Source organism: Citrobacter sp. RHBSTW-00570, from assembly GCF_013739755.1.
Taxonomy (GTDB): Bacteria; Pseudomonadota; Gammaproteobacteria; order Enterobacterales; family Enterobacteriaceae; genus Citrobacter; species Citrobacter braakii.
Window position 1 is genome coordinate 4,950,001 of sequence record NZ_CP056399.1, and the last position, 115,343, is coordinate 5,065,343.

The 115,343-nt window shown below is 52.8% G+C and carries 97 protein-coding genes, 9 tRNA genes, 6 rRNA genes and 1 pseudogene (2 of these 113 only partly in view); 26 read left to right on the forward strand and 87 right to left on the reverse strand.

The features are described from left to right. Both yihI and HV237_RS23470 read right to left on the reverse strand, forming a co-directional pair. Positions 1–190: the 5' end (the start) of a Der GTPase-activating protein YihI gene (yihI, locus tag HV237_RS23465; RefSeq protein ID WP_019077947.1), read on the reverse strand. The gene continues 320 nt to the left of window position 1, outside the view; only the first 190 of its 510 coding nucleotides appear in the window; it begins with the start codon at positions 188–190; the stop codon falls past the left edge of the window. Positions 191–295: 105 nt separating this feature from the next. After that, a pseudogene (locus tag HV237_RS23470) lies at positions 296–544 on the reverse strand (hypothetical protein). 209 nt (positions 545–753) lie between these two features. Between HV237_RS23470 and yihA the strand changes: the two are divergent. After that, positions 754–1,386, forward strand: a complete 633-nt coding sequence (yihA, locus tag HV237_RS23475) for a ribosome biogenesis GTP-binding protein YihA/YsxC (protein WP_005121851.1) — start codon at positions 754–756, stop codon at positions 1,384–1,386. Between the two features lie 333 nt (positions 1,387–1,719). Here yihA and polA read toward each other — a convergent pair whose 3' ends face one another. Both polA and HV237_RS26265 read right to left on the reverse strand, forming a co-directional pair. Then, complete coding sequence (gene polA / locus HV237_RS23480; protein WP_047357795.1) at positions 1,720–4,506, reverse strand: DNA polymerase I; 2,787 nt, start codon at positions 4,504–4,506, stop codon at positions 1,720–1,722. A 215-nt stretch (positions 4,507–4,721) separates the two neighbouring features. Next, entirely contained in the window at positions 4,722–5,057 is a 336-nt protein-coding gene (locus HV237_RS26265; protein ID WP_240489674.1) for a hypothetical protein, read from the reverse strand. On the opposite strand from HV237_RS26265, the gene HV237_RS23485 reads away from it, so the two are divergent. Next, the gene (locus HV237_RS23485; RefSeq protein WP_227021787.1) at positions 4,951–5,811 is read left to right on the forward strand and encodes an acyltransferase; all 861 of its coding nucleotides are present in this window, start codon (positions 4,951–4,953) and stop codon (positions 5,809–5,811) included. The two genes, HV237_RS26265 and HV237_RS23485, sit on opposite strands and share 107 nt — an antisense overlap. A gap of 13 nt (positions 5,812–5,824) precedes the next feature. Here the strand turns inward: HV237_RS23485 and dsbA are convergent, their stop codons facing one another. The 3 genes from dsbA to HV237_RS23500 form a co-directional block, all read right to left on the reverse strand. Then, complete coding sequence (dsbA, locus tag HV237_RS23490) at positions 5,825–6,448, reverse strand: thiol:disulfide interchange protein DsbA (RefSeq protein WP_016155156.1); 624 nt, start codon at positions 6,446–6,448, stop codon at positions 5,825–5,827. 16 nt (positions 6,449–6,464) lie between these two features. Continuing rightward, a complete protein-coding gene (locus tag HV237_RS23495; RefSeq protein ID WP_047357797.1) occupies positions 6,465–7,451 on the reverse strand; it encodes a serine/threonine protein kinase in 987 nt (328 codons plus the stop codon). Between the two features lie 76 nt (positions 7,452–7,527). Further along, positions 7,528–7,797 (reverse strand): YihD family protein, encoded by a 270-nt coding sequence (locus HV237_RS23500; protein WP_003028616.1) that lies wholly within the window; start codon positions 7,795–7,797, stop codon positions 7,528–7,530. Positions 7,798–7,866: 69 nt separating this feature from the next. Between HV237_RS23500 and mobA the strand changes: the two genes are divergently transcribed. Both mobA and mobB read left to right on the forward strand, forming a co-directional pair. Then, a complete protein-coding gene (mobA, locus tag HV237_RS23505) occupies positions 7,867–8,451 on the forward strand; it encodes a molybdenum cofactor guanylyltransferase MobA (RefSeq protein ID WP_047357798.1) in 585 nt (194 codons plus the stop codon). Then, entirely contained in the window at positions 8,433–8,951 is a 519-nt protein-coding gene (gene mobB, locus HV237_RS23510) for a molybdopterin-guanine dinucleotide biosynthesis protein MobB (protein ID WP_135107949.1), read from the forward strand. The genes mobA and mobB overlap by 19 nt, the downstream gene beginning before the upstream one ends. Before the next feature lie 120 nt (positions 8,952–9,071). On the opposite strand, the gene rrf (HV237_RS23515) is transcribed toward mobB, so the two are convergent. The 9 genes from rrf (HV237_RS23515) to pepQ all read right to left on the reverse strand — a co-directional run bounded on the left by rrf (HV237_RS23515) (position 9,072) and on the right by pepQ (position 18,641). Then, a 5S ribosomal RNA gene (gene rrf / locus HV237_RS23515) occupies positions 9,072–9,187 on the reverse strand. A gap of 98 nt (positions 9,188–9,285) precedes the next feature. Beyond that, positions 9,286–12,192: ribosomal RNA gene (locus HV237_RS23520) — 23S ribosomal RNA — on the reverse strand. A 208-nt stretch (positions 12,193–12,400) separates the two neighbouring features. After that, positions 12,401–12,476: transfer RNA gene (locus HV237_RS23525), tRNA-Ala, on the reverse strand. A gap of 108 nt (positions 12,477–12,584) precedes the next feature. Beyond that, positions 12,585–12,661: transfer RNA gene (locus HV237_RS23530), tRNA-Ile, on the reverse strand. A gap of 71 nt (positions 12,662–12,732) precedes the next feature. Next, positions 12,733–14,274: ribosomal RNA gene (locus HV237_RS23535) — 16S ribosomal RNA — on the reverse strand. The 16S, 23S and 5S rRNA genes sit together here with 2 tRNA genes alongside, the layout of an rRNA operon. A gap of 374 nt (positions 14,275–14,648) precedes the next feature. Beyond that, positions 14,649–15,194, reverse strand: coding sequence for a menaquinone-dependent protoporphyrinogen IX dehydrogenase (gene hemG / locus HV237_RS23540; protein WP_016155152.1), 546 nt, complete (start codon positions 15,192–15,194; stop codon positions 14,649–14,651). Positions 15,195–15,205: 11 nt separating this feature from the next. After that, a complete protein-coding gene (gene trkH / locus HV237_RS23545) occupies positions 15,206–16,657 on the reverse strand; it encodes a Trk system potassium transporter TrkH (protein ID WP_003017848.1) in 1,452 nt (483 codons plus the stop codon). A 38-nt stretch (positions 16,658–16,695) separates the two neighbouring features. Continuing rightward, complete coding sequence (locus HV237_RS23550) at positions 16,696–17,310, reverse strand: IMPACT family protein (protein WP_047358737.1); 615 nt, start codon at positions 17,308–17,310, stop codon at positions 16,696–16,698. Then, positions 17,310–18,641, reverse strand: a complete 1,332-nt coding sequence (gene pepQ / locus HV237_RS23555) for a Xaa-Pro dipeptidase (RefSeq protein WP_016155150.1) — start codon at positions 18,639–18,641, stop codon at positions 17,310–17,312. The genes HV237_RS23550 and pepQ overlap by 1 nt, the downstream gene beginning before the upstream one ends. Positions 18,642–18,830: 189 nt before the next feature. On the opposite strand from pepQ, the gene fadB reads away from it, so the two are divergent. Beyond that, entirely contained in the window at positions 18,831–21,020 is a 2,190-nt protein-coding gene (gene fadB / locus HV237_RS23560; protein WP_046274896.1) for a fatty acid oxidation complex subunit alpha FadB, read from the forward strand. 9 nt (positions 21,021–21,029) lie between these two features. Beyond that, positions 21,030–22,193 carry an acetyl-CoA C-acyltransferase FadA gene (gene fadA, locus HV237_RS23565; protein ID WP_016155148.1) on the forward strand — a complete coding sequence of 388 codons (1,164 nt, stop codon included), beginning with the start codon at positions 21,030–21,032 and terminating at the stop codon, positions 22,191–22,193. A 153-nt stretch (positions 22,194–22,346) separates the two neighbouring features. On the opposite strand, the gene HV237_RS23570 is transcribed toward fadA, so the two are convergent. The 4 genes from HV237_RS23570 to ubiD all read right to left on the reverse strand — a co-directional run bounded on the left by HV237_RS23570 (position 22,347) and on the right by ubiD (position 26,718). Beyond that, on the reverse strand, positions 22,347–23,327 hold the full coding sequence (locus HV237_RS23570; protein WP_047358738.1) for a LacI family DNA-binding transcriptional regulator: 981 nt from the start codon (positions 23,325–23,327) through the stop codon (positions 22,347–22,349). A gap of 7 nt (positions 23,328–23,334) precedes the next feature. Then, a complete protein-coding gene (locus tag HV237_RS23575; protein WP_047358739.1) occupies positions 23,335–24,249 on the reverse strand; it encodes an ROK family protein in 915 nt (304 codons plus the stop codon). Between the two features lie 233 nt (positions 24,250–24,482). After that, the gene (gene fre, locus HV237_RS23580; RefSeq protein ID WP_003828903.1) at positions 24,483–25,184 is read right to left on the reverse strand and encodes an NAD(P)H-flavin reductase; all 702 of its coding nucleotides are present in this window, start codon (positions 25,182–25,184) and stop codon (positions 24,483–24,485) included. A gap of 40 nt (positions 25,185–25,224) precedes the next feature. After that, positions 25,225–26,718 carry a 4-hydroxy-3-polyprenylbenzoate decarboxylase gene (gene ubiD / locus HV237_RS23585; RefSeq protein ID WP_016155145.1) on the reverse strand — a complete coding sequence of 498 codons (1,494 nt, stop codon included), beginning with the start codon at positions 26,716–26,718 and terminating at the stop codon, positions 25,225–25,227. Between the two features lie 204 nt (positions 26,719–26,922). Between ubiD and rfaH the strand changes: the two genes are divergently transcribed. After that, positions 26,923–27,411, forward strand: a complete 489-nt coding sequence (gene rfaH / locus HV237_RS23590; RefSeq protein ID WP_047358740.1) for a transcription/translation regulatory transformer protein RfaH — start codon at positions 26,923–26,925, stop codon at positions 27,409–27,411. Between the two features lie 5 nt (positions 27,412–27,416). On the opposite strand, the gene tatD is transcribed toward rfaH, so the two are convergent. The 9 genes from tatD to udp all read right to left on the reverse strand — a co-directional run bounded on the left by tatD (position 27,417) and on the right by udp (position 35,357). Further along, positions 27,417–28,199, reverse strand: coding sequence for a 3'-5' ssDNA/RNA exonuclease TatD (gene tatD, locus HV237_RS23595; RefSeq protein WP_047358741.1), 783 nt, complete (start codon positions 28,197–28,199; stop codon positions 27,417–27,419). Positions 28,200–28,240: 41 nt separating this feature from the next. Continuing rightward, complete coding sequence (gene tatC, locus HV237_RS23600; RefSeq protein WP_016155142.1) at positions 28,241–29,032, reverse strand: Sec-independent protein translocase subunit TatC; 792 nt, start codon at positions 29,030–29,032, stop codon at positions 28,241–28,243. Between the two features lie 2 nt (positions 29,033–29,034). Further along, a complete protein-coding gene (gene tatB / locus HV237_RS23605) occupies positions 29,035–29,583 on the reverse strand; it encodes a Sec-independent protein translocase protein TatB (RefSeq protein WP_047358742.1) in 549 nt (182 codons plus the stop codon). Positions 29,584–29,586: 3 nt separating this feature from the next. Then, entirely contained in the window at positions 29,587–29,841 is a 255-nt protein-coding gene (gene tatA, locus HV237_RS23610) for a Sec-independent protein translocase subunit TatA (protein WP_003017888.1), read from the reverse strand. 77 nt (positions 29,842–29,918) lie between these two features. Beyond that, a complete protein-coding gene (gene ubiB / locus HV237_RS23615; RefSeq protein WP_016155140.1) occupies positions 29,919–31,559 on the reverse strand; it encodes a ubiquinone biosynthesis regulatory protein kinase UbiB in 1,641 nt (546 codons plus the stop codon). Next, on the reverse strand, positions 31,556–32,161 hold the full coding sequence (gene ubiJ, locus HV237_RS23620; RefSeq protein WP_016155139.1) for a ubiquinone biosynthesis protein UbiJ: 606 nt from the start codon (positions 32,159–32,161) through the stop codon (positions 31,556–31,558). The genes ubiB and ubiJ overlap by 4 nt, the downstream gene beginning before the upstream one ends. 13 nt (positions 32,162–32,174) lie before the next feature. Then, the gene (gene ubiE / locus HV237_RS23625) at positions 32,175–32,930 is read right to left on the reverse strand and encodes a bifunctional demethylmenaquinone methyltransferase/2-methoxy-6-polyprenyl-1,4-benzoquinol methylase UbiE (RefSeq protein ID WP_003017897.1); all 756 of its coding nucleotides are present in this window, start codon (positions 32,928–32,930) and stop codon (positions 32,175–32,177) included. A 94-nt stretch (positions 32,931–33,024) separates the two neighbouring features. Further along, positions 33,025–34,455, reverse strand: a complete 1,431-nt coding sequence (gene rmuC / locus HV237_RS23630) for a DNA recombination protein RmuC (RefSeq protein WP_019078423.1) — start codon at positions 34,453–34,455, stop codon at positions 33,025–33,027. Positions 34,456–34,595: 140 nt separating this feature from the next. Next, on the reverse strand, positions 34,596–35,357 hold the full coding sequence (udp, locus tag HV237_RS23635) for a uridine phosphorylase (protein ID WP_006686084.1): 762 nt from the start codon (positions 35,355–35,357) through the stop codon (positions 34,596–34,598). Between the two features lie 265 nt (positions 35,358–35,622). On the opposite strand from udp, the gene HV237_RS23640 reads away from it, so the two are divergent. Continuing rightward, complete coding sequence (locus tag HV237_RS23640; RefSeq protein ID WP_016155137.1) at positions 35,623–36,429, forward strand: dienelactone hydrolase family protein; 807 nt, start codon at positions 35,623–35,625, stop codon at positions 36,427–36,429. Positions 36,430–36,531: 102 nt separating this feature from the next. On the opposite strand, the gene metE is transcribed toward HV237_RS23640, so the two are convergent. Then, the gene (metE, locus tag HV237_RS23645) at positions 36,532–38,793 is read right to left on the reverse strand and encodes a 5-methyltetrahydropteroyltriglutamate--homocysteine S-methyltransferase (RefSeq protein ID WP_047358743.1); all 2,262 of its coding nucleotides are present in this window, start codon (positions 38,791–38,793) and stop codon (positions 36,532–36,534) included. 234 nt (positions 38,794–39,027) lie between these two features. Here metE and metR point away from each other — a divergent pair, with 234 nt between their 5' ends. Next, on the forward strand, positions 39,028–40,014 hold the full coding sequence (metR, locus tag HV237_RS23650) for an HTH-type transcriptional regulator MetR (RefSeq protein WP_072058788.1): 987 nt from the start codon (positions 39,028–39,030) through the stop codon (positions 40,012–40,014). Here metR and HV237_RS23655 read toward each other — a convergent pair. The 3 genes from HV237_RS23655 to pldB all read right to left on the reverse strand — a co-directional run bounded on the left by HV237_RS23655 (position 39,902) and on the right by pldB (position 42,714). After that, complete coding sequence (locus HV237_RS23655; protein ID WP_047358745.1) at positions 39,902–40,801, reverse strand: carboxylate/amino acid/amine transporter; 900 nt, start codon at positions 40,799–40,801, stop codon at positions 39,902–39,904. The two genes, metR and HV237_RS23655, sit on opposite strands and share 113 nt — an antisense overlap. A gap of 80 nt (positions 40,802–40,881) precedes the next feature. Continuing rightward, a complete protein-coding gene (yigL, locus tag HV237_RS23660; protein WP_008787091.1) occupies positions 40,882–41,682 on the reverse strand; it encodes a sugar/pyridoxal phosphate phosphatase YigL in 801 nt (266 codons plus the stop codon). 15 nt (positions 41,683–41,697) lie between these two features. Beyond that, positions 41,698–42,714 carry a lysophospholipase L2 gene (gene pldB / locus HV237_RS23665; protein ID WP_003017911.1) on the reverse strand — a complete coding sequence of 339 codons (1,017 nt, stop codon included), beginning with the start codon at positions 42,712–42,714 and terminating at the stop codon, positions 41,698–41,700. 110 nt (positions 42,715–42,824) lie between these two features. Between pldB and rhtB the strand changes: the two genes are divergently transcribed. Then, the gene (gene rhtB, locus HV237_RS23670) at positions 42,825–43,445 is read left to right on the forward strand and encodes a homoserine/homoserine lactone efflux protein (protein WP_003828938.1); all 621 of its coding nucleotides are present in this window, start codon (positions 42,825–42,827) and stop codon (positions 43,443–43,445) included. A gap of 43 nt (positions 43,446–43,488) precedes the next feature. Here rhtB and rhtC read toward each other — a convergent pair whose 3' ends face one another. The 3 genes from rhtC to pldA all read right to left on the reverse strand — a co-directional run bounded on the left by rhtC (position 43,489) and on the right by pldA (position 46,961). Further along, entirely contained in the window at positions 43,489–44,109 is a 621-nt protein-coding gene (rhtC, locus tag HV237_RS23675) for a threonine export protein RhtC (RefSeq protein WP_016155134.1), read from the reverse strand. A gap of 64 nt (positions 44,110–44,173) precedes the next feature. After that, a complete protein-coding gene (gene recQ, locus HV237_RS23680) occupies positions 44,174–46,003 on the reverse strand; it encodes an ATP-dependent DNA helicase RecQ (protein ID WP_019078429.1) in 1,830 nt (609 codons plus the stop codon). A gap of 88 nt (positions 46,004–46,091) precedes the next feature. Further along, positions 46,092–46,961: a phospholipase A gene (gene pldA / locus HV237_RS23685; protein WP_016157849.1), complete on the reverse strand. Its 870-nt coding sequence runs from the start codon at positions 46,959–46,961 to the stop codon at positions 46,092–46,094. A gap of 165 nt (positions 46,962–47,126) precedes the next feature. On the opposite strand from pldA, the gene yigI reads away from it, so the two are divergent. Together yigI and rarD are read left to right on the forward strand one after the other, a co-directional pair. Further along, positions 47,127–47,594, forward strand: coding sequence for an acyl-CoA thioesterase YigI (gene yigI, locus HV237_RS23690; RefSeq protein ID WP_003017917.1), 468 nt, complete (start codon positions 47,127–47,129; stop codon positions 47,592–47,594). 51 nt (positions 47,595–47,645) lie between these two features. After that, positions 47,646–48,539, forward strand: a complete 894-nt coding sequence (gene rarD / locus HV237_RS23695) for an EamA family transporter RarD (RefSeq protein WP_016155131.1) — start codon at positions 47,646–47,648, stop codon at positions 48,537–48,539. 41 nt (positions 48,540–48,580) lie between these two features. On the opposite strand, the gene corA is transcribed toward rarD, so the two are convergent. The 8 genes from corA to HV237_RS23730 form a co-directional block, all read right to left on the reverse strand. Beyond that, entirely contained in the window at positions 48,581–49,531 is a 951-nt protein-coding gene (corA, locus tag HV237_RS23700) for a magnesium/cobalt transporter CorA (RefSeq protein ID WP_003017920.1), read from the reverse strand. Positions 49,532–49,685: 154 nt separating this feature from the next. After that, entirely contained in the window at positions 49,686–49,742 is a 57-nt protein-coding gene (gene ysgD, locus HV237_RS26080) for a YsgD/CorL family protein (RefSeq protein ID WP_212723238.1), read from the reverse strand. A 265-nt stretch (positions 49,743–50,007) separates the two neighbouring features. After that, complete coding sequence (gene uvrD / locus HV237_RS23705; RefSeq protein ID WP_016155130.1) at positions 50,008–52,170, reverse strand: DNA helicase II; 2,163 nt, start codon at positions 52,168–52,170, stop codon at positions 50,008–50,010. Between the two features lie 88 nt (positions 52,171–52,258). Then, entirely contained in the window at positions 52,259–52,975 is a 717-nt protein-coding gene (gene yigB, locus HV237_RS23710; RefSeq protein WP_016155129.1) for a 5-amino-6-(5-phospho-D-ribitylamino)uracil phosphatase YigB, read from the reverse strand. Then, entirely contained in the window at positions 52,975–53,877 is a 903-nt protein-coding gene (gene xerC / locus HV237_RS23715) for a tyrosine recombinase XerC (RefSeq protein WP_046274891.1), read from the reverse strand. The genes yigB and xerC overlap by 1 nt, the downstream gene beginning before the upstream one ends. Then, positions 53,874–54,581: a DUF484 domain-containing protein gene (locus HV237_RS23720; protein ID WP_047358746.1), complete on the reverse strand. Its 708-nt coding sequence runs from the start codon at positions 54,579–54,581 to the stop codon at positions 53,874–53,876. Before HV237_RS23720 ends, xerC begins: the two co-directional genes overlap by 4 nt. Next, positions 54,578–55,402: a diaminopimelate epimerase gene (gene dapF / locus HV237_RS23725; protein WP_016155126.1), complete on the reverse strand. Its 825-nt coding sequence runs from the start codon at positions 55,400–55,402 to the stop codon at positions 54,578–54,580. The genes HV237_RS23720 and dapF overlap by 4 nt, the downstream gene beginning before the upstream one ends. A 48-nt stretch (positions 55,403–55,450) precedes the next feature. Then, complete coding sequence (locus HV237_RS23730) at positions 55,451–55,654, reverse strand: lipoprotein (RefSeq protein WP_003017937.1); 204 nt, start codon at positions 55,652–55,654, stop codon at positions 55,451–55,453. 138 nt (positions 55,655–55,792) lie between these two features. On the opposite strand from HV237_RS23730, the gene cyaY reads away from it, so the two are divergent. Continuing rightward, a complete protein-coding gene (gene cyaY, locus HV237_RS23735) occupies positions 55,793–56,113 on the forward strand; it encodes an iron donor protein CyaY (RefSeq protein ID WP_003828967.1) in 321 nt (106 codons plus the stop codon). Positions 56,114–56,153: 40 nt separating this feature from the next. Here the strand turns inward: cyaY and cyaA are convergent, their stop codons facing one another. Next, entirely contained in the window at positions 56,154–58,700 is a 2,547-nt protein-coding gene (gene cyaA / locus HV237_RS23740; RefSeq protein WP_019078435.1) for a class I adenylate cyclase, read from the reverse strand. A 395-nt stretch (positions 58,701–59,095) separates the two neighbouring features. Here cyaA and hemC point away from each other — a divergent pair, with 395 nt between their 5' ends. Genes hemC through hemY form a run of 4 tightly spaced genes read left to right on the forward strand, consistent with a single transcriptional unit; the run spans position 59,096 to position 63,173 of the window. Beyond that, on the forward strand, positions 59,096–60,037 hold the full coding sequence (gene hemC, locus HV237_RS23745) for a hydroxymethylbilane synthase (RefSeq protein WP_046274890.1): 942 nt from the start codon (positions 59,096–59,098) through the stop codon (positions 60,035–60,037). Beyond that, complete coding sequence (gene hemD, locus HV237_RS23750; RefSeq protein WP_046274889.1) at positions 60,034–60,774, forward strand: uroporphyrinogen-III synthase; 741 nt, start codon at positions 60,034–60,036, stop codon at positions 60,772–60,774. Before hemC ends, hemD begins: the two co-directional genes overlap by 4 nt. A gap of 21 nt (positions 60,775–60,795) precedes the next feature. Next, positions 60,796–61,971 (forward strand): uroporphyrinogen-III C-methyltransferase, encoded by a 1,176-nt coding sequence (hemX, locus tag HV237_RS23755; RefSeq protein ID WP_047358747.1) that lies wholly within the window; start codon positions 60,796–60,798, stop codon positions 61,969–61,971. A gap of 2 nt (positions 61,972–61,973) precedes the next feature. Continuing rightward, entirely contained in the window at positions 61,974–63,173 is a 1,200-nt protein-coding gene (hemY, locus tag HV237_RS23760) for a protoheme IX biogenesis protein HemY (protein WP_047358748.1), read from the forward strand. A 459-nt stretch (positions 63,174–63,632) separates the two neighbouring features. On the opposite strand, the gene HV237_RS23765 is transcribed toward hemY, so the two are convergent. The 20 genes from HV237_RS23765 to trxA form a co-directional block, all read right to left on the reverse strand. Beyond that, positions 63,633–63,709 (reverse strand) — tRNA-Pro (locus HV237_RS23765). Positions 63,710–63,750: 41 nt separating this feature from the next. Next, positions 63,751–63,836: transfer RNA gene (locus HV237_RS23770), tRNA-Leu, on the reverse strand. Positions 63,837–63,856: 20 nt separating this feature from the next. Next, a tRNA-His gene (locus HV237_RS23775) sits at positions 63,857–63,932 on the reverse strand. A gap of 56 nt (positions 63,933–63,988) precedes the next feature. Beyond that, positions 63,989–64,065 (reverse strand) — tRNA-Arg (locus HV237_RS23780). A 102-nt stretch (positions 64,066–64,167) separates the two neighbouring features. After that, positions 64,168–65,553 (reverse strand): amino acid permease, encoded by a 1,386-nt coding sequence (locus HV237_RS23785; protein WP_047358749.1) that lies wholly within the window; start codon positions 65,551–65,553, stop codon positions 64,168–64,170. 278 nt (positions 65,554–65,831) lie between these two features. Then, positions 65,832–66,572 carry a lipopolysaccharide N-acetylmannosaminouronosyltransferase gene (gene wecG / locus HV237_RS23790; protein ID WP_047358750.1) on the reverse strand — a complete coding sequence of 247 codons (741 nt, stop codon included), beginning with the start codon at positions 66,570–66,572 and terminating at the stop codon, positions 65,832–65,834. Beyond that, positions 66,572–67,927, reverse strand: coding sequence for an ECA oligosaccharide polymerase (gene wzyE / locus HV237_RS23795; protein WP_047358751.1), 1,356 nt, complete (start codon positions 67,925–67,927; stop codon positions 66,572–66,574). Before wzyE ends, wecG begins: the two co-directional genes overlap by 1 nt. Then, complete coding sequence (locus tag HV237_RS23800) at positions 67,924–69,003, reverse strand: TDP-N-acetylfucosamine:lipid II N-acetylfucosaminyltransferase (RefSeq protein ID WP_047358752.1); 1,080 nt, start codon at positions 69,001–69,003, stop codon at positions 67,924–67,926. Before HV237_RS23800 ends, wzyE begins: the two co-directional genes overlap by 4 nt. Further along, the gene (wzxE, locus tag HV237_RS23805) at positions 69,000–70,250 is read right to left on the reverse strand and encodes a lipid III flippase WzxE (RefSeq protein ID WP_047358753.1); all 1,251 of its coding nucleotides are present in this window, start codon (positions 70,248–70,250) and stop codon (positions 69,000–69,002) included. The genes HV237_RS23800 and wzxE overlap by 4 nt, the downstream gene beginning before the upstream one ends. 1 nt (position 70,251) lies before the next feature. Next, complete coding sequence (rffA, locus tag HV237_RS23810) at positions 70,252–71,382, reverse strand: dTDP-4-amino-4,6-dideoxygalactose transaminase (RefSeq protein WP_046274884.1); 1,131 nt, start codon at positions 71,380–71,382, stop codon at positions 70,252–70,254. A 4-nt stretch (positions 71,383–71,386) separates the two neighbouring features. Next, a complete protein-coding gene (gene rffC, locus HV237_RS23815; RefSeq protein WP_047358754.1) occupies positions 71,387–72,064 on the reverse strand; it encodes a dTDP-4-amino-4,6-dideoxy-D-galactose acyltransferase in 678 nt (225 codons plus the stop codon). After that, the gene (gene rfbA, locus HV237_RS23820) at positions 72,042–72,923 is read right to left on the reverse strand and encodes a glucose-1-phosphate thymidylyltransferase RfbA (protein WP_016155112.1); all 882 of its coding nucleotides are present in this window, start codon (positions 72,921–72,923) and stop codon (positions 72,042–72,044) included. The genes rffC and rfbA overlap by 23 nt, the downstream gene beginning before the upstream one ends. Before the next feature lie 28 nt (positions 72,924–72,951). Further along, a complete protein-coding gene (rffG, locus tag HV237_RS23825; RefSeq protein ID WP_047358755.1) occupies positions 72,952–74,019 on the reverse strand; it encodes a dTDP-glucose 4,6-dehydratase in 1,068 nt (355 codons plus the stop codon). Beyond that, the gene (wecC, locus tag HV237_RS23830; RefSeq protein WP_047358756.1) at positions 74,019–75,281 is read right to left on the reverse strand and encodes a UDP-N-acetyl-D-mannosamine dehydrogenase; all 1,263 of its coding nucleotides are present in this window, start codon (positions 75,279–75,281) and stop codon (positions 74,019–74,021) included. Before wecC ends, rffG begins: the two co-directional genes overlap by 1 nt. Continuing rightward, positions 75,278–76,408, reverse strand: a complete 1,131-nt coding sequence (wecB, locus tag HV237_RS23835) for a UDP-N-acetylglucosamine 2-epimerase (non-hydrolyzing) (protein WP_047358757.1) — start codon at positions 76,406–76,408, stop codon at positions 75,278–75,280. Before wecB ends, wecC begins: the two co-directional genes overlap by 4 nt. 55 nt (positions 76,409–76,463) lie before the next feature. Further along, positions 76,464–77,510, reverse strand: coding sequence for an ECA polysaccharide chain length modulation protein (gene wzzE / locus HV237_RS23840; protein WP_047358758.1), 1,047 nt, complete (start codon positions 77,508–77,510; stop codon positions 76,464–76,466). A 12-nt stretch (positions 77,511–77,522) separates the two neighbouring features. Next, complete coding sequence (gene wecA / locus HV237_RS23845) at positions 77,523–78,626, reverse strand: UDP-N-acetylglucosamine--undecaprenyl-phosphate N-acetylglucosaminephosphotransferase (RefSeq protein WP_046274878.1); 1,104 nt, start codon at positions 78,624–78,626, stop codon at positions 77,523–77,525. Between the two features lie 249 nt (positions 78,627–78,875). Beyond that, entirely contained in the window at positions 78,876–80,135 is a 1,260-nt protein-coding gene (gene rho, locus HV237_RS23850; RefSeq protein ID WP_002437993.1) for a transcription termination factor Rho, read from the reverse strand. 87 nt (positions 80,136–80,222) lie between these two features. Then, positions 80,223–80,342: a rho operon leader peptide gene (locus tag HV237_RS23855; RefSeq protein WP_181541855.1), complete on the reverse strand. Its 120-nt coding sequence runs from the start codon at positions 80,340–80,342 to the stop codon at positions 80,223–80,225. Positions 80,343–80,472: 130 nt separating this feature from the next. Continuing rightward, positions 80,473–80,802, reverse strand: coding sequence for a thioredoxin TrxA (trxA, locus tag HV237_RS23860; protein WP_001280776.1), 330 nt, complete (start codon positions 80,800–80,802; stop codon positions 80,473–80,475). A gap of 143 nt (positions 80,803–80,945) precedes the next feature. Between trxA and rhlB the strand changes: the two genes are divergently transcribed. Continuing rightward, on the forward strand, positions 80,946–82,214 hold the full coding sequence (gene rhlB / locus HV237_RS23865; RefSeq protein WP_047358759.1) for an ATP-dependent RNA helicase RhlB: 1,269 nt from the start codon (positions 80,946–80,948) through the stop codon (positions 82,212–82,214). A gap of 8 nt (positions 82,215–82,222) precedes the next feature. Beyond that, positions 82,223–83,707, forward strand: a complete 1,485-nt coding sequence (gene gppA / locus HV237_RS23870; protein WP_047358760.1) for a guanosine-5'-triphosphate,3'-diphosphate diphosphatase — start codon at positions 82,223–82,225, stop codon at positions 83,705–83,707. Positions 83,708–83,754: 47 nt separating this feature from the next. Here gppA and rep read toward each other — a convergent pair whose 3' ends face one another. Beyond that, entirely contained in the window at positions 83,755–85,776 is a 2,022-nt protein-coding gene (gene rep / locus HV237_RS23875; protein WP_047358761.1) for a DNA helicase Rep, read from the reverse strand. Positions 85,777–85,921: 145 nt separating this feature from the next. Here rep and ppiC point away from each other — a divergent pair, with 145 nt between their 5' ends. Continuing rightward, entirely contained in the window at positions 85,922–86,203 is a 282-nt protein-coding gene (ppiC, locus tag HV237_RS23880; RefSeq protein ID WP_016155104.1) for a peptidylprolyl isomerase PpiC, read from the forward strand. 54 nt (positions 86,204–86,257) lie between these two features. On the opposite strand, the gene ilvC is transcribed toward ppiC, so the two are convergent. Next, positions 86,258–87,733, reverse strand: coding sequence for a ketol-acid reductoisomerase (ilvC, locus tag HV237_RS23885; RefSeq protein WP_047358762.1), 1,476 nt, complete (start codon positions 87,731–87,733; stop codon positions 86,258–86,260). A gap of 152 nt (positions 87,734–87,885) precedes the next feature. Here ilvC and ilvY point away from each other — a divergent pair, with 152 nt between their 5' ends. Continuing rightward, on the forward strand, positions 87,886–88,788 hold the full coding sequence (gene ilvY, locus HV237_RS23890) for an HTH-type transcriptional activator IlvY (protein WP_016155102.1): 903 nt from the start codon (positions 87,886–87,888) through the stop codon (positions 88,786–88,788). Between the two features lie 175 nt (positions 88,789–88,963). Beyond that, positions 88,964–90,157 carry an enoyl-ACP reductase FabV gene (fabV, locus tag HV237_RS23895; RefSeq protein ID WP_047358763.1) on the forward strand — a complete coding sequence of 398 codons (1,194 nt, stop codon included), beginning with the start codon at positions 88,964–88,966 and terminating at the stop codon, positions 90,155–90,157. Between the two features lie 63 nt (positions 90,158–90,220). Here the strand turns inward: fabV and ilvA are convergent, their stop codons facing one another. From ilvA to ilvL, 6 genes are all read right to left on the reverse strand, one after another. Beyond that, positions 90,221–91,765, reverse strand: a complete 1,545-nt coding sequence (gene ilvA, locus HV237_RS23900) for a threonine ammonia-lyase, biosynthetic (protein WP_016157833.1) — start codon at positions 91,763–91,765, stop codon at positions 90,221–90,223. Between the two features lie 5 nt (positions 91,766–91,770). After that, positions 91,771–93,621, reverse strand: coding sequence for a dihydroxy-acid dehydratase (ilvD, locus tag HV237_RS23905; RefSeq protein ID WP_016157832.1), 1,851 nt, complete (start codon positions 93,619–93,621; stop codon positions 91,771–91,773). A 157-nt stretch (positions 93,622–93,778) separates the two neighbouring features. Then, positions 93,779–94,708: a branched-chain amino acid transaminase gene (locus HV237_RS23910; protein WP_003829030.1), complete on the reverse strand. Its 930-nt coding sequence runs from the start codon at positions 94,706–94,708 to the stop codon at positions 93,779–93,781. 17 nt (positions 94,709–94,725) lie between these two features. Continuing rightward, complete coding sequence (gene ilvM, locus HV237_RS23915) at positions 94,726–94,989, reverse strand: acetolactate synthase 2 small subunit (protein WP_003018017.1); 264 nt, start codon at positions 94,987–94,989, stop codon at positions 94,726–94,728. Continuing rightward, entirely contained in the window at positions 94,986–96,632 is a 1,647-nt protein-coding gene (gene ilvG, locus HV237_RS23920) for an acetolactate synthase 2 catalytic subunit (protein ID WP_047358764.1), read from the reverse strand. Before ilvG ends, ilvM begins: the two co-directional genes overlap by 4 nt. A 139-nt stretch (positions 96,633–96,771) precedes the next feature. Further along, positions 96,772–96,870: an ilv operon leader peptide gene (gene ilvL / locus HV237_RS23925; RefSeq protein ID WP_001311244.1), complete on the reverse strand. Its 99-nt coding sequence runs from the start codon at positions 96,868–96,870 to the stop codon at positions 96,772–96,774. Positions 96,871–97,223: 353 nt separating this feature from the next. Here ilvL and HV237_RS23930 point away from each other — a divergent pair, with 353 nt between their 5' ends. Beyond that, positions 97,224–98,744 carry a YifB family Mg chelatase-like AAA ATPase gene (locus HV237_RS23930; RefSeq protein WP_047358765.1) on the forward strand — a complete coding sequence of 507 codons (1,521 nt, stop codon included), beginning with the start codon at positions 97,224–97,226 and terminating at the stop codon, positions 98,742–98,744. Between the two features lie 24 nt (positions 98,745–98,768). Here HV237_RS23930 and maoP read toward each other — a convergent pair whose 3' ends face one another. After that, the gene (gene maoP / locus HV237_RS23935; RefSeq protein ID WP_003018025.1) at positions 98,769–99,107 is read right to left on the reverse strand and encodes a macrodomain Ori organization protein MaoP; all 339 of its coding nucleotides are present in this window, start codon (positions 99,105–99,107) and stop codon (positions 98,769–98,771) included. A 106-nt stretch (positions 99,108–99,213) separates the two neighbouring features. Here maoP and hdfR point away from each other — a divergent pair, with 106 nt between their 5' ends. Further along, entirely contained in the window at positions 99,214–100,059 is an 846-nt protein-coding gene (gene hdfR / locus HV237_RS23940) for an HTH-type transcriptional regulator HdfR (protein WP_087121878.1), read from the forward strand. A gap of 100 nt (positions 100,060–100,159) precedes the next feature. Here hdfR and HV237_RS23945 read toward each other — a convergent pair. The 6 genes from HV237_RS23945 to HV237_RS23970 form a co-directional block, all read right to left on the reverse strand. Further along, a tRNA-Trp gene (locus HV237_RS23945) sits at positions 100,160–100,235 on the reverse strand. A 52-nt stretch (positions 100,236–100,287) separates the two neighbouring features. Next, positions 100,288–100,364, reverse strand: a tRNA-Asp gene (locus tag HV237_RS23950). Positions 100,365–100,419: 55 nt separating this feature from the next. Then, positions 100,420–100,535, reverse strand: a 5S ribosomal RNA gene (rrf, locus tag HV237_RS23955). A 98-nt stretch (positions 100,536–100,633) separates the two neighbouring features. Continuing rightward, a 23S ribosomal RNA gene (locus tag HV237_RS23960) occupies positions 100,634–103,540 on the reverse strand. Positions 103,541–103,760: 220 nt separating this feature from the next. Beyond that, positions 103,761–103,836: transfer RNA gene (locus HV237_RS23965), tRNA-Glu, on the reverse strand. An 85-nt stretch (positions 103,837–103,921) separates the two neighbouring features. Beyond that, positions 103,922–105,463, reverse strand: a 16S ribosomal RNA gene (locus HV237_RS23970). A gap of 454 nt (positions 105,464–105,917) precedes the next feature. Between HV237_RS23970 and HV237_RS23975 the strand changes: the two genes are divergently transcribed. Further along, positions 105,918–106,622, forward strand: a complete 705-nt coding sequence (locus HV237_RS23975; RefSeq protein WP_016157828.1) for a FadR/GntR family transcriptional regulator — start codon at positions 105,918–105,920, stop codon at positions 106,620–106,622. Position 106,623: 1 nt separating this feature from the next. Beyond that, positions 106,624–108,051, forward strand: a complete 1,428-nt coding sequence (gene mdtD, locus HV237_RS23980; protein ID WP_047358449.1) for a multidrug transporter subunit MdtD — start codon at positions 106,624–106,626, stop codon at positions 108,049–108,051. On the opposite strand, the gene rbsR is transcribed toward mdtD, so the two are convergent. From rbsR to kup, 7 genes are all read right to left on the reverse strand, one after another. Then, positions 108,017–109,009 (reverse strand): ribose operon transcriptional repressor RbsR, encoded by a 993-nt coding sequence (rbsR, locus tag HV237_RS23985; RefSeq protein ID WP_016155093.1) that lies wholly within the window; start codon positions 109,007–109,009, stop codon positions 108,017–108,019. The genes mdtD and rbsR overlap by 35 nt on opposite strands. 3 nt (positions 109,010–109,012) lie before the next feature. Then, the gene (gene rbsK, locus HV237_RS23990) at positions 109,013–109,942 is read right to left on the reverse strand and encodes a ribokinase (protein WP_016157826.1); all 930 of its coding nucleotides are present in this window, start codon (positions 109,940–109,942) and stop codon (positions 109,013–109,015) included. Positions 109,943–110,083: 141 nt separating this feature from the next. Further along, complete coding sequence (gene rbsB / locus HV237_RS23995; RefSeq protein ID WP_003023760.1) at positions 110,084–110,974, reverse strand: ribose ABC transporter substrate-binding protein RbsB; 891 nt, start codon at positions 110,972–110,974, stop codon at positions 110,084–110,086. A 24-nt stretch (positions 110,975–110,998) separates the two neighbouring features. Then, entirely contained in the window at positions 110,999–111,964 is a 966-nt protein-coding gene (gene rbsC, locus HV237_RS24000; protein WP_003023762.1) for a ribose ABC transporter permease, read from the reverse strand. A gap of 5 nt (positions 111,965–111,969) precedes the next feature. Further along, positions 111,970–113,475: a ribose ABC transporter ATP-binding protein RbsA gene (rbsA, locus tag HV237_RS24005; protein WP_003023764.1), complete on the reverse strand. Its 1,506-nt coding sequence runs from the start codon at positions 113,473–113,475 to the stop codon at positions 111,970–111,972. 7 nt (positions 113,476–113,482) lie between these two features. Continuing rightward, entirely contained in the window at positions 113,483–113,902 is a 420-nt protein-coding gene (gene rbsD / locus HV237_RS24010; RefSeq protein WP_016155090.1) for a D-ribose pyranase, read from the reverse strand. A 192-nt stretch (positions 113,903–114,094) separates the two neighbouring features. Then, positions 114,095–115,343, reverse strand: the 3' portion of a protein-coding gene (gene kup / locus HV237_RS24015) for a low affinity potassium transporter Kup (RefSeq protein WP_003023768.1). Its footprint extends 620 nt past the window's final position; the window shows 1,249 of its 1,869 coding nt (coding positions 621–1,869); the start codon falls outside the window, past its right edge — the gene reads right to left on this strand; its stop codon occupies positions 114,095–114,097.

A 115,343-nucleotide genomic window follows, 5' to 3' on the forward strand; every position in this document is an offset into this window, starting at 1 on the left:
GAGGATCTTTTTGCTTATTTTGGTTTCCGCCACCAGATGCGCCTTCGCTACCGGACGCACGGCTACCCGCCGCATGACCACGGTGTTTTTTCTGGCGCTTACGGTCGCGAGCTTCCTGATTAATTTCTTCGCGTGTTTTACGACGCGCTTTTGCAGGACCTTTACCGCGTGGTGTAGAAGTTGGTTTCATCATGATTCGTCTTTGGCTGTTTTATTCAGTATATAATTGCGCCGGAATCTAGCAGAAATAAAGAAAAAAGGCGACAGAGTAATCTGTCGCCTTTTTTCCTGACTCTCAACCCTTACGGGCTCTACAATCCTTGTTGGCTATCAACACACCCTGTTTTTCCCTTAGCCTGAAACATTCCGTGTTGTTTCCATTTCCTTTTACTAACGTCTCCAGACGTTTGTCTCCCTGACAATCCTGTGTCTTCGCCTCCTGGCGCTCCTGACCCTCATCCTGAGTCGACTATCCTGTCAGCTTCCTCGCTATGGGCGCTACTTTACCGCTTTGGTTTAAACGTACAAGTAACCTGGGTAACAATTTCGGACTTTAAGAATAGTGCCTTATCTTAACTATATGATTTATTTTAGTTACGTCATTTTTTACTCTGTCATCTCGTATAGAAACTATCGGCAATGTCTCACAAAGTGCGAGGTTTTTACTTACATAGCCTACGCGTCGAAAAACCAGCCTTTTGCTGGGGTTCAGGTATAATCGCTGCAAAGCCCTGATTGATGGAGAGGACTGCTTTGACTAACTTGAATTATCAACAGACGCACTTTGTGATGAGTGCGCCTGATATTCGCCACTTACCTTCCGATACCGGTATCGAAGTGGCTTTTGCTGGCCGTTCCAACGCAGGCAAATCCAGTGCGCTAAATACCCTGACGAATCAAAAGAGTCTGGCGCGTACATCTAAAACGCCGGGTCGTACTCAGCTCATCAACTTGTTTGAAGTCGTTGACGGCAAACGCCTGGTCGATTTGCCAGGATACGGTTATGCCGAAGTTCCGGAAGAGATGAAGCGCAAATGGCAGCGCGCGCTGGCTGAATATCTGGAAAAACGTCAGAGCCTGCAAGGTCTGGTGGTATTGATGGATATTCGTCACCCGCTAAAAGACCTCGACCAGCAGATGATCCTGTGGGCGGTTGAGAGCAACGTTCAGGTTCTGGTACTGCTGACTAAAGCAGACAAGCTGGCCAGCGGTGCGCGCAAAGCCCAGTTGAATATGGTACGTGAAGCCGTACTGGCATTTAACGGTGATGTACAGGTAGAAGCATTTTCATCACTGAAAAAACTGGGCGTGGACAAACTTCGGCAGAAGCTGGATAGCTGGTTTAGTGAACTGGCGCCGATTGAAGAGATGCAGGACGGGGAGTAACCCACCGATATGCCGGATAGCGCCGCTGCGCGTCTTATCCGGCCTACAGCCTGTACGAAACTTTTCTTTCGCACAATAAAAAACGCCCCAGTCATTACTGACTGGGGCGGCTAAAATATTCAGCCAAATCCGATTACGTGAAGTAAAAGGTCTGAAAGATAGAACATCTTACCTCTGTACCCTACGTGAATAACTTTACTCTTTTTTGAGCAGCTCAGAAAGCACTTTTTGTAATTTTTTTTCATTCCTTACATAGGGAATTCTAATGGACATCACAAAAAGTTCTATCTTATGTTGCTTAGTTACGAAAAAGGGGCGTTATTCAGTAAACCCTTAGTGCGCCTGATCCCAGTTTTCACCACTACCGACTTCCACCAGCAACGGCACATCAATCTGGGTCTCGTTTTCCATCAGTTGATGGATCTTTTTAGAGACGCTTTCGAGGTCATCTTTATGCACTTCAAACACCAGTTCATCGTGTACCTGCATGATCATGCGCACACGTGGTTGCTCGGTTTGCAGCCATCCGTCCACCGCAATCATGGCTCGTTTGATAATGTCTGCGGCAGTACCCTGCATCGGGGCGTTAATTGCCGCGCGCTCTGCACCAGCGCGACGAGCGCCATTACTGGATTTAATATCCGGTAAATAGAGACGACGCCCTTCCAGCGTTTCGACATAACCTTGCTCTTTTGCCTGTGCACGGGTGCGTTCCATATATTCCAGCACGCCAGGGTAGCGTTCGAAGTAGAGGTCCATGTACTTCTGTGCTTCTTTACGCGGAATATTCAACTGGCGCGCCAAACCAAAGGCACTCATCCCGTAGATCAGACCGAAGTTGATAGCTTTCGCGCTGCGGCGTTGTTCACCAGTCACGGAATCCAGCGGTAAGCCAAAGACTTCCGCCGCCGTTGCGCGGTGAATATCTTTCCCTTCGGCAAATGCGGTAAGCAGACCTTTATCACGCGAGAGATGCGCCATGATACGCAGCTCAATCTGTGAGTAGTCTGCAGAGACAATCACGTAGTCTTCTGGCGCAATAAACGCCTGACGAATACGACGACCTTCGTCATTACGTACCGGGATGTTCTGCAGGTTTGGATCCGTGGATGATAAGCGCCCAGTAGCGGTCACCGCCTGGTGATAGGAGGTGTGCACGCGCCCGGTTTTCTTGTTAATCATCAACGGAAGCTTATCCGTATAGGTCGACTTCAGTTTTGCTAAGCCGCGATATTCCAGGATCACTTTCGGCAATGGGTAATCGAGCGCGAGCTCTTCCAGTACCTCTTCCGACGTTGATGGCGCACCGCCAGGGGTTTTCTTCAGCGGCTTAATACCCTGCTTTTCAAACAGGATAGTTTGCAGTTGCTTGGTGGAAGAGAGGTTAAACGCTTCTCCGGCGATCTCGTGCGCTTTTTGCTCCAGCTCGTTCAAACGCAGCGTCAGCTCTTCTGAATGTTTGTGCAGAACAGCCGGATCGATTTTCACACCGTTGCGTTCAACGCGAGACAAAACAGGAACCAGCGGCATATCGATATTTTCAAAGACGTTCAGCGGTCCTTTATGCTGCTGCAATTCTGGCCACATTTTGAGATGGAGCTGTAGCGTAACGTCGGCGTCTTCTGCAGCGTAACGTCCGGCTTCTTCCAGCGCTATCTGGTTAAAAGTCAGCTGGTTTTTGCCCTTTCCGGCGATCTCTTCAAAGGTGATGGTTTTATGTTTCAGCCAGCGGTCCGAGAGGCTGTCCATATCGTGTCGGCCAGCGACACTGTTAAGAATGTAGGATTCGAGCATGGTGTCAAAGGTGATGCCACGCAGTTCGATGCCATAGTTCGCCAGGATACCGCGATCATACTTCAGGTTTTGCCCGACTTTATGCGCGTTCTCATCTTCCAGCAGCGGCTTCAGCAATGCCAGCGCGCGGTCGCGAGCGATCTGATCGGGGGCGTCCAGGTAATCGTGAGCAACAGGAACATATGCAGCCACACCCGGTTCAATGGCAAAAGACAGGCCAACAAGATTCGCGGAGATGTTGTCCAGGCTGTCAGTTTCAGTATCGAAGGCAAAGACAGGCGCTTTTTTCAGCTTCGCAATCCACTCTTCCAGCGTCGCTTCATCCAGAATTGTCACATAGTTATCATACGAGAGAACCGTGGCCGGCCCCTCAGGCGTTTCATCGACGGCGATAGTTTCCTGTGGTTTTGCCGCCGGCTTCGTTCCTTTCGCCTGTAGCCATTTACCCGCTTCAACGTCAGTAACCCAACGCTTGAATTCGTACTGTTTAAACAGGCCAAGTAGTTCATCCGCTGCCGGCTGACGTACTTCCAACTGCTCGCAGGTCAACTCCAGTTCAACATCCGTTTTGATGGTAGCCAATTGATAAGAGAGGTACGCTACCTCTTTATTCTGCTCAAGCTTGCCCGCCATAGTTTTCGCACCACGGAAAGTCAGCCCCGCAATTTTGTCTGATTCAGCATAGAGGGTATCCAGCCCACCCAGCCCCTGCAGCAGAGCCTGCGCGGTTTTTTCACCTACGCCAGGAACGCCTGGAATGTTATCTGAGGAATCCCCCATCAGCGCCAGGAAATCGATGATCAGTTCTGGTGGAACACCATATTTATTCACCACTTCATCCGGGCCGAGGATCGTATTGGTCATGGTGTTGATCAGGGTGATATTCGGCGTCACCAACTGAGCCATATCTTTATCACCGGTACTAATCAGCACCGGACGCCCCGCCTTCTCTGCTTCCCGCGCCAGCGTACCAATGACATCGTCTGCTTCCACGCCCGAAACGGCCAGCAGTGGCAATCCCATCGCTTTTACCATCGCATGCAGAGGCTCAATCTGCGCACGCAGATCGTCCGGCATGGGTGGGCGGTGTGACTTGTAGTGTTCGAATAACTCATCACGGAAGGTTTTACCCTTAGCGTCGAATACCACCGCAGCATGGGTCGGCTGATATTGCAGAATCAAACTACGCAGCATGTTGAGGACACCATACATCGCGCCAGTAGGTTCTCCTGCACTGTTAGTCAGCGGCGGGAACGCATGGTATGCGCGATACAGGTAAGAGGAGCCATCTACAAGGATAAGTGGGTTTTCTGGGATCTGAACCATAATGTCCGTGCCTGTTTATCAGATTATGGGTAAAGGATGCCACAGACAGGATGAAAACATGAGTTTTTCGCCGCATTTGTCGAAAAACTTTTGTAGATCTTCTGCTTTGATCGCAAAGAAGACTGTGGATAACTTTGTGAATAAATAATTTTCAGCTCTTTAAATATAGCAATAAAATTAACACATCATTTATTTTATACATATATTTCATAAGCTTAAATAAATGCGTAGTATTTTATTCCATTTATACAGCTTATATCCTGATGTGGATAGATATTCCCTTTTTTTCTATTCAGGGAAGATCCATCATTTGGTTCGTTTTCTGATAAAATCAGCCCCTTGCGCCTCTTTAGCGCACTATCTATGGCTAACCTTTTGAATAATTTAATTATGACGAGAATACTCGCTGCGATAACGCTGTTGCTGAGTATCGTATTGACCATATTGGTCACGATTTTTTGTTCTGTGCCGATCATCCTTGCCGGGGTTGTAAAACTCCTTTTGCCCGTTCCCGTTGTCTGGCGCAAGGTTTCTGTCTTCTGTAATTTCATGATGTACTGCTGGTGTGAAGGTCTGGCGCTACTGCTACACCTCAATCCGCGACTGAAGTGGGATGTCGAGGGGCTGGAAGGTCTTAGCAAGAAAAACTGGTATCTGCTCATTTGTAACCATTACAGCTGGGCTGACATCGTTGTGCTTTGCGTTCTGTTCCGTAAGCACATCCCCATGAATAAATATTTCCTCAAGCAACAACTGGCCTGGGTGCCCTTTATTGGCCTGGCCTGCTGGGCGCTGGATATGCCGTTTATGAAACGCTATTCGCGTGGCTACCTGCTCCGTCATCCAGAACGGCGCGGTAAAGATGTCGAAACAACGCGTCGTTCCTGCGAGAAGTTTCGCGTACACCCGACAACTATTGTGAATTTTGTCGAAGGTTCACGCTTTACCAAAGAGAAACGTGAGCAAACCCGCTCTCCTTATCAAAACTTGCTCCCTCCAAAGGCGGCCGGTATTGCGATGGCATTGAACGTACTGGGGTCACAGTTCGATAAAATGTTGAACGTCACGTTGTGCTATCCGGAAAATAGCAGCCGACCGTTCTACGATATGCTGAGCGGTAAGCTAACGCGTATTGTCGTGCGGGTAAATCTGGAGCCAATTCATGAAGGGTTGCACGGTGATTACGTGAACGATAAGGGATTCAAGCGTCGGTTTCAGCTATGGCTTAATACGCTGTGGAGTGAGAAAGACGCGCAGCTCGACGCGATTAAAGCTTCAAATGAAAAAGCCGGTCAGCACAAGTGACCGGCTTTTGCTTTTACTTCTGACCAACCAGATACTTCACGGTATCCGCATACTGTTGTACAAAGATATCCATGCTGCTGGTATCCATGCCCTGCGGATTTACCTGATATTTGCCATTCACGAACATTGCCGGAACGCCCTGCAGCTGTAAATCAGCCGCCGCTTTTTCCTGCTGCGCCACGAGTGATTTCACCACGAAGCTGTTCCATGCCGCATCATAGTCTTCACCTTTAATACCCGCGTCGACAAACACTTTACGGATATCAGCTACAGACTGAACGGTCTGGGTTTTCTGAACCCCTTCAAACAACGGAACGGTTACTTGATCTTCAACGCCCAGCGCCATAGCAACGGCCCAAGCTTGCGTCAGATCTTTGCCCAACGGCCCCAGAAACTCGACGTGGTACTTAGTCATCTTGGTGCCTTCCGGCAGTTTTTTTTTCACGTTATCAGATACGTGAAGAACTTCTTCAAACTGATAGCAGTGCGGGCAGTAGAAGGAGAAGAACTCCAACACTTGCGGTTCACCCGCAACAGGCTTTTCCAGAGTGATGTATTGTTTGCCATCCTGGAACTGCGCTGCAGATGCGCTAAAAGCTAAAACCATACCAGCCAGCGCCAGCCATAATTTTTTCATGTTCAAATTTCTCCGATTAATACATTGGCGTTAATTGTAAGGGGGGCTCTTGCAGAATTTTTGCCTGCTCAATAAAGGTCGCGGTCTGACGATGCCAGTAATCTTCCCCGGTTAACCACGGGAAGTTTTTTGGAAACGCAGGGTCAGCCCAACGTCGAATTAGCCAGGCAAGATAATAAACTAAACGCATAGCGCGTAAAGGTTCTATCAGTCCGATTTCAGAGGTGTCGAACTCACTAAACTCTTCATAAGCCTCGATAATGGTTTCAAGCTGCATGCGTTGCTCAGCTTTATCGCCATTGAGGAGCATCCATAAATCCTGAACAGCCGGGCCATTGCGGGCATCATCTAAATCGACAAACATCGGACCATCGCGCCACATAATATTACCGGCATGACAATCACCGTGCAGACGTAACGTGGTAAAACGTGCATGCCAGCGTTCGGTAACGACCGCGATAAGCGCATCCGTTGCCTTCAGGAAAGCCGCTTTTTGCCCTGATGGGATCAACTGTGCGTGTTCAAAAAGCTTACGCGGCTCAGTCAGGTATTCTTCAAGGCCAATCGTCGGGCGAAAGGCAAAAGTACGCTTGCATCCGGTCTGATGCATACGCCCCAGATAGCGCCCCACCGCCTCCATCTGATCGATATTGTCGGCCTCAAACTGCCGCCCGCCGACGCTGGGGAAGATCGCATAATGGAAACCCTGATGGCTTAACAGCGTTTGGCCGCTTAGTACCAGCGGTGCAGCTACCGGGACTTCATCGCTTACCAGTTCCAGAGCAAACTGGTGCTCTTCCTGGATCTGCTCGACAGACCAACGTTCAGGGCGATAAAACTTAACGACAAAGCGTCGACGGTCTTCGTCCTGGAATTGATAGACACGGTTTTCATAGCTGTTAAGCGGGGTAAGCCCGGAGTCCACCCGGATCCCCTGCTCAAACAGTGCATCCATGATGGTATCCGGGTGTAGCGTCTGGAAATTAAAAGCGTTGTCGTTCATCCCATCATCCGGAAAATACTACGAATGATTCAGGATATCATTTCGCAGCGCTTTCGGTGGTGGCGATTACAAGCTTTTACTCTTTAATGACGCCACGTGCGCGGAGTAGTGCGGTTTTAAAATCTTCTTCATAATCTTTCTGAATACCTGGGATGACGGCGTCTTTCGCCGAGTCACGCATTTTCAGGTGATAGATCAGAATGTCATCAGTTAAATCTGCCAGTTCGCCGTCAAAACCTGACTCCTGCGCCAGTTTCTGTAAAAATTGCATCAGGTTAAGATCGGGTTCCTTCTGCCAGGCCGGCTGGAGGAGTTCAATAACTTCATTCAGACGTTTACATTTCATGGTTGTGCTCCTTAGGCTCAATACAGATACGTTAGCAGGGTCAATCCCACATTAAAAGAGGCGATATCAGTGATTCTGGATAGTGCAATAACAGGGGTTGTGCTGGCAGGCGGTAAGGCCAGACGGATGGGCGGAACCGATAAAGGTCTGCTTGAGCTGGATGGTAAACCTCTTTGGCGGCATGTGGCTGATACCCTCGCTTTACAGGTCGAAACCGTGGTGGTTAATGCCAATCGCCACCGGGATATTTACCAACAAAGCGGCCTGAAAGTTATCCCTGATTCATTGGCCGATTTCCCTGGCCCACTGGCCGGGATGCTATCGGTATTCCTGCAGCAAGCGGGGGAGTGGTTTCTGTTCTGCCCATGCGATATGCCCTATATCCCTCGCGATCTGGTCAAACGTTTGAAGGAACAGCGCAAAGCTGCACCGGTTGTCTGGGTGCATGATGGGGAAAGAGATCATCCGACCATTGCGCTAATGCACCGCACCATGCAACCCTTGCTACAGGATTATCTTCAGTCCGGTGAAAGACGCGTCATGGTCTTTATGCGCCAGGCTGGCGGTCATGCTGTCGATTTCAGCGATCATAAAGATGCGTTCGTGAACGTGAACACCCCTGAAGAACTTGCAAAATGGCAGGACAAACCATGATCCCATTACTCGCTATAGCAGCATGGAGCGGAACGGGAAAAACTACGCTGCTTAAAAAATTGATCCCGGAGCTACGTGCCAGAGGCATTCGTCCCGGATTGATTAAGCATACTCATCACAATATGGATGTTGATAAGCCCGGCAAAGATAGCTATGAGCTACGCAAAGCCGGTGCAGCACAAACCCTGGTCGCCAGCCAGCAGCGCTGGGCATTAATGGTAGAGACCCCTGAAGAGCCCGAACTGGATTTAGCGTACCTGGTAAGCAGGATGGATGCTTCTACACTGGATATGGTGTTGGTTGAGGGCTTTAAGCATGAACCTGTTGCTAAGATCGTTCTTTTTCGCGACGGTTGCGGGCACAGTCCAGAGGACCTGGCGATAGACAACTATGTTATCGCGGTTGCCAGTGATATTCCGCTTGCGGTGGATGTTCCATTGTTAGATATCAACGATATACAGCAAGTTGCCGATTTTGTTACGCAATGGATAAGTAGATAGCTGCTGTGTCGTGATACACCTTTGTAGGCCAGATAAGGCGGGAGGTCACATCCGGCAGTTCTCATTCCCTGCAGACGCAAAAAAGCCCATCCGGCAGGATGGGCTTTTCACTTGTTTGATGCCTGGCAGTTCCCTACTCTCGCATGGGGAGACCCCACACTACCATCGGCGCTACGGCGTTTCACTTCTGAGTTCGGCATGGGGTCAGGTGGGACCACCGCGCTACAGCCGCCAGGCAAATTCTGTTTATCAACACACCTCTCAGGTCTGTCGATGTAATCTGTAATCAAGCTGAATTTCGATGTCTCATCCGCCAAAACATCTTCGGCGTTGTAAGGTTAAGCCTCACGGTTCATTAGTATCGGTTAGCTCAACGTATCGCTACGCTTACACACCCGACCTATCAACGTCGTCGTCTTCAACGTTCCTTCAGGACCCTTAAAGGGTCAGGGAGAACTCATCTCGGGGCAAGTTTCGTGCTTAGATGCTTTCAGCACTTATCTCTTCCGCATTTAGCTACCGGGCAATGCCATTGGCATGACAACCCGAACACCAGTGATGCGTCCACTCCGGTCCTCTCGTACTAGGAGCAGCCCCCCTCAATTCTCCAGCGCCCACGGCAGATAGGGACCGAACTGTCTCACGACGTTCTAAACCCAGCTCGCGTACCACTTTAAATGGCGAACAGCCATACCCTTGGGACCTACTTCAGCCCCAGGATGTGATGAGCCGACATCGAGGTGCCAAACACCGCCGTCGATATGAACTCTTGGGCGGTATCAGCCTGTTATCCCCGGAGTACCTTTTATCCGTTGAGCGATGGCCCTTCCATTCAGAACCACCGGATCACTAAGACCTGCTTTCGCACCTGCTCGAGCCGTCACTCTCGCAGTCAAGCTAGCTTATGCCTTTGCACTAACCTCCTGATGTCCGACCAGGATTAGCTAACCTTCGTGCTCCTCCGTTACTCTTTAGGAGGAGACCGCCCCAGTCAAACTACCCACCAGACACTGTCCGCAACCCGGATTACGGGTCTACGTTAGAACACCAGCCATTAAAGGGTGGTATTTCAAGGTTGGCTCCATGCAGACTGGCGTCCACACTTCAAAGCCTCCCACCTATCCTACACATCAAGGACCAGTGTTCAGTGTCAAGCTATAGTAAAGGTTCACGGGGTCTTTCCGTCTTGCCGCGGGTACACTGCATCTTCACAGCGAGTTCAATTTCACTGAGTCTCGGGTGGAGACAGCCTGGCCATCATTACGCCATTCGTGCAGGTCGGAACTTACCCGACAAGGAATTTCGCTACCTTAGGACCGTTATAGTTACGGCCGCCGTTTACCGGGGCTTCGATCAAGAGCTTCTCCTTACGGATAACCCCATCAATTAACCTTCCGGCACCGGGCAGGCGTCACACCGTATACGTCCACTTTCGTGTTTGCACAGTGCTGTGTTTTTAATAAACAGTTGCAGCCAGCTGGTATCTTCGACTGATTTCAGCTCCATGAGTAAATCACTTCACCTACATATCAGCGTGCCTTCTCCCGAAGTTACGGCACCATTTTGCCTAGTTCCTTCACCCGAGTTCTCTCAAGCGCCTTGGTATTCTCTACCTGACCACCTGTGTCGGTTTGGGGTACGATTTTGTGTTACCTGATGCTTAGAGGCTTTTCCTGGAAGCAGGGCATTTGTTACTTCAGCACCGTAGTGCCTCGTCATCACACCTCAGCGTTAACAAGACTCCGGATTTACCTGGAATCTCCGCCTACATGCTTAAACCGGGACAACCGTCGCCCGGCTAACATAGCCTTCTCCGTCCCCCCTTCGCAGTAACACCAAGTACAGGAATATTAACCTGTTTCCCATCGACTACGCCTTTCGGCCTCGCCTTAGGGGTCGACTCACCCTGCCCCGATTAACGTTGGACAGGAACCCTTGGTCTTCCGGCGTGCGGGTTTTTCACCCGCATTATCGTTACTTATGTCAGCATTCGCACTTCTGATACCTCCAGCAACCCTCACAGGCCACCTTCAACGGCTTACAGAACGCTCCCCTACCCAACAACACATAGTGTCGCTGCCGCAGCTTCGGTGCATGGTTTAGCCCCGTTACATCTTCCGCGCAGGCCGACTCGACCAGTGAGCTATTACGCTTTCTTTAAATGATGGCTGCTTCTAAGCCAACATCCTGGCTGTCTGTGCCTTCCCACATCGTTTCCCACTTAACCATGACTTTGGGACCTTAGCTGGCGGTCTGGGTTGTTTCCCTCTTCACGACGGACGTTAGCACCCGCCGTGTGTCTCCCGTGATAACATTCTTCGGTATTCGCAGTTTGCATCGGGTTGGTAAGTCGGGATGACCCCCTAGCCGAAACAGTGCTCTACCCCCGAAGATGAATTCACGAGGCGCTACCTAAATAGCTTTCGGGGAGAACCAGCTATCTCCCGGTTTGATTGGCCTTTCACCCCCAGCCACAAGTCATCCGCTAATTTTTCAACATTAGTCGGTTCGGTCCTCCAGTTAGTGTTACCCAACCTTCAACCTGCCCATGGCTAGATCACCGGGTTTCGGGTCTATACCCTGCAACTTAACGCCCAGTTAAGACTCGGTTTCCCTTCGGCTCCCCTATTCGGTTAACCTTGCTACAGAATATAAGTCGCTGACCCATTATACAAAAGGTACGCAGTCACCCCATAAAGAGGCTCCCACTGCTTGTACGTACACGGTTTCAGGTTCTTTTTCACTCCCCTCGCCGGGGTTCTTTTCGCCTTTCCCTCACGGTACTGGTTCACTATCGGTCAGTCAGGAGTATTTAGCCTTGGAGGATGGTCCCCCCATATTCAGACAGGATACCACGTGTCCCGCCCTACTCTTCGAGTTCACAACACATGCACTTTTGTGTACGGGACTATCACCCTGTACCGTCGGACTTTCCAGACCGTTCCACTACCACACATGCTGATTCAGACTCTGGGCTGCTCCCCGTTCGCTCGCCGCTACTGGGGGAATCTCGGTTGATTTCTTTTCCTCGGGGTACTTAGATGTTTCAGTTCCCCCGGTTCGCTTCATTACGCTATGTATTCACGTAATGATAGTGTGACGAATCACACTGGGTTTCCCCATTCGGAAATCGCCGGTTATAACGGTTCATATCACCTTACCGACGCTTATCGCAGATTAGCACGTCCTTCATCGCCTCTGACTGCCAGGGCATCCACCGTGTACGCTTAGTCGCTTAACCTCACAACCCGAAGATGTTTCGTAAAACACTTCAGTGTTGCGAAAATTTGAGAGACTCGGACACACCGCTTTTCATTTCTTGTTTACGGAGAAATGAAACAGTGTGTCGTTTCAATTTTCAGCTTGATCCAGATTTTTAAAGAGCAAAACTTCGCAGTGAACCTTTTCAGGTACACTCTGAAGTTTTCTTGTGTTTTTGCAGTAAGGGATGGTGGAGCTATGCGGGATCGAACCGCAGACCTCCTGCGTGCAAGGCAGGCGCTCTCCCAGCTGAGCTATAACCCCATCGTAAATGCTAATCTCTGTACCCTAATTCGTTTCCGGGCAAGGCGCGGTGGTGCGAAGCATACTGAAGTATGCGAGCATCGCCGTAACACAGCACGGAGGCGAATTTGGTAGGCCTGAGTGGACTTGAACCACCGACCTCACCCTTATCAGGGGTGCGCTCTAACCACCTGAGCTACAAGCCTGCAGAGATTTTCTTACTGCTAATTTTCATCAGACAATCTGTGTGAGCACTACAAAGAACGTTTCTTTAAGGTAAGGAGGTGATCCAACCGCAGGTTCCCCTACGGTTACCTTGTTACGACTTCACCCCAGTCATGAATCACAAAGTGGTAAGCGCCCTCCCGAAGGTTAAGCTACCTACTTCTTTTGCAACCCACTCCCATGGTGTGACGGGCGGTGTGTACAAGGCCCGGGAACGTATTCACCGTGGCATTCTGATCCACGATTACTAGCGATTCCGACTTCATGGAGTCGAGTTGCAGACTCCAATCCGGACTACGACATACTTTATGAGGTCCGCTTGCTCTCGCGAGGTCGCTTCTCTTTGTATATGCCATTGTAGCACGTGTGTAGCCCTACTCGTAAGGGCCATGATGACTTGACGTCATCCCCACCTTCCTCCAGTTTATCACTGGCAGTCTCCTTTGAGTTCCCGACCGAATCGCTGGCAACAAAGGATAAGGGTTGCGCTCGTTGCGGGACTTAACCCAACATTTCACAACACGAGCTGACGACAGCCATGCAGCACCTGTCTCACGGTTCCCGAAGGCACCAAGGCATCTCTGCCAAGTTCCGTGGATGTCAAGAGTAGGTAAGGTTCTTCGCGTTGCATCGAATTAAACCACATGCTCCACCGCTTGTGCGGGCCCCCGTCAATTCATTTGAGTTTTAACCTTGCGGCCGTACTCCCCAGGCGGTCGACTTAACGCGTTAGCTCCGGAAGCCACGCCTCAAGGGCACAACCTCCAAGTCGACATCGTTTACGGCGTGGACTACCAGGGTATCTAATCCTGTTTGCTCCCCACGCTTTCGCACCTGAGCGTCAGTCTTTGTCCAGGGGGCCGCCTTCGCCACCGGTATTCCTCCAGATCTCTACGCATTTCACCGCTACACCTGGAATTCTACCCCCCTCTACAAGACTCTAGCCTGCCAGTTTCGGATGCAGTTCCCAGGTTGAGCCCGGGGATTTCACATCCGACTTGACAGACCGCCTGCGTGCGCTTTACGCCCAGTAATTCCGATTAACGCTTGCACCCTCCGTATTACCGCGGCTGCTGGCACGGAGTTAGCCGGTGCTTCTTCTGCGAGTAACGTCAATTGCTGCGGTTATTAACCACAACACCTTCCTCCTCGCTGAAAGTACTTTACAACCCGAAGGCCTTCTTCATACACGCGGCATGGCTGCATCAGGCTTGCGCCCATTGTGCAATATTCCCCACTGCTGCCTCCCGTAGGAGTCTGGACCGTGTCTCAGTTCCAGTGTGGCTGGTCATCCTCTCAGACCAGCTAGGGATCGTCGCCTAGGTGAGCCGTTACCCCACCTACTAGCTAATCCCATCTGGGCACATCCGATGGCAAGAGGCCCGAAGGTCCCCCTCTTTGGTCTTGCGACATTATGCGGTATTAGCTACCGTTTCCAGTAGTTATCCCCCTCCATCGGGCAGTTTCCCAGACATTACTCACCCGTCCGCCACTCGTCACCCAAGGAGCAAGCTCCTCTGTGCTACCGTTCGACTTGCATGTGTTAGGCCTGCCGCCAGCGTTCAATCTGAGCCATGATCAAACTCTTCAATTTAAGTTTGATGCTCGTGAATTAAACTTCGTAATGAATTACGTGTTCACTCAGAGACTTGGTATTCATTTTTCGTCTTGCGACGTTAAGAATCCGTATCTTCGAGTGCCCACACAGATTGTCTGATAAATTGTTAAAGAGCAGTTGCGACGCGCTTTAGCGCTCTGTCGCGAGGTCCCGTATATTACGTTTTCCTCATGCAGAGTCAAGCATTTATTTTTGCTTTTCTCTGCGAGATTCTCAGTGGAACCCCGCTGACCCGGCGGTTTGTAATCCGTTGTTCCGTGTCAGTGGAGGCGCATTATAGGGAGTTATTTCAGGCTGACAAGGGGAAATTTAAAATAATCTTCCGAGTGCGTATTTTTTATTCTTTGCGCTTATTTTGACAACGTTTTGTGGGTTAATTGGGCGATTTCCCGCGCGAAATCCGCGACCTGTTCCCAATCGGTATACACCACTTCTTTATTGGTATCTGTTTCACCGCCTGACATCTTCATTATCAGTTGGATCATAACGCGGTCATACCAGCGATAGCGTGGATACAGCAAAGCGCCAGCAATAACCGCACTGCGATCAGGCCGCCACGGCGAACTCATCAGGAACTTACGCGCATAGCTGTTAGTTTGCGGCGTGCGTTTCTCCGGTTTACGGGCAACCAGGTTTACGGAGTAGAAGGCACTCGGCATCGCGTTCAGCCGCGTGGCATGCTTTTTCACAAACTCCTGAAAAGCTGCATGGTAATGACCATAGCGAATCGAGGCGCCAATCACCACGCTGTCATAATTTTGCCAGTCAGGCTCCGCGGTACGATGCAAATTAACGACATCCGCCCAAACGCCCAGCTCTTTGAGTTCAGAAGCCAGATACTCGGCGATTTCACGCGTTTGTCCGTCCCGGGAAGAAAAAAGAATCAGTGTTTTCACGTGTTACTCCATTATTCACGCCAGAAGGTAGGGGTAAAGAGTACCAGCAGGGTAAAGACCTCCAGACGACCAAACAGCATATTGGCAATCAGGATCCACTTCGCCACGGGGTTCATACTGGCAAAGTTGTCGGCAACAACCCCCAGCCCTGGCCCCAGGTTATTCAGCGTCGCCACAACAGAGGCAAACGCGGAGAAGTCATCAACACCGGTCGCAATAATCGCCAGCATACTGATAATAAAGACCAGTGCATAGGCAGAGAAGAACCCCCACACAGCTTCAAGGATTCGCTCCGGCAAAGCACGGTTACCCAGCTTGATACTGTAAACCGCATTCGGGTGGACCAGTCGTTTCAATTCGCGGTTACCCTGCTTAAACAGCAGCAGGATTCGAATCACCTTCAAGCCACCGCCCGTCGACCCGGCACAGCCGCCAATAAAAGCAGAACATAGCAACAGCACCGGCAGGAACAGCGGCCAGCGGGCAATACTGTCCGTAGTAAATCCGGCGGTCGTCGCCATCGATACCACCTGAAAAAAAGCCTGGTTGATGGTCGTGAGTGCCGAACCGTAGGTATTGTGTATCCACAGCACCAGCGTACAGACAGCCACCAGCGTCAGCTGCACCCCAATGAACATGCGGAATTCTGGATCGCGCCAGTAGACCTTCAGGCTGCGACCGCTGAGTAAAGAGAAGTGCAGACCATAGTTACAACCGGAGATCAGCAAGAAGATAGCAATAATGGTGTTAATCGTGGGACTGTCGAAATACCCCACGCTGGCATCGTGTGTGGAAAAGCCGCCGATGGCTATCGTAGCAAAGCTGTGCCCAATAGCGTCAAACGCGGGCATCCCGGCAAACCATAGCGCCAGCGCACACGCCACCGTCAGTAATACATAGATAAGCCACAGCGTTTTCGCCGTTTCGGCAATACGCGGACGCATTTTGTTATCTTTCAGCGGGCCCGGCATTTCTGCCCGGTAGAGCTGCATCCCACCGACGCCAAGAATAGGCAGAATAGCCACCGCCAGCACGATGATCCCCATCCCGCCGAACCATTGCAGCATCTGTCGATAAAAGAGGATAGCGTGTGGCAATGAATCCAGCCCCACCAGCGTTGTCGCCCCCGTGGTGGTTAATCCGGAGAAGGATTCAAAAAAAGCGTCGGTTATCGTGAGGTTAGGGCTTTCCGCAAAGATGAACGGTAGCGCACCCACGCTACCCAGCACGGTCCAGAACAAAACGACAATCAGAAACCCTTCGCGCGATTTCAGCTCGCCCTTCTCTTTACGGTTTGGCCACCACAGCATGGAGCCGATCGCCAGAGCAACGAAGAAAGTTTGGGTAAACGCACGCCCTGCCCCATCGCGGTAGATGAGCGCTACCAGTCCGGGGATAATCATTGTCCCCGAGAATAAGATGACCAGTAGTCCAACGATTCGGGTGATGGCGCGAAAATGCATCTCTGCCGCTTCCTTAGTTCTTTAAAATGAGGTGGGGATTATTCTTCAATCGCTAACAATTGCAATGAACCACGACTAAAATCCGCCAGCTTTGCCGAAAATTCATCCACTTTGGCATAAGGAAGCGCCACCCTGAGCCGAACAAAAGCCTGGTAATCACTGGCAACAACTTTACCGTCAAACTGCCCCAGCAAAGCTTCAATGCCTGCCAGCTGACCGTACTCACACTGCAAAGTATATTCGGTTAATGGCGTCTTGCGCTGCGTCGTTAACTGGCGCAACGCCTGATTCACGCCGCCACCGTAGGCTTTCACTAGCCCACCCGTACCCAGAAGGATACCGCCGTAGTAGCGCACCACCACCGCGGTAATCTCACCGATGCCACTCCCCATCAGCTGCGCGAGCATCGGTTTGCCTGCCGTACCTGCCGGTTCGCCATCGTCTGAAAATCCCAGCTGCTGCGAGTCATTGGGCGCGCCCGCCACCCACGCCACACAGTGGTGGCGGGCGTCCGGGTGTTCCATTTTGACTGACTCAACAAACGCTTTCGCCGCGTCTACGCCGTCCGTATGGGCGAGCAGCGTAATGAAGCGGCTTTTTTTGATCTCTTCAACGACGCTTACCGGCGCCGCAGGGATTAACCAACTGTCCATTACGCCAGTTTTAAATCCCGTGTCATGTTTTCGATATTGTTCTCGTGGACCACCACGTTATCTTCAATTCGAATACCGCCGAACGGTTTCAGGGCTTCAATTTTCTGCCAGTTGAAGTGTTTGCTGAACTGCCCTTCACGCCACGGCGCCAGCAGCGATTCAATGAAGTAGATGCCCGGTTCGATGGTCAGGACCATGCCCGGTTGCAGAACGCGGGTGCAACGCAGGTAAGGATACTTCGACGGCGCGGCCAGATGCGTACCGCTGTCATCTTGCATAAAGCCAGCGACATCGTGTACCTGCAGGCCCAGCGGGTGACCAATGCCATGCGGCATAAACGGCCCGGTAAGATCGTTTTCCACCATCGCCTCTTCACTCATATCGGTGATGATTTGATGCTTACGCAGCAGCTTCGCGATGCGCTGATGGAACTGAATGTGATAATCCACGTAGCTGGTGCCCGCTTTCATAGTGGCAATCAGCGCCAGTTGCTCGTCATTCACATCCTTCACCAGATGCGCATAGTCGTTGTCGCTTTTCGCCGACCACGTACGCGTCAGGTCTGCTGCGTAGCCGTTGTACTCCGCACCGGCGTCCAGCAGGAAACTGCGGATTTCAGACGGAGCCTGATGATCCAGCCTGGTGTAATGAAGAACCGAAGCATGCTCGTTAAGCGCAACAATGTTGCTGTACGGCACGTCGGTGTCGCGATGACCGGTAGCAGTCAGGTAAGCGAGGTTGATGTCAAACTCGCTCATCCCGGAACGGAACGCTTCTTCCGCGGCACGGTGTCCATTCACCGCCATTTTCTGTGCTTCGCGCATACAGGCCAGTTCGTAATCTGTTTTGTAAGCACGATAATAATGCAGGTAGTCGATAACCCCTTTCGGGTTGATATTACTGGCCGCGATGTCCAGCTGCAGCGCGCGTTCCGGAACCGGACCGATGTAACCGATATTGCCGCGAGCAGCAGGCAGTTGGCTACCGATACCATCAGCTTTTGGCAGCGCGATGATCTCAATTTCTTCCGTCCAGAAAGAGGTCGGCAGCGGCTCAACGTTGTGCCAGTAATCGACCGGCAGGTAGAACCACAATTTCGGCTTATTCACGCCATCCACCAGCAACCAGCAGTTAGGAACCTGCGTTACAGGCACCCAGGCTTTGAATTGCGGATTGACCTTAAACGGGTAGGGATGATCGTCGAGAAAGACGTTAACAAGCTCTCCTGAGTGAATAAGTAACGCATCCAGCTTGAAGCGCTCCAGCGCGTCGCGCGTCCGTTCTTGTAGGGTAACGATATGATTTTTATAGAGTGCGGCCAGCGATTCCATTTTCTATCCTTCTGTTTTTTTGACCTCAAGTGTCCGCATCTTAGCACATCGTTTTGTGAGTGCGTGATTTCTGCCGAGCGTGATCAAATCGTCATTTCTTTAATCATTCATTTGCATTTTATTAACATAAAACACACACTTCGATTCATCTGGTATGACCAGATCACCTTGCGGATTCAGGAGACTGACATGCTTTACAAAGGCGACACCCTGTACCTCGACTGGCTGGAAGATGGCATCGCCGAACTGGTGTTCGATGCCCCAGGCTCAGTCAATAAACTCGACACGGCCACCGTTGCCAGCCTGGGCCATGCGCTTGACGTGCTGGAAAAACAACCGAATTTAAAGGGGCTGCTGCTGCGTTCTAACAAAGCAGCCTTTATTGTTGGTGCCGACATCACCGAATTCCTTTCACTGTTCCTCGTGCCTGAAGAGCAACTGAGCCAGTGGCTGCATTTTGCCAACAGCGTCTTTAATCGCCTGGAAGATCTGCCTGTTCCGACTCTCTCAGCAGTTAACGGCTATGCGCTGGGCGGCGGCTGTGAGTGTGTCCTGGCGACCGATTATCGTCTGGCTACGCCGGACCTGCGCATCGGCCTGCCGGAAACCAAGCTGGGCATTATGCCAGGCTTTGGCGGCTCCGTGCGTATGCCACGTATGCTGGGTGCGGACAGCGCGCTGGAAATTATTGCTGCGGGTAAAGATGTGGGTGCTGAGCAGGCGCTAAAAATCGGTCTGGTCGATGGCGTAGTGAAGCAAGACAAACTGCTTGATGGCGCGATCGCGGTATTACGTCAGGCGATTAACGGCGACCTCGACTGGAAAGCCAAACGTCAGCCGAAGCTGGAGCCGTTGAAACTCAGCAAAATTGAAGCAGCAATGAGCTTTACCATCGCCAAAGGTATGGTGGCGCAGACGGCAGGTAAGCATTACCCCGCACCGATTACCGCGGTAAAAACCATTGAAGCAGCGGCCCGTTTTGGTCGTGAAGAAGCGCTGAATCTGGAAAATAAAAGCTTTGTTCCACTGGCGCACACCAATGAAGCCCGCGCACTGGTTGGAATTTTCCTTAACGATCAGTTCGTGAAAGCCAAAGCCAAAAAGCTCACCAAAAATGTTGAAGCGCCAAAGCAAGCGGCAGTGCTGGGCGCAGGCATTATGGGCGGCGGCATCGCTTACCAGTCGGCCTGGAAAGGCGTGCCGGTTGTCATGAAAGATATCAACGACAAATCATTAACGCTGGGTATGACCGAAGCGGCCAAGCTACTGAACAAACAGCTTGAGCGCGGCAAAATTGACGGTCTGAAAATGGCGGGCGTTATTTCCACCATTCATCCCACCCTCGACTATAGCGGTTTCGAACGCGTGGACGTGGTAGTTGAAGCGGTCGTAGAAAACCCAAAAGTGAAAAAAGCGGTACTGGCGGAAACCGAAGATCAGGTTCGCCCGGACACCGTACTGGCTTCGAATACTTCCACCATCCCAATCAACGAACTGGCCAGCGCGCTTAAGCGTCCGGAAAACTTCTGTGGGATGCACTTCTTTAACCCGGTGCACCGTATGCCGCTGGTTGAGATCATTCGCGGCGAGAAAAGCTCGGATGAAACCATCGCTAAGGTTGTCGCCTGGGCAAGCCAGATGGGCAAAACGCCGATTGTGGTTAATGACTGCCCTGGTTTCTTCGTTAACCGCGTGCTGTTCCCCTATTTTGCCGGTTTCAGTCAGCTGCTGCGCGACGGGGCGGATTTCCGCAAAGTCGACAAAGTGATGGAAAAACAGTTTGGTTGGCCGATGGGCCCGGCTTATCTGCTGGACGTGGTAGGTATTGATACCGCGCACCACGCGCAGGCGGTGATGTCCGCAGGCTTCCCTCAGCGTATGCAGAAAGATTATCGCGATGCGATAGACGCCCTGTTTGATGCTAACCGTTTCGGGCAGAAAAACGGTCTCGGATTCTGGCGTTATAAAGAAGACAACAAGGGCAAGCCGAAGAAAGAAGAAGATGCCACCGTTGACGATCTGCTGGCAGAGGTCAGCCAGCCGAAACGCGACTTCAGCGATGAAGAGATTATCGCCCGCATGATGATCCCTATGGTCAACGAAGTAGTGCGTTGCCTGGAAGAAGGCATTATCGCCAGCCCGGCAGAAGCCGATATGGCGCTGGTATACGGTCTGGGCTTCCCTCCGTTCCATGGCGGTGCGTTCCGCTGGCTGGATACGCTCGGCAGCGCGAAGTATCTCGATATGGCTCAGCAGTATCAGCACCTTGGTCCGCTGTATGAAGTTCCGGCCGGTCTGCGTGATAAAGCGCGCCATAACGAACCGTATTATCCCCAGGTTGAGCCAGCCCGCCCGGTTGGCAGCCTGAAAACGGCTTAAGGAGTCACAATGGAACAGGTTGTAATTGTTGATGCGATCCGTACCCCGATGGGCCGTTCGAAAGGGGGCGCGTTTCGGAACGTGCGGGCAGAAGATCTCTCTGCACATTTAATGCGTAGCCTGCTGGCGCGTAATCCGGCGCTGGAGCCAACCGCGCTTGATGACATTTACTGGGGCTGTGTGCAACAAACGCTGGAGCAGGGTTTCAATATCGCCCGTAATGCCGCGCTGCTAGCGGAAGTTCCGCACTCCGTTCCGGCCGTCACGGTCAATCGCCTGTGCGGTTCGTCCATGCAGGCGCTGCACGATGCGGCACGCATGATCATGACTGGTGATGCTCAGGCGTGCCTGATTGGCGGCGTTGAGCATATGGGCCATGTGCCAATGAGCCACGGCGTTGATTTCCACCCGGGTATGAGCCGCAACGTGGCGAAAGCCGCCGGGATGATGGGCCTGACCGCGGAAATGCTCTCCCGCATGCACGGCATCAGCCGTGAAATGCAGGACGCTTTCGCCGCACGTTCACACGCTCGCGCCTGGGCTGCAACACAGTCTGGCGCTTTTAAAAACGAAATCATCCCGACCGGCGGTCATGATGCCGACGGCGTGCTGAAGCAGTTTAACTACGATGAGGTTATCCGTCCGGAAACGACCGTTGAAGCGCTCTCCACCCTGCGCCCGGCGTTCGATCCGGTGAACGGAACGGTGACTGCCGGTACCTCTTCTGCGCTCTCCGACGGCGCAGCGGCGATGCTGGTAATGAGCGAAAGCCGCGCCCGTCAACTGGGTCTGACGCCGCGTGCCCGTATTCGTTCGATGGCTGTTGTCGGTTGCGATCCGTCAATCATGGGTTACGGCCCGGTTCCGGCCTCAAAGCTGGCGCTGAAAAAAGCGGGGCTCTCCACCAGCGACATCGGCTTGTTTGAGATGAACGAAGCCTTTGCCGCTCAGATCCTGCCGTGTATTAAAGATCTGGGGCTGATGGAGCAGATCGATGAGAAGATCAACCTCAACGGCGGGGCGATCGCCTTGGGTCACCCGCTGGGCTGTTCTGGGGCGCGTATCAGCACCACCCTACTCAACCTGATGGAACGCAAAGACGTGCAGTTTGGTCTGGCGACGATGTGTATCGGGTTAGGTCAGGGTATCGCAACGGTATTTGAGCGAGTTTAATCAAAGATAAATTCCCAAATAATTCGCGCTAATCCCCGGGAACATAGATAACTATGTGACCGGGTGAGCGCAGGCAGCCCACAAAGAGGCAGTGTGAATTATGACGGGGAAAGGTTTAGTTGCCGTTCTTCCCGCCTGTCAGGGGCGGGTTTTTTATTTCCCTGAACTACCACGCACCACTAACTGCACCGGCAGCAGCAGATTCTCTTTCTGATTTTCTTCCAGCAGTAAACGCAGCGCTTCACGCCCCAGCTGTTTTTTATCAACCGCAATGGTAGTCAGCGGCGGATGTGACCAGGCCGCAGCATCGATATCATCAAACCCCACCAGCGCAAGATCTTCCGGGATACGTATACCCTGCTGCGCACACACCTGCTGAACAACCATCGCTGCCGCGTCGTTATAGGCAAAAATGGCATCGGGCGGCTCTGGCAGTCTGAGTAGCTCATTAACCGCATCCACCAGAGATTGCTCGGTATCCAGCAGCGGCGGCGCAACGACATCGTACTCTGGCGGCATTAGCAAACGGGCTTCATACAATGCCTGACGGTAGCCCTTTTCACGCTGACGGATGCTGTAGTGTGCGAGCGTACTGGCAAGAAAAGCAATGCGGCTGCGGCCTTGCGCAATCAGATGTTGCGTGGCCAGATAGCCGCCCAGGGTATTGTCAGGATTCACGCAAGGCAGTCCAGGCGCCCAGAGATCCACCAGCACCAGCGGCAATTTCATCTGTTGTAGCAGCCCAAGCAACTCAGGTTCAAAAAATCCCGCGCAGATTAGCGCATCAGGCTGGTGCAGCATTACCTGCTCACTCACTGCATCGCCTGGACCTATAGAGAGAAAGCTCAGCGCAACCCCCTTTTCGCGACACAGATCTTCTATCCCCAGCAGCAGTTGAGAGTAAAACGGTAAAGCTCGGCTGATATTGTGCTGGCGATGCAGTAAAAACAGGACACGTTTGATTTTGTCTGCGCGCAGGCGTGAAAAATCATAACCCTGCTGCTGCGCCACTGAAATAATGCGCTGTCGGGTCTCTTCACGCAGCCCCGGTTGCCCTTTTAGCGCGCGGGAAACAGCGCCAACCGAGACGCCACAAGCGTCGGCAATGTCTCTGATACGTACAGGTTTCGTCATTTCACTCTCATGGATTTACTATGGCTTGTTGTGCCCCCAGCCAGGCTGCGCCGCGTACGCCGCTGCTGTCGCCGTGGCGGGCCTGAACGATCGGTGTGCGGCACTGTTTACCAAACACGTACTGCGCCACTCGCGCCTGTAAGCCTGAGTACAGTAAATCGATATTGGATACCCCGCCCCCCAGCACGATAACATCGGGATCGAGCATATTCACCACACTCGCCAACGCGCGAGCCAGTTGATCGCAATAGCGTTCCCACAACAAACAGGCGTCTGCATCACCCGATGCTACCCGTTGCATAATTTGTGGCACACCCATATGTTGCGCGGTGTGATTCATATACTGGCGCTCCAGGCCACTACCCGAAATAAAGCTCTCAATACAGTTCAACTGTCCGCAATAGCATGTCACTTCAGCCCCGTCCCGAGATCCGTGGTAGCGCGGCAAGGCATTATGCCCCCACTCTCCAGCACAGGCGTTAGGGCCGGAGATCAACCGGTTCTCGATGCATAGACCACCGCCGCATCCGGTACCGAGGATCACGCCAAATACCACGCTATGCCCACGCCCACTACCGTCCATCGCTTCTGACAGGGTAAAGCAGTTGGCATCATTGGTAACGGGCACTGGCATTCCTAATGCACGCTCGAGATCTTGCGCAAAGGCCTGCTGATTCAGCACCAGAATGTTGGAATTCTTAATCAAACCTTCGCTATCCACCGCACCTGGCACCCCGACGCCAACCGATAAAGGCTGATTAATGGCCTGCATAGCCCTGGCTATCATCTCCGTCACGGCCTGGAAAAAATCACCGTAACGCTGCTTTGGTGTCGCACATCGTTCGCGGTAAACAATTTCACCCGCGTTATCAATCACCACCGCTTCGATTTTAGTCCCGCCGATATCCAGTCCGAGCCTCATGGTTTTTCCTCATTTGCATCTCACAATGTGATGCGGTTTAGCTTGCCTATTTTGTTTACTAAACACATGGAGAGCTGTCACAAAAACTCAATTTATGTTTGAGTGACGGACATATTATGTTTACTAAAAAATAATTATGATGAGAAAGAGAGGCAATGACGCCGGGCCTGCGCCCTGCTAGTTGGAAGACAGATGATTGATGGATGCGCCGGAAGGGCTCCGGCGCACAGCGCTTAAATGAACGCGAAAGCGTCGCCAAACAGGCGATCTTCACGCGCACTGCGTTCATTACAGAACAGATCGCGCGCGATTTTGGCCATTTCAAAACGACCGGCAATGTAGATATCGTGCTCAGCCAGGGTACCGTAATCCTGCAATACCGCCGTTAACACGGTTCCCGTACGACCACGCCAGCCGTCTTCTGGCTGTTCCACCACTGGCTCAACGCGCAGATTCGGGTGATTAACAGACAACGCTTCCAGTTCGGAGAGATCGTAGAGATGCTTCTCTTCGCGCCCACCCCAGTAAATGGTGATATCGCGGTTTGGATTACGTGCCAGCGCAGTAAGCAGAATGGAACGCACGTAAGAGAACCCTGTACCACCGGCAATCAGGATCAGCGGGCGCTCGTCTTCATCACGCAGCCAGGCTTCGCCATGCGGAATGTCGACCTTGATTTCCCGGTCTTTCAGAATGCGGTCCATCACAGCCATGGCATAAAGATTTAGCTCAGAGGCGCCAACGTGCAGCTCAATGAATCCTTGCTCGTCCGGCGTGGATGCCATGGAGAACGGACGCTTATCCCTTTCGTCCATCACGACCATTAAATACTGGCCAGCACGAAAGGAAAACGCCGCGTCTGGCACTAAACGAACGCGATATACGGTATCAGTGATAGCTTCTACCGAGGTCACTTTACAGCTTAAGGTTGTCATGCGCTCTCTCTGTCGGATCAATAGGCAAAACGATCGCGCCTCAGGCGCTTTTGCCGTCATTAAAGATGGCCAGTTCATCCCAAATTGCGTCAATACGCGCAGTTACTTCAGGATCTTTTTTAATCGGGCGTCCCCATTCGCGTTGGGTTTCGCCCGGCCATTTATTTGTGGCATCCAGCCCCATTTTTGAACCCAGGCCGGAAACCGGCGAGGCAAAGTCCAGGTAATCAATTGGCGTATTCTCTACCAGTACCGTATCCCGAGCCGGGTCCATACGGGTAGTAATTGCCCAAATCACATCATTCCAGTCGCGTGCATTGACATCATCATCGCAGACAATAACAAATTTGGTGTACATAAACTGGCGCAAAAACGACCAAACACCCATCATGACGCGTTTGGCATGACCAGCGTACTGTTTTTTCATCGTCACCACGGCCAGACGATATGAACAGCCTTCCGGAGGCAGGTAAAAATCGACGATTTCCGGGAACTGCTTTTGCAGAATAGGAACGAAAACTTCGTTCAGCGCCACACCAAGCACCGCGGGCTCATCAGGCGGACGTCCGGTATAAGTAGAGTGATAAATCGCCTCTTCACGCTGGGTAATGTGCGTGACGGTAAAGACCGGAAAGCTATCTACTTCGTTGTAGTAGCCGGTATGATCGCCATACGGTCCTTCCGGGGCCAGCTCACCCGGTTCGATATACCCTTCCAGCACGATTTCAGCACTGGCGGGCACTTCCAGATCGTTGGAAATACATTTGACCACTTCGGTTTTGGTGCCACGTAACAGCCCGGCAAATGCGTACTCGGATAATGTATCAGGGACGGGCGTCACGGCCCCCAGAATGGTCGCAGGATCTGCCCCCAACGCCACCGAAACCGGGAAGCGTTCTCCAGGATGCGCCGCACACCACTCCTGGTAATCGAGCGCGCCGCCGCGGTGGGACAGCCAGCGCATAATGAGCTTGTTTTTGCCAATCAGCTGCTGGCGATAAATGCCCAGATTCTGCCGCTCTTTATGCGGACCACGCGTTACGGTTAGCCCCCAGGTAATCAGCGGTGCGGCATCTTCCGGCCAACAGGTCATAATCGGAATACGGTTTAAATCGACGTCATCACCGGAGTAGATTTTTTGCTGACAAGGCGCACCGCGCAACCGCTTAGTCGGCATGTTCAGCACCTGCTTAAACTGCGGCAGCTTATCAAACAGATCGCGGAATCCTTTCGGTGGCTCCGGCTCTTTCAAAAACGCCAACAGTTTACCGACTTCCCGTAGTGCCGAGACATCTTCCTGCCCCATCCCCATCGCAACACGCTTCGGTGTGCCAAACAGGTTACACAGCACCGGCATTGAATAGCCTTTAGGATTCTCAAACAGTAACGCAGGCCCGCCAGCACGCAGAGTGCGATCGGCAATTTCAGTAATTTCCAGGTGGGGATCCACCTCAAGCGAAATGCGTTTGAGCTCGCCCTGCTGTTCAAGCAGCGTCAGGAAGTCGCGTAAATCGTGATATTTCATGGCGTCCATTGTGGCCTCTTCGTAAGCGCTTCATTATACGGCGTTCATCATTGTGATGCTGTATTTTTGTTAAATTAGCGTGAACTCTGGCGATACATATAAGCCCTGGGAGTATATACCCGTTGGGTTTCAGCCTGCTTTGAGGTGGGTATAATTAACTTAACTCATGGCTTTTGCTATGCTAGCGCTCAGAACAAGCGGATAAGAGTTATTATGCAATCCTGGTATTTACTGTACTGCAAACGTGGGCAACTTCAGCGAGCCCAGGAACACCTGGAAAGACAGGCGGTGAACTGCCTGACGCCTATGATCACCCTGGAAAAAATGGTGCGTGGTAAACGTACCACAGTCAGTGAACCACTATTCCCTAATTACATGTTTGTCGAGTTCGACCCGGAAGTGATCCACACCACCACGATCAACGCCACACGTGGTGTCAGCCATTTCGTTCGTTTTGGAGCGACGCCTGCGACCGTCCCATCCCCCGTAATTCACCAGCTTTCTATCTACAAGCCTGAAGGTATTGTTGACCCGCAAACCCCTCAGCCAGGGGACAGCGTGATTATTACTGAAGGGGCGTTTGAGGGACTGAAAGCGATCTTCACCGAACCGGATGGCGAAGCGCGTTCCATGCTGCTGCTTAACCTCTTGAATAAAGAGATTAAGCAGAGCGTTAAAAATACCGGTTTTCGAAAAATATAAGTCGTTTAGAAGGTCACTTCGAACAGCGTTCTGACGTTGGCATCAATGGTTGCTGACAGCCATTGAGGGTCTTCCCCACGCCAGTGAGCAATTCGCTCAAGAATATGCGGCAGGTGCGCCGGTTCATTGCGACGTGACGTCGGTTTAGGCGTTAAGTCGCGAGGGAGCAGGTAAGGTGCATCGGTTTCTATCAGCAGTCTTTCCACCGGAATAAACGGCAGCAGTTCCCGCAGTTCCATCCCCCGGCGTTCATCACAGACCCACCCGGTGATACCGATATAAAGCCCTCGGTCCACGCAGTCCTGCATCTCCTGGCGCGAACCGGTGAAACAGTGCAGCACCGCGCCTGGGAGGCTGTCCAGCCACGGCTCCAGCAACGTCAGAAAACGCTCATGCGCATCCCGACAATGCATGAAAATCGGCATCTGCAGTTCAGCAGCAATGCGCAGTTGCGCTTCAAAAGCACGTTCCTGTTCCTGCGGCGTGGAGAAATTGCGATTGAAATCCAGGCCGCACTCACCAATAGCGACTACCTTCGACTGGTTTGCCAGCGTGATAATCTCGTCTTCCGTTGAGGATTGCCATTGGCTGCTGTCATGCGGGTGCACGCCAGCCGTGGACCAGCAATGCGGATAATGCTGCGCCAGCTTTAACGCCTGCTGGCTTTCGTGAAGGCTTGTTCCGGTCAGAAGCATACCGTTTACGCCCGCAGCAAAGGCGCGCGCCACGACCTCATCCCGGTCTTTCGCAAATTGTGAACTGGTTAAATTAACGCCAATATCAAACATGCTTCCTCCCATATGACAACCGCCCTGACGGGCGGTTGAATTTATTCTTCAGTTTTCTCGGTGGCTTCGGCTTCTTTTGCTTCTTCAGCCTCGTTGTCCTCATCTCTCGTACGTCGCTTACCGACATAGAAACGAGAGAAGAAAACACCCACCTCGAACAGGCAGTACATCGGTATCGCCAACAACGTTTGCGAGAAGACATCTGGCGGAGTCAGTAGCATCCCGACGACAAAGGCACCCACCACAACATAAGGACGCTTTTTGCGTAAATCATCTGGCGTCGTAATGCCCATCCAGCATAGCAGCACGATGGCGACAGGCACCTCAAAAGAGACACCGAAAGCCATAAATAGCGCCATTACAAAGCTGAGATAGCTCGCGATGTCCGTTGATACCTGCACGCCTTGCGGAGCCGTGTTGGCCAGAAAACCAAACGCTAACGGGAAGACAACAAAATAGGCGAATGCCATGCCGATGTAGAACAACAACGAACTGGAGACCAGCAGCGGAACAACCAGACGGCGTTCATGTTTATACAACGCTGGCGCAATAAATGCCCACACCTGGTAGAGGATCACTGGCGCTGACAGGATCAGCGATACCATGAAGGTCAACTTGATTGGGGTAAAGAACGGCGAAGCCACATCGGTGGCGATCATCGTTGCACCCTGCGGCATCTGTTTAATCAACGGCGCCGCGACCATATGGTAAATGTCGTTGGCAAAGTAAACCAACGCCAGAAAGATCACGATTACCGCAATGATGCAGTTCAGGAGTCGCTTACGCAGCTCAATAAGATGCGTGATGAGCGGTTGGGTATCTTCTACAGCCATGTTTACGGTTTATCACTCGACGAGGGGGAGGATTCGACAACAGGTGCGACAGCTTTCTTTTCTGCATCCATTAACGTAGCGGAAGTGTTTTCCGTTGGCTCTGGCGTTTTAGCACCCGTGGATTCCGGTTTTTGCTCCGGCGAACTGGCCTGGTTTTCAGCGGCAGCAGGGGTGACCCCTTCTCGCTGCGCTTCAGCTTCTTTCACCACCGGATTATGGATAGTGTGCGCTTCATCGCTCTCTTTCTCAGGATCGTGCACACTGTAAGAACGCTTCATCGACTCTGCCGCTTCACGCAGCTCATCCATTGAGGCTTTCAACTCCGGGGTCAGATTTGTCAGGCTCGCTTTCTCTACTTTCTTCAGGCTGTCCTGAAACTCCTGAAGCTTAAGCTCCTGGGTCAGTTCATTCTGAACAGTAGTTGCCAGGGAACGCAAAGCACGAACCCAGCCAGCAACCGTTTTTACCGCTACAGGTAAACGTTGCGGCCCCAGGACGATGAGGCCGATCACGAACACCAATAACAGTTCGCTAAAACCGATATCAAACACGGATTATACCTGCTCTTTATCTTGGCTTTTGGCGTCTTCTTTTTTCACTTCGCCCTGCTTATCGGTAATGGATTTAGCAGTAAAATCAGCGTCCTGGCTGGTTTTATCTTGCTTTGGCTCATCATCACCCATTGCTTTTTTGAAGCCTTTAATCGACGCACCAAGATCGGAACCGATGGAGCCGAGTTTCTTGGTGCCAAATAGCAGTACAACGATGACGGCAATGATCAACAACTGCCAAATACTGATACCACCCATACATGTTCCTCTGTCATAGATGATGAATAATAAGGCCGTAGTATACGTTACACGACCTGCCTAGGGCGATGAAAAATTCAGCGCATTTTGCGCCAGCCGATCAACCAGGCTAAGACGCCGCCGGCCATTAACCAGCCCGGCATAAGCCCCCACTCAGGACGGCTTACCAGCAGGAATGTTCCACTGAGCAACAATGTTGCACCAATGCCCAATAAATAACGGGATTGTCCCTGACGTACATGATTCGCGTGAAGCTCGCGGGCAATCTTATCAACACTGTGCTGTAAATATTTGCCCTGGCGCAAACTGTCATACACCAGTTCAGGTATTTCTGGCATTTTTTCGACCCAGAACGGTGCTTTTTCTTTAAATGCTCTAACAAGCGCCGGAATACCGACCTGATCTTTGATCCAGGATTCGAGGAAAGGCTTGGCCGTTTTCCACAAATCTAACTGCGGGTAGAGCTGACGTCCGACACCTTCAACGTACAGCAGCGTCTTCTGTAGCAATACCAGTTGAGGCTGAACTTCCATATTGAATCGGCGCGCTGTGTTGAACAGATTTAACAGCACATGACCAAAGGAAATCTCTGCCAGCGGTTTTTCGAAAATCGGCTCGCACACGGTACGAATGGCGAATTCAAACTCTTCTACGTTGGTATCCGGCGGAACCCAGCCAGAATCCACATGCAGTTCAGCAACTTTGCGGTAGTCGCGGTTAAAGAACGCGATGAAGTTTTCAGCCAGATAACGCTTATCTTCTTTGTTTAAAGAACCCACAATCCCACAATCAATACCAATGTATTTCGGGTTTTCGGGATGCTCATAACTCACGAAAATGTTCCCAGGGTGCATATCCGCATGGAAAAAGCTGTCGCGGAATACCTGAGTAAAGAAGACCTGAACACCGCGTTCAGCCAGCAGCTTCATATTGGTGCCGTTCTTCTCAAGCGAGGTGACATCTGAAACGGGAATACCGTAAATGCGCTCCATCACCATCATGTTCTGACTGCAATAGTCAGAGTACACTTCCGGGATGTACAGCATTGGGCTGTCTTCAAAATTACGTCGCAGCTGAATCGCGTTCGCCGACTCGCGCAGCAGATTCAGCTCATCAATCAACGTTTTTTCATATTCACGGACCACTTCTGTTGGTCGCAGGCGGCGGCCGTCTGGCATCAGGCGAGGTACCCAACGAGCAAGGCGGTAGATCAGTTTTAAATCCGCTTTAATTACCGGCAGTATGTCCGGGCGGATAACTTTGATCACCACCTCTTTCCCATTCGATTTCAGTCGCGCGGTGTGAACCTGAGCAATAGACGCGGATGCCAGCGGTGTGATCTCAAAATCATCAAACCATTCCTCAACGGGCAGCCCACCCATCGCCTCTTCGATTTGTTCTTTCGCTCTTTGCCCATCGAATGGGGCTACCCGATCCTGCAATAGCGCTAGCTGATCGGCGATGTGCGGAGGGAAAAGATCACGACGGGTAGAGAGCATTTGCCCGAACTTAATCCACACCGGGCCGAGCTCCTGTAAAGCCAGTCTCAGCCGTTCTCCCAGTGGTTTGTCTTTATGTCGGTTGGGCATCCAGAACAGCGTGTAACGCCACAGCCGGAGCGGCAGCGTGATACGCATTTTGGGGATGAGTTCATCAAGACCGTAGCTTAAAAAAGTGCGAATGATGAAATAAAGGCGCCGTACTTCACCTGGCGTCATTTGGCCTCCAGTTTTTCCAGCCGTTTGGCCAGAGATTCGACCGCACGCTCAACGGCTGCCGTTTCTTCTGCAAACCATGCAACCTCAAGCGGACCTGGAGCCATACGCCACTCTTCGGTGATCGCTTCGGCAACATAGCGCTGCTGGCGTTGAATGTTGTGGCACAGGAACTTCGCTCCACCACGCAAAACTTTGCTGACCCCTTCCGCGACGATATCGCCGGTATAGGGTGCTAACAGTTCTGCGGGATCAAACTCCGCCAGATCGGCCAACGCGACAAAATTCTGTACCACCTGGATATCGCCCTGAACCTCCAGCTCACCACTGCGGATAAGCGTGGTGAGTTGCTGTCGGTCGCGTAATTTCGGTAACACGCTGGCATGTGTGATTACGGTGCAATCGGCTTCGCCTTCCCATGCCCCCAGCACATCGACCTGGCGCTCACTAAACACCAGCACTAACGGTGTTGAAAATCCTTTGAGCTCAACACGCAGCACTTTGCCCTGTAAACGCGTTCTGGCTGACTTGAGCGCAGGAGAACGATACAGAAAGGTGTTAAGCAAATTTTCAACGCCGGCGGTCACTAAGGGTTTTAAAGGCATCCCCAATCTCCTGTCAGAACTTGTAACCACGATGCAGCGCAACGACACCTGCCGTCAGGTTGTAGTAATCAACGCTTTCGAACCCGGCATCTTGCATCATTGCTTTTAAGGTGTCCTGATCGGGATGCATGCGGATGGACTCCGCCAAATAGCGATAACTGTCTGCATCGCTTGCCACCATAGAACCAATGCGCGGCAAAACGTGGAAAGAGTATGCGTCGTAGGCTTTGCTCAGCGGTTCGATAATCGGCTTGGAGAACTCCAGCACCAGTAGACGTCCGCCCGGCTTCAACACGCGATACATAGATCGTAATGCTTTGTCTTTATCCGTTACGTTGCGCAGACCGAAAGAGATGGTGATGCAGTCAAACGTGTTGTCTGGGAAAGGTAATGCTTCCGCATTCGCCTGAACGTACTCAACGTTACCCACGACGCCGATATTACGCAGCTTTTCACGACCCATTTTGAGCATTGAGTCGTTGATATCCGCCAGCACAACTTTGCCAGTTTCGCCTACCATGCGAGAGAATTTCGCCGTCAGATCGCCCGTACCGCCCGCCAAATCGAGAACGGTTTGCCCGCGACGCACGCCACTGCAGTCAATGGTGAAGCGCTTCCACAAACGATGAATGCCAAATGACATTAAGTCATTCATAACGTCATATTTAGACGCCACAGAATGAAAAACGTGGGCCACCATGTCAGCTTTCTGCTCTTTAGCGACGGTCTGAAAGCCAAAGTGCGTCGTTTCTTGTGAATTATCCACCATCTCAGTGCCTGCTCATCCAAAAAATGTTCAAGAAGTGTAACAGATTGGGCCAATTTGCCCTACCCTTCTGCCCGGTTCAACTACCCCAAACGGACTAGTTTGATTGCTGGTTTACCGCTTCATCATCAGGGTAAGGTTCATCCTGCTGCGTTTCAGGAACCGAACGCAAGCGGTACTCTTCATCCTGCGTAGTGGCTTGTTCAGCCAGTTCAGGATTAATCTCGCGCTTAATTTCCACGCCTAAACTGCGAAACGCTTCTGCCTGTGACAGGACGTTTCCACGGCCTGAAGAGAGTTTTTTCATCGCCTGTCGGTAGTTATCCTGAGCTTTATCCAGGCTTTGGCCAATTGCCGACATATCATCCACAAACAAACGCATCTTGTCATAAAGTTTGCTGGCCCGATCGGCAATCTGTTGCGCATTACGACTCTGATGCTCGTAGCGCCACAAGTTGGCAATCGTGCGCAATGCCACCAACAACGTGGTAGGGCTAACCAGCATAATGTTATTTTTAAGGGCTTCGGTAATCAGTTCAGGCTGTCTATCGAGCGCCAGTAAAAAAGCAGGCTCAACGGGGATAAACATCAGCACATAGTCAAGTGTGCGCAGCCCAGGAAGCTGCTGATAGTCTTTGCGCCCCAGCAGACGGATATGGTTTCGTACCGAGGCGATGTGCTCCTGCAACGCGCTCTCGCGGGTGTATTCATCTTCAGCATTAAAATAGCGTTCATAGGCGACCAGCGTCATTTTCGCGTCGATCACCACATCTTTGCCCTGCGGTAACCGGACGATGACATCTGGCTGCATCCGCGAACGGGCATCGTTCTCAATGCTGACCTGGGTTTCGTATTCATAGCCTTCGCGCAGACCGGAAGCCTCAAGCACCCGCGTGAGTACGACCTCGCCCCAGTTGCCCTGCGTTTTGTTATCGCCTTTTAATGCCCGCGTCAGGTTTACCGCTTCCTGCGCCATCTGCGCGTTCAGTTGCTGCAGATTACGAATTTCGTGCGCCAGAGTATGGCGTTCTTGCGCCTCTTTACCAAAGCTATCCTGAACCTGGCGTCGAAAACCGTCCAGTTGTTCGCGAAGCGGTGTAAGCAGACTGTTCAGGCTTTGGCGATTTTGCTCATCTACACGACGGTTGCTGTGCTCGAAAATACGGTTCGCCAGATTTTCAAACTGTTCGCTCAGACGCTGTTCGCTGTTGATCATCTGGCGGATTTTATCTTCCGCATGCTGCTGCGTCGCTTCCAGCCGGGTAGTGACTTCACGAAGATCGGCTTCCAGAGAGGTGTTGATGCTGTGCAGACTGCGCAATTCGTTATTGAGTAGTTCGCACTCATCGCGCCAGTGGGCTTCTTGTGAGAGCTGCTGGCGGGCGGCGCTTAGCGCAATATCCAGTTCGCGTCGTTCTTCGATGAGGTCAGCACGGATCCGATCGGCGTGCGCTTTTGTTGCCAGCCACCCCACCAGCAGCCCTGCGGCTAACGCCAGCACGGCACTCATCATAATTGAAATATCCACAACGCCCCCTTACAGCAACGACTTACCCGCACAAAATAGAATTGTGCTGTATAAACGTCCAGTTTAAAAGGAATTTCCTGCGAGGCACTACGCAAAATAAAAAGGCCGAACGCGTCGGCCTTTTTGAATAGACGGGAGAATTACAGTAAACGACGCGCAGCTTCCACCACGATTTTCACCGCGTGGCTTTCTGTTTGTTTCATCGTTTCCGCATTAGGGATCTCTTGCTGAGTACGGTTCACGATAACACCCGCGACCATACCGGCACGCAGACCCTGGCTTGCGCACATGGTGAGCAGCGTAGCAGATTCCATTTCGTAGTTCATGACGCCCATAGACTGCCACTCTTCCATTGAGCCTTTGAAACGGCTCACTACGCGACCAGAGAAGGTGTCATAACGCTCCTGGCCCGGATAGAAGGTATCAGAAGACGCGGTAACGCCTACGTGGGTGGTGGCGCCGATAGATTTCGCCGCTTCCACCAGCGCGGTGGTGCACTCGAAGTCCGCGACGGCCGGGAATTCCATTGGCGCGAAGTGCAGGCTTGCACCGTCCAGACGGACAGACGCCGTGGTGACCAGTACATCTCCTACGTTGATATGTGGCTGGATGGCGCCAGTCGTACCGATACGCAGGAAGGTACGAATGCCCAGCTGTGCCAGTTCTTCTACGGCAATAGAGGTTGACGGACCGCCGATACCGGTAGAGCAAACGATCACGGCTTTACCATCCAGCTCAGCACGCCAGGTAGTGAACTCGCGATGAGATGCCAGCTTAACCGGCTTATCCATCAGCGCGGCGATCTTTTCCACACGCTCCGGGTCGCCAGGGACGATAGCGAGCTGAGCCCCTTGTAAATCGTTCTTAGTGAGGCCGAGATGAAAAACATCAGACTTAGACATAAAAACTCCTCTGTGAATCGGTTTTGTCAGAAGAAGCAAAAACACACTTTACCGAAGGCATGAACATATTTTCGTGACAGTCATCACTATGATGTAAATCAATTGCATTCCATTACCATAAAATAGTGACTTGAATCACATAAATGATGCAATGTAAGGAAGCCCTGCACAAAAGATAGACCGTTTAAGGCAATGTGGTTCGTTGCATGTGTCTATAGTTAACAATGCGCTTTTTGGCTGAATATTTAAGGGTACGGAGAATACCATGACAACACGACAATCTGGCTTTGCACCTGCTGTATCTCCACCGACGTCTACCACGGTTCACACTCCGGATAACGCCATTATCGCCGGTGTAACGTCCATACCTTCACAAGGCGATGATATGCCAGCGTATCACGCACGACCAAAACAGTCCGATGGCCCGCTGCCTGTGGTCATTGTCGTGCAGGAGATTTTTGGCATTCATGAACACATTCGTGACGTTTGCCGCCGTCTGGCTCTGGAAGGGTATCTGGCTATCGCACCAGAGCTCTATTTTCGTGAAGGCGATCCCAATGACTTTGCCGATATCCCTACGTTGCTCAGCAGCCTTGTCGCCAAAGTGCCTGACTCTCAGGTATTGGCCGATCTGGATCATGTCGCCAGTTGGGCTTCTCGTAACGGAGGAGATGCCCACCAGTTGATGATCACCGGATTTTGCTGGGGTGGACGCATCACCTGGCTGTATGCAGCTCATAATCCGCAGTTAAAAGCGGCGGTAGCGTGGTATGGCAAACTGGTGGGCGATAAAACCCTCAACTCGCCGAAACATCCTGTTGATATCGCGACCGATCTTAACGCCCCCGTTCTGGGACTTTATGGCGGCCAGGACACCAGTATTCCGCAAGATACCGTTGAAACAATGCGTCAGGCGCTGCGTGCCGCCAATGCAAAAGCGGAAATCGTGGTCTATCCCGATGCCGGACATGCGTTTAACGCCGATTATCGTCCGAGCTATCACGAAGAGTCCGCAAAAGATGGCTGGCTGAGAATGCTGGAGTGGTTCACACAATACGGCGGGAAGAAATAAACGGTAATTGCCCGGCGGCGACTACACCTTACCGGGCCTACAACTCTTGCTATTTCCTGTAAGCCGGGTAAGCGCTTGCGCTTCCCGGCCACCGGCACTGAATTACGCCTGACGCAGGTTCTGCGCGGCTTTGACCATGTTCGCCAGCGCGGCGCGGGTTTCCGGCCAGCCGCGCGTTTTCAGGCCGCAGTCCGGGTTCACCCACAGACGCTCGGCCGGAATACGCTGCTCGGCTTTCTTCAGCAGGGCTTCAATCCACTCCACGCTCGGGACGTTCGGCGAGTGAATATCGTATACGCCCGGCCCGATTTCGTTCGGATAGTCGAACTCTTCAAACGATTCCAGCAGCTCCATATCAGAGCGTGAAGTCTCAATGGTGATCACGTCCGCGTCCAGCGCCGCAATGGAGTCCATGATGTCGTTGAACTCGCAGTAACACATGTGGGTGTGGATCTGGGTTTCATCCTTCGCCACCGCCGCGTTAATGCGGAAGGCTTCCACGCCCCACTCCAGATACGCCGCCCAGTCGCTGCGGCGCAGTGGCAGACCTTCGCGCAGTGCCGGTTCGTCAATCTGGATGATGCCAATACCCGCCGCTTCCAGATCCGCTACCTCATCACGCAGCGCCAGCGCAATCTGCTTAGCGATGGTTTCACGCGTCACGTCTTCACGCGGGAATGACCAGCAGAGAATGGTCACCGGACCGGTCAACATGCCTTTTACCGGTTTGTCGGTCAGCGACTGGGCATACTTCGCCCACTCCACGGTGATCGCTTCCGGGCGGCTGACATCGCCAATAACCACCGGCGGCTTCACGCAGCGAGAGCCGTAGCTCTGCACCCAACCATTCTGGGTAAAGACGAATCCGTCCAGGTGCTCGCCAAAATATTCCACCATGTCGTTACGTTCGGCTTCACCGTGCACCAGCACGTCGAGCCCCAGACGTTCCTGTTCAACAATCGCCTGTTTGATATGTTCCGCGATACCGGTGCGGTAGTTACTTGCATCCAGGTTGCCCTTTTTGAAGTCCAGACGCAGGCCGCGAATTTCCGTGGTTTGCGGGAATGAACCGATAGTGGTAGTCGGCCATGCCGGCAGATTAAAGCGGGCACGCTGCGCTTCGGCGCGAACCGGGTAAGCGTTGGCACGTTGGCTGTCCTGGGCGGTGATCGCCGCCAGACGTTTTTCCACTGCGGCGTTGTGTACGCGGGTAGAGTGACGACGAGCCTGGATCGGTGCGCTCCACGCCACAATTGCCGCCGTATCACCGCTGTTCAACGCATCACGCAGCAGCGCCAGCTCGCCGCATTTTTGTAGGGCGAAGGCAAACCAGCTCTTCACTTCTGCATCAAGGCGGGTTTCCACGCTGAGATCGATTGGGCTGTGCAGCAAGGAGCAGGAAGAAGCTACCCACAGGTCACGTTTACCGACGATATCTTTAATTTGCGCGTATTTTTCGCTGAGATCGGCACGCCAGACGTTGCGACCGTTCACCAGCCCCGCTGACAGCAACCAGTCGGCAGGCAGACGCTTGTGCAGCTCGGCCACATCATCTTTACCGTGCACGAAGTCAACGTGCAGCCCCTGCACCGGCAGCGCGGTAATGGTCTCCAGGTTTGGCGTTACGCCTTCGAAGTAGGTGGTCAGCAGCAGCTTCACCTGACCAGTCAGCGCGTCATAAGCCGGTTTGAAGGCGTTCAGCCAAACCTGAGGCAGCTCCAGCACCAGAGCCGGTTCATCAATCTGCACCCACTCAATACCGCGTTTCGCCAGCTCAGCCAGCACCTGCTGGTAAACCGGCAGAATATCGTTCAACAGGCTCAGGCGGTCAAACTGTTCGCCCTTCACTTTCCCCAGCCACAGGTAAGTTACCGGTCCCAGCAGCACAGGTTTCACCTTGTGACCGAGCGCCAACGCTTCATCCACTTCATCCAACAGTTGGGTCCAGGTCAGTTTGAACTGCTGACCTTTGGTGAACTCTGGCACCATGTAGTGATAGTTGGTGTTAAACCATTTGGTCATTTCTGCCGCCGCCGCGGGCTCCCCGGTTGGTGCGCGGCCACGGCCAATGCGGAATAAGGTATCGATATCGACCGAGCCGTCTTTATTTTGATGACGAGCCGGAACGTTGCCGAGCAGCAGGCTGGTGGTCAGCACGTGATCGTACCAGGCAAAATCGCCCACTGGCAGCAGGTCAACGCCCGCCTGCTTCTGCTGATCCCAGTGACGGGCACGCAGCTCGCGGCCAACGGTTAGCAAATCTTCACGGGAAGAATTTCCCGCCCAGTAGCTTTCTTGCGCTTTTTTCAGCTCGCGACGCAGGCCAACGCGAGGGAAACCGAGGGTGTGATTAAGTATTGTCATTTTTCTTCCTCTAATTATATGTAAATCCTATTTATTTTTAATTTAGGGAAGGTGGCAAGTTTATTCATCCCAGGAGCTTACTGAAGTAAGTGACCAGGGTGGAAAAACACAGCCAACGCACCATAAATTTAAAAGACGGAGGATTTTAGCCATCCAGATGTTTACACATCCATAATTGACAGTTACTGTATATTCCTCAAGCGCAATTTGTTCATGCCGAAGTGAAGGACTTTCATGATCGAGATTAAACACCTGAAAACGCTCCAGGCGTTGCGGAATAGTGGTTCGCTGGCGGCCGCAGCGGCGACGTTGCATCAGACCCAATCCGCCCTCTCTCACCAGTTCAGCGATCTGGAACAGCGCCTTGGCTTTCGACTTTTTATCCGTAAAAGCCAGCCTCTGCGCTTTACGCCGCAAGGCGAAATTTTGCTGCAGTTAGCAAATCAGGTGTTGCCGCAAATTGGTCGTGCGCTGCAGGCCTGCAACGAACCGCAGCAAACCCGGCTGCGGATCGCTATTGAATGCCATAGCTGTATTCAATGGCTGACGCCCGCGCTGGAGAATTTTCGTGCCAACTGGCCGCAGGTGGAGATGGACTTTAAATCCGGCGTGACGTTCGATCCGCAACCAGCGCTACAACAGGATGAGCTGGATCTGGTGCTGACATCCGACATTCTGCCGCGTAGCGGACTGCACTACTCGCCGATGTTCGATTTTGAAGTCCGCCTGGTACTGGCGCCGGACCATCCGCTGGCCAGCAAGACGCAGATCACGCCGGAGGATTTAGCCAGTGAGACGCAGATCACGCCGGAGGATTTAGCCAGTGAGACGCTGCTTATTTACCCGGTGCAACGGAGTCGACTGGATGTCTGGCGGCATTTCTTGCAGCCTGCGGGCGTTAGTCCGTCGCTGAAGAGCGTGGATAACACCCTGCTGCTGATTCAGATGGTTGCAGCCAGAATGGGTATTGCAGCTTTACCGCACTGGGTGGTGGAGAGTTTTGAACGCCAGGGCCTGGTGGTGACCAAAACCCTGGGCGATGGATTGTGGAGTCGGCTGTACGCCGCCGTGCGCGATGGCGAGCAGCGACAGCCAGTCACGGAAGCGTTTATTCGCTCAGCGCGGAATCACGCCTGCGATCACCTGCCGTTTGTACGGAGTGCGGAACGACCCACTTTCGATGTACCCACAGTGAAGCCACTATCACAGCCGCACCAATGATGAAGCTTGGCCAGTGAGGCTGTTGATGCCAGATAGCCAGGTTAACCAGCAGCCCGGCCGGCACATGCATATTGTTCATGATGCCCAGCGTCCCCGCATCCACCTGGGTCGCGCCGTAGTTCCACATAAAGTAACCAATGCCGGACGCTGCCACGCCAAGAAAGACCAGAATTCCCCACTGTAGCGTGGTTGCAGGCATTTTCTGCGCATTCCCCAGCATGAACCAGGCCACGACCGCCACCATAAAGGCCCCCATGTAAAACCAGGCAAAGGCGTTGTGCTGCGGCATTGGCCGCGTTTCCATCAGACGCTTGTAGCCCACCATGCCAATGGCAAAGCTGATATTGGACAACTGCACCAGCAGCAGGCCGGTCCAGAAGTGGCTGGTCACCTGATCGTAACGAATGATCCCCGCACCAACCACCGCCAGCAACGCACTGAAGGCGTAGCTCCAGCGCAGACGACGTCCGCTCATCAGGTCATAAATCAGCGTAATGTAGAGCGGCGTCAGCACGGTAAAGAGCAGCAGTTCTGAAACCGTCAGGTACAGATAGGCGTGAAAACTCAGCATATACATAATGCCAAGCTGCATGGCGCCCACCAGCATATACAGCGCGATGGTTTTTACGCTATGTCCACGGGTACGTAAAAACGGCAGGAACACCAGCGCCGCCAGCCCAACGCGCACCAGCACCGCAAAATAGCTATCGACATGACCGGCAAGGTACTCGCCAAACAGGCTAAAGGAAAAGGCCCACAGAATTGTGGTAATGATGAGTAACGCCACAATGGATGTCTCTTAACAAAAGGTACGCCCATTGTAGCGAAGTTTTAAGTTGACATCTGGTCAACTAACGAACAAAAACATTACTGCAAAAACAGCTCACGCAGATAATGCGGCACGGCATCGTCGGCATTAAGACCAATGACTTCCAGTTCCGGATGCAGATCCTTCAGGCGCTGGTGAGCGTTGCCCATAATGCAGCCTTTGCCCGCCATGGAGAGCATTTCCGCATCGTTCATTCCGTCGCCAAAAGCGATGCAATCTTTCAGGCTGTAGCCCATCGCTTTCGCTACCGCTTCAAGCGCATGACCTTTCGATACGCCGCCAGCCATGACTTCCAGGCAGGTAAGCGTAGAGAAACTGACGTTGACGCGGTCGCCCCAGCGGGCGTTAATCGCCTGCTCCAGCGGCAGCAGCCTTTCGTGAGAATCGGTGGTGAAAAACACCTTACTCACGCCTTCCGGCTCCAGTAGCGCAGGTTCAAACAGTGAATAGTTAAACACTGCTTCTTTGAAGAAGCGCATTTCGTCCGGGCGATGGCGGTTCATAAACCACTCATCATCACGATAAACGTTGGTAACGATGTCCGGGTTTGCATTCACTACGCCAAACAGGTCGCTGGCAATGTCGCGATCCAGGTTATGCGAAAACACCAGATTCCCGTCAGAATCATGCACACGCGCGCCGTTGGACGTGATCATGTAGGTTTTAATGCCGAGGTTATCGCGAATTTGCCCCACATCAACATGATGACGGCCAGTCGCAAACACGAAGTTAACGCCACGAGCGGTCAATAACTTCAGCGTCTCTTTGGCATAAGGGGACAGGGTATGGTCGGGAGAAAGCAGCGTACCGTCTAAATCAGACGCAACAACCTGATACATAAGAAAATTCAACCTCTAGGCAAAGCGGGTTCCGCTGGATGAGTTATGCTTGTCGAAAAATTCGACAATAGCGTTAAGCGCGACTGAGCGCATTGCGTCCTTTTCAAAAAGGATCTCATGGTACGCGCCTTTGATGACCAGCGGCTGCCCCCCTTCTACGGGATGACCCGCTGCGGCGCGGAGTTCACAAAAACGATCGTGCATGCGGTTATCTACCACACGCTCTTCTTCGGCCTGAATCAGCAGCGTCGGCGTCGCGTCGTCTCCTGCTCCAGCCAGAACCTGTTCGCCTGCCAGAATACCTTCACGTACCCAGTGGTAGGTGGGGCCGCCAACGCGCAGCCGTGGCTCATCCGCATAGAAGCGTAGATTGCGCCGATAGCGCTGTCGACTATGGGTTAACGCATTCATACCGAATGGCAGCGCCCGCCAGCGCCCGGTCCCCATCGCATAACCTTCGCGGATCCGCGGATGCCCTTCAGCCCAGTCCAGAATGTGGCGTACCATCCAGTCGGGAAAGCGCATCACAATACCAAACATCGGCGCGCAAAGCGCGATGGCATCACACTGATTCGGGTGGCGCTGCAAGAATAACGTGGCTATCGCTCCGCCCATTGAATGCGCCAGTATATAGCGCTTTCTCCACGGACCGGGTAGCACTTCCTGCTGCCAGAAGGCGGTTAAATCGTCGACATAGTCATTAAAGTTATCGACATGACCGCGATGCGGGTCCGAAAGCATACGCCCGGAACGCCCCTGGCCACGGTGATCGATAATGAGGACGTCAAAACCAGAATGAAACAGGTCATACGCCAGTTCAGCGTATTTCACGTAGCTTTCAATGCGTCCAGGACAGACGACGATGACGCGATCGTTTTTTTCTGCGTGAAAACGCACAAAATGGACGGGGATATCATCCACGCCCGTAAATTCCGCTTCTTCCCGCTGACGCCAGAAATCTGTCAGTGGCCCCATGGAAAAAGCAGCAAACGCGTTTTCTCTTGTTTCCCAGTCTTTTTGCTGCTGAAACATCGGGTATCCAGCCTCGCTGACCAAGTAAAATCGTTTTTTTCGCCGTCGCTGACACAACCTAACGGCAGTAGCGTATTGTGGCATAAAAATAGACAATCCGGGAGTTTCTCATGACCTTTGAATGGTGGTTCGCCTACCTGTTGACCTCTATTATTTTGAGCTTGTCTCCAGGCTCTGGCGCAATCAACACCATGACCACCGCCATCAGTCACGGTTATCGCGGCGCCAGCGCGTCGATCGCTGGTTTACAGACCGGGCTTGGCATTCATATCGTTCTGGTTGGTGTAGGACTGGGAACGCTATTTTCACGTTCGGTTATCGCATTTGAGGTGCTGAAGTGGGCGGGGGCGGCCTATCTGATTTGGCTGGGTATTCAGCAATGGCGGGCAGCGGGCGCTATCGATCTGAACACCATGGCGAATACGCAATCGCGCAGCCGCCTGTTTAAACGCGCAGTCTTTGTTAATCTGACCAACCCCAAGAGCATTGTTTTCCTTGCCGCCCTGTTCCCGCAGTTTATCCTGCCGCAGGAACCGCAGTTAATGCAGTATGTGGTGCTTGGCGTCACGACCATCGTGGTCGATATCATTGTGATGATCGGTTACGCGACGCTGGCCACGCGCATTGCTGGCTGGATTAAAGGGCCAAAGCAAATGAAAGCGTTAAACAAAGTGTTTGGCTCGCTGTTTATGCTGATAGGCGCCTTGTTAGCCTCGGCACGGCATGCCTGATGAAGGTGCCGGAGGCGCTGCGCTTATCCGGCCCGGAAGAAACTTAACGCGAAATAATCAGGTGGATACCGAAGCCCGCAAACAGCGCACCGGCAAAACCATCAATCCACTTCGCCAGACGCTGATAGCCACGACGCATTTTCGGCAGTGCAAACAGGCTGGCGACTACGGTAAACCACGCCAACGTTTCCACGATGATCAGGGCAAAGATCCCCCAGCGTGCGCCCGTTCCCACGTTATCGCCAACGAACAATGAGAACACGGAGCCAAAATAGATAATGGCTTTAGGGTTCGCCAGGTTGGTCAGCAGCCCCTTCAAAAAGCTGCGTCCGCTCTGTGCCAGCTCAACTTGCGGAGTGGGAGTCGCAACATCCTGTTTTTTAAATGCACCACGTAGCATCTGATAACCCATCCAGCACAGATACAGCCCCCCGCCCACCATAATAATGGTGTGCAGCCAGGCCATTTTTTCGATAATCAGATGTAGGCCGAGCAGCGCTACGCCAGCCCAGACCATGACGCCACAGGTAATACCCAGCACGCCCATCATGGCTTCTTTGCGCGAACGGCTAACCGCTGTTTGAGAAACAAAGAAAAAGTCGGGACCAGGGCTCATCAGCGCAACGATATGCACCAACGCAACGGTGAAAAATAGCGTTAACATAAAAATGACTCGCGGGGGAAATAGTTCAGTGAGTCACCATCCTGGCACTTTTTTGCCTGGCTGACTACTCTTCGTCGTCACCATCAACGTGCGCGCGAATAAGCGCCATAAACTCTTTGCCAAAACGCTCAAGTTTACGCATACCCACGCCATTAACGCTCAGCATTTCGCTCGGTGAAACCGGCATCTGCTCAGCCATTTCAATCAGCGTGGCGTCGTTGAACACCACATACGGCGGGATATTCTCTTCATCAGCAATGGCTTTACGCAGCTTCCGCAATTTGGCGAACAGTTTGCGATCGTAATTGCCACCGAAGGATTTCTGCATCGCTCGCGGTTTCAGCGCCACAATTCGCGGTACCGCAAGCTGTAGCGCAACATCACCACGCAGTACCGGACGCGCGGCTTCGGTTAGCTGTAACGCGGAGTGATGAGCAATATTCTGCGTCACCAGCCCAAGATGAATAAGCTGGCGGATAACGCTTACCCAATGTTCGTGGCTTTGCTCACGACCAATGCCATAGACAGGCAGCTTGTCATGGGCCAGCTCGCGAATTCGCTGGTTATTCGCTCCGCGCAGAACCTCCACGACATAACCCATACCAAAGCGTTGATTAACACGGTAGATAGTCGACAGCGCTTTGCGCGCATCCATGAGTCCGTCGTACTGTTTTGGCGGGTCGAGACAGATGTCGCAGTTACCACACGGCTCCTGACGCCCCTCGCCAAAATAGTTCAACAGTACCAGACGACGACAGGTTTGCGCCTCGGCAAACGCCCCCATCGCATTGAGCTTATGCCGTTCGATATCCAGCAGTTGCCCGGCGGGTTTCTCTTCGAGGCAACGGCGCAGCCATGCCATATCAGCCGGATCGTAAAACAGCATTGCTTCCGCAGGCAGGCCGTCACGCCCGGCGCGGCCGGTTTCCTGGTAATAGGACTCGATGTTGCGCGGAATATCGAAATGCACCACGAAGCGTACGTTGGGTTTGTTGATTCCCATGCCAAACGCCACGGTCGCTACGACGATTTGCAGGTCATCACGCTGGAATTTCTCCTGCACTTCTGCACGTACAGCGTTTTCCAGACCGGCATGATAAGCCCCGGCGCTAATGCCTCGGCTTTGCAGACGCGCGGCGGTGTCTTCTACTTTAGCGCGACTGTTACAGTAGATAATACCGGACTTACCGCGCTGCTCTTGCACGTAGCGCATCAGTTGATCGAGCGGCTTAAACTTCTCCATCAACATGTAGCGAATATTCGGGCGATCAAAGCTGCTGATCTGAATTAACGGGTCGTTGAGCCCCAGCAGACGCACAATATCCAGCCGGGTTGTCTCGTCCGCGGTCGCGGTCAGCGCGACAAACGGCAGAGTTGGGAAACGCTGACGCAACTGCCCCAGCGCGGCGTATTCCGGGCGGAAATCATGCCCCCACTGCGAAATACAGTGCGCTTCATCAACCGCCAGCAGCACCGGGTTCCAGTGCGCCAGATTTTCAAGGAAGTTATCCAGCATCAGGCGTTCGGGCGCAATGTACAGTAAGCGAATCTGCCCGCTACGACAGCCTGCCATCACCTCAAGCTGCTGCTCACGACTTTGGGTGGAGTTCAGACACGCGGCCGCCACGCCGTTGGCAAGCAGTTGATCGACCTGATCTTTCATCAGAGAAATCAGCGGAGAAACAACAACGGTGAGCCCGTTAAGCAATAATGCGGGAATTTGATAGCACAGGGATTTTCCGCCACCGGTCGGCATAACGACCAGGCAGTCGCGACCAGCGATCACGGTATCAATGATTTCTTCCTGACCAGGGCGAAACTGTTGGTAGCCAAAGGTTTCCTGCAAAACCTGTTTAGCGCCCATTTCCAGATTCAACACTTCCGCCTGCGCCACATTAACCCCATTAGCCTGAAATAAAAACAGGCGCTATTTTCAGCGCCTGAGAGAGAAACTGCAATGATTAAAATACTCTCAATACCTGTCAGAAGATATCGTTAAGCATTACACCCACGCCAACACGGGTCTGATTGAAGTTGTAGTCAATCAGTGATTCGCCGTAGCCGCTGTAGACCTGGGTATAAAGACGCACATGCTTGGTAATGGGATAACTGGCCCCCAGCTCTGCGCCGCCGTAGCCGGTATTCCAGTTGTACTGACCTTTCACACTGATCACCGCGTCACCCAGGTGATAACCCATTTTCAACTGATAGTAGCCCATATATTTGGTGATATCAGGGTTATCGTCAGTGCTGCCGATAACGTACCACGGCTTAACTTCCACCAGCCAGTTACCGTTTTCAGCCATCAGCCGGGTGTAAAGGCGGTTCCAGCTACGTGAGGTGGGGTCGGATCGACCATTGGAGTCATGGTTATAGCCCATTTCGACATCGCGGAGCGTCCAACCGGCAAAGCGATAGTCGGTGGCGAAACCGAGGAACAATTGCGGTTCATAGTTGGTTTCGCGAAACGGTGCAGACTCTTCACTGTTCGAAAGCTGCCACCAGGACTTCTGGGTATAGGAACCGCCGAGTACCGAGTTCGGGCCTAATATTCCGCGCCAGAGCGGAAACGCCAGGCTTAGCTGAAACTTAACCTCATCTTTGCGCGCATTTTCGGACCAGCTATAGCTGCTGATCGCCTCTTTGTTCATGTCGCTGGTATTGGTGTAGATGAGATAGTTGGTCTCATAAGGATAAAGCGTGAAAGGGTTGTCATGCTCCTGCAGCATGTTGGCGATGATACTGCCGCGAACCGCCGGTGCATCATGAATCTCTTTCACTGTCGCTTCCTGCGCATACGCGGTCAACGGCAGCATGACTGCTGGTAGTAACCATCCCAGAATCGCCCGCATCGGTAATGTTCTCCTGAACCAAAATATTGATGAATTGTATAATTATCTGGCAAGTATTCTACATACTTAGCGAGTTCCTCGTTAGTTATCCCGTCCTAAAGTAGAAAACAACAAATAATAAGCATAATATCAACATTTCATTAACCGTTGAGATGTAGGGATCGTATGTCTGCCGTACTTACTGCTGAGGAAGCGCTGAAGTTAGTGGGTGAAATGTTTGTCTATCATATGCCGTTTAACCGGGCGCTGGGTCTGGAGCTTGAACGCTATGAGAAAGAATTTGCTCAATTAGCCTTTAATAATCAACCGATGATGGTCGGCAACTGGGCGCAAAGCATTCTGCATGGCGGCGTGATCGCGTCGGCGCTGGACGTTGCCGCCGGGCTGGTGTGCGTTGGCAGTACGCTGACCCGCCATGAGACGATCAGCGAGGACGAACTGCGTCAGCGAATGTCACGTATGGGGACAATCGATTTGCGCGTTGATTACCTGCGCCCGGGGAGAGGAAATCGCTTTACCGCCACCAGTAGCCTGCTGCGGGCAGGGAATAAAGTCGCCGTTGCGCGCGTGGAACTGCATAACGAAGAACAGCTTTATATTGCCAGCGCAACCGCCACTTATATGGTAGGGTAAGTGCCCAAAAAAAGGTAAACTGCTGTTACATTTCTGAAATGAGTTTTCCCGATGGATGCTAAACAAACGCGGCAGGGCGTGTTACTCGCTCTTGCTGCTTATTTTATTTGGGGTATCGCTCCTGCCTACTTCAAGCTGATTTACTATGTCCCGGCGGATGAGATCCTGACGCATCGCGTCATCTGGTCATTTTTCTTTATGGTGGTACTGATGAGCATCAGCCGCCAGTGGTCGGGCATCAAAACGCTGCTACAAACGCCAAAGAAGATCTTCCTGCTGGCGCTCTCTGCAGTGCTCATCGGTGGAAACTGGCTGCTGTTCATTTGGGCGGTCAATAATCATCATATGCTGGAAGCCAGCCTGGGCTATTTTATTAACCCGCTGGTGAATATTGTGCTGGGAATGCTTTTCCTCGGCGAGCGCTTTCGTCGCATGCAGTGGCTGGCGGTACTGTTAGCCGCCTGCGGCGTACTGGTACAGCTGTGGACCTTCGGATCGCTGCCAATCATCGCGTTGGGCCTGGCGTTCAGCTTTGCTTTCTATGGTCTGGTACGCAAGAAGATTGCCGTCGAAGCACAAACCGGCATGCTGATCGAAACCCTGTGGCTTTTACCTGTTGCGGCTATCTATCTGTTTGGCATCGCGGACAGCCCAACCAGCCATATGGGTCAAAACCCCATGTCGCTCAATCTGCTGCTGATTGCTGCAGGTGTCGTGACCACCATTCCGCTGCTGTGCTTTACCGGCGCGGCGACCCGCCTGCGTCTGTCCACGCTGGGTTTCTTCCAGTATATCGGACCCACGCTAATGTTCCTGCTGGCCGTCACTTTCTACGGTGAAGTTCCGGGAGCGGATAAAATGGTCACGTTTGCGTTTATCTGGGTGGCGCTGGCAGTTTTCGTGATGGATGCGATTTATACGCAACGACGGGTACGTCGGAGCTGAAGAAGTGCCGGATAAGGCGTAACCGCCATCCGGCACAGCCATTACAGCCAGTTCTTGCGCTTAAAGTACAGATACGGTGCCAGACCCGCGAGCATCATAAAGACAATCGCCCCTGGGTAACCGAAGCTCCAGTGCAGTTCCGGCATGAACTCAAAGTTCATCCCGTAGCTGGAAGCCACCAGCGTCGGCGGCAGGAACACCACAGAGACCACCGAGAAGATCTTGATGATGCGGTTCTGCTCGATATTGATAAAGCCCATCGCCGCCTGCATCAGGAAGTTAACTTTCTGGAACAGTGATTCGTTGTGCGGCAGCAGGGATTCGATATCGCGCAGAATCTCGCGCGCCTGTTCCAGCTGACTCCCCGGCAAACGCGCTTTACGCACCAGGAAGTTCAGTGCGCGCTGGGTATCCATCAGACACAGGCGGACCTTCCAGCCAATATCTTCCAGTTCCGCCAGCGTCGAAAGCGCTTCGTCATATTCATCACCCTGACGCCCTTCCATGATCACACGGCTGAGTTTTTCCAGGTCGCTGTAGATATTTTCGATCTCATCCGCCAACTGTTCAATTTTAGTTTCGAACAGGTCGAGCAGCAGCTCGTAAGCGTTGCCATCCACCATCGCCTGATTACGCGCACGCATGCGGTACAGGCGAAATGCCGGCAGCTCGCGCTCGCGCAGAGTAAACAGGCGACCTTCGCGAATGGTAAATGCGACGGTTGAGTTACCCGCGTGATCGTCGGCATCTTCATAGAAGAAGAAGGAGTGAATGTGCAGACCGTCTTCGTCTTCAAAAAAACGCGCAGATGCTTCGATGTCTTCCAGTTCAGGGCGCGTAGCCAGATTCTGGCCCAAGTCCTTTTGCACACGGTTTCGTTCTTCGTCATCCGGCTCGACTAAATCGACCCAAACCGAACTGGCCAGGTGCTCGATCTCGTCTGCCTCAAGGCGAGTTAAACGATTGTTTTCCAGTTGAAATGCGCTCAGCATGACCGGGACTCCCAATGCAAAAAATTATCGGACAGTTCGGAGGGCACACAGAAACAAATTGGGTTTCAGACCATTAAACAGCCTGACTCAGCGCGACGGGAAAAAACAGAAGGTCGCTGACAACCGCGAAGGCTATCAGCAAAAAGGGATAGCCTTAGGAGTTGATCCTGGATGACAGGATAATGAGCCAGTATCTACTGGGTGTGTCCAAGGCGAATGTCCTCTTAGCGTAATCGTGCGCGCATGTTACGCCAGCAAAATTTTGACGTCAACACGCAACAGATGGCGAAAAAGTAATAATTTCCCCTTATACAAAAAGGTTAGCAGAGGGGAATTATTTATCTATGATTTCAGAATATTAACCGACAGATAGCGTGATGGCGGCTTCGCCTTGTCCGGCCTGGAAATCAAAATGTTACCCGGTCTGTAGGCCGGATAAGACGCGCCAGCGTCGCCATCCGGCAAAGCCAGACCGATCAAACCGTTTCCAGTCTGGCGTAGGCCGCCACCAGCCATTTGATCCCTTGCCCCTGGAACGCGACCTGCAAACGACTGTGCTCACCGCTTCCTTCCAGATTAACGATGGTGCCCTCACCAAACTTAGCGTGGCGCACGCGCTGGCCGAGCTTGTAGCCGGTATCATTTTCCGCCATTGGCGTGCCCATTCGCTGATGGCTCACCGGGCGGCTAACCGTGGCGCGCAGGCGAACCTCTTCAACGCACGCTTCCGGCAGTTCGCCGATAAAACGCGACGGACGGTGGTAAACCTCTTTGCCGTACAGACGACGCGTTTCGGCGTAGGTCAGCGTCAGCTTTTGCATCGCGCGAGTCACGCCTACGTAAGCCAGGCGGCGCTCTTCTTCGAGGCGCCCACCTTCGTCCAGCGACATCTGGCTGGGGAACATGCCTTCTTCCATACCCACGATAAATACCTGGGGGAACTCCAGACCCTTCGCCGAGTGCAGCGTCATCAGTTGTACCGCATCCTGCCAGGTATCCGCCTGCCCTTCGCCTGCTTCCAGCGCGGCGTGAGACAGGAACGCCTGTAGCGGCATTAAGTCTTCGTCTTCTTCGTTGTAGCTGAACTGGCGCGTTGCCGTCACCAGTTCGTCTAAGTTTTCGATACGCGTCTGACCCTTCTCGCCTTTTTCCTGCTCGTACATCATGCGCAGGCCGGAGTCTTTAATCACCCGGTCAGTCTGCACGTGCAGCGGCATATCGGCGGTCTCCTGCGCCAGCGCATCGATCAGCTCCATAAAACGCTGTAAGGCGCTGGCGGCGCGACCCGCGAGGGCTTTTTCCTGCAACAGCTCACGACAGGCCTGCCACAACGTAAGCTGGCGGTCACGGGAGGTCTGACGCACGACATCTAATGTACGATCGCCAATCCCGCGGGTTGGCGTATTCACCACGCGTTCGAATGCAGCGTCGTCATTACGGTTAGCGATAAGGCGCAGGTAGGAGAGCGCATCTTTGATTTCCTGGCGTTCGAAGAAGCGCATCCCACCATAGATACGGTATGGCATGCTGGCTTGTAACAACGCCTCTTCCAGCACGCGCGACTGGGCGTTGCTGCGATACAGAATGGCGCACTGTTCCAGCGCACCGCCGTTGTCCTGCCAGGTTTTGATACGATTGACCACAAAACGCGCTTCATCGAGTTCGTTGAACGCGCAGTACAGTGAGATTGGTTCGCCGTCGATGCCATCGGTCCACAGCTTTTTACCCAAACGCCCGTTGTTGTTTTCAATCAGGGCGTTGGCCGCACTGAGGATGTTGTTGGTCGAGCGGTAGTTCTGCTCCAGGCGAATGGTTTCTGCGCCCGGGAAATCCGTGAGGAAGCGCTGGATGTTTTCCACCTGCGCCCCGCGCCAGCCGTAGATCGACTGGTCATCATCGCCAACGATCATCACTTTGCCGGTATCGCCCGCCAGCAGGCGGATCCAGGCGTACTGAATGTTGTTGGTATCCTGGAATTCGTCCACCAGGATATTGGTAAAGCGTTCGCGGTAGTGCTGCAGGATATGCGGCTTGTTGAGCCACAGTTCATGGGCGCGCAGCAACAGCTCGGCAAAATCCACCAGCCCCGCGCGGTCACACGCTTCCTGATAGGCCTGATACACTTTCTGCCAGGTTTGCTCAACTGGGTTGCCATAGCTCTGCAGATGGTGCGGGCGCAGCCCTTCGTCTTTCTGGCTATTGATAAACCACATCGCCTGACGCGGCGGCCACTGCTTCTCATCAAGATTCATCGCCTTGATCAAACGCTTGAGCAAACGCAATTGGTCTTCGCTGTCGAGGATCTGGAAATCCTGCGGCAGGTTCGCATCCATATGGTGCGCGCGCAGCAGGCGGTGCGCCAGACCGTGGAATGTACCCACCCACATACCGCCCTGGCTGGTTCCCATGATCTGGCCAATACGGTGGCGCATTTCCGCCGCTGCTTTGTTGGTAAAGGTCACCGCCATAATGGAGTATGGCGAGTTGTTCTCTACCGTCAGTAACCAGGCGATACGGTGCACCAGCACGCGAGTTTTACCACTCCCCGCGCCGGCCAAAACCAGCATGTTGCTGCGTGGCGCGGCCACCGCTTCACGCTGTTTATCATTAAGGCTGTCGAGCAGGTAAGAAACGTCCATTGGCACCGCCGCGTAAAAGTAGGTAAGGCGGATAAGCGTAGCGCCATCCGCCAAAAAGCTGGGTATATATACAGAGTTCTGCTGGTGATTATATCAGCGAGGTCAGAGATGCCAACTGTGAAATTTCGATATGCGGCAGCAAACGGCTGTCTGCGGTTTGCATCAGGTCGGCATTTTCCGGTTTGATCCAGCAGGCCTGCATACCGCAACGGATGGCCCCCGCCACGTCTGTCGTCAGGTCATCGCCCACATGCAGAATCTCAGCCACGGGCATTTTCAGTTTATCCGCCGCCAGCGCATACATGTCGCTGAACGGTTTTGATCGCCCGTCGGGACCAGCGCGCAGCACAAACTCAAAGTAATCGCCCAGGCCGAACAGTTCTGGCTGTGCGTTACCGTTGGTGATCGCCACCAGCGGCCATTTGCGGGCCAGCGCCTTCAGCGTGTCATGCGTCGCCTGCGGGACGTCAATGCGGCTACGCCATTTGGCGAAATTCATCATCGCCGCATTCGCCCCCATTCTGGCTTCTGCTTCTGACAATCCCGCCTCCAGCATAGCGCGCTCTACGGCGCGGTGACGCCATTGGGTAACGTCGTGGTAGATTTCCGGCTCAGCGTCGCGAACGGCCTGACGTAAGCGCTGTAGGTCGCTATTTTGCAGCGAATTCAACGCCGGATGGTAATTCTGTACAAACGCGAGCGCTTCCTGCTCGGTGCGTGTGATAACGGGACGGTTATCGTAAAGGGTGTCATCAAGGTCAAAGGTGAGCGCAGAAATACGCCCCAGAGGCCGGTAAAAACGCATTATTTCCCCCGTTTGGCGCGTGGATGCGCCGCATCGTACACTGAAGCCAGGTGTTGAAAATCAAGATGGGTATAGATTTGGGTAGTGGAGAGATTAGCATGCCCCAATAACTCCTGTACCCCGCGCAGATCGCCGCTCGACTCCAGCATATGCGTCGCAAAAGAGTGGCGCAATTTGTGGGGATGTACGTGGCTGTTCAGCCCCTGTTTGATCCCCCATTCCGCAAAGCGTTTTTGCACATTACGCGCAGAAATGCGTTTGCCCAGTTTTGACAGGAATAACGCATCGTCATCGCTGCCAAATAGCCCCCGCAGGTCCAGCCAGTGCTCAATCCACGCCACTGCATTGCGGCCAATTGGCAGGCGACGTTCTTTACTGCCCTTCCCCATCACCCATACTTCGCCGGTGTCGAGATCGAGATGTTTAATATCCAGCCCAACCAGTTCAGACAAACGCAGCCCTGCGCCGTACATCACTTCTAACATTGCCCGGTCGCGCACGGCGAGGGGATCGTTGAGGTCGATATCCAGCAGACGGTTAACATCGTCGACATCGATATTTTTAGGTAGATGACGCGGTGCTTTCGGTGCGGAAACACTTTTTGCGGGATTGGCTTTCAGCTCGCCCTGATTAACCAGCCAGTCAAAGAAACTGCGCAATGCGGAGAGACGCAGCGCCAGGCTCGCCGGCCCTAGCCCTTTACGACGGCTGCGCACGGCAAAACTGCGTACCATCGAAGCGTCACATTGTTGCCAGCTTTGCAGACCGGTCTCTCCGGCTAACGCAATGATGGCATCAAGCTGACGCTGATAATTCAGCAATGTGATCGGGCTAAGCTGCCGCTCAACGCCCAGATAGCGTAAAAAGCGTGCCACATCCTGAGAAAGGGGTGAGTCGGTCATACGCGTTCAATCCAGCGCTCCAGCAGCTCCGGCAACATCAGCGAGATTTCCTGCAGTAATTGCGTACCTTGCCCCTGCTGGTAATGATTAACGTCGCGACTGCTGAACAGCATCACGCCCAGGGATCCATCTTGCCCCAACATCGACATCGCCACCGAGCCTATCGCTTTCGCTTCGGGCATCATGACCAGAAGTTCCGGGCCATTGAGCGGTCCAAGATAGTGCAGTGACTGGCCCAGACGCTGAATACGCAGCGGTTCAAAAGCCTGACGGCTTAATGCCAGATGAGTGAATTTTGATGGCGCACCAAGTCGCCAGCGATCCGGGAACAGACGAACCGTCGCCCCAGCCAGCCCTAACTCACGCGCCCAGCGATGAAATCGCATCAGCATGTCGTCAAGACTGCTGGCCGATACCAGCCGTGCTTGCAGATTTAACAGTCGATAGAACAGGCTTTCATTGGCGTTGGCTTGTTCCATCAACAACGCCATATTCTCTTCCAGCACGTTAATATGATTACGTGCCCGCGCCATATGCCATTCCACTAAAGAGACCGTGCCCCGCACCGGGTGTGGAACACGCATCGCTTCAACTGCCTGGGCATTACGGATAAAAAACTCAGGATTACGTTGCAGGTAATCGACGACCGCCCGGTCGTCCAGCTCCATGAGCGTTTCCTGTAGTTCTTCCCCTGGTTGCTTCATAAGTGAATAAATCCGTCGTAGACATGTGCCGCCGGGCCAGTCATATACAGCGGATGACCCGGACCTTTCCAGGCGATATCAAGTCGACCGCCCGGTAATTCCACCCTCACTTCTTCTGCCAGCAGGCCCTGCTGGATACCAACCGCAACAGCGGCGCACGCACCGCTGCCGCAGGCCTGCGTTTCACCCGCGCCGCGCTCATAGACGCGCAGCCGGATATGCTCGCGCTTTACCACCTGCATAAATCCGATATTGGCGCGTTCAGGAAAGCGTTCGTGACTTTCCAGAACCGGCCCCAACGTTTCTACCGTGGCCGTATCAACATCATCAACCTGAATTACGCAGTGCGGGTTCCCCATTGAAACCACGCCGCACAATACTGTCTGTTCAGCCACGCGCATAATATAGGTCTTCTCTGCTTTGTTGGCGCGAAACGGAACCTGCGCGGGTTCAAAATTGGGTTCCCCCATATTCACCCGTACCAGCTCGTCGTCGGTTACGGTTAATACCATACGACCATTAGCGGTACTGACGCGAATATCACGCTTATTGGTCAGCCCTTTCAGGCGAACAAAGCGGGCAAAACAGCGGGCGCCATTGCCACACTGTGACACTTCACTACCGTCGGCATTAAAAATACGGTAGTGGAAATCCAGCTCCGGATCATACGGAGGTTCAACCACCAGCAGTTGATCAAATCCAACGCCGAGATGCCTGTCGGACAAGCGGCGGATCAGCTCTGGTGAGAAAAAGACATTCTGCGTTACCGCGTCGACGACCATAAAATCGTTGCCAAGGCCATGCATTTTAGAGAATTGCATCATTCACTCCGTTCACGCGGGTACAGAAATATACATCTATTCCTGACGTCAGTAATTCACCTGAGAAGGCCCGTCACTAATCCCACGATCGTTTTTCTCTGGCGTGGTGGATTGCGATTGCGGCTGAACGCTCTTGGTCGGAGGCGGCGCGGTTTTATCTGCTGGCGGGAAATAGAGCGGGCCTTTTAGCCCACAGCCCGTCAGGCTGAACAGAGTAAAAATGACAGCGAGTGGCTTTAACACGTTTTTCATTATCGATTGCCTGTAAAGTTCATGCTTTCTGTTTTCTATCATCGCAGGAGAAGGCGTAAAAGCAAGAGTTAGCCTGTAATCTGCAACGCGTTTTGTTTCAGGTTATACTGCCGCCATCACGAAAAACAGGATAAGAAAATGAACGACAGTGAATTTCATCGCCTTGCTGACACCCTGTGGATGACCATTGAAGAGCGTCTGGACGACTGGGACGGCGACAGCGATATCGATTGTGAGATCAACGGCGGCGTGCTGACCATCAGCTTCGAAAACGGCAGCAAAATTATTATTAACCGTCAGGAGCCGCTGCATCAGGTGTGGCTGGCGACCAAACAGGGCGGCTACCACTTTGACCTGAAAGGCGACGAGTGGATCTGCGATCGTAGCGGCGAAACGTTCTGGGATCTGCTAGAACAGGCGGCGACACAGCAGGCGGGTGAAGAGGTGAGCTTCCGTTAAGTTTTATTGCCGGATACGCTTCGCTTATCCGGCATCATGCTCACGAGAAATACTGCTGCAACAGCGGAGTGTCGTTTTCCTGACTGACGGGCGGCACGGCGCTAATCGGCTGGGTACGGAACGGGATCACCTGCGCGCGCCCGTCGGTTTTCACAATCTGATAGAACTGCGGCAGGTTAAAGTTGATGAAGCTGGAGCCGTAGGTAAAGCGATCGTGCGACGACGAGTAGAAACGGCTGACATCGCGTACCAACTCCTCTTTGCTGCCTTCGCAGTGATGATACACCTCAGCCCGATTACTCTCATCCAGAATGTAGATATTAAAGCCCTGCTCATCACCCGTTTCTTCGAAAAAGAACTGAATGATCCCTTCGCTGGCAAAACCGTCAACCACTGACGGGAGTTTCACATGATTGGTCTCAACCTGAACGGAAAGCCCGTGCAGTTTGTTATGTGAAATCGCGCCATAAAATTCAATCGCGTTTTCCAGCTTCTGTACCGAGACGTTCAGGCGCTCGAAGAACAGACCCCACGTCTGACCAGAAACGCGCAGCGCTTTGAAGCGTCCGGTTTCCTGACGGGTGCTGGAGAGGCGCAACTCGATGCACTCAGACACCAGTTGCTGCACGCGGGTGCGAATTAAACCGCGCAGATGCTGGCTATAGCAGAAAACCTCGACGCTATCCGGCGGCGCGGCATCCTGGTGCATTTTGCCCAGAATCGTTTTTAACGCTTCAATCATCGCCTGCTCACCGTTGAAGTGCAGCGTACGCACTTCATTCCACGAGTTGCGGTACAGCAGGTCGACGCTACCCACCAGGCAATTTTGTTCTTCGCCAAAGCTGAAGACGTCCAGCTTACGGAAATCAAAATGTACCACCTGATTGCGAAATGCTGCCGTCGGGTCATATTCAAGGTTAACGATAATCGCCAGGTGGCGAATCTCGCACGGGCTATAGAGCGCCTTCGGCGTTGGCGCTGGCAATCGCAGCGGGAAGTGGTGCGACACGTCGGCGACCATTTCTTGCAGCTTCGGCAAATCAACAATGCCGTTGCCCTTAATAAATAAATGCGTACGCGAGGTCAGCAGGCCGTTGAACCAGGCCCACGCCACCAGTTTATTGAGGTAGCGGTTATATTCCAGCGGCTGATGGCTGATGATCGAGTCCATGTTAGGCGCGCGGTTATAGAGATACCAACCCGAACGGTTGGCACGGCCCGGCGGCACATGGATAAAGGTCAGATTCGGTTCCGAGAGATCCGGAGATATCTGCGGGTTCACCAGCGTTACTTTACCTGGTAATGCTTCAAACGCGGCATACAGCTTACGGGTCAGCACGCCGATATCCTGCGGGCTGGCGCTCACGCTGAGGTTATTTCGGCGGGCAAAACGGATCAGGTTACGATAGCTCTGCATCATCGCATCGAGCAGTTCGTTATGCGCTTCGCGTACCTGGTCAATCTTCCAGTTAGCGCGGTTATCCAGCATGGTCAGACGGGCGTCATCCCAGCCCCACTCTTTCACTAACTGACTTAATACTTCACGACGCCAGCCCACGCAGGCGCGCTCGCGGCTCAGTTTCTCACACACTTTTAAGTAGAAACATCGACGCACTAAATCCAGACGAGTCGGGTCTTCGATCGCCGTGAGGTACTCGGTAACGCGCTCCAGCATCATGCAGTAAGGGTCGAGACCAAAAGAGACGATCTCACCATCGTGCAGGCGCTGTTTGATATCTTTCGCCAACAGGCGTGGATTGGGGTATTCCCAGGAATAAGCTTCCAGCAGCAGCGTTTTCAATACCGCTTTGTACGGGGAGTCGATACTCTTGTACAGCTGCCAGAGGCTGGCGCCAAAGTACTCTTCGGCGGAAAGCGAACTGAGTCCGCCGAGATCCAGCCATTCGTTTGGCGTTAACACCCCCTGTGCGTAAAGCGTCATGACGTAATCGTCGTAATGCTCTTCTTCGTCGCCCGGCACCATATTCCACAGAATACGTTTACCCGCGAGACGCACAGCGGTGCGATAGAATTCATCAAGCAACAGGATATGCTGCGTCGAGCCACAGTCTTCACCACCCAAACTGCCGCTTTCATTGTGGCGGAAACGGTTTTCATCAATCAGGAAGAAGCTGACTTCCACGCCCAGCGAGGCGGCCCAGCTTTCCAGCAGGCTACATTTACGCTGCAGCAGTTGGCGCTCTTCGCTATCCAGCCAGGATTGATGGCAGACCCAAATATCAAGGTCAGAGGAACAGCTTTGCCCTACCGAAGAGGTGCTGCCCATTGAGTAAACGCCGGTGATAGGCAGTTCGCCCTTGGGAGGATCCTGCGGTGACATACCGCGGTACAGTTCCAGTTCGTTCAGGTAGTGGCGTTGGGTTTCATCAGGCGTGTAAAGGCATATGCCTTTGGGAACGTTACCATCAAGGTAACCCGGCATCAGCGGATGGTGGTAGTGCAATAATGTCGGCAGCAGACTGTATACCTGCTGGAAGGCTGGTCCCATGGCAGCAAGCGCGCGATCCACACGCAGTTGATTTATGGCATCCAGTCTCTGTTTCAGAGTCTCAATATAGAGGTACAAGACGTATCGCCTGATGTTGCTATCCGTCATGTTGTCGATTGCTGCGGCACAAGCGCTCACAATAATCGTCATCAATTCGGATAAACCGTATGTCAAAAATAACCGTTACCTGTTTTTTCGCCCATATTTTTTTATGCTGTACAGCCGAAAAAATGGTCTAAAACGTGATCAATTTAACACCTTGCTCATTGACCGTAAAGAAAGATGCGCTACATACAAGTGTAGCACCGTTCGTTACGTGTAAATTCCTTCATACGGTCGGGAGGTTTCTCGTCATTATTCACTGCCAGTGATGATGCAGCGCCTTTTCCTCTCACTCACGTTTGAGCGTAACGCTGACATCCCTTTGATAAGGATGTTAGGATGGTCAATGATTGATAATGACGGTAACAAGCATGTTAGACAATGTTTTGAGAATTGCCACACGCCAAAGCCCCCTTGCGCTCTGGCAGGCACATTATGTCAAAGACGCCTTAATGGCAAACCACCCCGGTCTGATCGTGGAACTGGTTCCGATGGTAACCCGTGGCGATGTGATCCTTGATACCCCGCTGGCGAAAGTCGGGGGGAAAGGGTTGTTTGTTAAAGAGCTGGAAGTCGCGCTGCTGGAAAAACGCGCCGATATCGCCGTGCATTCCATGAAGGATGTGCCGGTTGAATTCCCTGACGGTCTTGGACTGGTCACCATTTGCGAGCGAGAGGATCCGCGTGATGCTTTCGTCTCAAATAAGTACAACACGCTGGATGAACTCCCGGCAGGCAGCATCGTCGGGACATCCAGTTTGCGTCGCCAGTGCCAGTTGGCAAAGCGTCGCCCGGATCTCGTCATCCGTTCGCTGCGCGGTAACGTAGGTACGCGTCTGAGCAAACTGGATAACGGCGATTATGACGCCATTATTCTGGCGGTCGCCGGATTAAAACGTTTAGGTCTTGAGTCGCGAGTCCGCACCGCTCTGCCGCCGGAAGTCTCCCTACCCGCTGTCGGGCAAGGCGCAGTTGGCATAGAATGTCGACTGGATGATATGCGCACTCAGGCGCTGTTAGCGCCGCTCAACCATGAAGAGACTGCGCTGCGCGTCAAAGCCGAACGCGCCATGAATACCCGCCTGGAAGGGGGATGTCAGGTCCCTATCGGCAGTTATGCAGAACTCCTTAACGGTGAGATTTGGCTGCGGGCGCTGGTCGGCGCGCCTGACGGTTCGCAGATGGTATGCGGAGAACGTCGCGGCGCCGCGCAGGAAGCTGAACAGATGGGCATCTCTCTGGCTGAAGAGCTGCTGGAGAACGGTGCGCGCACCATTCTGGCTGAAGTTTACAACGGAGAAGCCCCCGCATGAGTATTCTGGTCACCCGCCCGTCTCCCGCAGGGGAAGAGTTAGTGAGCCGTCTGCGCACACTGGGGCGGGTGGCCTGGAGCTTTCCGCTCATCGAGTTTTCGCCCGGTCGGGAGCTGGCAACGCTGGCTTCCCGGCTGTCGGCGCTAACGGAAAACGATCTGGTCTTCGCCCTCTCGCAGCACGCCGTCACCTTTGCAGATGCCGAGCTTCAGCAACAGGGGAAAAGCTGGCCCTCCCTTCCGCGTTATTTTGCCATTGGTCGCACAACGGCGCTGGCGCTGCATACCGTTAGCGGTTTCAATATTCACTACCCTCTGGATCGGGAAATTAGCGAAGTCTTGCTACAATTACCTGAATTACAAAATATTGCGGGAAAACGCGCGCTTATATTACGCGGTAATGGTGGCCGTGAGCTGATAGGTGAAACCCTGACAGCACGCGGAGCTGATGTCGATTTTTGTGAATGTTATCAACGCAGTGCAAAATATTACGATGGTGCAGAAGAAGCGATGCGCTGGCAATCTCGTGGTGTGACCACGGTGGTTGTCACCAGCGGAGAGATGCTACAACAGCTCTGGTCGCTCATTCCGCAGTGGTATCGTGAGCACTGGTTACTACGCTGTCGGCTGCTGGTCGTCAGTGAGCGTCTGGCGCACCTCGCCCGGGAACTGGGCTGGCAAGATATTAAGGTCGCTGATAACGCCGACAACGATGCGCTACTACGCGCATTACAATAACTCTCATAATGGGATGCCATAATGACGGAACAAGAAAAATCCTCCGCCGTGGTTGAAGAGACCAGGGAGGCCGTGGAAACCACGTCACAGCCAGTCAATACTGAAAAAAAGAGTAAGAACAGCACGGCGCTGATTCTGAGCGCTGTGGCGATTGCTATTGCGCTGGCTGCAGGCGTTGGGCTGTACGGTTGGGGGAAACAGCAGGCAACAACGCAGACAGCAACCAGCGATGCGCTGGCGAACCAGCTTACGGCGTTGCAAAAAGCGCAAGAAAGCCAAAAAGCTGAGCTGGAAGGCATTATTAAGCAGCAGGCAACGCAGTTGGATGAAGCCGCTCGCCAGCAGGCCGCGCTGGTCAAACAGCTTGACGAAGTCCAGCAAAAAGTCGCCACTATCTCCGGCAGCGATGCCGGGACATGGCTGCTGGCGCAGGCTGATTTTCTGGTGAAACTGGCCGGTCGCAAATTATGGAGCGATCAGGACGTTACTACCGCCGCGGCGCTGCTGAAAAGCGCTGACGCCAGCCTGGCGGATATGAATGACCCAAGCCTGATTACCGCCCGTCGCGCGATTACCGACGATATCGCGAGCCTCTCTGCGGTGACTCAGGTCGACTATGACGGCATTATCCTGAAAGTGAATCAGCTCTCTAACCAGATTGATAACCTGCGTCTGGCCGACAACGATACCGACGATTCGCCGATGGATTCCGACAGCAGCGAGCTTTCCAGCTCGATCAGCGAATGGCGCATCAATCTGCAAAAAAGCTGGCAGAACTTTATGGACAGCTTTATCACCGTTCGCCGTCGTGATGAAACCGCCGTCCCGCTGCTGGCACCGAACCAGGACGTTTACTTACGTGAAAATATCCGTTCTCGCCTGTTAGTGGCCGCACAGGCCGTGCCGCGTCATCAGGAGGAAACATATCGCCAGGCGCTGGAAAACGTCTCCACCTGGGTGCGCGCCTACTACGACACCGACGATGCAGCCACCAAAGCTTTCCTTGAAGAGGTAGACCAACTGAGCCAACAAAGCATCAGCATGGACGTACCGGAAACGCTGCAGAGCCAGGCGCTTCTCGACAAGCTCATGCAGACCCGCGTACGTAATTTACTGGCACAGCCTGCCACAGCGCCGGTTGCAGCAACTCCTGCGCCTTCAGCTGAAACTCCGGCAACTGCGCCGCAAGGAGAATAATGATGCTAAAAGTATTATTGCTCTTTGTGCTGTTGATCGCCGGGATCGTTGTCGGTCCAATGATTGCCGGTCATCAGGGCTACGTACTGATCCAGACGGATAATTACAATATCGAAACCAGCGTGACGGGTCTGGTGATCATTCTGATCGTCGCAATGGTCGTCCTGTTTGCGATTGAATGGCTGCTGCGCCGAATTTTCCGCACTGGCGCGCATACCCGCGGATGGTTTGTCGGTCGGAAGCGTCGTCGCGCCCGTAAGCAGACCGAGCAGGCGCTGCTCAAGCTGGCAGAAGGCGATTATCAGCAGGTTGAAAAGCTGATGTCGAAAAACGCCGATCATGCAGAACAGCCGGTAGTGAATTACCTGCTGGCGGCAGAAGCTGCTCAACAGCGCGGTGACGAAGCTCGTGCCAACCAACACCTTGAGCGTGCTGCCGAACTGGCCGGAAATGATACGATCCCGGTAGAAATCACTCGCGTTCGCCTGCAGCTGGCACGTAATGAAAATCACGCCGCACGCCACAGCGTAGATAAACTGCTGGAAGTGACGCCACGTCATCCGGAAGTGCTGCGTCTGGCTGAACAGGCCTACATTCGTACCGGTGCATGGAGTTCGTTACTGGATATCATTCCATCCATGGCAAAAGCGCACGTGGGTGATGACGAGCACCGCGCGATGCTGGAACAGCAGGCATGGGTTGGTCTGATGGATCAGGTTCGCGCCGATCAGGGCAGCGAGGGTCTACGTGCATGGTGGAAAAACCAGAACCGTAAAACCCGTCACCAGGTTGCCCTGCAGGTGGCAATGGCTGAACATCTGATTGAGTGTGACGATCACGATACGGCACAGCAGGTCATCATTGATGGTCTTAAACGCCAGTATGACGACCGCCTGGTGCTGCCGATCCCGCGTCTGAAAACCAACAACCCGGAACAGATAGAAAAAGTGTTGCGCCAGCAGATTAAAGCCGTCGGCGATCGCCCATTACTGTGGAGCACGCTGGGCCAGTCGCTAATGAAGCACGGCGAATGGCAGGAAGCCACGTTCGCCTTCCGTGCCGCTCTCAAACAGCATCCAGATGCCTATGACTACGCCTGGCTTGCTGACGCGCTGGACAGACTGCATCAGCCAGAAGAAGCCGCCACCATGCGTCGTGATGGCCTGATGTTGACGCTGCAGAACAACAATCCCCCGCAGTAATTCCCTCTTGCCCGGTGACGCTTCGCTTACCGGGCCTACCGTTATTTCATATACACCAAATCATTCGAGATGCTTCGAGGCGACTTGAAGGATGAGGTGTATATGCATAAAAAAACGCCCGCTCTTTTGGAGCAGGCGCTAAACAGGTCTGTATGACAACATAAATGGGTGCTTCACTCAACGTTATGTCCATGGTGTTTGATGAGGCCAGAGCGACATCTGTCTGTGGACGATAAGCACCGTAAACGGCTCTGCATCATTCCTGAGTTTATGAGGCCAGATGGCGAACATAAGAGATGGAATGAGCATCTACCCGTATATTATTGCACAAGGCATGCCACGATTGCACTGCAAAAACAATGGAACCGGACTTTTTAAGACATCAGGAAATTCGGGGAAATAAAGGCTGAGAAGGGAAAATCAGAAAACAAAAAACCCCGCCGAAGCGGGGTTCAAAATTGGTCGGCGAGAGAGGATTCGAACCTCCGACCCACTGGTCCCAAACCAGTTGCGCTACCAAGCTGCGCTACTCGCCGTTTTACTGCTTTTTGAATTTTTAGTTCAATTCTTTAAGTCGTGGTGCGAGGGGGGGGACTCGAACCCCCACATCCTAAGGACACTAACACCTGAAGCTAGCGCGTCTACCAATTCCGCCACCTTCGCATTTCACAACTTTAAATTAATGGGGTGGCTAATGGGATTCGAACCCACGACAACTGGAATCACAATCCAGGGCTCTACCAACTGAGCTATAGCCACCACTGCAAATCTTTTACGCGGTATTAAAACCACCGCAGCTCCGGCACCTTACTAAATGGTGCGCCCGACAGGATTCGAACCTGAGACCTCTGCCTCCGGAGGGCAGCGCTCTATCCAGCTGAGCTACGGGCGCTTAGCGCCGTTGCGGGGCTGGATATTACGGAGGTCTCGGTCTGCTGTCTAGTGCTTTTTTAAAATAAATTATCGTTTGGTCATGGTTTGTGCGTTTTGTCGCTTATTCCTGCAATTTTTGGGCTGTGCCATGACGATTCAGGCCAAAAACCTTATAAATGAGCGTCACGGCCAGTAAGAAGATAATGCCAACAAACAGCGACATTCGGGTATCTTCATTAAAGTACATGCCGATTAATACGCAAATCAGGAACGCCATCGTCAAATAGTTCGCCCACGGGAAAAGAATCGAGCGGAAAGGATGACTGGCGATCGCCGCTTTATGCGCCTGACGGAAACGTATCTGGCTTATCAGGATCACAAACCACGGTACCATCCCCGGCAGCACGCTGGCGCTATAGACATAAACGAACACACGCTGCGGGTTGGGAATGATGTAGTTCAGGCACGAACCAACCAGCAGGATCGCGATAGAAATAGCCACGCCGGCAACCGGCACGCCCTGGCGCGAAACTTTTCCAACGGCGGCAGGTAACTGGCGATTCTTTGCCAGCGTGTAAAGCATACGCCCACAGCTGTACATCCCACTGTTACAGCCCGACAGCGCCGCCGTCAGGACCACAAAGTTAATAATCCCTGCCGCGGCGGTAATACCAATCTTGGCAAAGGTCAAAACAAACGGGCTACCGTTACTGCCAATCTCATTCCACGGGAAAATAGTGACGATAACAAAAATCGCACCGACGTAGAAAATCAGAATACGCCACAGCACTTTCCCTACTGCACTACGCAGCGTGACCTGCGGATTCTTCGCTTCACCCGCAGTAATGCCGATCAGCTCCACACCCTGGTAAGAAGCCACGACAATACACAATGCCGTCAGGAAGCCCTTCCAACCACCAGCAAAGAAGCCGCCATGCTCAGTCAGGTTGCCAAAGCCGATCGCCTGACCGCCATTGCCAAAACCGAAGAAAATCACCCCTAATCCAATGACGATCATCACAATGATGGTGGTCACTTTAATCATGGCAAACCAGAACTCAATTTCACCATACAGGCGAACCGCGGCGAGATTTGCCAACGCAACCAGTCCGACAGCTATCAGTGCGGGTATCCATTGTGCCATTTCCGGGAACCAGAACTGGACGTACACCCCGATGGCGGTAATCTCTGATATCCCCACCGCCATCCACATAAACCAGTATGACCAGGCGGTGAGATAACCAAAGAAGGGGCTCATATAACGATGGGCGTAAACAGCAAATGAACCGGCAACCGGCTCGAGGAATAACATCTCCCCCATAGAACGCATAATGAAAAAGACGAACAGCCCGGCGACAATGTATGCCAGCAGAACCGAAGGTCCCGCCCATTTCAGGGTACTGGCGGCCCCCATAAATAGCCCGACGCCAATTGTCCCCCCAAGGGCAATTAATTCGATGTGACGAGCCTCCAGCCCACGCTGTAGCTCAGGTTTGTTCTCGGCCATAAATCCTCTTGTTGTGTTTGCATACTGTCCGGTATTACCGGTTCTCGTTATGGGTACATCTTGTTATGCCATAACAGGCCATACGGCACCGACCGCTTAACGGTTGGCGTCAAAAACACCACGGCACTGCAATGATTGTTGCGAATGGTTTCCTAAAATCGCTTAAATGGCAATTAAAGCATTCAAAAAATAAATAGATTGTGCGAGAAAGCAGCGATTATGTTGTGAATAAGTAGCGTAATTAGCAGATCACGCTACTTATCAAAGGAGGGAGGGCGTCAGAGGTTGCCGGTATAGTGCCAGCGGAGATAGCGTAATAAGCGAAGTTGACGAGTGATACGGCTTGGCTGCGACAATAAGCGATACAGCCACTCCAGCCCCAGAGTCTGCCAGATTCGCGGCGCACGCTTAACGTGACCGGTAAAGACGTCGTAGGTACCACCGACGCCCATATACAGCGCTTCAGGGTGAATCTTCCGGCAGTCACGCATAAAGATCTCTTGTTTCGGCGAGCCCATCGCCACCGTCACAATCTGCGCACCGCTGGCGTGGATACGTTCAAACAACGCCTGCCGCTGGTCCGGGGTAAAATAACCGTCCTGACTGCCTACAATGTTCACGCGCCACTGGGCACGCAGTTTGGCTTCCGTTTGCGCCAGAACTTCAGGCTTGCCACCAATCAGGAAGACAGGCGTTCCTTCCTGCCCGGCTCGCGCCATAAGCGCTTCCCAAAGATCAGCCCCTGCCACGCGTGAAACCTGCGCCTGCGGAAATTTTTTGCGCACTGAGCGCACCACGCTAATCCCATCCGCATATTTGAACTCAGCGGCGTTGATCAGATCCCGCACTTCAGGGTTATCTTCTGCCGTCAGCATCTTCTCAGCGTTGATTGCCACCAGCGTTCCTGACCTGAGATGTCCCTCGGCAAACAGGTAATTTAGCGCATGCTGCATATCGCGCCAGCCAATCAATTGTAGCCCGCGCAGCGAGTAGAGTGGCGCAGTTGTGTTATCTGTCATTACGATCCTTCAATCTGTGTCCGGGGCAGCGATTTGATTCGTTTATGGATGAGTCCCGCACTATCGAATAGCCAAAACAGCAGTTTTGCCACCAGCAGACACACGCCGAAAATCACGAGGAAAAAGACCACTCGCGAGACAAACGAATCCAGCCCTTCACGTGCCAACACGATCATATTGAAAATAGCGCCAAAACAGAAACTGTGCAGAATCGCCGCCTTGTAGCGATTGGTTTCGCAGTTGCCTAACTCATACAGCCAGTCAAACCACTTGATGATGAGTCCAACGACAATCGCGCCTAACGGGATAAACAGCGCCCCGCCCATCACCACCAGTGAACCAATTAACGTCGGCGAAATCGCCAGACCTGAGTGGTTGTTCAACACTTCCCAGGTAAAGTAGTTCGCTGAGTTGAGGACAATACTCGGCCGCCCAGGCCACAGCCAGGAGGGGATAAAGACGTAGAAGTCACGGACAATCGGCGCCAGCCCCTGAAACTCAATATTGTGGTAATTTTGCAGCAACAGCGCCAGATTCTCCCACGGCGAGAAGGTGTCGCGCGTGAGGTACAGGAAGGTATAGAACGCCTCGTCGCCGCTAACGTTCATCCCATAGCGCTTCAGCGCCAGCCAGAACATCCCGACGATACCCAACACGCCCGCGGCGGCCAGCATCCACAGCGAAATCCAGCCGCGAATGATGCCGATAAACAAGAAGATGGCAAACGCAATGATGATATTGGCGCGCGTCCCGCCAACAATCATATAGGTCAGCAAACCAAACGCGACGGTACTCACCAGGAAGAATAACCACGCTTTGCTGTCCTGACGCAGGAAATAGACCACCAGCATTGCCGGAATGAAGAAGTAGAAGAAACGCTTCAGAGCGACGCCAGAGACTTCGCTGGAAAAAATTTGGCTGTAGGATTGCAGTCTGAACAGCAGGAATCCGTTGTGCATAAAGAAGACGCCCACGCTCACCAATGCAATCGCCATCAGGATAACCCAGGTCAAATGCGCTTCAACGCGATTGATGGTAAATAGCGGCCTGCGTGGCTTATCCTCGACTCGCTTGCGAAGGCGGGTTTTATACGTCACGTAGTAGACGGCATAGAAACAGGCGGCTGACAGCAAGGCCTGCAGTAGGATCTCCGGCGGAGCCACTGCCACATCAAAACGGAACACCAGTATGCTGGTCAACGGGAACCCGAAGAAGAACGTCAGCAAAAACAGCAGTGAGAAGAAAACATTGAAGTTAAAACGCACGCGGCGGAATTCAAACCAGGTCAGCGTGGCGATAAACAAGGTGGAGAGCAGCCATACCACCAGCAGACCGCTAAATTGCATCAGGCTCATACGGTTTCTCCTGAAGCAATACGCAACGCGTTGTGCCACGGCTGCAGATAATTCGGGCTAAAGAAGGTGATTGAATTTTTATCTACCGATGCCAACTGGCGCTGCGCTTCGCGTACGACGCCTTCATTGAGCTCATCAGTGGTAAATAACACCGGGAGATTCTGTTCCACCATATCCTGCCAGAAGGGATTTTCACGGTTGAGCACGCACGGGATACCGGCCTGAATCAGTAAACACAGGGTACCGATCCCCTGCTGACGGGCAAAAATAAAGTAACCCAAATCACACTGACGTAATAATGTCAGATAGGCATCAAATTCCAGCTTTTCACTTAAAATTTGCAGATTCTCAGCGCTAAACAATGCCAGGCCGGCCTGACGAACCTCGTCGATATAAGCCGCATTATCGGCGGGGTACCCCATCGGTACAATCACATTCACCGTGTCGCCGAACTGCTGATGGACGGCGCGTAGCGCGGCAATATGCTCATTGCTGCGATCGCCAGAGTTGCCAACCAGCACCGTCATCTTGCCGCTGCGCTGACACGCGTTGCTCATATTATTGAGCGAGGGATCCATCCGCGTTGGGAAATAGAGCAACTCGCCACGCACGCGCGGATGCTGTTCGGCGAAATAGCTCAAATCACCCCGCGTGGCAAATACGCAGCCCACACGGTTCTGCGCCATACGGCGAATGGGGTAAAACAGGCGAAATTTCAGTCCACTGGAGACTTCATATAAATCCGCGCCCCAGATATGCCAGTAAAACTGCTCCGGTTTAATTCCCCCGCTCAGCAGCGCTAACCACAGGCTGGTGTTGAACTGACCGTGGAAGAAAAAACGCTGTTGGCGATCCGCTTTTGCTTTCGCGATAACCGCTTCAGCCAGCGCCTTTTTCCCACCATAGAAGCTTAGCGATAACGCCGGGCAGTTCTCTCTGAATCCGGCATCCTGACCTGCAACCATAAACGTGCGCGCGTGCTCGCTCATCGCGGCCAGCGAGTCGTTGAAAAACCGCAGCACGGTTTGGTTATGGTGAGGGATATCCGATCCCAGAACGTGAATCAGTACAGTCATACCCGCCTACGCCAGAGTAAAAACACGCCACAACAAAGAGAGAAATAGACAATGTACGTTGCCATGTAAGCCTGTGCCGCGCCCAGCGCACCATGTGCAGGGATCAGCCAATGTGCAAACGCCGTCAATAACATGAACTGGCTAATTTCTGCCAAGATATAAAACCGCAGCGACGCTTTCGCGATCACCAGATAACCGAAAACATAGGCGCCGACTTTCAGCACATCACCGACCAGTTGCCAGGCGAACAGGTCGCGCATGGCGGTGAATTTAGCGGAGAAAAGCAGCCAGATAGCAAAATCGCGCAGTAGCCAGACGGTAAAGCTTGCGGCAGCAACCGCCGGCAGCACGAATTTCAACGACTTGATCACTTCGCGTGTAATGTCGCGCTTTTCAGTCAAACGCGACAACGTCGGCAGCAAGTAAACGCTGAATGAGGCGGTGATGAATTGCAGATAAGCATCGGAGATACTGCTCACCCCCTGCCAGATCCCCACATCATCCCAGCTGTACTGCGCCGCCAACAGGTTTCGCATCATCACGTATGCCACTGGCAGCGTTACGGAGGTAATCAGCGCCATCAGCGTAAACTTGCTTAACTGCCCTGCCAGACCGTTATCCCACGAGGGTTTCAGGTAATGCAGGGGGATAGTTCCACGCTTAATCAGCATTATAGCGGCAGGGATAGCGACCAGCGCAGGTACCAGCGCCAGGCCCAGCAAGGCGCCTTCATACCCTCCCAGGCGATAACAGCCATAATAAGCCGCTACGCCCACCAGGCTCCCCACAATCAACGACAGCGCGTTACCCGCCGCATCGCGGAAGCCCTTCATCAGCGCCAGCAGCAGGTTCGCCCAGGCTATGCCCATCTGCACCAGCGCAACCAGTCGAACCAGCCCCTGATAATGAGTATGACCAAATAATCCCTGACTGATAGGTGCGGCCGCCAGCAAAAAAATCACCGCCATCAGCGTAGAGAATCCCAGCACCATCGCGGAAGAGGTACCGACCACCTTACGGAGCCGGGCCGGATCGTCATGATGCTGCGCAACGTATTTCGTGACGCCATTGAAAATGCCGGCCCCCGCCAACACGCCAAGCACGGTGACCATCTGGCGGAAGTTACCCGCCTGCCCCACGCCTGCCGGGCCAAACGACACCGCCAGCAACTTCACAACCAGCAAACCTGCGCCAATTTTTACCAGCGTACTGGCCGCCGTCCATAAGGACGCTTTTGCAAGCGACATATCAGGCGAAGTAGTTGAGTAAGGTCGTAATGACTGTTCGCTGGTTCACCGGCGACAGATTGTAGAACAGCGGTAAACGCAGCAGGCGTTCGCTCTCTTTGGTGGTGTAACGATCAACACCGGCAAACATGCCGAATTTATCGCCAGCCGGGCAATCATGCAGCGGGATATAGTGGAACACCGCCATAATTTCAGCTTCTTTCAGGAAGTTAATCAACGCCGTGCGATCGTCGATATCGCGCAGTTTGATGTAAAACATATGGGCATTCTGTACGCAACCCTCCGGTATCGAAGGCAGCTCAATACGCCCGGCACGCGCCAGCGGTTCCAGGGCATCGTAATACTTTTGCCACAGCGCCAGACGCTGCTGGTTAATACGATCAGCCGCTTCCAACTGCGCCCACAGATAAGCCGCCTGCAGATCGGACATCAAATAGCTGGAACCGATATCACGCCAGGTATACTTATCTACCTGGCCGCGGAAAAACTGACTACGGTTAGTCCCTTTTTCACGGATGATCTCTGCGCGCTCGACTAATTTTTTATCATTAATCAGCGTCGCTCCACCTTCCCCGCCTGCGGTATAGTTTTTGGTCTCATGGAAGCTAAAGCAGCCGATGTGACCAATCGTACCCAGCGCACGCCCCTTGTAGGTCGACATGACGCCCTGGGCGGCATCTTCCACCACATACAGGTTATGTTTAGTGGCCAGCCCCATGATGGTATCCATTTCGCAGGCCACGCCCGCGTAATGTACCGGCACAATAGCGCGGGTTTTATCGGTGATCGCCGCTTCAATCAGCGTTTCGTCAATGTTCATGGTATCCGGGCGAATATCAACAAAGACGATTTTCGCGCCGCGCAACACGAAGGCATTGGCCGTAGAGACAAACGTGTAGCTCGGCATAATGACTTCATCGCCAGGCTGGATGTCCAGCAGCAATGCCGCCATCTCAAGCGATGCGGTGCAGGAAGGCGTCAGCAGCACTTTCTCACTGCCAAAATGCTGCTCCAGCCACTGCTGACAGCGACGGGTAAAGCCACCGTCACCACACAGTTTGCCGCTATTCATCGCAGACTGCATGTAATCGAGTTCAGTTCCCACCACCGGCGGTGCATTAAATGGAATCATCGTGTCACCTGTATAACCAATACGCGGTGCTTTCCACATTCGCACCACTGTGTATATAACGTTTAAGCGCGGCGGTGTTACCCATTTGGGTCGCCACGCGCAATGTTGTTTTACCGCGGGCCTGTGCCCAACAAAGCGCGGCCTGCATCAGTTCTGCACCCGCACCACGCCCGGCCAGCAGGCCAATTCTCGCCTCGGTCGCATTCAGTTCACGCAGCGAGACATAGCCACGAATCTCACCAGTCGGTTTACGAAAAATGAGGCATTGATGATCAAACGTCCCCAGTACCGCGTTTTCAATCCACTGTGCGTAGAAACGCGCGCTGGCATCTTCGGCATACCACGGGGCGCGAAAACGACTTTGCGCAAATGCCTGTCCTGCCAGATGGCGTAATACCGGGATATCCGTAGGTTGCGCGACCTGCGCACCGGGGTCGCCGCTGGCACACGTCACCGGCAGTACAAAATCGACTTCACCTTCTACCAGTGAGAAACCCAAATGCTGCAGAGCATCTAATTCATGGCTATTTGCGGCAAGTATTTTTGCTTGTACACGCGACCAGGGCAGCAACGCATCCGCAGTTAGAACCGGCGCGCGTTGGTCAAAACGGACAATGGCGCTATTCACGCCAAAGAACGTATTTTCCCAGCTAAGCGGCTCAATACTGGCGCGGACGAGCACGGAGCAGCTCCAGCAGGTATTGACCATAACCCGTTTTGGCCAGTGAACTGGCGGCACGCTTCACGCCTTCGTCATCCAGCCAGCCGTTACGCCAGGCGATTTCTTCCAGACAGGCTATTTTAAAGCCCTGGCGTTTCTCCACCGTCTGCACAAAAGTGCTCGCTTCGATCAAACTGTCATGCGTACCGGTATCCAGCCAGGCAAAGCCACGCCCAAGCAATTCAACCGTCAGATGTCCGTCATCAAGATACATCTGGTTGATAGACGTAATCTCCAGCTCCCCACGCTCAGAAGGTTTCACGCGTTTCGCGTATTCCACCACTTTGCTGTCATAAAAATAGAGCCCTGTCACCGCCCAATTAGATTTCGGCGCTTTCGGCTTCTCTTCCAGAGAGACTGCGCGAAAATTGTCATCAAACTCAACAACACCAAAACGTTCAGGGTCCATGACCTGATAGCCAAACACCGTCGCGCCTTGCGTTCTGGCGGCCACATGACGCAGTTTTGGACTGAATCCTTGACCAAAGAAGATGTTGTCCCCTAACACCAGGCACGATGGTTCACCGTTAAGAAACGTTTCACCGATAATAAAAGCCTGCGCTAATCCATCCGGGCTCGGTTGCTCAGCATAGTGCAGTTCAATGCCAAACTCAGAACCATCGCCCAGCAAACGCTGGAAATAGCCTTTATCTTCCGGAGTGGTGATAATCAGGATTTCGCGAATTCCCGCCAGCATCAGTACCGATAGCGGGTAGTAAATCATCGGCTTATCGTAAATGGGCAATAGTTGCTTCGATACGCCCCGCGTAATGGGATACAGGCGAGTACCTGAGCCACCCGCCAGAATGATACCTTTCATGCGTTGTCTCCTCCGCAATACCAGGCGGTTAGCCCTTCAGACCTAAACGTTCGCCCTGGTAACTGCCGTCCTGCACGGGTTTCCACCATGCCTGATTATCCAGATACCACTGCACGGTTTTGCGCATTCCACTTTCAAACGTTTCCTGCGGCATCCACCCGAGTTCACGCGCAATTTTTGAAGCATCAATGGCGTAACGTAAATCATGGCCTGGGCGATCGTCCACAAAAGCGATCAAGTCGCGGTACTGCGCGATGCCCTGCGGTTTATGCGGAGCCAGCTCTTCCAACAGGCTGCAAACCGTTTCGACAACATCCAGGTTTTTACGCTCGTTATGGCCACCAATATTATAGGTTTCCCCAACCGCGCCCGTCGTCGCCACGCAATAGAGCGCCCTGGCGTGATCTTCTACATACAACCAGTCACGGATCTGTTGACCATTGCCATATACCGGCAACGGTTTGCCCGCCAGTGCGTTGAGGATCATCAGCGGAATCAGTTTTTCCGGGAAATGGTACGGACCATAGTTATTGGAACAGTTGGTAATCAGCGTTGGTAGACCGTAGGTACGCAGCCAGGCGCGAACCAGATGATCGCTGCTGGCTTTCGACGCGGAATAAGGGCTGCTCGGCGCATACGGCGTGGTTTCGGTGAAGAAATCATCTGTGGAATGGAGATCGCCATACACCTCGTCAGTCGAGATATGGTGGAAACGAAACGCCAATTTTTCCTCGCTGGCTAATGTACTCCAGTAAGCGCGCGCTGCTTCCAACAGCGTGTAGGTTCCCACAATGTTGGTTTCGATAAAGGCGGCGGGACCATCAATTGAACGATCGACATGGCTTTCTGCAGCCAGATGCATCACGCAGTCCGGCTGATATTGTTGAAACACCCTGTCGAGCGATGCCCGATCGCAAATATCCACTTTCTCAAAGGCAAAACGGGAATTCTGCGCAACCGGCTCCAGTGACATCAGGTTTCCGGCGTAGGTCAGCTTATCGACCACAACCACCGCATCCTCGGTATCATGAATGATATGTCGCACAACCGCCGAGCCGATAAATCCCGCTCCACCGGTAACCAGAATTCGTTTCATTAGCGCCAGACCCCTTTGGTATCAACGATGTACTGCTGTTGAACCGCATCGCCTTTGATGCCTTTAAATTCATTATGGTCAACCAACATGACCAACACATCAGCACGTGCCAGAGCATCGTCCAGCGTCGCCAGTTGGCAAAGACCATCCAGTTTTTTCGGCAGTTGATGGATGTTCGGTTCCACCACCAGCATTTCGCCTTTGTGCCATTGCGCAATATTCTGCGCAATTCCCATCGCCGGGCTTTCACGCAAATCGTCAATATTGGGTTTGAATGCCAGACCAAAACAGGCAATTTTCACTTCGCTAGCCCGTTTGTTGGTATCCGCCAGACAGTCGGCTACGGCAGCCTTTACCCGATCGACCACCCAATGCGGTTTACCATCGTTTACCTCACGCGCGGTGCGGATCAATTTCGCCTGCTGCGGGTTCTGCGCCACGATAAACCACGGATCGACCGCGATACAGTGTCCACCTACGCCAGGGCCGGGCTGCAAAATATTCACGCGTGGATGGCGGTTTGCCAGCCGAATCAGTTCCCAGACGTTGATCCCCTGATCGGCGCAAATCAGCGACAGTTCGTTGGCGAAGGCGATATTGACATCGCGAAAGCTATTTTCCGTCAGCTTACACATTTCTGCGGTGCGGGCGTTGGTTACCACACATTCGCCTTCGAGAAAGATGTTGTACAGCTCGCTGGCGCGCGCGGAACAGACGGAGGTCATTCCTCCAATCACCCGATCGTTTTTAATCAGTTCGACCATTACCTGACCCGGCAATACGCGCTCTGGGCAATAAGCAATGTTAACGTCCGCCTGTTCACCGACCTGCTGCGGGAAAGTCAGGTCAGCCCGCATTTCTGCAAGCCATGCGGCCATCTGTTCAGTTGCCCCGACAGGTGAAGTGGATTCCAGAATCACCAATGCGCCTTTTTTCAAAACTGGCGCAATAGATTTCGCCGCGGCTTCTACGTAGACCATATCGGGTTCATGATCTCCCTTGAACGGGGTAGGCACCGCAATCAGATACGCATCAGCATCTACGGGAGTCGCGCTCGCACGTAAAAACCCATTTTCGACCGCCGTTTTCACCACCGCACCCAGATCGGGCTCAACGATGTGAATTTCACCGCGATTAATGGTATCCACCGCATGTTGATTTATATCTACGCCAATTACGTGTTTTTGACGGGAAGCAAAGGCAGCCGCCGTTGGCAGTCCGATATAACCCAGCCCAATGACAGAAATGGTCGTAAAACTCATAGCGATATCCGATTATTTTTTAATGCATCTAAAATGCGGTCACATGCCTGCCCGTCTCCATACGGATTATGGGCGCGGCTCATGATCTGATATTCATTGTCGTCATGCAGCAAACGCGTGACTTCTTCAACAATCCGCTGTGGGTCTGTACCTACCAGACGTACAGTCCCTGCGGTAATAGCTTCCGGGCGCTCCGTTGTTTCGCGCATCACCAGCACAGGTTTCCCCAGAGACGGCGCTTCTTCCTGAATCCCGCCGGAATCAGTAAGGATCAGCCAGGCGTGATTCATCAGCCATACGAATGGCAGGTAGTCCTGCGGTTCAATCAACACCACGTTTTCAACGTGACCCAGGATGCGATTGACCGGCTCACTGACGTTAGGGTTCAGGTGTACCGGATAGACAATCTGCACATTTTGGTTAGACGCGGCTATTTCCGCCAGGGCGTGACAGATTTGCTCAAAACCGCGACCGAAGCTTTCCCGACGATGACCGGTCACCAGTATCATCTTTTTATCAGAGCTCAGGAAAGGATAATGTTCTGCCAGTTCAGCACGCAATGCATCGCTCGCCAGTACGCGATCCCGAACCCAGATCAACGCGTCAATAACCGTATTACCCGTGACGAAAATACGATCATCAGGGATAGCTTCTCGTAACAGATTTTGCCGCGAGTTTTCTGTTGGGGCAAAATGATACATTGCCAGACGCCCAGTCAGCGTACGATTAGCCTCTTCCGGCCATGGTGAATAGAGATCGCCTGTACGTAAACCAGCCTCTACATGCCCCACCGGGATGCGCTGATAGAACGCGGCCAGACTGGTAGCAATCGTGGTTGTGGTATCACCATGAACCAACACCACATCGGGTTTGAATTCAGCCAAAATAGGCTTTAACCCTTCCAGGATGCGGCAGGTTATTTCTGTTAGTCCCTGACCTGGCTGCATAATATTGAGATCGTAGTCAGGTACAATGGAAAAAAGATTCAACACCTGATCGAGCATCTCCCGATGCTGCGCCGTAACGCAAACTTTTGCCTCAAAATCAGGATCTTTTTCCAGCGCATGAACCAGAGGAGCCATCTTAATGGCCTCCGGTCGCGTACCAAATACAGTCAGTACTTTCACATCGATTCTCTTCGGATTGGCAGTGAGAGCCCAGCCCCTCACTGCAACGGCATTGCTAAATCGTACGGCGACGGGTTAACGCGACACCAGCACCGATCAGAGCCCCAACGATACCCCACATAATCATCAGGAAGGCGCGACGAGGGCTGTCACGTTTTACCGGCTCTTCCGGCGTTCTCAAATAACGATAGGTCTGAAAACGCGGATCTAAAGTTGGTCCAACGTTCAGGGTGTTCAGCATGGCCCTGTTCTGGAAATAGTCCAGATCGAAATCCGGACCAATTGACTGCAGATTCTCAAGTCGCGCCTGCAACATTGGACGTCCGAGTAAGAACAATTCTGAATCCGGCAATTCATCAGCTGGAACATCTGTGGAAGTACGCGAAATATTATGCTGCTCAGCAATTTTAAGCGCTTGTTCAATGCTGTGGACGCGGCGAGAGAAAATGGATTTTGCCACTTCTTCCTGACGTTTGACCTGCGCTTTCATCTGCACAGTGCGTGCGGCCCATGCGCCTTTTAACTCATCATTCAGATGACGTGCCGCGCGTTGGCTGGCAAACGCGACGTACTGGCGCAGCAAATTGTTGGCATCAGGAGCCGTCTCGGCAATCAGCTTCACGCTGTCATTGGTATTACGCAGCGTATCGCCAGGCAAAAACTGAATGTTATTGATCAGTTCATCCAGCATCGCCGCATCGGCTTTGCTATTACCGACCATACGCTGCTTAAAGTAATCAGTCTGCTGCCAGAATTCTCGGCGTGTATCCCAGGAGGCAAGCTGCATAATGAATTCTTTATAGGCCTCATCCATTACTGACGGTTGGTCCGTGGACGCGAGACTGGCCTTAATATCCAGGTTGCGTAAAAACTGTTGTTGAGAGTAAAAGCCACCCAACATATTGACCGTTGGCCTGTCAGTAATCGCCGTGGCACTCCACTCCTGACGCGCAAAAAACGTATAGGCGAGGGCCGCTATCGCGAAGGCGAGAGCCATACCGACGATCCACACCTTCCCTGACCACAAGGTACGAAACAACCCACGGATATCCAGTTCATTTTCAGCGCTCACGGCATCTTCCCCCGGTAATGGTTGTCTCATCGTACCCTCAATTTATTTGGTTAAGTCTGGTTTACTTTCACGGTTTCTACGCAACTTGCGCTTCAAACGTTTGATAAATCTCGCTACCTTCCAGGCCCGTTTAATACAGATGTCGTACAAGACAAACGCCAGTAAAAAAAACACCAACATCACCCACTCCGGGACAATGCGAGAATATTCAGCCAGCACGCCAATAGATGCCAGAATAGCTGCAGCCAGGGTAATCAGGACAAAAGCCTGTCGGGAGGTAAATCCGGCGCGCATGATTAAATGGTGAATATGTTGGCGATCCGGGGAGAAAGGGCTCATGCCCTTGCGTAAGCGACGATACATAATTGCCACCATATCCATTAACGGAATGGCAATAATCCACAAAGCGGTGACCGGGCTGATAGGATGCGTTGGCCCCTGGGTAGTCTCCAGCAGGATCCAAATCACCGTGAAGCCAATCAGCGTACTGCCCGCATCCCCCATAAAAACTTTATAGCGGCGTCCGAGAATACCCAGATTCAGCAGGATGTAAGGCAGAATGGCGGCGATCATGGCAAAACACCAGATGGCCAGACTTGTTTGACCATCGAACCACAGGATAAGCCCCATAGCGGCGAATGACACGCTAGATAATCCACCCAACAGACCATCAATCCCATCCACCATATTGAAGGCGTTTATTGCCGCCCAGACGGCAAACAGGGTAAGGAAATATCCAAAAGGACCGAGCACCATCTCCCAAGGGCCGAAAATATAGCCAAGGCTTAGCAGATAGAGTTTACCCACCGTCATCATAATGATGCCGATAAGGGCCTGGATGGTTGCGCGGATTTTTACACTGATATCAAAACGATCGTCCAGGGCACCGATAAACACCAGTACACCAGCACAACCCAGGTAGAGAGCAGCATGCGGGATATAGTAATCGGCGATAAGAAACGTAAAGCAAATGCCTGCGTAAACCGAAATCCCTCCAACCAGCGGAATCAGTCCCTGATGACGTTTGCGGAAGTTGGGTTTATCCACCAATCCAATCTTTTTCGCGACCTTGCGGGCAAAGAAAAGAAACAGCGTTGTGAATAAAAAAATACTGATGAGATCAGTACTTGCTGTCAATAAATTCACTATACATGCTCTCAGAGAATATCAATACACGAAGTATAACCATCCAGCCAATTATTCAGAAGAGAAACCCGACTCAATATCAGCTCCATATCAGGTGGTTCTATATGATTAGCAACCACAAAATACGAATTTCAACCCTTCTTCGCCATGCGGTATGTCATACCGTATTATCGTTATTGTGTCGTTAAGATTACAGCCACAAAAGCAAAACGCCACGTAAAAACGTGGCGTTTTCGGATGAGACCTGAATTACGAACGCTTCATCATGTCGAAGAAGTCGTCGTTAGTCTTGGTCATCGCCAGCTTGTTAATGAGGAATTCCATGGCATCAATTTCACCCATCGGATGGATGATTTTGCGCAGGATCCACATTTTCTGCAGCTCTTCCTGGGTGGTGAGCAGCTCTTCTTTACGGGTACCGGAACGGTTGTAGTCGATAGCCGGGAAGACGCGTTTTTCAGCAATCTTACGAGAGAGATGCAGTTCCATGTTGCCGGTACCTTTAAACTCTTCGTAGATAACTTCATCCATTTTAGAGCCAGTATCGATCAGCGCAGTCGCGATGATGGTCAGGCTACCGCCCTCCTCCACGTTACGCGCCGCACCGAAGAAACGCTTCGGACGATGCAAGGCGTTGGCATCAACACCACCGGTCAAAACTTTACCGGAAGCCGGAACCACGGTGTTGTAAGCACGCGCCAGACGGGTGATGGAATCGAGCAGAATGATAACGTCTTTCTTGTGTTCAACCAGACGTTTCGCCTTCTCGATAACCATTTCCGCAACCTGAACGTGGCGGGAGGCTGGTTCGTCAAAGGTAGACGCAACCACTTCACCTTTCACCAGACGCTGCATCTCGGTAACTTCTTCCGGACGTTCGTCAATCAGCAGCACCATCAGCACGCAGTCCGGATGGTTGTAAGCAATGCTCTGCGCGATGTTCTGCAGCAGCATGGTTTTACCTGCTTTCGGCGGAGCAACAATCAGACCACGTTGGCCACGACCGATCGGTGATGCCAAATCCAGTACACGCGCCGTTAAGTCTTCAGTAGAACCGTTACCACGTTCCATACGCAGACGAGAGTTTGCGTGCAGCGGAGTTAAGTTCTCAAAGAGGATTTTGTTACGGGCATTTTCTGGTTTGTCGTAGTTAACTTCGTTAACTTTCAACAGCGCAAAGTAGCGTTCACCTTCTTTCGGCGGGCGAATCTTACCAGAGATGGTATCACCAGTGCGGAGGTTGAAACGGCGGATTTGGCTGGGAGAAACGTAGATGTCATCAGGACCGGCGAGGTAGGAGCTGTCTGCAGAGCGGAGGAAACCAAATCCATCCTGCAATATCTCCAGCACACCGTCACCAAAGATATCTTCGCCACTCTTTGCGTGCTGCTTCAGGATGGCAAAAATAATGTCCTGCTTGCGCATACGAGCTAGGTTTTCAAGGCCCATATTTTCGCCGAGAGTGATCAGCTCAGAAACCGGCGTATTCTTTAATTCGGTAAGATTCATAATGGTGTGAGTTCTTAAACTTGGGGTAAATCTCGAACTTAATGTTGTGAATGGTATGGCAGGGTCATCCATGCCTGTTTACGGCCATCAACTCATGTCTGTTCGCTGTCTGGTCACAGGAAAGTACGCAGAACTGAAACGACAAGACGGATTGAGTGTCAAGCCAGGAATCTGTCCACTTCTCGCGCGAGAAACAACGGGAAGTATTGGATATAACTAGATTCAAACTTAATAAGGTATGTTTAATACGAAGTCAACACTAACTTAGCACGACTCAAGTCGGGCGTCCAGTCATCCGAATCATTTCGAAGTATGGTCGCCCGATCATGAGACTTCCTTACGCTAAATTAGCGTCGAGGAATTCTTTCAACTGACCTTTGGATAGTGCGCCGACTTTAGTCGCCGCAACTTCGCCGTTTTTAAACAGCAGCAGGGTCGGGATGCCACGGATACCATACTTCGGCGCGGTGCCTGGGTTTTGGTCAATGTTCAGTTTAGCAACCGTCAATTTGCCCTGATATTCGTCAGCGATTTCATCCAGAATTGGAGCGATCATTTTGCACGGACCGCACCACTCTGCCCAGAAATCAACGAGGATAGCTCCGTCCGCTTTGAGTACATCCGTGTCAAAACTGTCGTCAGTCAGGTGAATAATTTTATCGCTCATATTAACTCCACAGGAATAAGCCTGGTGCGTTGGTGTACTCTTAATCAACGACGTGTTGATGTAGCATTAACCAACTAAAGGTTGACTTTATTTCACCGGATACGCTTTCGTAAAGCAATAGTAAGCTGATATTCTACCACACTATGAGCAAAACACATTTAACAGAACAGAAGTTTTCCGACTTCGCCCTGCACCCAAAGGTGATAGAAGCCCTTGAAAATAAAGGCTTTCATAACTGCACGCCCATTCAGGCCCTCGCGCTGCCGCTAACGCTGGCAGGTCGTGATGTTGCAGGGCAGGCGCAAACCGGTACCGGAAAAACGATGGCGTTCCTGACGTCAACGTTTCATTATCTTCTCTCTCATCCCGCGATTGCCGATCGCAAGGTGAACCAACCGCGTGCGTTAATTATGGCGCCAACGCGTGAGTTAGCCGTGCAGATCCATGCTGACGCCGAGCCGCTGGCACAGACCACCAGTTTGAAATTAGGCCTGGCTTATGGCGGCGACGGTTACGACAAACAGCTGAAAGTGCTGGAAAGCGGCGTCGATATTCTTATCGGCACGACCGGTCGTCTCATCGACTATGCAAAACAGAACCACATTAACCTGGGCGCGATTCAGGTCGTGGTGCTGGATGAAGCCGATCGTATGTACGATCTGGGCTTTATCAAAGATATCCGTTGGCTGTTCCGTCGTATGCCGCCAACCACCCAACGTCTGAACATGCTGTTTTCTGCAACCCTCTCTTACCGCGTTCGCGAACTGGCGTTCGAACAGATGAATAACGCCGAGTACGTTGAAGTCGAACCGGAACAGAAGACAGGTCACCGTATTAAAGAAGAGCTCTTCTATCCTTCCAACGAAGAGAAAATGCGTTTACTGCAAACGCTGATTGAAGAAGAGTGGCCAGATCGCGCCATCGTCTTTGCTAACACCAAGCATCGTTGTGAAGATATCTGGGGTAGCCTTGCCGCTGACGGTCATCGCGTCGGTCTGTTGACCGGTGACGTGGCGCAGAAAAAACGTCTGCGTATCCTTGATGAGTTCACCCGTGGCGATCTCGACATTCTCGTTGCGACGGATGTCGCCGCGCGTGGTCTGCATATCCCAGCCGTAACGCACGTATTTAACTATGACCTGCCGGATGACTGTGAAGATTACGTTCACCGTATCGGTCGTACCGGTCGCGCCGGAGCAAGCGGTCACTCTATCAGCCTGGCCTGTGAAGAATACGCGCTGAATTTACCAGCAATCGAGACCTATATCGGTCACTCGATCCCGGTCAGCAAGTACAACCCGGATGCGCTGATGACCGATCTGCCGAAGCCGTTACGCTTAACGCGTCCGCGCACAGGCAATGGCCCACGCCGTACCGGTGGTGCTCCGCGTAATCGTCGTCGTTCAGGTTAACGTTAGATATGCTCACAACCACTTCGCTGTACGCCGCAATTGATTTAGGCTCGAATAGTTTTCATATGCTGGTTGTACGCGAGGTGGCGGGAAGCATTCAGACGCTCACGCGTATTAAACGCAAGGTGCGTCTGGCCGCTGGCCTCAACAGCGACAACGTTCTTTCCGCTGAAGCTATGGAGCGCGGCTGGCAATGCCTGCGCCTGTTTGCTGAACGCCTGCAGGATATCCCTCAGCCGCAAATCCGCGTGGTCGCCACGGCAACATTACGCATCGCGGTAAACGCCGATGAGTTTATCGCCAAAGCGCAAGAGATCCTCGGCTGTCCTGTCCAGGTCATCAGCGGCGAAGAAGAAGCGCGGCTGATTTATCAAGGTGTTGCCCACACCACCGGCGGTGCCGATCAGCGCCTTGTCGTTGATATTGGCGGTGCCAGCACTGAACTGGTTACCGGCTCCGGCGCGCAAACCACCTCTCTGTTCAGCCTGTCAATGGGCTGCGTCACCTGGCTCGAAAGGTATTTCACCAATCGTAATCTGGCACAGGAAAACTTTGACGAAGCAGAGAAAGCGGCTCGCGAAGTTCTGCGCCCGGTCGCCGACAAACTGCGTTTTCATGGCTGGAAAGTTTGCGTTGGTGCCTCTGGCACCGTCCAGGCGTTACAGGAAATCATGATGGCGCAAGGCATGGATGAGCGCATTACGTTGGCCAAGCTTCAGCAGCTTAAACAACGCGCCATTCATTGTGGTCGTCTGGAAGAGCTGGAAATAGAAGGGTTAACGCTCGAACGCGCACTGGTTTTTCCCAGCGGACTGGCCATTCTGATCGCCATTTTCACCGAACTGAATATTCAATGCATGACTCTGGCCGGCGGCGCACTACGCGAAGGTCTGGTCTACGGCATGCTGCACTTACCGGTTGATCAGGACATTCGCAGCCGTACGCTGCGTAATATTCAGCGTCGATTTATGGTCGACACCGATCAGGCGAATCGCGTCACGCAATTGGCTGTACATTTACTCGAACAGGTGAAAGATGAGTGGCATCTTGGAGCCATTAGTCGTGAACTGCTGCAAAGTGCCTGTCAGTTGCATGAAATAGGACTGAGCGTAGAGTATAAGCAGGCGCCGCTGCATGCCGCCTGGCTGGTACGTAATCTCGATCTCCCGGGCTTTACTCCCGCGCAGAAAAAACTGTTAGCCACGCTGTTGCTCAACCAAACTAATCCGGTCGATCTCTCTTCACTCCACCAGCAAAACGCTGTGCCACCACGCATCGCAGAGCACCTTTGCCGTTTGCTACGCCTGGCGATCATTTTCGCCGCTCGCCGTCGCGACGATTTAGTGCCACATATCACCCTGCAAGCTCAGGATGAGAATCTGACGTTAACGCTACCGGAAGGCTGGCTGGAACATCATCCATTAGGTACAGAGTTAATCGATCAGGAAATACAGTGGCAAAGTTATGTCCACTGGCCGCTGGAAGTGCATTAGATGCTGGCTGCCGGATAGCGCTTACGCTTATCCGGCCTACAAAATACCTATTTCTCTTTGGCTTTCGCCATCATTGCCCGAATGTTAGCAATGCTGGCCTGCCCTTTTTGCATCCGCTCCTCGGCACTCACCACTTTACGTTCCTGTTCCCAGATAACGTCATCTTGTGGTAGTTCCAACAGGAAACGGCTCGGTTCCGGTCGAACCAGTTCACCGTACTGGCGGCGCTCTTTACACAGCGTGAAGATAAGTTCTTTCTGCGCACGCGTAATCCCGACGTAAGCCAGACGACGCTCTTCGTCGATGTTATCTTCATCGATGCTGCTCTGGTGCGGCAAAAATCCTTCTTCCATTCCCACCATAAATACGTACGGGAACTCCAGTCCTTTTGAAGCATGCAGCGTCATCAACTGCACCTGATCCAACTCTTCTTCGCTCTCTCCGCGCTCCATCATGTCGCGCAGGGTAAAGCGGGTAACGACCTGAGTCAGGGTCATTGGCTCTTCCAGCTCACTACCTTCCAGCATCTCCGTCATCCAGCTGAACAGCGTGTTGACGTTTTTCATACGCATTTCGGCCGCTTTCGGGCTCGGCGAGGTTTCATACAGCCAGGATTCGTAATCAATGCCGTGGATCAGATCGCGTACGGCGGCAACCGGCTCGCGCTCCGCCAGACGTTGAATGTCACCCAGCCAGTGCGTAAAGCGGGTCAGAGAATCATATCCGCGCCCGGTTAGCGTCTGGCTAAGTCCCATATCAAAGCTGGCGGTAAACAGGCTTTTATTACGCGTCATCGCCCATTCCCCCAACTTTTGCAGCGTGGCCGGACCGATTTCACGCTTTGGCGTATTTACGATGCGCAAAAATGCACTGTCATCATCCGGGTTGCTGAGCACGCGCAGATAGGCCAGCAAATCTTTAATCTCCGGACGTGAGAAGAACGACGTCCCGCCGGAAATTTTGTACGGGATGCGGTTCTGCATAAGAAATTTTTCGAACACTCGCGACTGATGATTACCGCGATACAGGATGGCGTAGTCTTTATACTGCGTCTTGTTCACAAAGTGATGGGCAATCAGTTCCCCGGTCACGCGTTCTGCTTCGTGCTCTTCATTATTCGCACTCAAAACCTTCAGCTCAGCGCCGTAGCCCAGCTCAGAAAAGAGCCGTTTTTCAAAGACGTGTGGGTTGTTAGCAATAAGGATGTTCGCCGCCTTCAGGATACGCCCTGATGAACGATAGTTTTGCTCCAGCTTCACCACCTGCAGCGCCGGAAAATCTTTGCTTAACAGTACCAGGTTCTGCGGACGTGCACCGCGCCAGGAGTAGATCGACTGATCGTCATCACCCACGACGGTAAAGCGCGCGCGTTTCCCCACCAGCAACTTCACCAACTCGTACTGGCTGGTGTTGGTATCCTGATATTCATCCACCAGCAGGTAGCGGATTTTGTTCTGCCAGCGCTCGCGCACCTCTTCATTGCGCTGCAACAGCAGCGTGGGGAGCAGGATCAGATCGTCAAAATCGAGGACGTTACACGCCTTCATATGCGCGTCATACAGACCATAGCAGTGGGCAAAAATACGATCGCGTTCACCCTTTGCACTGGCTGCCGCCTGCGCTGGGGTCATCAGATCGTTTTTCCAGTTGGAGATCGTTGAAATCAACTGTTGAAGGATAAGTTTATCGTCTTCAATTAGCCCTTCGGTCAATTCCTTAAGCAGGGCCACCTGGTCAGTATCATCAAATAACGAGAAGTTCGACTTCATCCCTAGCGCGGTGTATTCACGCTTAATGACATCCAGTCCCAGAGTGTGGAAAGTAGAGATCATCAACCCGCGCGCTTCTTTACGACCCAACGTTTGCGCCACACGCTCTTTCATCTCGCGCGCAGCCTTATTGGTAAAGGTTACTGCCGCAATATGTCGTGCCTGATAGCCACATTCACGGATCAGATGTGCGATTTTGTTAGTGATAACACGCGTCTTACCGGAACCCGCTCCCGCCAGCACCAGGCAAGGTCCGGTGACGAATTCGACGGCTTGTTGTTGTCCGGGGTTCAAACGCATAGAGGATTGCTCAATCTGTAAACACGGGGATGTGGATTGTAGCAGAAAGTGACGCCAGGGGGATCGGTCATAGCCCATCGCCGAAGACCACGGATTACATGCTACTATTGCGCCCTGATTTATCACTCAACTCAGAGCGCAAACCATGGCAAAAACAGCATCAGCAGTGCATATCCTTGTTAAAGAAGAGAAACTGGCTCTCGATCTTCTGGAACAAATCAAAAATGGCGCCGATTTTGGTAAACTGGCGAAGAAACACTCTATCTGCCCGTCGGGCAAACGCGGCGGCGATTTAGGCGAATTCCGTCAGGGCCAGATGGTTCCGGCGTTTGATAAAGTGGTGTTCTCCTGCCCGGTGCTGGAGCCAACCGGCCCACTGCACACTCAGTTCGGTTATCACATCATTAAAGTGCTGTACCGTAACTAATAGAAAGCCCGGTGTGTTAAAACACCGGGCTTTTTTTTGCCGAAAGGCGGCCTCTTAGCCAGCTACAGCAATACGTTTCATATCAGTCATATAGCCACGCAGTTTCTGGCCCACTTTCTCGATAGCATGGCCGCGAATAGCATCGTTCACGTCGCGCAGCTGCGCGTTGTCTACCGCACCTTCGGCAATCGCTTTGCCCAGATCTCCGGTTTGCAGGGTGGCCATGAACTCTTTCAGCAGCGGTACGCACGCGTAAGAGAACAGGTAGTTACCGTATTCTGCGGTATCGGAAATGACAACGTTCATTTCGTACAAGCGCTTACGGGCGATGGTGTTCGCGATCAGCGGCAGTTCGTGCAGTGATTCGTAGTAAGCAGACTCTTCGATGATGCCGGAATCCACCATGGTTTCAAACGCCAGCTCAACGCCAGCTTTCACCATCGCGATCATCAGCACGCCTTTATCGAAGTACTCCTGCTCGCCAATTTTACCTTCAAACTGCGGCGCGGTTTCGAACGCGGTTTTGCCGGTCTCTTCACGCCAGGTCAGCAGTTTCTTATCGTCGTTGGCCCAGTCAGCCATCATGCCTGAAGAGAATTCGCCGGAGATGATGTCATCCATGTGTTTCTGGAACAATGGCGCCATGATCTCTTTCAGCTGTTCGGACAGCGCATAAGCACGCAGTTTCGCTGGGTTAGACAGACGATCCATCATCAGGGTGATACCGCCCTGCTTCAGCGCTTCGGTGATGGTTTCCCAGCCAAACTGAATCAGTTTTTCGGCGTAAGCCGGGTCAGTACCTTCTTCCACCAGCTTGTCGAAGCACAGCAGAGAGCCTGCCTGCAGCATACCGCACAGAATTGTCTGCTCGCCCATCAGGTCAGATTTCACTTCCGCAACGAAGGACGATTCCAGCACGCCTGCACGGTGACCGCCAGTGGCCGCAGCCCATGCTTTGGCAATCGCCATGCCTTCGCCTTTCGGATCGTTTTCCGGGTGAACGGCGATCAGGGTTGGAACACCAAAACCACGTTTGTACTCTTCACGCACTTCGGTACCCGGACACTTCGGCGCAACCATCACCACAGTGATATCTTTACGGATCTGCTCGCCCACTTCGACGATGTTGAAACCGTGGGAGTAGCCCAGCGCCGCGCCGTCTTTCATCAGCGGCTGTACGGAACGTACAACGTCGGAGTGCTGTTTGTCCGGGGTCAGGTTAACCACCAGATCCGCCTGCGGGATCAGCTCTTCGTAGGTACCTACTTTGAAGCCATTTTCGGTCGCTTTGCGCCAGGAAGCGCGCTTCTCAGCAATCGCTTCTTTACGCAGGGCGTAGGAGATATCCAAACCGGAGTCGCGCATGTTCAGGCCTTGGTTCAGCCCCTGAGCACCGCACCCGACGATGACCACTTTTTTACCCTGAAGGTAGCTTGCGCCATCGGCGAATTCGTCGCGACCCATAAAGCGACATTTGCCCAGCTGCGCCAGCTGCTGGCGCAGGTTCAGTGTATTAAAGTAGTTAGCCATGGTGATACCTCGTGATGTTGTACTGTCTTATTGTTCGGTTCGCGTTTCAGCGAGAATGAACCCACATTACAACAGGAAATTTATTGCGGAAATTGATATATTCACAACATCACATTGCAATATCTGCAACGTAGAAAATCGGAGGCTCGTCCGTGGATTTACGCGATCTGAAAATGTTCCTGCATCTGGCGGAAAGCCGCCACTTTGGCCGCAGTGCGCGGGCGATGCACGTCAGCCCCTCCACACTCTCACGCCAGATCCAACGGCTGGAAGAAGATCTCGGCCAGGCGCTGTTTGTGCGCGATAACCGTACGGTCACGCTGACCGAAGCAGGCGAAGAGCTGCGAGTGTTTGCCCAGCAGACGCTGTTGCAGTATCAACAATTGCGCCACACCCTCGATCAGCAGGGACCGTCGTTGTCGGGCGAGCTGCATATCTTCTGCTCGGTTACCGCCGCCTACAGCCACCTGCCGCCAATTCTCGACCGCTTTCGCGCCGAGCACCCCTCGGTTGAAATTAAGCTCACCACCGGCGATGCCGCTGATGCGATGGACAAAGTGGTCACCGGAGAGGCCGATCTGGCAATAGCGGGTAAGCCAGAGACGCTGCCCGGTGCTGTGGCATTCTCGATGCTGGAGAATTTAACGGTAGTGTTGATCGCACCAGCATTGCCTTGCCCGGTACGGAATCAGGTTTCGGTCGATAAGCCGGACTGGTCGACGGTGCCGTTTATCATGGCCGACCAGGGGCCGGTACGCCGCCGCATCGAACTGTGGTTCCGCCGTCACAAAATCAGCAACCCATCGATTTACGCCACGGTCGGGGGGCACGAAGCGATGGTCTCGATGGTGGCGCTGGGCTGCGGCGTGGCTCTGCTGCCGGAAGTGGTGCTGGAAAACAGCCCGGAGCCGGTACGGAATCGCGTGATGATTTTAGAACGCAGCGACGAAAAAACACCGTTCGAGCTGGGCGTCTGCGCGCCGAAAAAACGGCTGCATGAGCCGCTCATAGACGCGTTCTGGAAGATTGTTCTGGAGCGTAAATCCGCCGAGTAGCGCCAGCATCAGGCCTAAAATCAGTGGTAGATTCAGTATTGGCACTCCTTTTCTGTATAATGTCCCGTGCCATAATAGATGTGGGGGGCTTGTTAACCATCACGTTTAGCAAGCCAGAACAGACGGTGTCATTGCGCACTTGACAGCGAAAATACAAACTTAATTAGCCATCATTATGATAATCAAACCAAAAATTCGTGGATTCATCTGTACAACGACCCATCCGACTGGCTGCAAAGTCAATGTGGAAAAACAGATCGATTATGTGAAGAAAAACGGGAAAATCGCTAACGGCCCTTCCCGCGTGCTGGTCATCGGTGCTTCCACCGGTTACGGCCTTGCTTCCAGAATTTCCGCCGCGTTTGGCAGCGGAGCCGCCACTATCGGCGTATTTTTCGAAAAACCAGGCACGGAAACCAAGCCAGGTTCCGCGGGCTGGTATAACTCTGCAGCCTTCGATGAGGCCGCAAAACGCGAAGGTCTGTATTCCAAAAGCATCAACGGCGACGCGTTCTCCGACGAGTGTCGCGACGAAGTTATCAAACTGATCAAAGAAGACCTGGGTCAGATTGACCTGGTGGTTTACTCACTGGCATCTCCGGTACGTAAAATGCCGAAAACCGGTGAAATCGTCCGTTCTGCGCTGAAGCCAATCGGTGAGGTTTATACCTCTAAAGCGATCGATACCAACAAAGATCAGATCATAACCGCCAGCATTGAGCCGGCAACCGAAGAAGAAGTTCAGAACACCGTCACCGTCATGGGCGGCGAAGACTGGGAACTGTGGATGGGCGCGCTGAGCGAAGCAGGCGTGCTGGCTGACAGCGTGAAAACCGTTGCCTACTCCTACATCGGTACTGACCTGACCTGGCCAATCTACTGGCACGGCGCGCTGGGCAAAGCAAAAGAAGATCTCGACCGCGCGGCAGGCGCGCTGCGTAATCAACTGGCTCCGCTGAACGGTTCCGCTAACGTTGCTGTACTGAAATCCGTTATCACGCAGGCCTCGTCTGCGATTCCGGTGATGCCGCTGTACATCTCCATGGTCTTCAAGCTGATGAAAGAACAGGGCATTCATGAAGGCTGCATCGAGCAGATCAACCGTCTGATGACCACCAGCCTGTACGGCGATAAAGTGGCGCTTGATGACAACCAGCGTATCCGTATGGATGACTGGGAACTGCGTGAAGACATTCAGCAGGCATGCCGCGATCTGTGGCCGCTGATCACCACCGAAAACCTGGCGCAAAAAACGGACTATGCAGGATATAAGCAGGAATTCCTGAATCTGTTCGGTTTTGGTCTCGACGAAGTGGATTACGATGCGGATGTAAACACCGAAGTCGAATTCGAAGTCATCACGCTGTAATCTGCTGATACAGTTGCAAAAAGGGTTCATGTTTTTACATGAACCCTTTTTTAATGGCTGCCGCTAACCCGCCAGGAAGAACCTGAACGCCGGGTTATGCGTTTCATCATGACAGTCATAACCCAGTTCATTCAGTCGCGTTTCGAAATCAGGTTCGTGCTCACCCAACTCAAACGCCGCCAGTACGCGACCATAATCGGTTCCGTGACTACGATAGTGGAACAACGAAATATTCCAGTGCGTCCCCAGGGTATGCAGGAATTTGAGCAACGCCCCCGGAGATTCCGGGAATTCGAAGCTGTACAGCCGCTCCTGCAAGGGTTTCGACGGGCGCCCACCGACCATGTAGCGCACGTGCAGCTTCGCCATTTCGTCGTCGGACAAATCCACCACGCTGTAGCCACCCTCGTTAAGCAACTGGAGGATTTCCTTACGCTCTTCCAGCCCACGGCTCAGACGGACGCCAACAAAAATACAGGCGTCTTTCGCATCAGCAAATCGGTAGTTAAACTCGGTAACCGAGCGTCCTCCCAACAGCTGGCAAAACTTCAGGAAGCTGCCCTTTTCTTCCGGAATAGTTACTGCCAGCAACGCTTCGCGCTGTTCGCCCAGCTCGCAACGTTCGGAAACATAGCGTAGGCCATGGAAGTTAACGTTAGCGCCGGAAAGGATATGCGCCAGACGTTCGCCGCGAATGTTGTGCTGGGCAATGTACTTTTTCATCCCCGCCAGCGCCAGCGCACCGGATGGTTCCGCCACCGCGCGCACATCCTCGAACAGATCTTTCATTGCCGCACAGATAGCGTCGCTATCGACAGTGATGATGTCGTCGAGATACTCCTGGCACAAACGGAAGGTTTCGTCGCCGATACGTTTCACCGCCACGCCTTCAGCAAAGAGGCCAACACGCGGCAAATCGACCGGTTGACCGGCATCCAGCGCCGCTTTCAGGCAGGCAGAGTCTTCAGCTTCAACGGCAATCACTTTGATCTGCGGCATCAACTGTTTGATCAGCACCGCCACGCCTGCCGCTAATCCGCCACCGCCCACCGGCACGAATACACGATCAAGGTGGGCATCCTGCTGCAATAACTCCAGTGCCAGCGTGCCCTGCCCGGCAATCACCATCGGATGGTCGAACGGAGGAACCCAGGTAAAACCCTGCTGCTGCGACAGCTCAATCGCTTTGGCTTTAGCTTCATCAAAATTCGCGCCGTGTAGCAGTACTTCACCACCGAAACCGCGAACGGCATCGACTTTGATATCGGCGGTAGCTGTAGGCATGACAATCAGCGCCTTCACGCCTAATCGCGCAGAAGAGAAAGCTACACCCTGAGCATGATTACCCGCCGATGCGGTGATTACGCCATGCGCTTTTTGCTCTTCGGTCAGACCGGCCATCATGGCATAGGCACCGCGCAGCTTGAAGCTGTGAACGGGTTGACGGTCTTCGCGCTTCACCAAAATCACGTTATCGAGGCGCGAAGAGAGTTTTTCCATTTTTTGTAGCGGTGTGACCTGCGCCGCTTCGTATACCGGCGCACGCAGCACTGCTCTGAGATACTCGGCGCCTTCTGGAGCGCCGGAGAGGGGTTGAGAATCCGCCATGGTCATTATCCCCCTAGTTTCGACTTATCGCGCACCGCACCTTTGTCGGCGCTGGTTGCCAGGCTGGCGTAAGCGCGCAGCGCAAAGGAGACCTGACGCTGACGATCTTTTGGCGTCCAGGCTTTGTCACCACGAGCTTCTTGCGCTTCACGGCGCGCAGCGATTTCCGCATCGCTCAGTTGCAGTTGAATGCCTCGATTCGGGATATCGATAGCAATCATGTCGCCATCTTCGATAATTGCGATATTACCGCCGCTGGCCGCTTCAGGAGAAACGTGACCAATGGAAAGCCCCGAAGTACCGCCAGAGAAACGACCGTCGGTAATCAGCGCGCAGGCCTTACCGAGACCCATCGATTTCAGGAAGGTGGTTGGGTAGAGCATTTCCTGCATGCCTGGCCCGCCCTTCGGCCCTTCGTAGCGAATCACCACCACGTCGCCGGCAACCACTTTACCGCCGAGGATAGCTTCAACCGCATCGTCCTGGCTTTCATACACTTTTGCCGGGCCGGTGAATTTCAGGATGCTGTCATCCACACCAGCAGTTTTTACGATACAGCCATTTTCCGCGAAGTTACCGTACAGGACTGCCAGGCCGCCGTCTTTGCTGTAAGCATGTTCCAACGAGCGAATGCAACCTTCTGCGCGGTCATCATCCAGGGTGTCCCAACGACAATCCTGCGAGAACGCCTGGGTGGTACGGATGCCAGCCGGACCTGCGCGGAACATTTTTTTCACCGCGTCGTCTTTGGTCAGCATAACGTCATAACTATCGAGCGTTTGCGGCAGAGTCAGTCCCAGCACGTTTTTCACGTCGCGGTTCAGTAGACCGGCGCGATCCAGCTCGCCTAAAATGCCCAGTACGCCGCCCGCGCGGTGCACGTCTTCCATATGGTATTTCTGCGTACTCGGCGCAACTTTACACAGCTGCGGGACTTTGCGGGACAACTTATCAATATCACTCATGGTGAAGTCGATTTCCGCTTCCTGCGCGGCCGCCAGCAGGTGCAGAACGGTGTTGGTGGAGCCGCCCATCGCGATATCCAGCGTCATGGCGTTCTCAAACGCCGCCTTGCTGGCAATGTTGCGCGGCAGGGCTGAAGCGTCATCCTGCTCGTAGTAGCGTTTGGTCAGCTCAACGATGCGTTTACCTGCGTTGAGGAACAGCTCTTTACGGTCGGCGTGAGTCGCCAACAGCGAACCGTTACCCGGCTGCGACAGACCCAGCGCTTCGGTCAGGCAGTTCATCGAGTTGGCGGTGAACATCCCGGAGCACGAGCCGCAGGTCGGACAGGCCGAACGTTCAACCTGCTCGCTCTGCGAGTCGGAGACTTTCGGGTCTGCGCCCTGAATCATCGCATCAACCAGATCAAGCTTGATGATTTGGTCAGAGAGCTTGGTTTTCCCGGCTTCCATTGGGCCGCCGGAAACAAAGATCACCGGAATGTTTAGCCGCAGAGAGGCCATTAACATCCCGGGGGTGATTTTATCGCAGTTAGAGATACAGACCATCGCATCGGCGCAGTGGGCGTTAACCATATATTCCACTGAATCGGCGATCAGCTCACGCGACGGCAGTGAATAAAGCATGCCGCCATGACCCATGGCGATACCATCATCCACGGCGATGGTGTTGAACTCTTTCGCCACGCCGCCTGAGGCTTCGATTTGTTCGGCAACCAGCTTACCGAGATCGCGCAGGTGGACGTGGCCCGGCACAAACTGGGTAAAGGAGTTCACCACAGCGATAATCGGTTTACCGAAGTCATCATCGGTCATCCCGGTGGCGCGCCACAGTGCGCGGGCACCCGCCATATTGCGGCCGTGGGTGGTGGTAGCAGAACGATACTTAGGCATGCTTGATTAACTCCCGTCTGTCTTTCCCCTGCATATTTCACGCCGCAGCTGAGGGCTGCCTCGCTCCCCCCAGTCACCTACTAAAGTAAGCTCCTGGGGACTCGCTGCGTTGCCGTCTTCCTGCAACGTGAACTATTTTGGGGAAATATTAATTTTGTTATTGGTTTACTGAATCCAACCAGCCGTATTTATCTTCCGTTTCACCGGTGAAGAGGCCAAAGAAGGCCTGCTGGATGCGTTTGGTGACCGGACCGCAGCGGCCTTCGCCCACCTGAATACCATCGACGCTGCGTACTGGGGTGATTTCGGCCGCGGTACCGGACATGAACACTTCGTCGGCCAGGTACAGCGATTCACGAGACAGCACCTGCTCACGCACTTCGATATCGAGATCTTTCGCCAGCTTAATGATCGCGTCACGGGTGATACCCGGCAGCGCGGAAGAGGTAAACGGCGGGGTAAACAGAATGCCGTCTTTTACTTCAAACAGGTTTTCGCCCGCGCCTTCGGAGATATAGCCATTCACATCCAGCGCAATGCCTTCCTGGTAGCCATGACGACGCGCTTCACTACCCACCAGCAGCGAAGACAGATAGTTACCACCTGCTTTAGCAGCGGTAGGAATCGTGTTTGGTGCAACGCGGTTCCAGGAAGAAACCATCGCGTCGATCCCCTGCTCCAGCGCTTCAGCACCGAGGTAAGCCCCCCATGGGAACGCGGCGATTATCACATCAGTGGTGTATCCCGCAGGCGGGTTAACGCCCATCCCTACGTCGCCAACAAACACCAGCGGACGGATATAGGCGCTGGTCAGGTTGTTTTTACGAATCACCTCACGGCAAGCTTCCATCAGCTCATCAACGCTCTGAGAAACGGGAAAACGATAGATCTTGGCTGAATCACGCAGACGCTGCATATGTTCGCGATGACGGAACACTACCGGCCCTTTGTGAGAATCGTAGCAACGGATCCCTTCAAATACAGAAGTACCGTAGTGCAGCGCGTGGGACATCACGTGGACCTTCGCGTCTTCCCAACGAATCATCTCGCCATTAGACCAAATGTAATCAGCTTTTTTCGTCGTCATTTTTCTTCCTTTTGCGCTCAGGCGCGGATTTGTTGTGATGTGGTTGTGCTCTGGCAGATAGCAACATGTGCAACATCTACCAGTTTACTTAACTGACTAAACAGTAAGTCGACCGACCGGGGGCTGGCAACGGTCAATTCGATATTTATATTCTGCGCATCGCTGGCGGCTTCCATATTCATGGAACACACCTGAAAACCACGATGACGTACCACGCGTAAAACACGTTCTAACGTTTCCGGATTGAAACGAGCCTCAACGGCGACCTGATGTTGCATCATGATAATTTCTCCAGCATTTCTGAGTTACTGGCGCCAGGTGGCACCAGAGGCCAGACATTCTCAAGTTCGTCGATTGAGACATGAAGCAAGTATGGCCCCTCGCTGTTCAGCATGGTGTCGAGTGCCGCTTCAACCTGGTCTTTACGGGTGATGTGTTGACCAGGAATGCCGAAGGCTCTGGCCAACATGAGGAAATCGGGGTTATCGGTAAGGGTGGTTTCGCTATAACGTTCCTGGAAAAACAGCTGCTGCCATTGTCGCACCATGCCTAACCGCTGGTTGTCGAGTAAAACTATCTTCAGCGGCAACTGCTTGCGTTTTACGGTGCCCAATTCCTGTACATTCATCATGAAGGAACCGTCACCGGAGATACAGATTACCGTATCATTCGGACGAGCAACCTGCGCGCCAACCGCTGCTGGCAGGCCAAAGCCCATCGTCCCCAGACCGCTCGACGTGATGAAGTTTTCAGGACGAGTGTAGGTCATATGCTGTGCCGACCACATCTGATGCTGGCCAACATCCGTTGTCACTACGCTATCCGCAGGTTTGCGATCGGATAACTGCTTTAACAACAGTGGCGCATAGATAGCTTCCCCCGGATGGTCGTAGCGCCAGATATGTTCTGCGCGCAGTTCAGCGCTGTGCTGACGCCATTCGTCAATCTTCATCAATTGCTGTAATGCTGGCAGAAGAGAATTTAAATCCCCCTGCAGCGCCACGTGTGCCTGGCGCAGTTTGTTCATTTCCGCCGGGTCGATATCCATGTGGATTACGCTGGCGTTCGGTGCGAAGGTATTCAGCTTACCAGTCACCCGGTCATCAAAACGTGCGCCAACCGCAATCAGTAAATCGCACTCTTGCACCGCGAAATTCGCGGCTTTAGTACCGTGCATTCCCAACATCCCCAAATAGTACGGGTAGTCAGCATCTACTGCGCCCAGACCTTTCAGCGTGCAGGCGACCGGCATTTGGGTTATCGCGATAAATTCACGCAGGGCCGGGACCGCCTGCGCCATACCTACGCCACCACCTACGTACAGGATGGGCTTTTGCGCCTGCGCCAGCATATTACGTGCCGGCTCAACGTCAGCGTGCGGAAACGTCTCTACGTTTTCGACGGTCGTAAAATATGGCTCCAGCGTACCGCTGGCTAATTGGATGTCTTTCGGGATATCAACCAGAACCGGACCCGGACGACCGGAATTCGCCACGGCGAAAGCCTCAGCCATGATACGCGGCAACTCTTCGAGTGACTGTACCAGGAAGCTGTGTTTAGTGCAGGACAGAGACATCCCCAGCACGTCCACTTCCTGGAACGCATCTGTTCCGATGAAAGGTGATGCCACCTGACCGGTGATCGCCACCACTGGAACAGAATCTAACAGCGCATCGGCAAGGCCCGTGATCAGGTTGGTTGCGCCAGGGCCGGAGGTAGCGATACAAACGCCGGTTTTACCGGTCGCACGGGCATAGCCAATCGCCGCCATTGCCGCACCCTGCTCGTGTCGGCACAACAGGTGCTCTACGCCGCCGTCATACAACGCATCGTAAACCGGCATAATTGCGCCACCAGGATAACCAAAGACGGTTTGAACCCCTTGTGCACGCAACGCATGTACCACCCACTGTGCCCCATTCATAGTTACATCCCCGCCGTAAATCTAGAGAAACAGAATTTTATGCTACCGTTCACTTTCTGCTCCTCGTGTATGTTTTTAAGGTCAAAAAAAACCCCCGGACCTTTCGGTGCGGGGGTCTTAGTTCGTTAAGGCTTGTTTTCTAAGCCTTTCCTCGTCCAAGTGCAGCCCCGCACGGTGGGATAATAATCACCACCACGCTAATCACGACCAGGCTAATCACTCGTAGAAGGGCTGTCATTTTTGTATTTTCTTGCATCTTGTTCGAAGGAATACCTAAAGAGTTACCATAGAATTTGCAAATGACACAAGATATTTTTTTATTCGTTTTTCTGACGTCGTTAACGGTTTAGATAAATACCGTTGTTTTTTATACAAAAAAATCAAAAATGAAAATATTTCACGCTTCAGGCGATCCTCGGTAACCCGATCCCCAATACAAACACCATTCAAAAGCATTTGCGGGCGTCATTCCAGGCTTAATGCAAGCAGTTATACGTTGCGCAAAAATACGGGAATCAGCATCTAAAAACCGCAATTATATGAAATCTTGCCGCGATGTATTACGACATAATACTTTTATCAGGAGGAATTATGTCACTATCGATTGTTCACACACGCGCCGCGCTAGGCGTGAATGCGCCAGCCATTACCATCGAGGTACATATCAGCAACGGCCTGCCTGGTTTAACCATGGTGGGGCTGCCCGAAACGACGGTGAAAGAGGCTCGCGATCGGGTACGCAGTGCGATTATTAATAGCGGTTATGAATTCCCGGCAAAGAAGATAACTATAAACCTCGCTCCGGCCGATCTCCCGAAAGAAGGGGGGCGATATGATTTACCTATCGCTGTTGCGCTTCTGGCCGCTTCTGAGCAGCTTACACCCCACAATCTCGACACCTACGAGCTGGTAGGTGAATTAGCGCTTACAGGCGCGCTACGCGGCGTTCCCGGCGCGATATCAAGCGCAACCGAGGCCATTCGTGCAGGCAGGCGAATTATTGTCGCAAAAGAGAATGCCGCTGAAGTTGGACTGATACACGGCGAAGGGTGCCTGATCGCCGATCACCTGCAGACCGTATGCGCATTTCTCGAAGGTAAGCATGATTTAGACAGGCCATCATCCGCAGATTTTACGCCTCACGCATTAGCTGATGATCTGAGCGATGTTATCGGCCAGGAACAGGGTAAACGCGGGCTGGAGCTTACCGCAGCAGGCGGCCACAACCTCTTGCTCATCGGCCCGCCGGGTACGGGAAAGACTATGCTAGCCAGTCGACTCAGAGGGCTGCTCCCTCCACTTAGCAACGATGAAGCGCTGGAAAGTGCCGCGATACTCAGTCTGATCCATTCCGACACGATACAAAAACAGTGGAAGCAACGCCCTTTTCGCTCGCCACATCACAGTGCTTCATTAACCGCCATGGTCGGTGGAGGCTCTATTCCTGCGCCAGGAGAGATCTCTTTAGCGCACAACGGCATACTGTTTCTGGATGAACTACCCGAGTTTGAGCGGCGCACGCTGGATGCACTGCGCGAACCCATCGAGTCCGGGCAGATCCATCTATCCCGCACCAGAGCAAAAATAACCTATCCCGCACGCTTTCAACTCATAGCTGCGATGAATCCAAGCCCGACGGGCCATTATCAGGGAAACCATAACCGCTGTACCCCAGAACAGACACTGCGCTACCTAAATCGATTGTCAGGTCCATTTCTTGACCGCTTCGACCTCTCCCTCGAAATTCCCTTACCGCCGCCCGGTATACTCAGCCAGAGCGCGATGAAAGGGGAAAATAGCGCAACGGTGAAGCAACGTGTTATGGCAGCGCGAGAGCGTCAGTATCAGCGGCAAAATAAGTTAAACGCACATCTGGACAGTCAGGATATCCATAAATACTGCCTACTGCGTAGCGACGATGCACAGTGGCTTGAAGAAACGCTCGCTCATCTCGGATTGTCTATCCGCGCCTGGCTGCGCCTGATTAAGGTCGCTCGAACGATTGCGGATATCGAACAATGTGATCACATCTCTCGCCAGCATTTACAGGAGGCCGTTGGGTACCGAGCGATAGACAGGTTACTCATTCATCTGCAGAAACTACTGACATAAAAAAAGGGCTTTCGCCCCTTTTTATTAATCATCAGATTCGGTGTAGTCTTCTGCGCCTTCCACCTGAGGTTTCCCACCCGATAAGGTGTGGAAGCGTTTTGGACGCTTAATACGCGTCATATATTTAGACCACACACGTTCAGCTTCGGTAACCGGCTCACGTTCACCACGGCATACCGCAACAAACAGTTTTTCTTCTTCAGTTACCGGCTCACGCTTGCCCAGATCCAGCTCGTTGAAAGCATAACCGTGACGCTCAAGCAGTTGTGCTTCTTTAATGGTGAAATCACCATGACGGGAGAATCCGCGGGGATAATATTTATTATCGAAATATCGATTAGTCGTCGTAAAGCTTTCCGCCATCCTGCACGCTCCTAATTCTTTGGCCGAGCTATTTATGGCGCGGAGTATTAGTTACGCTTGACAGAGCGTCAAACAAAAGATTTAAATCATAACGACAAATAATTTTATGGAGCGAGTTGTGGATACGGAATTGTTAAAAACTTTCCTGGAAGTTAGCCGGACACGCCACTTTGGCAGGGCTGCTGAAGCGCTCTACCTGACCCAATCAGCGGTTAGTTTCCGGATCAGACAACTGGAAAATCAATTGGGTGTAAACCTGTTCACCCGACACAGAAACAATATCCGTTTAACCGCTGCAGGTGAAAAATTATTGCCTTACGCCGAAACGTTGATGAATACGTGGCAGGCAGCACGTAAGGAAGTCGCGAATACCTCGCGGCATAACGAGTTTTCTATCGGTGCCAGCGCATCTCTCTGGGAGTGCATGCTTAATGACTGGTTGAAGCGTTTGTATCAATCTCAGGAGCCACAATCCAGCCTGCAGTTTGAAGCGAGGATCGCTCAACGCCAATCGTTAGTAAAACAGCTTCATGAACGACAGCTTGATCTACTGATTACTACCGAAACACCCAAAATGGACGAATTTAGCAGCCAACTGTTGGGATATTTCACGCTGGCGCTCTATTGCAGCTCTCCTTCGCAAACCAAAGATGAGCTGAATTATTTACGCCTGGAATGGGGACCCGATTTCCAACAACACGAAGCAGGACTAATAGCGGGAGATGAAGTGCCGGTACTCACCACCAGTTCGGCAGAATTGGCCAGGCAGCAACTTTCAGTGATTAAGGGCTTTAGCTGGCTTCCCGTCAACTGGGCCAAAACCAAAAGCGATCTCCATACGGTTACCGACAGTACAACGCTTTCACGTCCTTTATATGCAGTTTGGCTGCAAAACAGCGATAAAAATGGACTAATTTGCGATCTGCTGAGAACAGATATTCTGGAAAATTAAAGAAAATATAGGCAAGGATGCCGGGAGTAAAACAGCAGGAAGGCATAATTCAAATTGCAGGTAAAAAAAAATCCTTAGCAAAAATGCTAAGGATTGTTTCTGGCAGGGGCGGAGAGACTCGAACTCGCGACACCCGGTTTTGGAGACCGGTGCTCTACCAACTGAGCTACGCCCCTAAATTTTCTTATCATTAAGCCTGCTTGGTAGCAGGCTTAATTTTCTAATAAGTGGCGGAACGGACGGGACTCGAACCCGCGACCCCCTGCGTGACAGGCAGGTATTCTAACCAACTGAACTACCGCTCCACCGAATATCTTTGTCACTACCCGGATTATTCATCCCGGTTTACTGCAATTTGATGCCTGGCAGTTCCCTACTCTCGCATGGGGAGACCCCACACTACCATCGGCGCTACGGCGTTTCACTTCTGAGTTCGGCATGGGGTCAGGTGGGACCACCGCGCTACAGCCGCCAGGCAAATTCTGTTTATCAACACACCTCTCAGGTCTGTCGATGTAATCTGTAATCAAGCTGAATTTCGATGTCTCATCCGCCAAAACATCTTCGGCGTTGTAAGGTTAAGCCTCACGGTTCATTAGTATCGGTTAGCTCAACGTATCGCTACGCTTACACACCCGACCTATCAACGTCGTCGTCTTCAACGTTCCTTCAGGACCCTTAAAGGGTCAGGGAGAACTCATCTCGGGGCAAGTTTCGTGCTTAGATGCTTTCAGCACTTATCTCTTCCGCATTTAGCTACCGGGCAATGCCATTGGCATGACAACCCGAACACCAGTGATGCGTCCACTCCGGTCCTCTCGTACTAGGAGCAGCCCCCCTCAATTCTCCAGCGCCCACGGCAGATAGGGACCGAACTGTCTCACGACGTTCTAAACCCAGCTCGCGTACCACTTTAAATGGCGAACAGCCATACCCTTGGGACCTACTTCAGCCCCAGGATGTGATGAGCCGACATCGAGGTGCCAAACACCGCCGTCGATATGAACTCTTGGGCGGTATCAGCCTGTTATCCCCGGAGTACCTTTTATCCGTTGAGCGATGGCCCTTCCATTCAGAACCACCGGATCACTAAGACCTGCTTTCGCACCTGCTCGAGCCGTCACTCTCGCAGTCAAGCTAGCTTATGCCTTTGCACTAACCTCCTGATGTCCGACCAGGATTAGCTAACCTTCGTGCTCCTCCGTTACTCTTTAGGAGGAGACCGCCCCAGTCAAACTACCCACCAGACACTGTCCGCAACCCGGATTACGGGTCTACGTTAGAACACCAGCCATTAAAGGGTGGTATTTCAAGGTTGGCTCCATGCAGACTGGCGTCCACACTTCAAAGCCTCCCACCTATCCTACACATCAAGGACCAGTGTTCAGTGTCAAGCTATAGTAAAGGTTCACGGGGTCTTTCCGTCTTGCCGCGGGTACACTGCATCTTCACAGCGAGTTCAATTTCACTGAGTCTCGGGTGGAGACAGCCTGGCCATCATTACGCCATTCGTGCAGGTCGGAACTTACCCGACAAGGAATTTCGCTACCTTAGGACCGTTATAGTTACGGCCGCCGTTTACCGGGGCTTCGATCAAGAGCTTCTCCTTACGGATAACCCCATCAATTAACCTTCCGGCACCGGGCAGGCGTCACACCGTATACGTCCACTTTCGTGTTTGCACAGTGCTGTGTTTTTAATAAACAGTTGCAGCCAGCTGGTATCTTCGACTGATTTCAGCTCCATGAGTAAATCACTTCACCTACATATCAGCGTGCCTTCTCCCGAAGTTACGGCACCATTTTGCCTAGTTCCTTCACCCGAGTTCTCTCAAGCGCCTTGGTATTCTCTACCTGACCACCTGTGTCGGTTTGGGGTACGATTTTGTGTTACCTGATGCTTAGAGGCTTTTCCTGGAAGCAGGGCATTTGTTACTTCAGCACCGTAGTGCCTCGTCATCACACCTCAGCGTTAACAAGACTCCGGATTTACCTGGAATCTCCGCCTACATGCTTAAACCGGGACAACCGTCGCCCGGCTAACATAGCCTTCTCCGTCCCCCCTTCGCAGTAACACCAAGTACAGGAATATTAACCTGTTTCCCATCGACTACGCCTTTCGGCCTCGCCTTAGGGGTCGACTCACCCTGCCCCGATTAACGTTGGACAGGAACCCTTGGTCTTCCGGCGTGCGGGTTTTTCACCCGCATTATCGTTACTTATGTCAGCATTCGCACTTCTGATACCTCCAGCAACCCTCACAGGCCACCTTCAACGGCTTACAGAACGCTCCCCTACCCAACAACACATAGTGTCGCTGCCGCAGCTTCGGTGCATGGTTTAGCCCCGTTACATCTTCCGCGCAGGCCGACTCGACCAGTGAGCTATTACGCTTTCTTTAAATGATGGCTGCTTCTAAGCCAACATCCTGGCTGTCTGTGCCTTCCCACATCGTTTCCCACTTAACCATGACTTTGGGACCTTAGCTGGCGGTCTGGGTTGTTTCCCTCTTCACGACGGACGTTAGCACCCGCCGTGTGTCTCCCGTGATAACATTCTTCGGTATTCGCAGTTTGCATCGGGTTGGTAAGTCGGGATGACCCCCTAGCCGAAACAGTGCTCTACCCCCGAAGATGAATTCACGAGGCGCTACCTAAATAGCTTTCGGGGAGAACCAGCTATCTCCCGGTTTGATTGGCCTTTCACCCCCAGCCACAAGTCATCCGCTAATTTTTCAACATTAGTCGGTTCGGTCCTCCAGTTAGTGTTACCCAACCTTCAACCTGCCCATGGCTAGATCACCGGGTTTCGGGTCTATACCCTGCAACTTAACGCCCAGTTAAGACTCGGTTTCCCTTCGGCTCCCCTATTCGGTTAACCTTGCTACAGAATATAAGTCGCTGACCCATTATACAAAAGGTACGCAGTCACCCCATAAAGAGGCTCCCACTGCTTGTACGTACACGGTTTCAGGTTCTTTTTCACTCCCCTCGCCGGGGTTCTTTTCGCCTTTCCCTCACGGTACTGGTTCACTATCGGTCAGTCAGGAGTATTTAGCCTTGGAGGATGGTCCCCCCATATTCAGACAGGATACCACGTGTCCCGCCCTACTCTTCGAGTTCACAACACATGCACTTTTGTGTACGGGGCTATCACCCTGTATCGCCGGACTTTCCAGACCGTTCCACTACCACACATGCTGATTCAGACTCTGGGCTGCTCCCCGTTCGCTCGCCGCTACTGGGGGAATCTCGGTTGATTTCTTTTCCTCGGGGTACTTAGATGTTTCAGTTCCCCCGGTTCGCTTCATTACGCTATGTATTCACGTAATGATAGTGTGACGAATCACACTGGGTTTCCCCATTCGGAAATCGCCGGTTATAACGGTTCATATCACCTTACCGACGCTTATCGCAGATTAGCACGTCCTTCATCGCCTCTGACTGCCAGGGCATCCACCGTGTACGCTTAGTCGCTTAACCTCACAACCCGAAGATGTTTCGTAAAACACTTCAGTGTTGCGAAAATTTGAGAGACTCGGACACACCGCTTTTCATTTCTTGTTTACGGAGAAATGAAACAGTGTGTCGTTTCAATTTTCAGCTTGATCCAGATTTTTAAAGAGCAAATATCTCAAACGAGACTCGAAAGTCTGTTTTGAGATACTTCGGTCGGCGACTTTCACTCACACATACCAGCAAGTGGCGTCCCCTAGGGGATTCGAACCCCTGTTACCGCCGTGAAAGGGCGGTGTCCTGGGCCTCTAGACGAAGGGGACACTGAAGTCTCAATCGCAAGACGCCTTGCTATTTACTTTTCATCAGACAATCTGTGTGAGCACTACAAAGGTCGGTTCTTTAAGGTAAGGAGGTGATCCAACCGCAGGTTCCCCTACGGTTACCTTGTTACGACTTCACCCCAGTCATGAATCACAAAGTGGTAAGCGCCCTCCCGAAGGTTAAGCTACCTACTTCTTTTGCAACCCACTCCCATGGTGTGACGGGCGGTGTGTACAAGGCCCGGGAACGTATTCACCGTGGCATTCTGATCCACGATTACTAGCGATTCCGACTTCATGGAGTCGAGTTGCAGACTCCAATCCGGACTACGACATACTTTATGAGGTCCGCTTGCTCTCGCGAGGTCGCTTCTCTTTGTATATGCCATTGTAGCACGTGTGTAGCCCTACTCGTAAGGGCCATGATGACTTGACGTCATCCCCACCTTCCTCCAGTTTATCACTGGCAGTCTCCTTTGAGTTCCCGACCGAATCGCTGGCAACAAAGGATAAGGGTTGCGCTCGTTGCGGGACTTAACCCAACATTTCACAACACGAGCTGACGACAGCCATGCAGCACCTGTCTCACGGTTCCCGAAGGCACCAAGGCATCTCTGCCAAGTTCCGTGGATGTCAAGAGTAGGTAAGGTTCTTCGCGTTGCATCGAATTAAACCACATGCTCCACCGCTTGTGCGGGCCCCCGTCAATTCATTTGAGTTTTAACCTTGCGGCCGTACTCCCCAGGCGGTCGACTTAACGCGTTAGCTCCGGAAGCCACGCCTCAAGGGCACAACCTCCAAGTCGACATCGTTTACGGCGTGGACTACCAGGGTATCTAATCCTGTTTGCTCCCCACGCTTTCGCACCTGAGCGTCAGTCTTTGTCCAGGGGGCCGCCTTCGCCACCGGTATTCCTCCAGATCTCTACGCATTTCACCGCTACACCTGGAATTCTACCCCCCTCTACAAGACTCTAGCCTGCCAGTTTCGGATGCAGTTCCCAGGTTGAGCCCGGGGATTTCACATCCGACTTGACAGACCGCCTGCGTGCGCTTTACGCCCAGTAATTCCGATTAACGCTTGCACCCTCCGTATTACCGCGGCTGCTGGCACGGAGTTAGCCGGTGCTTCTTCTGCGAGTAACGTCAATTGCTGCGGTTATTAACCACAACACCTTCCTCCTCGCTGAAAGTACTTTACAACCCGAAGGCCTTCTTCATACACGCGGCATGGCTGCATCAGGCTTGCGCCCATTGTGCAATATTCCCCACTGCTGCCTCCCGTAGGAGTCTGGACCGTGTCTCAGTTCCAGTGTGGCTGGTCATCCTCTCAGACCAGCTAGGGATCGTCGCCTAGGTGAGCCGTTACCCCACCTACTAGCTAATCCCATCTGGGCACATCCGATGGCAAGAGGCCCGAAGGTCCCCCTCTTTGGTCTTGCGACATTATGCGGTATTAGCTACCGTTTCCAGTAGTTATCCCCCTCCATCGGGCAGTTTCCCAGACATTACTCACCCGTCCGCCACTCGTCACCCAAGGAGCAAGCTCCTCTGTGCTACCGTTCGACTTGCATGTGTTAGGCCTGCCGCCAGCGTTCAATCTGAGCCATGATCAAACTCTTCAATTTAAGTTTGATGCTCGTGAATTAAACTTCGTAATGAATTACGTGTTCACTCAGAGACTTGGTATTCATTTTTCGTCTTGCGACGTTAAGAATCCGTATCTTCGAGTGCCCACACAGATTGTCTGATAAATTGTTAAAGAGCAGTGCCGCTTCGCTTTTTCTCAGCGGCGCGGGGTGTGCATATTACGCCATCCCGCTACAGAGTCAAGCGTTTATTTTCGCTTTTCTCCGCTGACCCGGCGGTTTGTAATCCGTTGTTCCGTGTCAGTGGAGGCGCATTATAGGGAGTTATTTCAGGCTGACAAGGGGAAATTTAAAATAACTTTCCGAATGCGTGTTTTTTCAGCAAAACCACCATTAACATGCCATAAAATAAGCAAATTGCCGTTTTTGCAGCCGCAATAACACTTCCAGGTGGCATACTAATGAATAAGAAATAAAGTAAGGAAAACCATTCATGCCGTTAAATGCCCAACAGCTAGCCGCACAGAAAAACCTGTCCTACGTTCTGGCCGAAAAGCTGGCTCAGCGAATATTAAAAGGTGAATACGCACCGGGCGCTATATTGCCTGGCGAAATAGAGCTGGGCGATCAGTTTGGCGTGAGTCGTACCGCGGTAAGAGAAGCGGTAAAGACGTTAACGGCAAAAGGTATGGTATTACCGCGCCCGCGTATTGGTACACGCGTCATGCCGCAGGCAAACTGGAACTTCCTCGACCAGGAGCTGCTCACCTGGTGGATGACAGAAGATAATTTCTCTCAGGTCATTAAACATTTTCTGGTGATGCGTATCAGCCTGGAGCCTCAGGCGTGTTTACTGGCGGCGACTATAGGTACGGCAGAACAGAAAGCGCATCTCAACACGCTGATGGAAGAAATGGTCGAGCTGAAAAGAAACTTCAGACGCGAGCGTTGGATTGAGGTTGATATCGCCTGGCATGAACACATCTATGAAATGAGTGCGAACCCGTTCCTTATCTCCTTCGCATCACTCTTCCATTCCGTTTACCAGACCTACTTTACCTCTATTACCTATAACGACGTGGTCAAGCTGGATTTACACCAGGCCATTGTCGACGCAATAGATGAGAGCGATGGCGATCGCGCCTTCGCTGCCTGTCAGGCATTGCTGATAGCACCGAACGTGCTACCGGATAAATAATATGTCAGAAAAGAAATCACGCAGTATGGCCGGGCTACCGTGGATAGCAGCCATGGCCTTTTTTATGCAGGCACTAGACGCCACGATCCTCAATACCGCCTTACCCGCAATAGCACACAGCCTTAACCGCTCTCCGCTCGCCATGCAGTCGGCCATTATCAGTTACACCCTGACGGTCGCGATGCTGATCCCGGTGAGTGGATGGCTGGCAGACAGGTTCGGTACCCGGCGCGTCTTTATGATAGCTGTTAGCCTGTTTACGCTGGGTTCGCTGGCCTGTGCGCTGTCCAGCACCCTAAGCGAACTGGTGATTTTCCGCGTCATTCAGGGCATTGGCGGCGCCATGATGATGCCCGTTGCCCGTCTGGCATTATTACGTGCTTACCCCCGCAGCGAACTGCTTCCGGTGCTTAACTTCGTAACCATGCCTGGACTTGTGGGGCCGATTTTAGGTCCGGTATTGGGCGGTGTACTGGTCACGTGGGCCAGTTGGCACTGGATCTTCCTGATTAATATTCCAATTGGGGTTGCCGGTATCTTCTATGCCCGCAAATATATGCCGAACTTCACCACGCCGCGCCGCGGTTTTGATATGACCGGTTTCTTTCTGTTTGGTTTGAGCCTGGTGTTGTTTTCCAGCGGGGTAGAGCTGTTCGGTGAGAAGCTTGTCGAGACCTGGATAGCGCTCAGCATTATTCTTGCCAGCATTCTGTTACTGCTCGCCTACATTCGCCACGCGCGTCGTCACCCAACGCCGCTAATATCGCTTCCTATATTTAAGACCCGAACTTTTTCCGTCGGGATCGCCGGAAACCTTGCCACTCGTCTGGGTACAGGGTGCGTGCCCTTCTTAATGCCGCTAATGTTGCAGGTAGGCTTTGGATACCCGGCGCTGATAGCCGGTTGCATGATGGCGCCAACGGCGCTGGGATCAATACTGGCGAAATCAATGGTGACGCAGGTGCTGCGCCGGCTCGGCTACAGAACCACACTGGTGGGTGTTACGGTATTTATCGGCCTGATGATTGCGCAGTTCGCATTGCAATCTCCCGCCATGCCGGTCTGGATGTTGATCCTGCCGTTGTTCATTTTGGGTATGGCGATGTCCACCCAGTTTACCTCCATGAATACCATCACTCTGGCGGACCTGACCGATGAAAACGCCAGCAGCGGCAACAGTGTGCTGGCCGTTACTCAGCAGTTATCAATCAGTTTAGGGGTCGCCATCAGCGCTGCCGTTCTGCGTATCTATGAAGGTATGGAAGGAACCAATACGGTCGAGCAGTTCCACTACACCTTTATGACGATGGGCGCTATCACGGTAGTGTCTGCGCTGATGTTCATGCTGCTAAAAGCAAAAGATGGACGTAATCTGATTAAAGAGCGACATAATCCTAAACCGACCCCCGCTCCATCAAAACAGGAGTAAGTTGCAGGCGCTGTTGCTGTAATGCGGGCTGCGCCATCCGGTGGATTAATACATCGATGGCCAGTTCGCCCAGTTCATCTTTTGGTTGATGGATGGTCGTCAGCGGCGGCGTCATATAGCGCGCCAGCTCGATATCATCATAACCCACCACCGCCATATCCTGCGGAATGCGCAATCCCGATTGGTACAGTGCCTGATACGCGCCAACCGCCATGGCATCATTGCCGGTAAAAACGGCCTGCGGTCGCTGTTTATGCGACAGCAACGTTTGCATAGCTTCAAAGCCGCCGCCGAACTCAAAGTCACCGGTAATCTCGTAACCTTCCGGGACCGGCAACCCCGCCCGCTTCATTGCCGCCCGATATCCTTCCAGACGCAAACGCGCCGGAGTTTTATCCAGCGGCCCGGTGATGCAGGCAATGCGCGTAAAACCTTTTTCGATAAGATGTTGAGTGGCTAAATCCCCGCCCAACAGGGAGTTATCCTGGATCAGATCGCTTTCACCATCAAAAGGCGACCAGTCCATCATGACGGTCGGTATAGAAGGATAGCGTTGCATGATCTCCCTGGAAGGTTGATGTGTTTCCGTGCAGAGCAGCAGCAAGCCGTCCACCCGTTTTTGCATTAACGTTTCCAGATTACGGTTCATGCGCTGTTCATCACCTTCAGTGTTGCACAGCACCAGGCTGTAGCCGCGTTCAAAACAACTACGTTCAACGCCGCGCACCAGCTCAGAATAAAAGGGGTTGGTACTGGCAGTGATTAACATGCCAATAGTGTGGGTCTGGTTTAACTTGAGACTACGCGCCAGCGCTGAGGGCGCGTAGTTAAGCTCTTTAATCGCCGCTTCAACTTTGTCAGTGACAGACTCACTGACAAAGCGATCTTTATTAATGACGTGAGAAACCGTCGACGTGGAAACCCCCGCCAGGCGGGCGACGTCCTTCATTGTAGCCAAGCGTTACCTCTGTTGACTTAAAAACGCTTCTATTTCTTCGCGCCATGGAACGGAAGGCTGTGCGCCCTTACGGGTGACCGCAATCGCCGCAGCGGCATGTGCAAATCGGATCGCTTCAGGCAGCGGAGTCTCTTCCAGTAACGCTGTAATTAACGCGCCGTTAAAGGTATCCCCAGCGGCGATGGTATCAACGGCGTCCACTTTAAACCCTGGCACACGCTGACCTTCACCATTTACGCTGGCCCACACCCCGCGACTGCCTAAGGTAATCAGTACAGTATGGATCCCCTTCGCGTGCAATGCCTGCGCAGCTTTGGCCGCGTCTTCATCGTTTTCAACCCGGATCCCCGTGAGCTTTTCAGCCTCGGTTTCATTCGGGGTAATAATATCCACCAGCGCCAGCAGTTCGTCAGAAAGTTCACGTGCCGGGGCCGGGTTAAGGGCTACCGTGGTCTTATTTTGATGTGCAATCTTTGCCGCAGCCAGTACGCTTTCGATCGGCGACTCTAACTGCATCAGTAAGGCAGACGCCTGGGCAATACGCTCATGCTGAGCTTCCACCAGCGCAGGCGAAAGTGCCGCGTTCGCACCAGCATGAATGCCGATGACGTTCTCACCTTCACCATTCACAAAAATCAACGCCACACCGGTCGATTCCCCCGAAATTACGCTAATCGGCGCAATATCGATATTATCTTTAGCTAACTGTTTACGAACACTTTCGCCAATATCATCATCACCCGTACAGGCAATAAATGCGATATTCGCGCCACTACGCCCCGCAGCAACAGCCTGATTCGCGCCTTTACCACCAAATGCAACCTGATAATGGTTACCGGTTACGGTTTCACCAGGTGTCGGGAAAGAGTTAAGGTTGAGGATGTGATCGGCATTGATACTGCCAAGAACAACGAGGTTGCCTGCGGTTTTCATATTTGGTGTTCCAAGTCAAAGTGCGCCACCGGATTAGGGTGGCGCGTGCCCTGCTTTTCTTTTTACGCTTTCATCCCCAAAACCCGATACGGGGATGGCGTCTTTATGTCTCCATCAGGCCGCGAGCGACCTGAATCGGTATTACTGCTTGATGACCAGCTTCAGGTCAACCGGATATTTAGCCTGAACCTTCTCGCCTTTCAGGACTTTATCCGCAGTCTCAACGCCTTTCGCGCCGATCTGATCCGGCAACTGAGCAATGGTCGCAGCCAGTTTGCCATCATTTACTGCTTTTTCGCCATCTGGAGTACCGTCAAATCCAACCACCATCACATCAGATTTACCCGCAGTTTGCAGTGCGCGCAGCGCACCCAACGCCATTTCATCGTTCTGGGCAAATACGGCCTGCACGTCAGGATGCGCGGTAAGCAGGTTCTGCATGACGTTCAGACCTTTGGTGCGGTCGAAGTCGGCCGGCTGGCTGGCCAGTACGTTAAATTTGTGTGCCGCAACAGCCTGCTGGAAACCTTCACCACGCTCACGCGCCGCTGAAGTACCGGCAATACCCTGCAGTTCGATAACTTTCGCGCCTTCACCCGCTTTCTTCGCGATGTAATCGCCCGCAATCTTACCGCCCAGCACGTTATCAGATGCAATATGGCTTACCACTTCGCCTTTGGACGCAACGCGGTCCAGGGTGATAACCGGAATTTTCGCCTGGTTAGCCATCTTCACAGCGTTACCAACAGCATCGGAGTCCGTCGGGTTAATCAGCAGAATTTTAGTTCCACGAACCGTTAAATCCTGAACGTTAGCCAGCTCTTTCGCCGGGTTGTTCTGTGAGTCCAGAATCACCAGGTTGTAGCCCAGCTTATCGGCCTCTTTTTGCGCCCCGTCCTTCAAAGAAACAAAGAACGGATTGTTAAGGGTGGAGACCACCAGCGCAATGGTATCTTTCGCCATCGCATTCGCGCTCACGGTGGCGCTCAGAGCAACAGCAGAAACCAGGGTAGCCAGTTTTTTCATGTTCATATTTAAGATGTCCTGTAATCGTTGTTACTGCTTTTTGTTGTCTACCAGTACCGCCAGCAAAATCACCACCGCTTTGACGATCATCTGGTAATAAGAGGATACACCTAACAAATTCAAACCATTATTGAGGAAACCAAGAATCAATGCGCCGATCAGCGTCCCAACAATACGTCCTTTACCACCCGCCAGGCTGGTACCACCTAACACCACCGCGGCGATAGCATCCAGCTCATAGCCAGTACCTGCCGTCGGTTGCGCAGAGGAGAGGCGCGCTACTTCAATGATGCCCGCCAGCGATGCCAGCAGACCACACAAGGAGTAAACGATAATTTTGATTTTACTTACGCTGATACCGGACAGGCGCGTTGCCGCTTCGTTACCGCCCAGCGCATAGATATAACGACCCAGACGAGTGTGGTGCAGCATGTACCACGCCGCGAGGAAGACAATCCCCATAATCCACACAGGCGTAGGGACGCCTAACGGACGACCAATACCAAACCAGCCAAACAGATCGGCATTGTCAGTAAACCCGGTATTAACCGGACTGCCGTTGGTGTATACCATGGTCACACCACGCAGCAGCAGCATCATCACCAGGGTCGCGATAAACGCCTGTACCCGGCCTTTCGCGACAATCACCCCGGTTACCGCGCCAATAGCAGCACCGAGCGCCAGGGCCGCAGCGACAGCCACCAGCGCATTGACTTCAATCCCTACAATGGAAGCCGCAACCGCACCGGTAAGCGCCAGCAAAGAACCGACAGACAGATCGATCCCCGACGTCAGGATAACCAGCGTCATGCCAACGGCCATGATGGCGTTGACCGACGTTTGCTGGAGAATGTTGAACAGGTTATTAACGGTAAAAAAGTTAGGGCTCATGGTGGAAACAATCGCGATCAGCACTAACAGAGCGATGAGCGACTTTTGCTCCAGAAGCCATGCTTTAGTGAAATAACGGCGACCAGAAACAGCCTGGGTAGTCATCTTTTTTACTCCTGATTCACGCGATTAAGCTTGCCCACAGCGGCAGCCATTAATACTTCCTGAGTGGCCTGCTCGCGAGTGAATTCACCGCCGAGATGCCCTTCATGCATAACGATAATTCGATCGCTCATGCCCAATACTTCTGGCATCTCAGAGGAGACCAGAATGATGCTCAGCCCATCGGCCTTAAACTGGTTGATAAGCTGATAGATTTCTTTCTTAGCCCCAACGTCAACGCCGCGCGTTGGTTCATCGAGGATCAGGACTTTTGGTCGGGTCATCAGACCGCGCGCAATCGCCACTTTCTGCTGATTACCGCCAGAAAGCAGGCCGATAGCCTGTTCCATTGATGGCGTTTTAACATTGAACAGACGAATAAAATCACCTACCGCCTGCTGCTCGTCTTTATGTTTAAGGCTTCCACCAGCGCGACTGAAATAACGCAGCGCGGTTAGTGACATGTTCTCTTTCACCGACATGCCCAGCACTAAACCATCGCGTTTACGGTCTTCAGAAATATAGACGATGCCGTTAGCCAACCCATCCTGCGGCGAACGGGTGACCACTTCATGGCCATCAAGCGTGACGTAACCGCTGGTGCGCGGCAATGCGCCGTACAACACTTTCATCAGCTCGGTACGTCCGGCCCCCATCAGCCCCGATACGCCAAGGATCTCGCCTTTACGCAGCGTGAATGAAACATCGTTTACGCCAGGGCCGCACAGGTTATCGACCTTCAGGCGAATATCACCCGGCGCTTTTTCCAGGCGCGGGTATTGATCTTCCAGCTTACGTCCCACCATCATTTCAATCAGCGAGTCTTCGGTCAGCGAGGCGACTTCACGCTCGGCAATAAACTGCCCGTCGCGAAAAACGGTCACGTCGTCACAAATCTCGAAGATCTCTTTCATGCGGTGAGAAATATAGACAATGCCGCGTCCCTGGGATTTAAGTTCGCGAATGACGCGGAACAGGGATTCGGTTTCGGTATCGGTGAGCGCATCCGTCGGTTCATCCATAATGATGACCTTCGATTCAAAGCTCAGCACTTTGGCAATTTCAACCATCTGCTGATCGCCAATCGACAGTTCACCGACCAGTCTGTCGCTTTTAAAGCGCAGATTCAGTTTGGCAAGCAGCAGATCGGCTTCGGCGTACATCTTCTTCCAGTCAATTTTGCCAAAGCGATTAACGAACTCACGGCCAAGAAAAATGTTCTCGGCGATAGTGAGTTGCGGGATCAAATTCAGCTCCTGGTGGATGATACCGATTCCAGCTTCCTGGGAGGATTTAGGGCCGTTAAAGGTGGTCTCTTTTCCCAACCACAATAAAGAACCGGCATCACGGGTATAGATCCCGGTCAGCACTTTCATCATGGTGGATTTGCCCGCGCCGTTTTCGCCCACCAGCGCCATTACGCGGCCTGGGTAGACATTCAGCGCGGCGCCGGATAGCGCTTTTACGCCCGGGAACGCTTTATCGATCCCTTTGAGTTGCAGTAATGCGTTCATGATGGCCTCAGAACGTGACGCCAGCACAGAGAATGATATTCGCATACGGAGAACACTCTCCGCTGCGAATTACCGCCTGACTGTCTGCGGTTTGTTTTTTGAATTGTTCATGCGTGGTGTAACGAATTTCTATGGTGTTTCCCTGGTGTTGTTGCAGTTGCTCAATGTGGCTGAGCAACGTTTCGTGGAGTTGCGGATTATGTTGTTTAATTTCCGTCGCGAGAATGGCCGCCTCGACCTGCATTTCACGTGTCACCACATCCAGTACCTGCATAAAAGAAGGTACGCCCTGGGTTAATGCCATATCGATACGCGTTGTGCTATTCGGGATGGGTAAACCTGCATCACACACCACCAGCGTATCGGTATGCCCCAGACGGGAGATCACCGATGAAATTTCAGAGTTGAGTACCGTGCCTTTCTTCATTTTCTTTCCCCACTAGCGAAACGTTTCGCTGAAGATAAGTGTAGAGCGAAGAGTGGAGATAAAACCACCGCGAAGTTACGAAAATGTGATCGCCATCGAAACGTTTCGCAAGGATTATCATTCGATGAAATGAAAACTGGGAGGGACAAAACAAAACGCCCCCTTTCGCGATGAAAGAGGGCGTCGATGAGATTAAATCTCGACCTGAGTACCGAGTTCAATAACCCGGTTCGGTGGGATTTCAAACTGGTCCGGGGCGCGCAGCGCATTGCGTTGTAGTAGCAGATACAGTTTGCCGCGCAGACGCAGATACCATGGTCGTTTTCCAACAATCAACGACTCGTGCGACATGAAGAACGAGGTTTCCATCATCCGACAGCTTAAGCCTTCCAGACCGCAGCGATGGAACACTTCTTCAACGTTCGGCGTTTCGCGCCAACCGTAGCTGGCCACCACGCGCCAGAAGGTGGGCGATAACTGCTCAATCTGCACCCTACGCACATTGTGAACATATGGCGCATCTTCCGTGCGCAGCGTCAGCAGAATAACGCGTTCATGCAGAACCTTGTTATGTTTGAGGTTATGCAGTAGCGCAAACGGGATGACGTTCAATGCACGAGACATGTACACCGCCGTTCCCGGCACGCGTACCGGTGGTGATTTCTCCAGAGAGGCAATCATCGCCTCCAGAGAGTTGCCGTGCTCATGCATGCGACGCAGCAGACGGAAACGCTCGCTTTTCCAGGTGGTCATGATGGTGAACATAACCAGACCCAGCGTCAGAGGCAGCCAACCGCCGGAAATCAGTTTATCGAGGTTCGCGGAGAACAGCGGAACATCGACGCACAAGAACGCCACCAGGATCAGGAAGACGAAGTATTTATTCCAGTGCCAGTTTTTGCGCGCCACGGTGGTCGACAGAATTGAGGTCAGCACCATCGTCCCTGTCACCGCAATCCCGTACGCCGCAGCCAGATTACTGGAGTGTTCAAAGCTCACAATCACAATAACCACTGCAAAATAGAGCATCCAGTTAACGAAAGGAATGTAGATCTGGCCCGATTCCATTTCCGAGGTATGGATTATACGCATCGGCGATAAATACCCCAGACGCACGGCCTGACGCGTCAGTGAGAAGACGCCGGAGATAACCGCCTGTGAAGCGATAACCGTTGCCAGCGCGGCGAGGATCAGGAGCGGTATCAACGCCCAGTCCGGTGCCAGCAGGAAGAACGGGTTTTTAATCGCTTCAGGATGCTTTAACAGCAACGCCCCCTGACCAAAATAGTTCAGTACCAGCGAAGGCAATACCACGGAGAACCATGCCAGGCGAATCGGCAACTTACCAAAGTGGCCCATATCCGCATACAGCGCTTCAACACCGGTAATCGACAACACCACCGCACCCAGCGCAATAAAGGACAACGTTTTGAATTCGAGG

Coding starts and splice junctions, on each gene's coding strand:
- HV237_RS23800 (WP_047358752.1), bottom strand. CDS start 69,003: ATGACTGTACTGATTCACGTTCTGGGATCGGATATCCCTCACCATAAC.
- hemY (WP_047358748.1), top strand. CDS start 61,974: ATGCTAAAAGTATTATTGCTCTTTGTGCTGTTGATCGCCGGGATCGTT.
- dapF (WP_016155126.1), bottom strand. CDS start 55,402: ATGCAATTCTCTAAAATGCATGGCCTTGGCAACGATTTTATGGTCGTC.
- ubiB (WP_016155140.1), bottom strand. CDS start 31,559: ATGACGCCAGGTGAAGTACGGCGCCTTTATTTCATCATTCGCACTTTT.
- yigB (WP_016155129.1), bottom strand. CDS start 52,975: ATGCGTTTTTACCGGCCTCTGGGGCGTATTTCTGCGCTCACCTTTGAC.
- wecG (WP_047358750.1), bottom strand. CDS start 66,572: ATGACAGATAACACAACTGCGCCACTCTACTCGCTGCGCGGGCTACAA.
- ubiJ (WP_016155139.1), bottom strand. CDS start 32,161: ATGCCTTTAAAACCCTTAGTGACCGCCGGCGTTGAAAATTTGCTTAAC.
- rho (WP_002437993.1), bottom strand. CDS start 80,135: ATGAATCTTACCGAATTAAAGAATACGCCGGTTTCTGAGCTGATCACT.
- ilvM (WP_003018017.1), bottom strand. CDS start 94,989: ATGATGCAACATCAGGTCGCCGTTGAGGCTCGTTTCAATCCGGAAACG.
- rbsK (WP_016157826.1), bottom strand. CDS start 109,942: ATGAAAACCGCAGGCAACCTCGTTGTTCTTGGCAGTATCAATGCCGAT.
- ppiC (WP_016155104.1), top strand. CDS start 85,922: ATGGCAAAAACAGCATCAGCAGTGCATATCCTTGTTAAAGAAGAGAAA.
- maoP (WP_003018025.1), bottom strand. CDS start 99,107: ATGGCGGAAAGCTTTACGACGACTAATCGATATTTCGATAATAAATAT.
- HV237_RS23930 (WP_047358765.1), top strand. CDS start 97,224: ATGTCACTATCGATTGTTCACACACGCGCCGCGCTAGGCGTGAATGCG.
- HV237_RS23785 (WP_047358749.1), bottom strand. CDS start 65,553: ATGGCCGAGAACAAACCTGAGCTACAGCGTGGGCTGGAGGCTCGTCAC.
- rhlB (WP_047358759.1), top strand. CDS start 80,946: ATGAGCAAAACACATTTAACAGAACAGAAGTTTTCCGACTTCGCCCTG.
- fre (WP_003828903.1), bottom strand. CDS start 25,184: ATGACAACCTTAAGCTGTAAAGTGACCTCGGTAGAAGCTATCACTGAT.
- rep (WP_047358761.1), bottom strand. CDS start 85,776: ATGCGTTTGAACCCCGGACAACAACAAGCCGTCGAATTCGTCACCGGA.
- pldB (WP_003017911.1), bottom strand. CDS start 42,714: ATGTTTCAGCAGCAAAAAGACTGGGAAACAAGAGAAAACGCGTTTGCT.
- xerC (WP_046274891.1), bottom strand. CDS start 53,877: ATGACCGACTCACCCCTTTCTCAGGATGTGGCACGCTTTTTACGCTAT.
- tatC (WP_016155142.1), bottom strand. CDS start 29,032: ATGGCTGTAGAAGATACCCAACCGCTCATCACGCATCTTATTGAGCTG.
- ilvL (WP_001311244.1), bottom strand. CDS start 96,870: ATGACAGCCCTTCTACGAGTGATTAGCCTGGTCGTGATTAGCGTGGTG.
- HV237_RS26265 (WP_240489674.1), bottom strand. CDS start 5,057: ATGAAATTACAGAAGACAGAAACCTTGCGCCAGACAACGGGAACGGGC.
- udp (WP_006686084.1), bottom strand. CDS start 35,357: ATGTCTAAGTCTGATGTTTTTCATCTCGGCCTCACTAAGAACGATTTA.
- rarD (WP_016155131.1), top strand. CDS start 47,646: ATGGATGCTAAACAAACGCGGCAGGGCGTGTTACTCGCTCTTGCTGCT.
- tatA (WP_003017888.1), bottom strand. CDS start 29,841: ATGGGTGGTATCAGTATTTGGCAGTTGTTGATCATTGCCGTCATCGTT.
- wzxE (WP_047358753.1), bottom strand. CDS start 70,250: ATGTCGCTTGCAAAAGCGTCCTTATGGACGGCGGCCAGTACGCTGGTA.
- rhtB (WP_003828938.1), top strand. CDS start 42,825: ATGACCTTTGAATGGTGGTTCGCCTACCTGTTGACCTCTATTATTTTG.
- ilvD (WP_016157832.1), bottom strand. CDS start 93,621: ATGCCTAAGTATCGTTCTGCTACCACCACCCACGGCCGCAATATGGCG.
- cyaY (WP_003828967.1), top strand. CDS start 55,793: ATGAACGACAGTGAATTTCATCGCCTTGCTGACACCCTGTGGATGACC.
- ilvC (WP_047358762.1), bottom strand. CDS start 87,733: ATGGCTAACTACTTTAATACACTGAACCTGCGCCAGCAGCTGGCGCAG.
- polA (WP_047357795.1), bottom strand. CDS start 4,506: ATGGTTCAGATCCCAGAAAACCCACTTATCCTTGTAGATGGCTCCTCT.
- HV237_RS23550 (WP_047358737.1), bottom strand. CDS start 17,310: ATGGACAGTTGGTTAATCCCTGCGGCGCCGGTAAGCGTCGTTGAAGAG.
- hemD (WP_046274889.1), top strand. CDS start 60,034: ATGAGTATTCTGGTCACCCGCCCGTCTCCCGCAGGGGAAGAGTTAGTG.
- metE (WP_047358743.1), bottom strand. CDS start 38,793: ATGACAATACTTAATCACACCCTCGGTTTCCCTCGCGTTGGCCTGCGT.
- HV237_RS23575 (WP_047358739.1), bottom strand. CDS start 24,249: ATGAGGCTCGGACTGGATATCGGCGGGACTAAAATCGAAGCGGTGGTG.
- metR (WP_072058788.1), top strand. CDS start 39,028: ATGATCGAGATTAAACACCTGAAAACGCTCCAGGCGTTGCGGAATAGT.
- wecC (WP_047358756.1), bottom strand. CDS start 75,281: ATGAGTTTTACGACCATTTCTGTCATTGGGCTGGGTTATATCGGACTG.
- corA (WP_003017920.1), bottom strand. CDS start 49,531: ATGCTGAGCGCATTTCAACTGGAAAACAATCGTTTAACTCGCCTTGAG.
- rfbA (WP_016155112.1), bottom strand. CDS start 72,923: ATGAAAGGTATCATTCTGGCGGGTGGCTCAGGTACTCGCCTGTATCCC.
- ilvA (WP_016157833.1), bottom strand. CDS start 91,765: ATGGCGGATTCTCAACCCCTCTCCGGCGCTCCAGAAGGCGCCGAGTAT.
- HV237_RS23495 (WP_047357797.1), bottom strand. CDS start 7,451: ATGAACGACAACGCTTTTAATTTCCAGACGCTACACCCGGATACCATC.
- wzyE (WP_047358751.1), bottom strand. CDS start 67,927: ATGAGCCTGATGCAATTTAGCGGTCTGCTGGTGGTATGGCTGCTCTCC.
- wzzE (WP_047358758.1), bottom strand. CDS start 77,510: ATGAGACAACCATTACCGGGGGAAGATGCCGTGAGCGCTGAAAATGAA.
- HV237_RS23570 (WP_047358738.1), bottom strand. CDS start 23,327: ATGACGAAACCTGTACGTATCAGAGACATTGCCGACGCTTGTGGCGTC.
- rhtC (WP_016155134.1), bottom strand. CDS start 44,109: ATGTTAACGCTATTTTTCACCGTTGCGTTGGTGCATATCGTTGCGCTG.
- trxA (WP_001280776.1), bottom strand. CDS start 80,802: ATGAGCGATAAAATTATTCACCTGACTGACGACAGTTTTGACACGGAT.
- ubiE (WP_003017897.1), bottom strand. CDS start 32,930: ATGGTGGATAATTCACAAGAAACGACGCACTTTGGCTTTCAGACCGTC.
- fadB (WP_046274896.1), top strand. CDS start 18,831: ATGCTTTACAAAGGCGACACCCTGTACCTCGACTGGCTGGAAGATGGC.
- ubiD (WP_016155145.1), bottom strand. CDS start 26,718: ATGGACGCCATGAAATATCACGATTTACGCGACTTCCTGACGCTGCTT.
- rffA (WP_046274884.1), bottom strand. CDS start 71,382: ATGATTCCATTTAATGCACCGCCGGTGGTGGGAACTGAACTCGATTAC.
- ilvG (WP_047358764.1), bottom strand. CDS start 96,632: ATGAATGGGGCACAGTGGGTGGTACATGCGTTGCGTGCACAAGGGGTT.
- HV237_RS23910 (WP_003829030.1), bottom strand. CDS start 94,708: ATGACGACGAAAAAAGCTGATTACATTTGGTCTAATGGCGAGATGATT.
- fadA (WP_016155148.1), top strand. CDS start 21,030: ATGGAACAGGTTGTAATTGTTGATGCGATCCGTACCCCGATGGGCCGT.
- mdtD (WP_047358449.1), top strand. CDS start 106,624: ATGTCAGAAAAGAAATCACGCAGTATGGCCGGGCTACCGTGGATAGCA.
- trkH (WP_003017848.1), bottom strand. CDS start 16,657: ATGCATTTTCGCGCCATCACCCGAATCGTTGGACTACTGGTCATCTTA.
- HV237_RS23640 (WP_016155137.1), top strand. CDS start 35,623: ATGACAACACGACAATCTGGCTTTGCACCTGCTGTATCTCCACCGACG.
- HV237_RS23730 (WP_003017937.1), bottom strand. CDS start 55,654: ATGAAAAACGTGTTAAAGCCACTCGCTGTCATTTTTACTCTGTTCAGC.
- rbsB (WP_003023760.1), bottom strand. CDS start 110,974: ATGAACATGAAAAAACTGGCTACCCTGGTTTCTGCTGTTGCTCTGAGC.
- rfaH (WP_047358740.1), top strand. CDS start 26,923: ATGCAATCCTGGTATTTACTGTACTGCAAACGTGGGCAACTTCAGCGA.
- uvrD (WP_016155130.1), bottom strand. CDS start 52,170: ATGGACGTTTCTTACCTGCTCGACAGCCTTAATGATAAACAGCGTGAA.
- hdfR (WP_087121878.1), top strand. CDS start 99,214: ATGGAGCGAGTTGTGGATACGGAATTGTTAAAAACTTTCCTGGAAGTT.
- hemX (WP_047358747.1), top strand. CDS start 60,796: ATGACGGAACAAGAAAAATCCTCCGCCGTGGTTGAAGAGACCAGGGAG.
- HV237_RS23500 (WP_003028616.1), bottom strand. CDS start 7,797: ATGAAATGTAAACGTCTGAATGAAGTTATTGAACTCCTCCAGCCGGCC.
- rbsC (WP_003023762.1), bottom strand. CDS start 111,964: ATGACTACCCAGGCTGTTTCTGGTCGCCGTTATTTCACTAAAGCATGG.
- tatD (WP_047358741.1), bottom strand. CDS start 28,199: ATGTTTGATATTGGCGTTAATTTAACCAGTTCACAATTTGCGAAAGAC.
- rbsA (WP_003023764.1), bottom strand. CDS start 113,475: ATGAACGCATTACTGCAACTCAAAGGGATCGATAAAGCGTTCCCGGGC.
- dsbA (WP_016155156.1), bottom strand. CDS start 6,448: ATGAAAAAATTATGGCTGGCGCTGGCTGGTATGGTTTTAGCTTTTAGC.
- rbsD (WP_016155090.1), bottom strand. CDS start 113,902: ATGAAGAAAGGCACGGTACTCAACTCTGAAATTTCATCGGTGATCTCC.
- pepQ (WP_016155150.1), bottom strand. CDS start 18,641: ATGGAATCGCTGGCCGCACTCTATAAAAATCATATCGTTACCCTACAA.
- fabV (WP_047358763.1), top strand. CDS start 88,964: ATGATAATCAAACCAAAAATTCGTGGATTCATCTGTACAACGACCCAT.
- hemC (WP_046274890.1), top strand. CDS start 59,096: ATGTTAGACAATGTTTTGAGAATTGCCACACGCCAAAGCCCCCTTGCG.
- rffG (WP_047358755.1), bottom strand. CDS start 74,019: ATGAAACGAATTCTGGTTACCGGTGGAGCGGGATTTATCGGCTCGGCG.
- HV237_RS23975 (WP_016157828.1), top strand. CDS start 105,918: ATGCCGTTAAATGCCCAACAGCTAGCCGCACAGAAAAACCTGTCCTAC.
- yigI (WP_003017917.1), top strand. CDS start 47,127: ATGTCTGCCGTACTTACTGCTGAGGAAGCGCTGAAGTTAGTGGGTGAA.
- pldA (WP_016157849.1), bottom strand. CDS start 46,961: ATGCGGGCGATTCTGGGATGGTTACTACCAGCAGTCATGCTGCCGTTG.
- mobB (WP_135107949.1), top strand. CDS start 8,433: ATGGCAGGACAAACCATGATCCCATTACTCGCTATAGCAGCATGGAGC.
- gppA (WP_047358760.1), top strand. CDS start 82,223: ATGCTCACAACCACTTCGCTGTACGCCGCAATTGATTTAGGCTCGAAT.
- yigL (WP_008787091.1), bottom strand. CDS start 41,682: ATGTATCAGGTTGTTGCGTCTGATTTAGACGGTACGCTGCTTTCTCCC.
- HV237_RS23720 (WP_047358746.1), bottom strand. CDS start 54,581: ATGAAGCAACCAGGGGAAGAACTACAGGAAACGCTCATGGAGCTGGAC.